The organism is Ruminococcus flavefaciens (genome assembly GCF_900108555.1).
Taxonomy (GTDB): Bacteria; Bacillota; Clostridia; order Oscillospirales; family Ruminococcaceae; genus Ruminococcus; species Ruminococcus flavefaciens_P.
In genome coordinates, this window is the sequence record NZ_FNWV01000002.1 from 237,389 (window position 1) to 352,731 (window position 115,343).

Here is a 115,343-nt window from a genome sequence, read left to right on the forward strand (position 1 = left end):
TCAGCAGAATAACGACTGGAACAACTGGGGACAGCAGAATAATGGCTGGGACTGGAATAACCAGAACAATAACCAGTGGAACCAGAACAATGACTGGAACAACTGGGGCAACCAGAACCAGAACAACACATGGGACTGGAACAACCAGAACAACAACCAGTGGAACGGCGTTGTAAACAACGATTGGAACAATCAGAATCAGGGTTGGGACTGGAACCAGAACAATAACTGGAATCAGAACAACGACTGGAACAATAACAACCAGTGGAATCAGAATAATGACTGGAACAACTGGGGACAGCAGAATAATGGCTGGGACTGGAATAACCAGAACAACAACCAGTGGAACCAGAACAACGACTGGAACAACTGGGGCAACCAGAACCAGGGCTGGGACTGGAATAACCAGAACAATAACCAGTGGAACGGCGTAACAAACAACGATTGGAACCAGAATAATGACTGGAACAACTGGGGCGGTCAGCAGCAGAACAATGACTGGAACCAGGGCCAGCAGAATAACGGCGGTCAGCCTCAGGGCGGCGGCGTTCAGGCTGGCAAGAAGCTCTGCGCTATCTCATTCGATGACGGTGCATCAGCTACAAGCAAGTCAGATCCGGGTTACAGAATCATTGACGCTCTTATCAAGAACAACATGACAGCTACATTCTTCATCGTAAGTGACTGGATCAAGACAAACGATCAGGTCAAGTACGAGTACCAGAATGGTATGGAAGTAGCTAACCATACAAAGTCACATCAGTCACTGGGCTCACTTGGCTCACAGCAGATCAGAAGTGAGTGGGAGCAGTGCAACAGCAAGCTCAAGAGCATCATCGGTGCTGAGCCTTCACACCTCATGAGACTTCCATATCTCGATGGCGGCGGACAGGTCAAGTCAGCTCTCTACGATGTACCGCTTATCAGCTGTGCTATCGACACTCAGGACTGGAACGGTGCTTCTAAGGATCAGATCGTAAACACAATCAAGCAGGCTGCTCAGAACGGCTCACTTGAAGGTGCTATCGTACTCTGCCACGAGAACTATGCTACAACAGCAGCAGCTATGGAAGAAGTACTCCCATGGCTCGCACAGAATGGTTACCAGAACGTAAACATCTCTGACCTTGCAGCTGCAAAGGGCAAGACTCTTGCAGGCGGACAGGTCCACACACGCGTTTGATTGAATACGTGAGTGTTTAATGTCAGTATGTGCCGATCGCAGGATCGGTGGTCGGCACATCTTAATTAAGATTTCTCCAATTTTAATATCCCCTGAAAGGCAGTCGTTTTACGGCTGTCTTTTCTTATGCACTGAAATATTTTATATTATACTTAAATAGGAAGGGATTACAGCCTTTAGCCTTTAACCATTAGGCATTAACCGAAAGAGTTCGCTTACGCTCACATTATTTAAATTATTCGCCGAAGGCGACACATTGGCTAATAGCTAACGCCTAAAGGCTAAGGGCTGAGCTTTATGATAAGTGAGAATGAAAATAACACTTCCCTGATTTGAACATTATAAAAACGCTTTCTCCGTCGTCAGAAACAAGTCGGCGGAGAATTTTTTTGTAATTTTTTGTGCTGCGGATATAACGTATCACGGCGGTTTCGACAGTTTTTAGGTAAATAAGGTGAAAAAATTATTTGAAATTTTTGTCCGATTGAGTTAAATAGTTCCGATTATTATTTATAGAAGCGATCGCCCCAAAAAATAGAAGGGAGGAATGCAGGTGACTGACAAGGAACTCAGAGCAAGGATGAAGAAGTCCCCTGCGGAGGCAAGAAGAGCACTTTTTGATGAGTATTGCAACTACGTCTATGCTATTGTGATAAATAAACTTAGAAATTGCTGTAGCCGCGAAGATGTAGAGGAATGCGTAAGTGATGTCTTTCTTGATTTCTTCAAAGGATTTGACAATTTAGGAAAACACAATGAAGAGCTTAAAGGTTTTATAGGTGTCATAGCAAAACGCCGCGCAATCGATATGTACAGGCGTATGTGCAAAGGCATGGGCAGAACGGTTTCAATAGATGATGATGATCTTGATGAGATAGCATCGTCTGAAAATGTTGAACATGAGGCAGAAAAGACCGAGAGAAATGAATTGCTGCTTGAAAAAGTACATGAACTCGGTGAGCCCGATTCAACGATAATCATTCAGCAGTATTACTATAACCGAACGACTCTTGAGATCGGAAAAGCAATTTCCATGACTGCGGCCGCAGTTCAGAAGAGAAGCATAAGGGCGCGAAAAAGGCTTAGATCAATGCTGACTGAGATCGGTGTCAGTATATAGGAGGATAAAATGTCAGAGGAAACCGATTTTTTTGATAAAATTATTGATGAGAAAACAGTTGAGAAGATATCAGAGGACTATCCCGTACTTTCAGATGAAGAAAAGGATAGGATATTCTCACTTGTTGAAAGAAAACTGAATATAGATAAAGTTGAAAACAGTGACCACAGTGAAGATGTAAGCGGAGTAGAAGAATACATCAGACCTCGTTGGATGAATATTATCAGTATTGCTGCGTCGGCAGCCGTAGTATTCGGCGGCATAGGCAGCAGCGTGTGCCTCATGCGTAATATGAAACCAGGCATTTCCGATACTCCCTCACCGGAAGTAGTTGATGAGACTGAAACTTCTTCTGCTGAAACTCCTATCGTGTCAGTTCAGACAAGCACAGCGGCTGGAAAGAATAATGATCCCGTACAAAAAACCACGAAAGCCGTAGAAGACCAGCTTGCCGAAAAAGCTGTGAAAACGATAGAGAATAAACCACACTCCAATGCTGTGGTCGCTGTTCCATTAAATAACAATGAATCAGCAGCAGAACAGCTGAACGATATCGTAACTGATGCAGACATATCTGAGAGCGAAAACATTGAGCCTCAGATCATCGTTCGGGCAGACGTGCCTGTAACGACGACCGTAGTTAATACAGACTATGAGATAATACAGACAACGGCAGTTCAGATCGCAGATGAGAACGAAAAGCTGATCGAGGTAGCAGAGAGCATTATTGCGGATTATGACGGTATAAGGAATATCGAAGATGTAAATCTTCCTGTTATTGAGGGCAGCACTATAAATGTTACCCACCAAATGGTAACTCCGTCAGGTGATGGAGTATATAACAGGCTTCTGGAATACGGACAGGTAGATCCTGATGTATATTCAGATATGGAGACATTGAAGGAGCATTTTTACTCTGTTATGTGCAGCTCAATGACCGAGACCGACCTGTTCGGTGATGAGTTCTTCTCGGGATCATCTCCCGAAGGTATCGTAGTTGACCGCGCATATTCGTACATCACATATGACGGAAAGCTTTACAGGCTTATGGGAAATGAAAAGCATGAGCTTGAACCGCTGCCATATGAAAATGCAGTTGTTTACAATGTAAGCGAAAATGCGTTTACAGCTAAAAAAAATTATATTGATCTTACTGACGGAAGTACCGTTGAGGTACACTTTGGTGTAGTAAGAGATTATAAAGCCAACAAGTGGTCTTTATTAAAAGTCTCATTAGACTGAAAGGATAATTAAAAGGATAAATATGATAAGCAATATAGTATTGCATTACAGAAAGGAAAAAAATTATGATCAAGAAGATTTCTGCTTTCGCAGCAGCACTCACACTCACAGCTTCAGCAGCAGGTATGCTCGGGGCTGACCCACTCAAAGTCGTAGCAGCAGAGACAAACAGTCTTCCTTCAAGTGTTGATCTGAGCACATCAGAATACTTCCCGGGAGTTTTTAATCAAGGAAATCTTGGTTCTTGTGCATCAAGCTCTACAACTTTTTATCAGTTCACGTTTGCTGCAAGAAAAGCATTACGTGAAAAGGACTCTGAAGCAGATATTAATTTTGTTTACTCACCTGCGTTTACATATCCACAGATAAACGGCGGTGCAGATAACGGTTCTAATGAAAAAGATGCATATACGCTTTTTAAGTATAACGGAGCTATTACTCTTGATAAGCTCAAGTATGACAGATATTACGGAATCAATAAAGATAAAAAGAATAGATATTATGCCCGTGATCTTGCAACAGGCGAATATATTTCTTTTGAGAAATATGCCAGCCTCCAGCCTTACGAAAAAAGCAATTATTATGTGGAAATAGTGGCAAATGCAGGCCGTTATTATGAGAATTATCTGGTAACACTCTCAAATCTCAGCAAATATGAAAAGGATCAGTTTGAAGAGACAGATAACGGCTTGTTCAGACGTAAAGGTGAATATATCAGTGCAGATGCATATAACGCTCTTGATTACAGCGATAAAAAATTCTATATTCCTGTTATAAACAGCAATCACTTCCAGGGTATCTATTTCCATTTAGCACCGGTTTTCAGAGCTATCCCAAGAGATGAACAGGCACTTTTTGATGCTCTCAAAATCAGACTTGTTGATTCATATACAAAAGGCATAAATGCTTCTAAAACAGGACCAGGTCAGCCGCCTGAATTTCGTTCAGAAGAAGAAATGCTGGAATTAGAGAATGAAGTAATTGAAGAGATAAAAGAGGCTCTTTATGAAAAAAAGTTAGTTGTCGTATCGGCACAATTCAATCATGAGAGATATACAAGAGACGAAGTTGTTAAAAATAATCAATCTTTCAGCGAACAGGCTGTTTATCAGAATGATAATTATGAAGAAGGCGGAAACCATTCATTTACAATAGTTGGCTATGACGATGAAATTGGTTGTGATATCAATGGAAACGGCAAGGTCGACGCTGATGAATACGGTGCTTTCAAGGTCGTTAACTCATGGGGCGAGGGAAATCATACTAATGGTTTCTTCTGGCTTATGTATGATGCTGTACACGGAAAAAGCTTAGTTTACGATATGCCTGATATTACCAGAACATATACAGGCAGTGACGGCAAATCAAAGACATTAAACAGAGTACGTGCGATTAATGGTATGCATACTATTGAAGCTGCTGTAAAGGATATCAAGCTTGTTTCTGAAGCACAGGTAATTACAAACAACTATTATGATATAAATCCTGATGCATCCTGCGATGGAAAGCAGCTTAATATTGAAGATTATAAATGCGGTACATCTGTTGTATACAGTGGTCCTGTATTTACAGATATAACAGATCTTTGTGCTGACGGCTGCGGAAACGGCAAAGATTATAATATTATTCTTAATAATAAGAATAATAGCGGAAAAACAAAGGTGCTCGTAAAGTCTATCTGCATTAAGGACGACAAGGGTACTGTAATAGCATCAAAGGAATATACTGACAGATCATACAGCGATGCTGTTATCGGAGAAGATTTCATCGACAGCCTCACTATCGACCTTCCAAAGGGCGATATAAACTACGATGGAGTATTTGACCAGAATGACTGGGATGAGGCAGCAGAGCTTTACAGAATTAAAATGAGCTTTGGCGATTCTACTTTAAAGGAAAAAGAGGTAAGAAAGAAGTACTCATTATTCCAGGAAGAGCTTCTTGATGCTAATGACAACGGTGTAATTGATCCTGAAGACTACTATACTTTAGAAGCAAGACTTAATTCGTAATGAACATATCCCTTAATACAAACTCACTTTCGGAGCAGCCTTTCTGTGATCTCCAACGCTCCGATTGAGTATATACATCCTGCTTTCGTTCTGTAAATGCGGAATGAGAGCAGCCAAAGCCCCGACATTCCTGAGTCGGGGCTTTTTGTGTATATAGCTGTGCCGCTTCTGAAAAGAGACTTAATTCATATGTGCTTTTGTGCATTATATACAATATATATGTTTTTTATATTAGGACATTTCGTTTGGCAATACCACTTATTTTGGTTGACACATAGGAAGCAATGTGGTATAATAATACTGTCGATACGGGCAATAAAAAAATTATTGTCCTGACAAAATAACGTTTATACTATTCGGCAGCGGATTTTTACAGCTGCAATACGCTTCTTCCTCTCAAAGAAGCAGATACAATAGTAAACTCCATACAAACATATACCATTATCAGACGATGCCGCACTTTTAAGTGCGGTATTGTCGTATACAGAGCTTTTGCGTCCGGACTTGTGTCACGGGCGTTTTTTGTATACGGGAAAACAGTATAATCCTTATCATTTTCTTAAATCTTTATTAATCCGTTGACTTCTGTATTGACGATATGCTACAATTTTATTAAAGGGGGCGGTAATATGAAAAACGCGGATAAACAAACTGATATAATACCCGAAAAGATACATAAACGGCTTCATCTTATATATTTTACGCTGAAAGCCTTGATAGTGGCTGCTATTTTTTTTATATTGTATATCGCCTTGTTTACTAAGATCATGGGACTTCCCGACAAAGGAACAGAGGAGTCGCCGTTTCTTTTCCACCAGTACTGCGGTACGTTTTTCGTTGAGTTCGACCGCGACAATTCCTTTGCTTCCGATGCGGACTATTCTGCGTACCTTGAACGTAACAATGCAACTGTTGAACAAACAGCAGCGGAGACTGTCCTGAGTTATCTCAGAATGATACCAAGTTTAGTTCTTATTGCTGCTATGATACTGGCACTTCGCAGCGGCGACAAGAAGCAAATATTCAGCGGCAGAGCATGGCGTTACTTCCTTTTTGGCGGAGCTTTGTACGCGGTCGGAAATATTTATGCGTATATAGACAGCAATTTTTTCGATAAGACCTCGGCTTTTGACGGCATGACAAGCGTATTCACCGAGCGTCGGCAGTACTGCCAGATATACGATATACTTGGTATACCTTTCATTATGATATGCGGAGCATTTGTGCTGCTGATGTACGAAAAACAGCTTCAGAACAAGGACTCAGCCAAGGTATCCAATACACTGAAATCCTTTTCAGCTTTAATTATTGCAGTCTCGGCAGGATTTATCGCATGGAGACTTGGTGTGCGCACCTATGAGCTTATCCGCGTTATGTCGGGAGATAAGTACAGCGTATGGCTGCCGTTTACAGTAATGGAAAGCCAGACGCGATATATGTGCAGGCTGCCCTTTGAGGACGCAGTTTCGGCTCAGGCTTATAAAAACGTGATACTGTTCAGATATCTGCGCGACCTGCCCGTTTTTGCACTTACAGGTGCGGCAGTATTGGCGTTTGTACGTGTACTGCTGAATACTGCAAAGGGCGAGTTCAATACAAAGCGCAACAGAAAGCACCTTCGCAATTCCATGCTTCTGCTGACATCGGCATCTCTGATACTGAATATCGCAGGCTGGTTCGAGACAGACCTTTTCAACAGGAGTTTCACAGGCATATTCGGTAATACCACCTATACTATCGCATTACGCGCCATGACAGAGCCTCTGCTTTATGTTGCAGTTATATGGTTCTTTGGAACATACCTACAGGCTATACCCGAAAAAAGTGAGTAGTAAGTAGAGAGTAGTGAGTAGTGAACGAGCCCCGAGGTTTACCTCGGGGCTAAACTTTTATCTGCTAATAACTGCTAACTGATAACTATGCACTAATCACTATTCACTAACCACTTCTTACTTATTAAAGTGCTGAATGATTTCTCCACCAAAGACAGGAATATATATAAACCTACAAAATTTTCAGCCTCGTTTGAAATCTCTTGAAAACCGCTATTTTTAGTAGTATAATAGTAAACGTTGCGTGTCTTTAATAGAGATTTTTTGAGAAAGAGGTTAGAAAAATGGCTGAAAAAGCATTGAAACCAACGGAAGAAAAGTTAAAACCGAAACTTTTCTCGGTAATGAAGACCTATTCAAAGGAACAGTTCATCAAGGACATAGTTGCAGGTATAATCGTTGCTATAATAGCACTTCCCCTTTCCATAGCACTTGCACTTGCTTCGGGCGTAGGTCCTGAGCAGGGACTTTATACCGCTATCATCGCAGGCTTTATCGTTTCATTCTTAGGCGGAAGCCGTGTACAGATAGCAGGTCCTACAGCGGCATTTGCTACAACAGTTGCAGGCATCGTTGCTACTCAGGGTATGGACGGTCTGGCAATATCAGCTATAATGGCAGGTATTATCCTTATAATCATGGGCTTCTGCCGTTTCGGAGCACTTATCAAATACATACCCGGCACTATCACCACAGGCTTCACATTTGGTATCGCTGTTACTATCCTCATAGGACAGATAAAAGATTTCCTCGGACTTACATTTGATAAGGACATCATGCAGGACAAGCTGGGCATTTCTTCTCCTATCGAGACAGTTGATAAGATCAAGGCTATCTTCCTGTTTATGGATTCTATCAACTGGCAGGCACTTGCTATAGGCGCAGCTTCACTGGTGATACTTATCCTCTGGCCAAAGAAGCTGGAAAAGATACCTGCTTCGCTTATTGCCGTTATCGTATGTTCAGCTATCGTAAAGCTCAGCGGCATCAAGGTAAATACAATAGGCGACCTTTATCATATATCAAATTCACTTCCCAAGTTCACAGTACCTGAGGTAACATTTGCAAGAGTAAGAACTCTTATCCCAAATGCATTTACTATTGCAGTCCTTGCAGCAGTTGAGTCACTTCTCTCCTGCGTTGTTGCAGACGGTATGGTAGGTTCAAAGCACCGCTCGAATATGGAGCTTATCGCTCAGGGTACAGCAAATATCGGTTCTGCACTCTTCGGCGGTATCCCTGCTACAGGTGCTATCGCGCGTACAGCTGCCAACGTAAAGAACGGCGGACGTACACCTATTTCAGGTATGGTACATTCCGTAGTTCTCGTTGTTATACTGGTAGTTCTCATGCCTTATGCATCACTTATCCCTATGCCGACTATAGCTGCTATACTGTTTATAGTTGCCTATAATATGTGCGGCTGGAGAAATATCAGAAACACAGTAAAGACAGCTCCAAAGAGCGATATCGCTGTTCTTTTCGTAACACTGATACTTACAGTAGTATTTGACCTTGTAGTTGCTATCGGTGTTGGTATGGTAATGGCTGCACTTCTCTTCATGAAGCGTATGGCAGATGTTACAGAAGCTCATGCGTGGGTAGATGTGGACGATGAGGACACCGATCCCGACAATATCCTCCTCAAGAAGATACCTCAGAACACAAGAGTATTCGAGATAAACGGACCAATGTTCTTTGCTGCTACAGATAAGTACAAATACGTACTCAGCGATAAAGAGATAGACGTACTCTGTATCAGAATGAGAAACGTTCCTGCTATAGACGCTACAGGCGTTGAAGCTCTTATGCGTATCGTTAAACGCTGCCAGAGACACAATGTTAAGGTAGTATTCTCACACGTAAACGAGCAGCCTATGAAGGTAATGACAAAGGCTGGATTTATCGAGCAGGTAGGCAAGGAGAATTTCTGCGACCATATCGACACAGCACTTATCAGAGCTGAAGAGCTTGAAAAGGAAATAGCTGCCAAGAGAGCATAAAATAATGTGAAAAGGGGAATGAATTTCCCTTTTCTGTGTTTTTTACACTTAATCTGCAAAAAATGAGTTGTATTTGACACGATTACATGGTATTATACTATCAGAGAACAGGTTCGTCAAAATCGGTTCTCTATAGAGAGCACTTGATGCTTTCTCTGAAGCCTGCGAGGGCTTAAATAAATCATCCTCATTGAACCGATACCGAAGTTTCAGTGTTCTTCGGTGTCGGGATTTTTTTGCCTTGACATATGGAAGATGTCATGATATAATTAATTCGCTTTGATCGCGGACTATCATATGACGACATAAGGAGAGATGGTATGAAAAAAACAGTTGCAAAGAAGAAAAAATGGCCAAAGGTATTGCTGGTGATACTCATTATTATCGGCGGACTTGTCGGCTTTACCTGCTACAATGCCTCAAAGAACATGAAGGTAATGAACAGGACTCTTGACGCAGGCATGGAAACTATATCCAAGTACGCAAAGCTCACACCTATTGATGCAGGGGAGTACAAGCAGATAAAAATGTACGGGCTCCTTAAATTTGATGTTGATCAGTACGATGTAGAGGATATAGGCAATCTTTCCGTAATGAAGGTGAATATGGGATTTATGCAGATGGTCTCATACATCATCACACCTTATAAAAAGGATATGCCAATGCTTTCAATGGACTTCATGTATATATTCGGCAAGCGCAAGGCTTATGCGGAGTTCTACGACCTTGTAAGCGATACTGCTGACTCTGAATACGTAAAAGTGCTTGACTCAATAAAGAAATACGACATCAGCTACAGCGACTTTAAGGACATAGAGACTGATCCTGCATGGTATGACGAATATCTGACGGTAGTGCTCCATAAAGAAGCAAAACGCGCTGACGATGAGAGAGTTGAGAAGATGTTCTGCGATGCTATAAGCTGCTACATGGAAGCAGCAAAGGAGCTCAAACCGCTTTCTGAGGCTGAAAGACTGAATAAACTGGCGATCACTCAGAAATACTGCGATACTCTCGTTGAAAAGGGCGGAGTCTCCACAGATGTGTTCAAAAAGCAGCTTGGCAAAGAAAAGACAAAGGATTTCTTTGACAAAGTATTATTCGGCACAGAGCAGTACAGATAAAGAAAAGTCCCCGAAAGGGGACTTTTTTTGACAGCATATTTTATTCGGCGTTTATAAAAATCAGTTACTGGACCATTTTGCTGATAGCTCAGTGAGTTTGCCGTCCTCTTCCATGGCATCGAGCTGATTTTGCACCTCATCACGGAGCGTCATATCCTCAGTTCTGAAACCGACAACGTATTCTATAGTTCCGATACTTTCGTCAAGGATAGCGAATTTCTTGCCGAGTTGGAATATATAATAATTTGCGGCAGCCAGATCAAGGCAAACAGCGTCAGATGAGCCTGCTTCCATTTCTTCGATAGCAGTGTTATCATCGTAAACAGACTCTGTGATATCATTGAATATATCGGAAGCTTCAAGTATCTCCTGTGCGGCAGAGCCTTTCTGAACACCGACAGTCTTTCCGCTGAGATCGTCCATTGTTTTTATATCACTGTCGGTCGGGACTATGATAGCAATATCTGTCATAAAGTAAGGGTTAGAAAGGTTCAGATCGGCAGCCATTTCGGAATTGGCTGACAGACCGTTCCATATACAGTCTATCCTGCCTGCATTGAGTTCCTCTATAAGTTTGTCATGGCTGACGGGCTGCTTTACAAGCTCAATGCCCATTCTGTCACAGACTTCCTGTGCAATGTCAATATCGAAGCCGATGATCTCACCGCTTTCATCAGTAAAGCTCATAGGCTGAAAGCCTGTATCAAGTCCGATAACGAGCTTCTTGTTGTCGTATACATTCTGGAGCGATTGGTCAAGCTTTGAGGAAGTATCGGGATTTGCTTCTTCCTCAGCTGAGTACTTTGTATAGGGAGGGACAGTTTCTTTTGTGGCAGAGTCTGAACTGTTTGTACTGCTACAGCCTGTCATAGCAGATATCATTGAAACAGCGGAAAGTCCCGCAAGAATACTTCTGAAAAATTTATTATTCATAAAAGCTCCTCACTTTCGGTATTTACATAGATGATACACTTATAATAGCACATTTCTGCAAAGGTGTAAAGTGGCAGGTCGCGTTTTGGTACTTCATATAAATAATCGTGAGCTTATGGCTGTAATTTGGCAATTATTAGAAAAAAGCATTGCTGAACGGCGATATAAGGCGGCTTGCACTTTACAAGCCGTCCATAATATGGTATAATGAACAATGTTGCGCGGTAAATCAAAATTTAGCTGTACTAAATTTTGATATGAGCCGTTAGCCATTAGCCTTTAGCACATTGTAGGGGACGGCGTCCGCGATGTCCCTTTGGAATCCCATTCATGGGTTTAGCATAATTATTGCTGTAAGCGATGTATAATTAAGAATTATTTAAATTGTAAGCGAGTTTATGAGCGACAACGTGGCAAGGGTGCAGCGTCACGCTGCCGAAAGGAGAAAATATGATAACAGTAAGCAATGTGAGCGTGCAGTTCGGCGGCTCAACACTTTTCAAAAATGTAAATCTTAAATTCACTAACGGTAACTGTTACGGCGTTATCGGTGCGAACGGAGCAGGCAAGTCCACATTTCTCCGTGTGCTTTGCGGCGAGCTCGAACCTGCTTCGGGCGAAGTAGTTATGCCAAAGGAGGAGCGTCTGAGCGTCCTCAAGCAGGATCACTTCGCCTACGATGAGTATACAGTTCTTGATACCGTTATAATGGGAAATGCCCGTCTTTACGAGATAATGCAGGAGAAGGACGCTCTTTACGCAAAGGAGGACTTTACCGAAGAGGACGGCGTAAAGGCATCAGAGCTTGAAGGCGAATTTGCCGAGCTCAACGGCTGGGAGGCTGAGTCCGATGCTTCAAAGCTCATACAGGGCCTGGGACTTTCAGAGGATATCCTTTATACACAGATGTCCATGCTCTCAGGTAATGAAAAGGTAAAGGTACTGCTTGCACAGGCTCTTTTCGGAAATCCCGATATCATACTCCTTGACGAGCCTACCAACCACCTTGATATAGACGCAGTACGCTGGCTCGAGGAATTCCTTTCCGAGTACTTCGGTACAGTTATCGTGGTATCTCATGACAGACACTTCCTCAATAATGTCTGCACACATATTGTTGATATCGACTATAACAAGATAAAGATGTACGTAGGTAACTACGAATTCTGGTATGAGTCCAGTCAGCTCATACAGCGCATGATAAAGCAGCAGAACAAGAAGAACGAAGAAAAGATAAAGGAACTGAAAGACTTTATCGCTCGTTTCTCCGCAAATAAATCAAAGTCCAATCAGGCTACATCACGCCGTAAGCTCATTGAGAAGCTGACAGTTGAGGAGCTCCCTGCATCAAGCAGAAGATATCCGTTCATCGGCTTTGATATGGACAGAGAGCTTGGCAAGGACATATTGCAGGTAGACGGCATCTCAAAGACCGTTGACGGAGTAAAGCTCCTTGACAACGTAAGCTTCACACTTGGCAGAACAGATAAGGTCGCATTCGTAGGCGAAAGCGAGCAGGCTATCACCATGCTGTTCAAGATACTCATGGAAGAGGAGCAGCCTGACAGCGGAAGCTTCAAATGGGGAGTATCCGTTACTACTTCATATATGCCTGTTGACAACTCAGAGTACTTCAACGGCTGCGAGCTTTCAATACTTGACTGGATAAGACAGTATTCCGTAAAGGACGAAACAGAGACATATCTCCGCGGCTTCCTCGGACGTATGCTGTTCTCGGGCGATGACGTATACAAGCCTGTAAACGTACTTTCTGGAGGCGAAAAGGTGAGATGTATGTTCTCGCGCATGATGCTTTTCGGCTCAAATGTACTTCTTCTCGACCGTCCTACCAACCACCTCGACCTTGAAAGCATCACAGCTGTAAACAACAGCCTTATCAACTTCAAGGGAGTTGTACTTCTTGCATCTCACGACCATGAGATAATGCAGACTACTGCAAACCGCATAATCGAGATACTTCCCGAGGGCTGCCTTGACAGACAGGGCACATACGAGGAGTTTATCGACTTCAAAAAAGCAAACGGAATGTTATGATGATAAAAAAGTCCTAAAGCACGGGGGGAATGTGCTTTAGGACTTTTTCATTCTTCTGATTCTTCCCTTGGAAGAAGATTTTGACTGCATTTTTCACGCCAGTCGCTGTAGAAGCTTTGCCTGTGGACAAAGTCTATGACATCGGAAGCTTTTTCGTCCTGTATCATACTTTCGTATGACTGAGTGTACTCATAGGCACGGCATATATCGCTGCCTATGACAAAGTCGATAAAGCTGTATGAAGTCTCGATGACATCGGGTGCAGCAGCTGTTTCGGGAGTAGTATAGACGCTGCTTGCGCTGTAGGGATCAATGCTGCTGATGATAGAACTGATACTTTCAAGCTTGGTATCATCGAGAGCAGCAAGCTCACGGATATCGTCGAATGGCATGAAATCGTCTTCTTTTGTTTCCGTAAGAACAGAGCTTAACCACAGATCGTCCAGAAGCTGATAGCTTGACGAATAATCGGTTTCGCTTGTCCATAATCGGTTGAATCTATCAATAGTGCCTTCTTCATTCATGTAGAAACCGCACCATACTCTGCCGTCTGACTGGATAAAAAGGTCGGATTTGATATCTGAATTGATGTTGTATAGTTTTTCGCGGTATATTATCGTGGTTTCCGCGAGTTTTTTAGGAGCAGATGAAGTGTTTGAAGCTACGGTTTTAGTGACGCTTGGCTGAGACTGCGATCCTGCTGACTCTTCTTCCGCTGAGCGCGAGACGCAGCCTATTAGCATTATGGCAGACAAGGCGGCTGTAACCAGTCGTTTCATGTTTAGCCTCCTAAATTCGGGAGAAAACTTCTCCTATTCTTTCGCAGATAAGAAGATCTGCGTTTTTGTCCATTTGGGTAGGTGCCATGTTGATAATAACTAAGTTGTTGCCTTTGAAATAGCGTATAAGACCTGCTGCGGGATATACGTTAAGTGAAGTGCCGCCAATGATGAGGGTATCAGCGTTTGCTATAGCTTGTACAGCACCGCTGACTGTATCATCGTTGAGAGCCTCTTCATAAAGAACTACATCGGGCTTTACTATGCCGCCGCATTCGCATCTGGGTATGCCCTCAGAGTTTGCGATAAACTCGACATCGTGGAATTTACCGCATTTTGTACAGTAGTTCCTGAGTACGCTTCCGTGGAGCTCATAGACCTTTTTGCTTCCTGCTGCCTGATGAAGTCCGTCGATGTTCTGTGTAACAACGGCTGTGAGTTTGCCCTCAGCTTCAAGCTGTGCAAGCTTCAGATGAGCTGCATTGGGCTTTGCGGTAAGACACAGCATCTTTGCTCTGTAGAAGCGGTAGAATTCCTCGGTATCTTCCATAAAGAAGGAATGACTGAGGATAATTTCGGGCGGATATTTCCACTGCTGATTGTACAGACCGTCAACACTTCTGAAATCGGGTATGCCGCTTTCGGTAGATACTCCCGCACCGCCGAAGAATACTATTCTCCGGGAGTTGTTTACGATATCAGCAAGTTTTTCGATATTATCCATAAGCTCAATCTCCTATGACCTTGACGAAGAACTTTCTTGTTCTCGGACCGTCAAATTCGCAGAAATAAATATCCTGCCATGTGCCGAGAAGGAGTTTTCCGCCGCTGATAATGATAGTTTCGCTTGCTCCGACAGCTGATGATTTAAGATGAGCGTCGGAGTTGCCTTCCGCGTGTTTGAAAATAGATAAGTCAGGGAACACCTTATCTATGCCGTGGATAAAATCCGTCTGAACGTCCGGATCAGCATTTTCGTTAATGGTTATCGCAGCGGTAGTGTGCGGACAATAAACTATACATATCCCTTCGAGTACACCGCTCTCCTTGACAGATTCACTTACTTCACGAGTGATATCAACAAGCCCCTCAGCGGGAGTGCTCAGTTTGAAATTAAATAACATATTATCAAAAAACTCCTTTCATGTAGGTCGTTTTTATCAGGACGCGGCATCTCGTACAGGGAGAACAAGATGAAAACGTCCTTTAGAATTGGTGTAGCTGAGTTGCGCGAGCTGACAGTTAAGATGACCTATGCGGCGAAAACTTACAGCTTTTGATCTCAGCTCCCAACTATTTACTTGTTTGTGATATATAGGATTTGCAGAAGTAATTCAGCGGACATACATCGCATTTAGGCTTGCGCGCATTGCAGATATCCCTGCCGAATTCCACAGTCCTGTGGCAGAAGTCCGATGATACATCGGGAGGAATGAGCTTTACAAGGTCCTTTTCCACCTTTGCAGGCTCTTTGTTTTTTGTCAGTCCGAGTCTGCCCGTAATGCGTATGCAATGGGTATCAGTTACCATTGCAGGCTTGCCGAAAACATCACCCAGCATAAGATTTGCAGTCTTTCTTCCTATGCCCGAAAGGGTGAGGAGCTCCTCCATAGTGTCGGGGACTTCGCCGCCGAAGTCATTTATTAGCTGACTTGCCATTTCCTTGAGACTTTTGGCTTTGTTATGGTAAAATCCACAGGGCTTTACGTCCTGTTCAAGCTCTGCAAGGTCAGCATTTGCGAAGGCTTCAAGAGAAGGATACTTCTTAAAAAGCGTCTCTGTGACCACATTTACCCTTGCATCGGTACACTGTGCTGCAAGACGTGCAGCAAACATAAGCTCATAGGGCTTATCGTAGTTGAGAGTACAGGCTGCATCGGGGTAGAGCTTTTCAAGCTCTTTTACAGCAAGCTCGGCAATTTCCTTTTTGGTCATCAGTCAGACTCCTTCAGCTTTTTCTGCTTTTCGAGTATCCCGTCGTAGACCTTGTACATCTTCTGCACAGTATTTTCAAGGAAGTAGTAATGCTTGATATAGAATGCAAGGAGCACAAGTATCATAGTGACCAGAATAAGTACGGGTATACTCGCTTTGAATAAAGTTACAGCCATGAATATGGTGAGAACAATGGCAAAAAGCATAGTCACAAGGAAGTGGACTATCCTTTCGTGCTGCATGAAGGCTATTTTGTCCTTATGTTCAGCCATTATCTCGTCCAGTTCATCAAGGCTCGAACAGCTTTCGAGACGCTGCTGAATGTATTTCATGTAATTAGTAAGATACTCAGTCATTTTCTCACGCTCCATGAACAAAGTTAACGAAACTCTAATCAAATTATACACCTTTTTATATAATATGTCAATACAAAACTGCAAAAATATGTAGAAAAAATGACTTTATTAACACTTTGGTAATTTAAGCTTAAATTAAGCGGCTTTTTGCACTATATGTCAAACTTGTTTTCTCCCAATTGTGCGTGTATACGAAAATTATATACAATATGAGAACAATTAAGCTTACTTCTTGATTTTAACTGAAATTATAGTATAATTAAAGTACAGAAAATTTTTATTTAATAGGAGGATATAAAAACATGGGAATTAAAATTCTGAAAAAGGCGGGTTCTGCTATTATGTCAGCAGCACTTCTGCTGAACTGTGCCGTTTACAGTGCTCCTACTGTAACAGCAGCCGATGCGCCGCTTAAATTCGAGTTTGAGGACGCAAAGTACACAGGCACCATAACCGTTGAAAAGGACGCAAATGCAAGCGGCGGTTCTGCACTTAAAATGACAGACAGCGGAACTATAACTATGACAGTAAAGGTAGATGAGGCAGGCCCTTACAAGCTTATATTCCACGCTTTCGGAATAGGCACAGACAAGCAGCAGAATTTAAGTGTCAACGGAACTTCACAGGGCGCACTTGGCATACCAGAGGGTACAGAGTATCAGGAGATAGCACTTCCTGCCATCGTACTCAAGGCAGGGGAGAATACCATTACTATCGACAAGTCATGGGGCTGGTCACAGTTCGATTATCTCGAAGTAGAGCCAATGGGCGCAACAAAGATCGAGGCAAAGCAGACGACTCCATGCGATCAGTTGGCAACAGTTGAGACACAGAGCCTTATGGCTTATCTTGCAGAGGTATACGGCAAGAACATAATCTCAGGTCAGCAGGAGATATACAGCGGCGGACCTCACGGACTTGAGACCGAGTTCGAGTACTTAAAGGAAACAACAGGACATTATCCCGCTATCCGCGGCTTTGACTACGGTAATTTCTGCTGTCCGCTCTACGGCAGCGATGACGGCTCAACAAAGCGTATCATCGACTGGGTAAAGAACAAGGGTGGTATCGCAACAGCTTCATATCACATCAACGTGCCAAAGGATTTCGCAAACTATACTATCGGCACGAAAATGGACTGGTCATTGTCCACCTACACAGCAAAGGATACCGACTTCTCGCCTTCAAAGGCTGCAACTCCCGGCACAAAGGAGAACGAGTATTACCTCTCCACACTGAAAACACTTGCCGCAGAGTTCAATAAGCTTGAAGCTGAGGGCGTACCTGTTATCTGGAGACCTCTTCACGAAGCCGAAGGCGGCGGCGGTGAGGACGGCTCATGGTTCTGGTGGGGCAGAGAAGGCTCTGAGGCTTACAAGAAGCTTTGGATATACACATACAATACCCTTACCAACGACCTCAACTGCCACAACCTTATCTGGGAGTGGAACAGCTACAACTACGCTAATTCCGCTAACTGGTATCCCGGTGACGCATATGTAGATATAATCGGATATGACAAGTACAACTGTACTGTATACCTTGAAGAAAACGGCTGGCAGGCTTCTCTCAGACATGACGACAGCCCGATAAGCTCCACATTCTATGGTATCATAGACAAGTATGACGGAGCTAAAATGGTCGCAATGGCTGAGAACGACTGCTTCTCAACACCTGACAAGCTTCAGGAGGAAAAGGCAGGCTGGCTTTATTTCTGCACATGGTACGACGGCGGCAGCGATAACACCAACTTCCTTACAAATCCTGTATTCAACACCAAGGAAGACACTATCGCAATGTACCAGAGCGATTACTGTATAACTCTTGATGAGCTTCCGAAGGATCTCTACAAGAAGGAAGGCATCACTCCCCCCGATCCTTCCAAGGTAACAACTACTACCACCACAACTGCTGATCCCAGCGTAACGACTACTACGACGACTGCGCCTTACAAGTTCTCTATTCAGAAGAAGAGCGTAACTATCCCCGAAAGACCTGAAAACGGTTTGGGAAAGTGTATGAATATAACTCTCTCAGGCGCACCGAATGCATCTATTGGCGGTGCAATAGGCTACGGTACAACTGCTGACGACTGGAAGAACGTCGAGTGGGATTGTAAGCTCAACGACGAAGGAAAGGCAACGATAAGTGTTGATATCAGTGATATGCCTGACAGCTTCAAGACCTGCGAGGTACAGGTATGGTGGTCGAATGTATGGAATTCAGCTACTGAAAAGGCTGTTGATAAGCCTTACACTATCGAAAAATGCGAAGTAGAGTACCTCATGGGCGGCGATAATGATCCGTTATGGGGCGATGCAAACTATGACGGCGAAGTTGATATGAGCGACGTTGTACTTATAATGCAGTCTCTTGCAAATCCGAATAAGTTCGGACTTGATGGAACTGATCCGCATCATCTTATTGGAAAAGGCGCATACCTTGCAGACGTTGACAAGTCCAGCGAAGGCATTACATCAAACGATGCACTGAGGATACAGGAGTATCTCCTTAACAAGGTAGAAACACTTGATCCAACAGCAAAATAAAACGAAAAAGCTGCACTTCATGTGCAGCTTTTTTAATGTATAATTGTTGGCGGAAATTTTGTAGGGAACGCCGCCATCGGCGTTCCGTTTGATACGTAACGTGTTCTGCGGAATGGTGGGAGCACCGTTCCCTACAATTGGTAATTTGAAGTCCATGTGTAATTGGACTTTGAATTACCGTTCATGGGCTCGGCATAATTATTGCGCTGTAAGCGATGTACGATCAGCAAATCTGATGAGAGTGAGCGAGTTTACGAGCGACAACGTGGCAAGGGTGCAGCGTCACGCTGCCTAACGGCTCATCAGTCCTCAGTCATTCTTGACTTTATATATTCTTCAAGCAGGTCAACAGTTCTGTCGATACCGAGACGTGAGCTGTTGATGCTGAGGTCATAGAGTCTTGAATCGCCCCAGTGACCGTCGCAGTGATAGTTGTGGTAACGCTTTCTTTTGCGGTCCTTTTTGTCGATGAAAGCCTTAGCCTTGTCTTCTGAAAGCTCATAGATGCTCATTACACGCTTGATCTTTTCGTCCATATCACCGAGTATGAACAGTGAAACGAGACACTTGAAATCGCGGAGCTTAGTCTCTGAGCAGCGTCCTACAACTACGAAGGACTCGCCGCTTGCAGCCTTTTCTCTGAGGAAGCTGAACTGCATCTCGGCAATATTATCCTCAATGGAATTGCTGTAGCCGTTTACTCTGCGTGAGAGGAGGTGGTTCTTTGGCTTTTCGTTGTACTTTTCGATCTCCTCGGGAGTAAGACCTGTTTTGTTGGCGATCTCTGTGATGAGATGACGGTCGTATATCGGTATCTTGAAACGCCTTGCGAGCTGTTCGGCGATATTTTTACCGCCGCTTCCGAATTCACGACCTACTGAAATGATTACCTGTGACATATATATTCCCCCTTAAATTAAATTATAAATAACGTACAAAGAGATAAACGGTTGAGATAGCGAGTACTATAACTGTAGCAGGAGCGATCTTTTTGCAGTATCTTCCCCAGCCGATAGGATAGCCGTTTTTCTGAGCAACGGAAGTACCCACAACGTTTGCGGAAGCTCCGATAGGAGTAGCACTTCCGCCGATATCAGTACCGATAGCAAGTGACCATGCAAGAGTTGATATCGGAACGCCCGATGTCTCTGCAAGGCTCTGGATGATAGGTACCATAGTTGCAGCGAACGGGATATTGTCCACGAAAGCACTTGCGATAGCAGATACCCAAAGGATAATAGCGATCATGAGCTTTATGTTGCCGCCGCTGATGTTGCCGATGAAGTTTGCAATGAGTTCGAGTATTCCTGTTTCTTCAAGACCGCTTACAACGATGAAGAGTCCGATGAAGAAGATCAGTGTCTTATAGTCAACTTTCTTGAGAAGCTCAACAGCGTGTTTGCCGAAAGCTATGAGAGTGATAGCTGCTATGAAAAGACCGATAGTAGCAACTGTAAGGTGAGTAGTTGCGTGAGTAACAAGAAGCAGGACAGCGCAGGCGAAGATTACACAGCTTATTGCGAAATCCTTCTTGTTTGTGATAGCCTCTGAGGGCTTAGGGAATTTGCTCATATCCACAGGAGCACTTTTATCTCCTGCGAGCTCCTTGCGGAATGCAAAGTAGAGGAAGAGTACCGATACTACAAGGCATATACCTGCGCAGAGACCTGTGTTTGTAAGGAAGTCGAAGAATGAAAATCCCAGTGAAGTACCGACGATGATATTCGGAGGATCTCCGCACATTGTTGCCGAACCGCCAAGGTTAGCGCAGAATATCTCAGAGAGTATCATAGGTACGGGATTGAATTTGAGGAGTGAAGCAAGTTCTATAGTGACAGCTGCAAGGAACATGATAACTGTGATACTGTCGATAAACATTGAGAGTACCGCAGACATTACCATAAATGTAATGAATATCGGGATAGTTTTGCATTTTACGAGATAGGCTATCTTCATACAGAGCCATCGGAAAAAGCCTGCTTTTGCCATGCCTTCTACCATGACCATCATACCTGCGATAAAGAGTATGGTCGCCCAGTTGATACCTTTGCTTTCGCTTTCAGTGACCTGATACCAGAAGTCTTTGGTAGCAAAATTCTTGAGAGCGAGGGTGTCCATGATAGCCGTGCCGTTTCGCATACAAATACCGAAAACGACTACCAGCGTGAGGATACCGCTGCCGAGTGTTACATAGTGCCTTTCTATCTTGTCGAGAACGATCATAATGAACATTCCCACGAAGATAACAACGGCAAAGATCTGTGCTGCTGACATTAAAAAACCTCCATAAGAGCGGAACAGTTCCGCGTAATAAACCTTTCTATTTAAATAGGAAAATATACCATAGCGAATTATAGCACAAAAAATAAGGTAATTCAAGGCAAAAATTGATATTTTTTCTAAAAAGTCGAATTTTGGACAAGCTGTACCTTTTTAACTCAAAAGTGAAGATTTTTTTGTTATTGTGTCGTCTAAAATATTCAGAAAAAGCTCTCAAAGACACATGGCAGGCAGGCTGAAAAAAATTTTATGGCACGTATTGCTTTATTCATAATTATGTGTTATAATAATAAAGGCAAGCGATAGTTTTATGGAACTCTTTTTAGGTTCTTATGAACTCGAAATAAAATATTGCCGATAGGAGATCATAGAATGTTGAAATATATTTTGCTCATAGTTGGATTTATATTGCTTATCAAGGGGGCGGATTTCTTCGTTGACGGAAGCTCGGCAGTTGCCAAGCGTCTGAAAGTACCTGCTCTGATAATCGGTATGACTATAGTTGCAATGGGAACAAGTCTGCCCGAGACATCGGTAAGCGTAAGTGCTTCCGTGCTGGGTAAGAACGACCTTGCCATAAGCAACGCTGTGGGCTCGAATATATTCAATCTTATGGTGGTATGCGGAGTCTGTGCAGTCCTTTGTCCTATGGCGATAGGCAAAGAGACACTGAAAAAAGACCTGCCGTTTTCCATAATAGTAGCAGGAGTGCTCCTTGCACTGGGAGCAGTAACGGGAACTGTAATGCGCTGGGGCGGAGTTATACTCCTCGCGCTGTTTGCGTTCTTCCTTTATATGATGATAAGCTCTGCGAAAAAAGCAAGAGATGCAGGAGAGCTTACAGAAGAGGACGAATACAAGATAATGCCCGTGTGGAAATGCCTTGTGTTTATAATCGGAGGAGCAGCTGCCATAGCAGTCGGCGGAAAAATGGTGGTTGACGGAGCTTCCGACATAGCCCGTGCTTTCGGAATGTCGGACAACCTTATCGGAATGACTATAGTTGCTCTCGGAACGAGCCTCCCCGAGCTTGTAACATCTATCGTAGCCGCAAGAAAAGGCGAGGTAGATATGGCTCTGGGAAATGTAGTAGGCTCTAATATATTCAATATCCTGTTCGTACTTGGTATAGCCTCGACTATATCACCTATTGCATTCACAATGCAGAACACCATAGATACGGCAGTTCTCATAGCAATGAGCCTGCTTGTGCTTATACTGTGTCTGCCGAAGAAAAAGCTGCTCAGGTGGCATGGCGGATTGATGCTTGCGGTATATGCAGGATATACAACGTATATTTTTATGAGATAAAGGGGGAGATGTAAGGTGTATTGTCAGAAATGCGGTTCGATGTACGATGACGGACAGCCCTGTTGTCCTTACTGCAAAACGCCGAGAGCAGGCGTGAACAATTCCCAGTTCCACGGCTTGATGCCGCCTTTAGACCGTAACGGTATGCCTTGCTATGATCCCGGTGATACACCTGCCGAAACAGGCATAATAATACTCTCTCTGCTTGTACCGCTCGTAGGGATAATATTCGGCTGCATCTGCCTTAAAAATAATGAGAAAAGAGCAGGAAATGCCTATCTTATTGCAGCGGCTGCAAGGTATATTATCTTGCTGTTTCTGGTATTTGCCTTTGTTTTTCACTTTTTTTCTTTTTTCACGTTTTTCCTGTAAGATAGGAGGTATGTTTTATGATCTGTCCGTATTGTGGAGCATCAATATCCGAGAACGAAGAAAAGTGCCCTTACTGTGATTCTTACATAGATCATAATGACAGAAATATAGATGATAATGGCAGACCGACTCATATAATTAAAATTTCCCCGAAACGAGATGATTTTGTTTATAATGAGGAAAACTACGATCAGCTTAGACTGCCGCTTGTATTTCTGTCGATGATACCTTTATTAGGTATAATTCTTGGCGTAATGTGTATCAAAGGCGGAGCACCAAAATGCGGTAAGATATACCTTGGAGTGGCTTTAGTGTCGCTGTTCCTTTTCCCACTCATGAAAAGATTGATTTTTATGTATTTGTTCTTTTAAAGGAGGGTGAAGGCTGTGAAATGTCCTAACTGTGGAGGTTCATTATCAGAGAATGATATTCAGTGCCCATACTGTGATACATTTTTTGATACATATGATGATGATTATCAATTAGGTTTTAAGATACAAAAGGTAAATCCCGAAGATGACAAGATAAATATCCTGATCTTGCTTATATCAATTATTACTCCTGTCGGACTTACTGTCGCAGTGGTATATTACCTTATTGGTTATGTAAAATGTGCAAAAGCATCTTTGATAGCAGCGTTTACGCCTTTAGTTCTGGCTATTGCGGGAGCATTGGTATTTGGCATTGCGGAGCTTATAAAGGCTTTATGACAGGTGTGTTTTATCTTTTGAAATATCGTTTTTTAGTGTTATATTATTTTAAGGTGGTGTTAAATAATTATGATCTGTCCACATTGCGGAGCATCTATATCAGAGAACGAAGAGAAATGCCCATACTGTGATTCATTTCTTGATACAAAAAAGAAGAATATCAATATAGAGGATATTCAAAGGGAGATACATGACAAGATATCTCCTTTGCAGAGCGATCCCGATGACAAGCCAAATGCATTTATGATCATACTATCATTGATCACACCTATAGGAATCCTTTTGTTTATAATCAATCTGATGATGGAGCGCCCGAAAAGTGCAAAGGCCTGCTTTTTGGCAGCATTTATCACAATGTTCATTTTTGTATTCGGCTTTATCATATTCGGCTTTTTTGAAATGCATTCAATGTCAAGTTCCATGCCGGATATGCCTGATTTTTTTGTGAATTAGATAAGAATATCATCGAACCAAAGGAAGTTTATATAATATCTGCAAAATAAGCTCCCGACAGCGTCAAAAGATCGCTGTCGGGAGCTTTTTCTATACTGAAAGATCATACAAAGGAGGTGATCATCATAATACGAGTTCGTCGGTAACTTCAAGTGTATCTATAGCAGCTGCAACAAACTTGGTATTCGAGAGGGCATATACATAGTCGCCTATATATATAGCTCTGTCGAAGCCTGTTTTGCTGTAGTAGTACGGCTCGTCATCGCTGGTGTTCAGGATTTCCGAGATATCGCCTTTTTCAACGAATTTGCCGTCCTCAAAGCTGAAGAAAACGTACTGTGATGATATTGAAGAGCTCCAGCCGTTATTATCGTCATAGTTCTCTGTTGTCATTTCTATCGGCACACCTATGAGATTTTTCTCGGGAGCTATGAGCAGAGCCTTTCTTTCCCATACAGCCGTAGAGTTATACCACTTTGATGTTGTGCTTGAAACACCGTCGTAGTCGTCATCGTAATCGTTGTTCCATGTGAATACATCAGCAGCCTTTAAGTTGTTAGGGTCGGAGTTGTCGAACATAGTCAGTCTCAGACCTGTTATTCTGCCGTTATCGTCAGCGTCCTGACCGAAGCCGAGAAGCAGTCCGTCGCCCCAGCTCTGCATATATGTGCTGAAACCGTTTATCTTGAGTTCGTCAAGTACAACAGGCTCGGCAGGATTACTGAGGTCAACAGCGTATAACGGGTCAGTCTGGCGGAATGTAACGATATAAGCCATATCGCCGCTGAAGCTTGCAGACTTGAGCTGCTCGCCAACGCCCAGATCACCAACATCGCCGATTATGTTCATATCCATATCGAGGACATAGACATGAGTATCTGTTTTGACATTCTCATATGTGTAGTAGCCGTCCTCATCGCCTGTGATAGTGCCCCATATGTCCTCGAGGAAGGTCATATCATCGTCATTGTATTTGTAGAACGTCTTTTTCTGCTCGCTGTAGGTAGCAGCTACGCGGAAGTATCCGTTATACTCGCTCATTGAGAACTGATCTTTTACATTGCCCTTGATAATGCCGCCTGCTTCGGGAACGATAGCACCGCCTGCGATAGATATACGGGTAATATCGGAAGTATTGTAATCGCCGTTCTCATCATCATAGCGTGTAGTAGCTGTGTAGAGATTGTTTGCGGAGCAGTAAACGCTTCCCGAATAACCTGCGAGAGTCTTTATATCATAAGCCTTCGGTTCACCTGACTTGTTAAGGTCAACGCTGCCTATAACGCTGTAGCTGAGGTAGTATGAGCTGCCGAAGCCGCACTCGGGGAGGAGTATATCCTCGGGAGCGATAACGTCAAAGTTCTTTTTGAAGCCATAGCGCGGTATATAATGAATTGTATCCTCACAGTCCTCTACTATATTGAATGAGCAGGTCGAGTAATCCGAGATAAGGAGCATATACCCCTCGGGAGAAATTCTTACGTCATTGAAATAGCCGTCCTGTTTATAAACATCAATAAGCTCGGGCTCGTCACCTGTGGTGAAGAAAGCTGCAAATGTATAGCCGCCTGAGGTATGAGTTGACTGGTCGTAGGTAGAATCCGTACCTATAACAACTATCATATCGTTATAGATGTACATATCACGGATATTTGTATAATGCTCATCGCTGACACCGAGAGACTCGTTTATATTTATTGAAAAGCTGTGTGTGAACTTTCCGTTTTCAGCGTTTGCAGCAAAAAGCATGGGCTTATAGCTTTCTTCGTCAAACTTATTGGAAATGTAATAGATATGTTTTCCGTCAGTCTTTACGATATCAGCTTCGAGAACGTCCTGTTCCTGATTATAGGTATCGGAATGTTCGGGATCGGTTTCCTCGGGTTCAACAGCAGCTGTTGCAGTCTCGGTATCTGGCTCATCAACAGCAGTAGCAGGTTCGACATCGGGTTCGGCAGCAGCCTCGGTGGGCAGCTCAGCCGCAGGAGCAGTAACAGATTCACCTGATGTTGCAGTTGAATTTGTGTTTATGCTGAGCTCTTCGTTGCCGCTGCTGCCGAAAACAGGAACTTCTGCACCTGTTGCTCCGACATCCGCATCGTCAAATGCAGCTGCTTCCTCGACCATTTCATCTGCAATGGCGTTTTTATATCTGTCTCTTTTGCTCTCTCTTTCAGCCTTTTTGTAGGACTTCTGGAACATGGTATATACCTGTTCATAGTCGGAAGCACCGCTCATATAGCTTGCCTGTTTCTTTGCTTCCTGATCTGTTGTGGTATTAATGATATCATGTACCGTAGCAGGCTCGGTAACAGTGATCTCCTTGTCAGTATATTTATTATTATTTCTGTTGTTCAGTGAATATACGGCAGTACCGCCGATAACGGTACAAGCAGCCGCAGCAGCGGTTATGCGTCCTGCAAGCTTTATGCCGCTTCTCTTTTTCTTAGGTGCTTGTTCGTCAAGCATTTTCTTTATATTTTCAGGTTTGAGAGAGTCGGGAACGGGCTCTTTGTTTATCATCTCTCTGATCTTATCGTCATTATTCATATGTATTCTCCTTTCGGACTCATAGTTCAGGGGTAAGCTCCAGCCTTAGCTTTTGTTTTATCCTCGTCAGCCGTGATCGGACGGTGCTGGGCTTTATGCCGCAGACCTGAGATATCTCGTCGCTTGAATAGCCTTCGAGCACTGACATGGAAAGCAGCAGGCGAGATTCGGTATCGAGATTTTCCACAGCTTCACGAAGCTCGACTGACTCAAAGTCAAAGCTTTCAGTCAGGTCTGTGTTTTCGTTGAGTTCATCGGCAGGCTCAAAATACGAGCGTTGTTTTCTTTTTATCTTAGCAGCAAGGATAGTCATTATCCAGCTTCTGAATTTTTCGGGACTGCGCAATTTTTTGATCGAACAGAATGCGTCCAGTACGGTATCGCTTACTGTGTCGGCAGCGTCATGGGGACTTCGCAGACTGTAAAGTGCAATATGATACAGGTCCTCGTAAACTGTAGCGTACAGTCTCGCGAAAGCTTCCGTACTTCCTTCACGGGCAAGTCGGACATCTTCTGAGTAGTCATTCATGTGGATCCCTCCTTTGAATTCGAATTCATAAATTATGTGTCATCGGGAATGCAGATCGCTGCAAAAGATGTATAAAATCGGCGATTTAAACAAAATGTAAACCGCTTGATTGTGGATTATAACGATATATAAATATTCAACCCACAAAAATGCTCTTATGGTGTAAAAAACGCAGAAAAGTTCATTGACAATTCTTAATAAATCATGTATAATATAAGTAACTTCTAATGTAGGGGTGGGAAACTTGATCAAAAAAAAGAGAACGATCTTTGGCGTTGTAGCTGCTGAGGCGAACAGTATTGAACAGCGTCAGGTCATAAAAGGAGTTGCAAGGTTCGATCAGTGTGTCGGAATAGATACGATCATTTTCTCCAATAATTATAATCCTAATATTAAGGAAAAGGAGCTTTTCTGCGAAAACAGGATATATGATCTTATCATGTCTGACGAGATCGACGGACTTATCATTATTTCAGAATCGTTTGTAAATGAAGATCTGCGCAAGGTGATCGCTGATCTTCTTTCACGCAAGACGATACCGATAGTCGTTGTAGGCACGTACCTTGCCGAGCTTGATATGCCGCAGTGTACATTTATAAATACCAGCGACGAAAATGATATCGAGGATCTTACCGATCATCTTGTAGATAAGCATGGCTTTACAGAAATAGATATAATAACAGGCTATGATTTTATCGAAGCATCAAATCTCAGAGTTAACGGCTACAGGAAATCTCTCGAAAAGCACGGTATCGAATATGATGAAAAGCGTGTGCATTACGGAAATTTCTGGATGAATTCGGGCGAAGAGCTTGCAGAGCGTTATCATAACGGCGAGCTTCCTTTGCCTCAGGCTATAGTCTGCGCCAATGATTATATGGCTTACGGACTTATAGACAAATTTGATGAGCTTGGCATAAAAGTACCCGACGATGTTACAGTAGTAGGCTATGAATTCGTAGGTGATCGTTTTATGCATTCGCCGCTGCTCACGACATACAAGAGAAACCGTGAAACTATAGGCGAGGACGCGGCGAATTTTGTATACAGCAAACTCAAAAACAGAGAATTTCTTTTTGCGCCGCCTAAGGGCGAGCTGGTATGCGGTTCAAGCTGCACCTGCGGCATAGACCGTGTACAGTATAAAGATGAGCTGAAAAATGCGCGTACCAAAAAGGAATACGACAACTGGAACTTGTTCAATCCTCTTGACCAGAAGCTGACAGAGTGCCGTACACTCGGTGAATTCACTGATATATGCAGCGAATACCACTGGCAGGTGCGCGGTATCCAGAGTTTTTATCTGTGCCTTTATAAAAACTGGTATGATACAGATTCAGAGCTCAGCGAGATACTTTCGTGTCAGTGCATGGTAAACTGGGAGGACAGGACTCCGTTCGATATGCACAAATTCAATTTCTCTGCACTTCTCTCAAAGAATTACGAGCCTGCTGTGTATTATTTCAATCCGCTGTTCTTCAATGACAGGCTTTTCGGACATCTTGTGCTCAAATACCATGATCCCGATACCTATGACGATATCTACAGAAACTGGCTCAAATCCGTATCCAACGGACTTGAGTTCCTGCGCATGAAGAATGATATCCAGTATCTTACACAGTGTCAGAATTTGTCGGATATGCGTGATACTCTTACGGGAATGTACAACGAGACAGGCATGAGAAAGGCTTATCATACCCTTGATATCGAAAATCAGGAATACGCTCTCGTTATGCTGAGGATAGGTATCTCAAATGCAGGATTTTACGAGCTCAACGGCAAGATACCTGCTGTTATGGACGCAGCTGAGGCTATCAATCAGTTCTGCGGAAGCAATGATATCTGCGGCAGAGTCAATGACAATACCTTTGCCTGCATAATACAGGGCGAAACAGATACCGAGCTCCTTGAAAACAGGCTTAATTCCATAATGCTCCAGCACGCTGTATATATAGACCAGTACGGACTTGATTCCTTTGTTTATGCAGCTATCAAGTGCAACGAGAAATCATATACCAAGCTCACGGCAATGTGTACGGATATACTTGCCGAGCGTCAGCGCGAGAAAATGGAGATGCGTATGCGTCCGCATTACGAGGATATGCTCAGTATAAGGAGCTATATCTACAGCAATCCGCAGGACAGCTTCGAGTCTGAAAAGCTCCGCAAGCTCTATCCATACAGCGCAGGACATCTCCGCGAGGTATACAAGAAGTGCTTCGGCGTGAGCATACATAAGGACTGCATCAACGCACGTATGGCAAAGGCGACCTACTGCCTGACGGTAACACCGATGAGTATGGCGGAGATAGCGGAGCAGTGCGGATATGTGGACAGTAAATACTTCCTGCGTCAGTTCCTTGCAACGGTAGGAGTAACACCAAATCAATACCGCAACATGGCTAAATGAGCTGCTAGCCTTTAGCTTGTAGGGGCTGCCTTTGGCAGTCCGCAATGAATACTAATGTATGTAGGGGCGCATTCCGTGCGCCCTCGAAAAAAATTCAACTATGAATTTTCACATATGGATACACCAGATGCATTCCGCTCGCCCGTACAAGCAATACACAAATTGACAAAAACCCGAAAGCTTCATTATCCGAATGCTTTCGGGTTTATTTTTCAGTGTATATTATAATGTATCAGACCATTTTTCCGTCTTTGACCGAAACAGCCACCTGCCAATCATCTTCGTAAACAATAGTGCCGACGAAGTTGGTATACACAACATCATAGGGCTTTTTATATTTCTCCAGCAGCATTATGGCAGGTTCGAGCTTTTTTATCATGTGTTCGGTACTCTCACACTTGAAAAAAGTAATGACTGTTTCTCGATTTTTGCAGGGCTCAGGCTCGGGAAGATTTTCCTTGAACCATTCATCAATTGAAATGAACAGCTTTTCATCTTCATCTGTCATGACCTTATCATTTATCAAATTCCAGCACAAACTGAATACACCTTTGGGATATTTCGTTATATAGGAATTATCTCTGCCCTGTATGCGCATATATTTGTACATTGTTTTCTCCCCTGATTATAGCCGTTAGCCTATTGTAGGTGGCGGATATTGTCCGCCCGTGATACAATAATAATATTTGTGGGGCGATGTGGGCATCGCCCCCTACAGTACAACTGCGTATCTGTGGGCGAGCGGAACTCGCCCCTACAAACTAACAACTAATCACTAATAACTAACCACTATCATAATTTTGCTCCGCAAAACTATGATTTATTTTACTAAGATTATACCGCAAAAAGCTCAATATGTCAACAAAAAGCCGCAGCACGGGAAATGCTGCGGCTTTTATAATTGTATTAATGTGCGGATAATATCCGCCACTACTATTCGTAAGGCACGGACTGCCAAAGGCAGCCCCTACAAATGCTAATTGCTAACGGCTTATTTAGCCCTGCCGAGGAAAGCAGCACCGATGATACCTGCGTCGTTGCCGAGCTTAGCAATAACGATCTCTGTATTCTTAGGTGAGTTGCGTGTGTAAACTTCCTTAGCAACAAGCTCCTTCATAGGGAGGAGGAGAGGATCGCCCTCGTTGCAGACACCGCCGCCGATGCAGAGGATATCTGGCTGGAAGATATTGATAGTATTTGTGATACCTGCTGCCAGGTACTTGATGTACTTGTCAACAACAGCCTTAGCGTACTTGTCGCCTGCTCTCATGCAGTCAAATGAAGTGCGAGCTGTTACCTTGCCCTTTTCCTTTTCGGACTGAGCCATGATGCAGTCAGGGTGCTCAGCGATAGCTTCCTTAGTCATGCGGATAAGACCTGTAGCAGAGGAATAAGCCTCAAAGCAGCCTTTTCTGCCGCATGAGCACTGTGCTCCGTCAACTTCGATAACAGTATGACCGATCTCAGCACCTGCAAAGTTGGAGCCTGAGTAGATCTTGCCGTCGATGATGATACCGCCGCCAACGCCTGTTCCGAGAGTGATGCATACAGCGTTCTTTGCACCCTTTGCAGCACCTGCCACGAACTCGCCGTATGCAGCAGCATTAGCGTCATTTTCAATAAATACAGGCTTGTCGATAGACTCCTGAATGTACTTTACCATAGGAGTATCCTTGAAGCCGAGGTTGTTTGAGTATTCGATGATACCTGTTTCGCTGTTGGCGATACCGGGAGTACCAACGCCGATCCATTCGATCTGATCCATAGTGAGCTTTGCATTCTTTACAGCTTCAATTGCCATTTTAGCCATATCGTCAGCGATCTCCTTTTCGGGACGCGGACAATTTGTCTTTGTGCTTGCCTTTGCGATGATATTATATTTCTCATCAACAACACCTGCAACGATATTAGTACCGCCAAGGTCAATTCCTACATAATATTTCATTTTATATCCTCCTTATGGAATTGTGGTGATAATGACATCACAATTTCCTTTTATAACGTAATTTCCTGTGCCTGCTGGGACAAAAACACTTGTACCCATTTCAAGGCTGATACAGCAGTCGTCTGTACTCAGCTCGCCGCTGCCGCCGATAACGAGAACATGAGAGAAGGAGCTGTCATCGGCAAAAAGTTCAGCCTCCTTGATAAGTCTCTCTCTGTTGACGTTGAAGTAGTCACATTCAGCAAGAAGCTGTATAACAACGCCGTCAAGCTCCATACCGTAAACAGGTCTGTGGGGATCAAGAGGCTCTGTATTTGTGACTTCGAGAGCCTTTTCAATGTGGAGCTGTCTCGGCTTGCCGTCAGCACCAAGTCTGCCGTAGTCGTAAACGCGGTATGTCACATTGGAGCTCTGCTGTATTTCGGCAATGAGTATTCCCTTGCCGATAGCGTGGAGAGTGCCGGGCTCTATGAAGAAAACGTCGCCTTTCTTTACAGGAACGCGGTTCACCTTGTCCATGAGGGTATTGTCCTCGATAGCCTTGCGGAACTCTTCCTTTGTTATCTTCTCCTTGAAGCCGTAAACAAGCTCTGCATCGGGTTCAGCGTCGATAACGTACCACATTTCGGTCTTGCCGTTGTCGTTTTCGTATTTCTGCGCGTATTCGTCACAGGGGTGTACCTGTACCGATAAGTCGTTTTTAGCGTCGATGAGCTTTACAAGTACGGGGAATGTGCTGAACTTTTTGCAGTTCTTTCCCAGTATCTCAGGGTGTTTTTCAATAAGCTCGGAAAGTTTCATTCCGTCAAATTCGCCGCCGCTGACAACAGACTCGCCGTCAGGGTGACAGCTCAGCTCCCAGCTTTCCGCGAGACGCTCCAGCTCACTTTCCTTGCCGAAGATATCCCTCAGCTTAGTGCCGCCCCAGATATAATCTTTAATAGGTGCATTGAGTAAAAATGGTTTCACGATAGTACCTTTCTGTATGGAACACCGCCTAAGTGCTCCGTATTATTGGTTATGATATTGCTTTTTTATTATTCGGCATTGGGAATTCCTTTTCAAAGTCTTCCGCAGAGCCGTTGTATACATTTAAGTCGATATGCTCCTCATCGCCGTCATATCCCGTGAGGACTCCCTTGTCACTGTACTGCCAGAACTTCCAGCTGAGAAGATCGGGCTCGCAGTTGACATTTCTTATCCACAGCGGACAGTCCGAGTAGTTTCCTCTTATGTATCTGAAATAAACGGGGAGAGTAGTATATATTATGGGCTTTACACCGTAATATGCCTCAAGCCTTTCAATAAGAGGGCGAAGTATCTTTTCGGTCTCTTCCTTTGAGGGCTTGTTGCTGCGTTTGTCAGCGTAATACTCTATGTCGATAACAGGCGGAAGGTCTATTTCCTCAGGACTCACTGACGATATGAAGTTTTCAGCCTGAGTATCTCCTGCACTGTCAAAGCTGAAGAAGTGATAGGCTGATACTCTGATGCCTGTTGAAGCAGCTCTGTCGAGATTTCTGCGAACTGACTCGTCAGTGTGACCGCTGCCCTCAGTAGCCTTTATAAAAGCGAATGATACATTTTGTGATTCAAGCTCCTGCCAGTTGATATCTCCCTGATAGTTTGAAACATCAACGCCGAATACAGGGTATTTTGCCTTGTTTACTTTAGCTGTGGCAAAGAACAGAGCCGAAGCCGCAGCAGCAGTTATAAGAAATGAGCCCAGCAGAGAGCAAAGGATATTTCTTTTTATGATATGCATATCGAATGCAGCTCCCCTCAAAAGCTCAAAGGCAATAACGCCGAGCCAAGAATCCAAAAGTCATACAATATATATAATAAACTAAAAACGGCAAATAGTCAACAGTTTTTTTGAAAAAAGAATGTTTTTTGCGGCGTGTTGACAAATGGGCAGAAAAATGATATAATTAACCTAACAAGGTGTCAAGGAGGCAGCAGCACAGTGGATTTTGAAGAGGAATATAAGCAGAACAGGACGCAGATGAAAAGAATAAAGAACGATGACACCAAAATGTTCGTAGCATTTGCAGGTAATATCATTGTGGCAATATGGTGCTTTATCGCATATATACTTTCGTGGAACAAGGGTGTACTGCTTGTTGCTGCATTGGCTGCGGCTGCTTCGGTAACAGGCTTTATAAGTGTATATAAGAAAAACACTGCGCTTTCTTTAGTGTCGGGAGTACTTCTCATAGCAGAGATAATAACTATGTTTTCTGTTGGCAGTTTTACTATTCTCGGATTTGCAGAGTTCGCCGCATTTGCATGGGTAGCTGTCAGAAGCTTCAAGAATATAAATATGTATCGTTGGCTTGAGCAGCAGGAAGGCTTTCCGTATTTTGAGCCAAAGCAGAAAGAGTATGACAATAACAGGGCTCAGTGGGAGACAAAAAATCCATACGCTCAGAAAATGGCTGAAAGGCAGAAAAACGCCTCAGGCAGCATGGAAGAACTTTAAAGCTTCGGGCACGGTATTATCTGCCAAAATAATATGAAAACAAAAAAAGCAGCCTTTCGGCTGCTTTTTTATATTATAGCGAAGAACTGTTTTTCGTCACGGGGATCAAATGGTACAAGCTTGCGGCTCCCGCGTGAAAGTACGTATCCGTTGGTGCAGCCCAGAGGAGTCAGGGTGAAATGACCGCCCCGTCTGTGAGCGGCTCTGAAAATGCTGCCAAGGTGGGAGTTTACGGGAACGCCTTCAAGTTCAAAAGTTATGCCCTTTTCCGTCACTTTGATATTCAGGGCAGGCATATCCGAAAACGGGTGGCAGACCATACCGCTGACGATATAGTGTCCGCGCAGGGGAGTCACCTTTGTATCGCGGTAAAAGCGGTACAGCAGAGCAGCAACAGCCTGTTCGGTATCATAAAGACGATCAGTTATAGCATTTACGGGATCAACGAACAGCTCCTGCGCATTGCGGCATATTGCAGTGGAATTGTTATTTATTGCAGTTGAGAAGCTGCTGCGCATTGAAAAGCGGCGGAGATGACTGTAGGTTATATGCTGCTCGGGAACGAATTCGGGATACATTACACGGGCAAGGTCCTCATAGCGGATATGGACGCTGCGCATCTTGGAAAAATAGGTCATTTTTGCAGCGTGGGGGAGACAGCACATATCCGACATCATATGCACAGCCCTTGCAAGATATACAGAACCCTGCTTTACAAATCCGTTCTGGTGCATGGTAAGAGCCATTGTATAGTCCTCCTCGAACATTGTACGTGCGCTTTTTGCGAAGAGGTCCTTGCCGTTTTTATAGTAGCCGCAGACAGGTCTGAGGGGCTTGCCGTTTGTGTTGCAGGCGCAGTAATAGTGCCTGCCTGCACCGTTTTCGCGGTCCTCATTGCTGTCGGCTATGACAGTATAGGGCAGCATTATTTTCAGCTGCGGACGTATGAGCTCAGCTGCCTCGGGAGCAGTCTCGTCAAGGAGCTTTAATGCTCTGATGAGAATATCCTCGTGTATATTTGACGGCGGCAGCACTTTGTTTTCGGTATATTTTTTAGTCAGCTGCTGGAGTTCATCAGTGACTTTTTTCCATTTATTATTCACGTTATCACCTTATATATTATATTACATCTGTAGGACGGAGATGTCCGCCCGAGACTGATACGCTGTTATTACCTTATTAAATTATACATCACTTGCCAATAATTGTCAATGATGTTGATGTGGAAGTGCATTATTGCTGAAATATTGCTGCTTTCACTAAATCATCACATTTCAGCTTTATAATTATACAAGTATGTTTATTTGAAAGGAAAATAATTATGAAAAAAACAAGAATTGCTGCATTCTTATTTGCGGTATGCTTAGGCGCAACAGCAATGACAGCCTGCGGTGACAGCAAGGACAACAAGAAGACAAAGACAAGTTCAAAATCTGCTGAGGACATAGACGAAAAAGACCTTGAGGACGCTCTCAACAAGCTCGATGAAGAAACATCAAAGGAGCTCGCAAAGGAGAAAGAAGAAGCAACAGAAGCCGAAACAGAGCCTACAACTGTAGCTGAAATAAAGTATGAAGCTACAGACGAGATAAAAAAGGCTGCTCTCAATTCGGGCTGTATACAGATAGGTGATACTGTATTCAGACGCGGAAATTATATGACGGTTGCAGAGTTTATTGAGGAATACGGTGACAAATTCGATATGTCTGAAATTCCTGTTGACGAATATCTTGCAACGGATAACGTAGGAGCTTATACGGACGCTAAAAGGATTAAATCATTTGACGATCCGCGACTTGAATTAACTGTATGTTATGGTAAATTTGATGCGGAAAAAAACGCTCGAGTAAAAGTTGCTGAAGCAACTATTGATGATGTATATTTAACTGAAACAGGTAAAATGGGCTTTTACCCTAATTCTATTAACCTTGATGACATAAGCAGCGAGCTGATTTTTTATCCGCAGGATGTAAAGCCAATGGATTATGAAGATGTAAAAACTCTTTGTACAGACCTTGGACTTAAAGAAGATGGAAAATTCTATGAATGGAGTTTTGGCACAAAGTATTATTATGGTGATGCTTTCGAAGAAAACAAAGACAGTTTCTATATTCAGATGAAAGCGGGAGAACCAAACTTATACAATTATTATCCAGAGATAGATTATTGCTTTTACTTTGATGAAAAGACTTTAAAGGCGGTAAAAACTGATTATTCTGTATCACGACTTGGTGAGGAATTTTTTCCTGTCGATGGATTTGAAGTAGTAGACGAGCAGGAATAAGAAATAAGCATATTGCTTTATATAGCAAAAGGCACTCAAATCGAGTGCCTTTTCTTTGTATACTGACATACAAAAAGGGCGTTCGCAATGAACGCCCTTGAATGTTGCATATATATCAGCTATTAGCCGAGCTCTGCAAAGTACTTGATTGTTCTTACCATCTGTGATGTGTAAGAATTCTCGTTGTCGTACCATGAAACAACCTGTACCTCGTAGAGACCGTCACCGATCTCAGCAACCATTGTCTGTGTAGCATCGAAGAGTGAACCGAATCTCATGCCGATAACGTCAGAAGAAACGATCTGATCCTCGTTGTAGCCGAATGACTCTGAAGCAGCAGCCTTCATAGCAGCGTTGATGCCTTCCTTAGTTACGTTAGCACCCTTAACAACAGCTGTGAGGATTGTTGTAGAACCTGTAGGAACAGGAACTCTCTGAGCACTGCCGATGAGCTTGCCGTTGAGCTCTGGGATAACAAGGCCGATTGCCTTAGCAGCACCTGTGCTGTTAGGAACGATGTTTGCAGCACCTGCTCTTGCTCTTCTGAAGTCGCCCTTTCTGTGAGGACCGTCAAGGATCATCTGATCGCCTGTGTAAGCGTGGATTGTGCTCATGATACCGCTCTGGATAGGAGCATAATCGTTAAGAGCCTTAGCCATAGGAGCGAGGCAGTTTGTTGTGCATGAAGCAGCAGAGATGATCTTGTCATCCTTTGTAAGAGTCTTCTCGTTTACGCTGTAAACGATTGTAGGAAGATCGTTGCCTGCTGGAGCAGAAATAACAACCTTCTTAGCACCTGCATCGATATGAGCCTGTGACTTGTCCTTTGAGCAGTAGAAACCTGTGCACTCGAGAACTACGTCAACGCCGATCTCGCCCCATGGGAGCTCTGCAGCGTTAGCCTTAGCGTAGATTGTAAGTGTCTTGCCGTCTACAGTGATTGTGCCCTTTTCATCATCAGCAGAAACTGTGTGAAGGTTCTCACCGATCTTACCACAGTAACCGCCCTGAGCTGTATCATACTTGAGAAGCTGAGCGAGCATTGAAGGCTTTGTAAGGTCGTTGATTGCAACTACCTCATAACCTGGAGCGTCAAACATCTGTCTGAATGCAAGACGACCGATACGGCCGAAACCGTTAATAGCAACTTTAACTGACATTGGATATACCTCCTAAAAATTTGTATAGATTAATTATAGCGCAACTCGGAAAATTTTTCAAGTGGTTCGATAAAAAAATAACAGATTTTTTTGTAAAAGTACATATTAAACAAAAGCCGATAAAGGCTTATAATTATTTTTGTTATAAATTCCCCTACGGTAAATTTGCTGTCAGCTATTCCATTTCTGATTAAAATGTAGTATAATATAATATATTCATTTTTTGTACACGAACATTGAGAACGGAGAAAATATGGACGAGAAAAACGGATTTCGGGATTTTTTTGAAAGTCCTTTTGCCGAGGATTACATAGCTTATAACGAATATCTTGTAAGGCGTTCGGTCATGGGCATATCCGCTTCCTGCGAATTTCTGAGAGAACTTGCTGAAAAGCACGGGACGAAGAAGGACGGCGAGCTTATTGAGGGTATACTGACGATGTGCTGCGATCTTATGAGAAATGCGGAGCTTAGCAAGGCACTTGTTTCACCGCATGACGGAGCAGAGCACAGCGGCATGATAAGGACAGACGCTTTTCTTGCGGAGCTTGCCGAAAAATGCGTAGCTGTAACAGCAGGAAGATGCAGAGTTACGCTCAAAGACTGCGCAGCAGCCTTTGTACGTGCTGATGCAAATATCCTGAGAATGCTGCTGCTGAGTTTTATCAGAAGGTACAGTCTTGCCAATGCTGCCGATAACAGTGGATTTGAAGCCTTTTGCGAGGAAACTGGTGAAAATGTCAAAATTATCATAAGAGCCGCAGGGACATTTGTGGACGGAGAAAACATCGGTCTGCCCGACGTTTTTGAAAATTATCCCGAAGAAACTGTCAGAGGACTTGCTGCCCGTATCGGTGCAGAAGCGCAGCTTGGCAGCAATGAGATAGTTGTCGAAATACCGCTTCCTGACGGTAATGAGTCAGCGGTACTGGAAGCACCGTCCCCTGAAATAGGCGAAAGCTTTTTTGAACCATACAACCTTATGCTCAGAGATCTGCTCTGATAAAGGTGACAGCTATGTGATAATAAGATAAAACTTAGCAATTTAGACAGAATAAATCGAGAATTTTGTTGACATTATTCAAAAAAAGCTGTATAATGTATATGTTGAAAGATTTCAACATATACGAAGCAGTATTTTTGCTTTTTGGAGAGTGCCTTATGAGTAAATCATATGAGATCGAAAGAAAATTTCTTGTAGAGTTTCCCGATGTTTCCACGCTTGACGTAAAGCGCAGGATCGGTATCATTCAGACTTATCTGAAAAGCGGACAGAATGGTTCTCAGCGCAGGGTGAGATCTGTAGATGAGAACGGCAGTGTGAAATATACTTATACTGAAAAGATCTTCCATACTCATGTTACAAGGGAAGAAAATGAATTTGAGATAAGTGCAGAGGAGTACCGTACTTTGCTCGGGCAGGAGCTTAGAGATTGCCCTCCCGTAAAGAAGGTGCGTTATTGCTTTGACTATCACGATCAGCTCTTTGAGCTGGACACCTATCCTTTCTCGGATAAGCTTGCTATTATGGAGCTTGAGCTCAGGTCGCCCGAACAGAAGATAGATTTCCCCGATAATGTAAAGGTAATTATGGAGGTTTCGGACGATATTCGTTATTCCAATTCAGCACTTGCAAAGGCAGGAGCTTTTCCCGAGCAATAGATTGGAGAATCAGTTGATGTCAGAAAAATTTGTGCCCGCAGACAGTCCCGAGCAGCTTTCCGCTCTTTTCGGTCAGCTTGACGGAAATGTGGACAGGATACAGAAAAACTTCAATGTGACAGTCGTAAGCAGAGACGGCGGCATTAAAATAATAGGAGATGATGAGAATATCGGCGGTGCTGAAAAAGCTTTGAGAGCTTTGATGAGCATGGCTGACAAGGGCAACGCTGTCAATGAACAGACAGTGCGCTATGTCTCATCTATGGTGGCTGACGGCGCAGAGCAGGAGCTACAGGAGCTTGGCGGAGATGGTATATGTGTTACAGCTTCGGGTAAGATACTCCGTCCGCGTACAGTCGGTCAGAAGCGTTATACAGACGCTATAAAGGAGAATACTATCGTTCTCGGCATCGGTCCTGCCGGTACGGGCAAGACCTATCTTGCAGTTGCTATGGCTGTAAAGGCTTTCCGCGAACATAAGATAAAGAAGATAATCCTTACTCGTCCTGCCGTTGAAGCAGGCGAAAAGCTGGGATTTCTTCCCGGTGATCTTCAGGATAAGGTAGACCCTTATCTTCGTCCGCTCTATGACGCACTTTTCGATATGTTCGGAGCAGAGAGCTTTGCAAGATATATGGAAAAAGGCATAATCGAGGTAGCTCCGCTGGCTTATATGCGCGGACGCACACTTGATGAAGCTTTTATTATACTCGATGAAGCACAGAATACTACTTCGGAACAGATAAAAATGTTCCTTACCCGTCTCGGAAACGAGAGCAGAATGGTCATTACAGGCGATATTACACAGATCGACCTTCCTGATACAAGGAAATCAGGTCTTGTTGAGGCTATAAAAGTACTTAAAGGCATCGACGATATACAAATACATCGTTTTACCGAAAAAGATGTTGTAAGACACAGACTTGTACAGGATATTATCAAAGCCTATGAAAAATATAACGAAGGGAGAAAAAATATTCATGGCTAAGTTAAAGGTATATGTTAAGAATAATCAGACAGAGGTGAAAGTTCCCGTTGGAATAAGACTGCTTATCAGAAGATGCTGTCAGGCAGTACTTACAACTGAGAATTTCGGCAAGGACGCAGAGGTAAGCGTTTCTTTCGTAAGCAATAACGAGATAAAAAATCTCAATAAGATATACAGAAACAAGGACAGCGTTACAGATGTGCTCTCATTCCCGCTTACAAGCGAGGACGGCACTGTTGAGGTGAACCCCGAAACAGGCGCAGTACAGCTGGGTGACGTTGTTATCTCACTGGAAACTGCTGTAAAGCAGGCTCAGAACTACGGTCACTCACTTGAGAGAGAAGTCGGCTTCCTTACAGTACATTCAATGCTTCATCTTCTCGGATACGATCACGAGACAAGTCAGCTCGACCAGCGCATCATGCGTGAAAAGGAAGAGTCCGTACTCGAAAAGCTGGGTATTTCCCGTGATGTAACTTTTGTTGTGAACGGAGATAATAACTGATGTCAAGGACTGCTTTCGTTACTATCGCAGGACGCACAAATGCAGGAAAATCCTCTCTCCTCAACGCTATCGTGGGAGAGAAGATAGCTTCTGTAAGCAGCAAGCCTCAGACTACCCGTACACGTATAACTGGCATACGCAATATCGACGATGTTCAGCTTGTATTCTTTGATACTCCCGGACTGCACAAGCCTGTGAACAAGCTCAGCGAGCATATGCTCAATACAGTCAAGGAGTCAGTCAGCGATATTGATGCTGTGGTCTTTGTTATGGACTGTACAAAGAAGATAAACGAGCAGGAGCTTGAACTGCTGAAGTCCATGAACGCATCAAAGATGCCGATAATTCTTGTGCTCAACAAGATAGACCTGCTGAAAAACAAGGACGAGCTTGCTCCTGTTATCGCTGAGCTTACAGCTAAGGTGAAGTTTCAGGCAGTCGTTCCTGTAAGCGTGACGGAAAACAGCGGCGTTGACATCGTAATTGATGAGATAATCGCTCTTTCAGAGGAGTCGGTACACTTCTTCCCCGATGATATGATAACCGACCAGCCCGAAAAGGTTCTGGCAGCAGAGATGATACGTGAGAAGCTCCTTATGCTCCTCAGCGATGAAGTACCTCACGGTATAGCCGTGGGCGTAGAGCAGATGAGTGAGCGCGAGGACAAGGATATCCTCGATATATCGGCTGTTATCTACTGCGAGAAGGAGTCCCACAAGGGTATCGTTATCGGTAAGGGCGGAGCAATGCTGAAAAAGGCTTCAACTGCTGCAAGAATAGAGCTTGAGGACTTTTTCCAGATAAAGGTCAACCTCAAATGCTGGGTAAAGGTAAAAGAGGACTGGCGAAACAGAGAAAATCTCATCAGAAGCTTCGGGCTTTCCGAGAAATAATTTCCGCTGATATTATGACCGATGCCGCAGAAGATATTATCGGGTAATATACCTGTACTATCAACTGCGGAGGTAAAAATGTCGGAGGATATACTTTGGAATAAATTTGCCGAAAGCGGCAGCATAGAGGACTATCTGCAATATTCGGCACATAAGGAAGATAACCATGACAACTGTTGAAGGCATCGTCCTTAAAGAGCGTTCTGTTGGTGAACAGGACAAATTCATTGATATACTGACAGGAGATAGCGGAGTTATCGAGGTTTCCGTTAAAGGCGCAAGGAAAATAAACGGAAAATCGGGCAGCTCCACTCAGCTTCTGGCATATTCACGGTTCTGCATAGACAAGAGGGGAAAGTATCTTTACCTCAACAGTGCAGAGCCGATACATATTTTTTACGGACTTCGTGATTCGCTTTCAAAGATATCTCTGGCGAGCTATTTTGCCGAGATAATGCGCTTCTGCATAAAGCCCGAGGCTCAGAACGGTGATATAATGCGGCTTTTGCTGAATTCGCTCCACTACCTCGAAACAGGTCAGCGTGATGAGAAGCTGCTGAAGTCGATTTTTGAGATGAGGCTCATGTCCGAGATAGGCTATATGCCCGATGTGGTCGCTTGCAGAGGCTGCGGAGTATATGAGCCCGAGGAGCTGTTTTTCTGTATGGAGAGCGGCGGATTTTTCTGTTCGGACTGCTTTGAAAACGACACAAAGGAAAACTATATGAAGATAAAGCTGCCTGTGCTGAGTGCGGTGCGGCATATAGTGCTTGCTGATTTCAGCAGGCTTTTCAATTTTCGCGTATCCGAGGATACTCAGCAGAAGCTCTCCGCACTTACGGAAACATATGCACTTACTCACCTTGAACGCAGCTTCGGCACATTGGATTTTTACAAATCGCTTTTGAGTTGTTAGAAAGTATAAAAGTTGAGAGTTGAGAGTTAATGTAGTTACTGGGCTCACATTATTTCAATTTGTCGCCGCAGGCGACACCGCAACTCTAAACTCTAAACTCTAAACTCTAAACTCTAAACTCTAAACTCTAAACTCTCAACTCTAAACTGAATAAAAAGGATAATTATGGATAAATATTTGAAAACACTTGAACTGGACAAGATACTTGAAATGCTTGCCGAGCTCACCTCGAATGAGGAGACTCACCGCATGGCATTGGCGGTACGTCCCGACAACGACCTTGAAAGAGTGCGCTATGAGTGTCTGAAGACCTCACAGGCATTATCTCTTTCGGTACAGTTCGGAACACCGCCTTTCGGCAATTTCAAGGACATAAGCTCTGTAGCTGCAAGAGCAAAGTCGGGAGCAGTAATATCTCTCCGCGACCTTATGGATATAGCAGCAATGCTGAGACAGATAAAGTCTTTGGCGGACTGGTATGCTCACTGCGAAAACGTTGAGACTGAGTTGAGCTACCTGTTTTCAAGATTGCAGCCTAATGACTGGCTGCTTGAAAAGCTTGAGCGTTCGATAATCTCCGAGAACGAGATAGCAGACGCTGCAAGTGCGGAGCTGGCTGCGATACGCCGAAAAATAAACCGCGCAGGTATGCAGCTCCGCGAAACTCTCGACAAAATGATAAAGAACAAGACCACACAGCAGTATTTGCAGGAGAGCAATGTAACTATCCGTGACGGACGTTTCGTTCTGCCTGTAAAGTCCGAATACCGCGGACAGGTCAGCGGTCTTATACATGATACATCGGCTACGGGACAGACTATATTCATCGAGCCTATGGCAATTGTCGAGGCAAATAACGACATACGTCTCCTTGAAGCAAAGGAGCAGGAGGAGATAGAACGCATTGTTCGTCAGCTCTGCCGCGAGTGCGGAGAATATGCGGATATTCTTGCGGAGAATTACAAGGTCTGTACAGAGCTGAACCTTTATTTTGCAAAGTCGAACCTTGCTGCAAAGCTCAACTGCTCACTGCCAGAAATAACCGATGACGGAAAGATGTACCTTAAAAAAGCACGTCACCCCCTTATCGACAAAAACAAGGCTGTGCCTGTGGATATAAGTCTCGGTGAGGACTATCAGGCACTTATCATAACAGGTCCTAATACAGGCGGTAAGACCGTATCACTTAAAACTGCGGGACTTCTTGCGGCTATGACAATGTGCGGACTGCTGATACCTGTTGCTGACGGAAGCAGGATATCCGTATACGACCATATCCTTGCAGATATCGGTGACAGCCAGAGCATAGAGCAGAACCTTTCAACATTCTCGTCTCACACAAATAAGGTCATCGAGATACTTCGTACTGCTGATGAGCAGTCACTTGTGCTCCTTGACGAGCTCGGCTCGGGTACCGACCCTGTTGAAGGTGCGGCACTTGCCATATCGATAATCCGCCGACTTATGCTCAACGGTGCAAAGATAATGGTAACTACTCACTATCAGGAGCTTAAAGTCTTTGCAATCGACGGTGAGGGCATTGAAAACGCTTCCTGCGAATTCGATATCGAAACTCTGAGACCTACATACAAGCTTATCGTAGGTTCTCCGGGTAAATCCAACGCTTTTGCGATATCCGAAAGTCTCGGTATGCCTGCTGATATCATCGCAGATGCGAAAACAAGAGTCAGCGAAGCTAATACCAGACTTGAAGAGGTAATAGGCAAGCTTGAAAGCACACGTCTTGAACTGGAAAAGCAGAAAGAGGAGATATCACGCCTTAAAGCTCAGACTGCGGAGCATGAAGAAGCTATCAGAGTTGAGCGCGAAAAGCTTGAAGCTGCAAAAGCTGACGAGCTTGAAAAGGCAAGGCTTCGTGCAATGACCATTATCGAGCAGACTAAGGCTGAGTCAAATGAGCTTATCGACGAGCTTGAAAGACTCCGCAAGGAAAAGGATAAAAAGGACTTCAGCGCAAACGTTTCAAACGTTAAATCTAAGTCGAAGCAGAGCTTCAACAAGATGTACGACACGGCTAATCCTATCGACAAGCGTGATCCCAATGAGGGCTATGTGCTGCCGAGAAAGCTGCGCCGCGGAGATACCGTATATGTTGTTGACTTGCAGCGCAATGGCATAATCTCGGGCGATCCTGACGGAAGCGACTTCGTATACGTTCAGATGGGCGTTATGAAAACTAAGATGAACATATCCCGTCTGCGCCTTGAAGAGCCTGAAAAGGTAACTGTGGCTAACAAGTCCATACGTCCGAACCGCAAGATGAACAAGGTTGGCGTAAAGGCTGAGCGCAGGGGCAAGATGGAGCTCGATATCCGCGGAAGTGCCTGCGATGACGGAGTTTATCAGCTTGACGCATTTCTCGATCAGGCTGTTATGTCCAATATCTCAATGGTGACTATTATCCACGGAAAAGGCACGGGACTCCTTAGACAGGCTGTGCATAAGAGACTTAAATCCCACCCGTCAGTAAAAAGCTTCCGTCTGGGACTTTTCGGCGAGGGAGAGGACGGAGTTACTGTTGTTGAATTAAAATAAGTATAAAATAATACTATTATAATTGTAATAAAGGCATATTTTTTCTATAATTCTCCTTTAGGAGTTGAAAAAATATGCCTTTTAGTGTATAATAACTATAAGACACATTTTATACGAAAGGGGGATCTGTTATGAAGGAGCGCAAGACCATAGCAGTCATTGCGGCTGATGTTTTCAACAGCTATATGAATCGCATATTTATCGGCATTTCCGAGCAGTGCAGATCTCTCGGTTATGATGTTCTCACATTTCTTATGGCTTTTAATCTCGACAGCGGCGGACTTATACAGCAGGGCGAGGAGAATATCTTCTCCCTTATAAAATCCGATGTTATTGACGGAGTAATTCTGCTTGCGGGTAATCTTGCAAGTCAGAACCTTGTGGATAAATTCGTAAAGGTGTTTTCACACTGGGGAATACCTGTAGTTGCTCTTGATCACGATTTCGATTTCTGCGACAGCCTCTATGCTGAAGATACCGAGCTTTTCGAGCAGATGACCGACCATTTCATAGAAGCTCACGGCTGTAAGAAGATAATGTGCCTTACAGGTCCTGAGGGAAGTCCTCCTGCAATGTCAAGACTTGAGGGATATAAACGTTCGATGAAGAAGCATGGGCTGGAAATAGCCGAAGATGATATCATTTACGGCGACTTCTGGAAAATAGTTTCTCAGCATCTTGCAAAGGAGTTCATTACGGGCGAAAGACCTATCCCCGATGCTGTTGTATGCGCAAATGACGATATGGCAAGAAGTCTTTGCAACTCAATGGTAAAGGGCGGTTACAGGATACCCGAGGACTTTAAGATATCGGGCTATGACGGCTCAAAAAAAGCTGTGCTGGAGATACCTTCCATATCTACGGTGTGCCCCGAAAATATCAGAATGGGCGCAAGTGCGGTATGTATTCTTCATAAGAAGATAACAGGTGAAGATGTCGCTCCCCTTGAAACACTTGAGCGCGGCAGGCTTATCCTTGCACGTTCGTGCGGCTGCGGAAGCAATACACTGTACAGTGTCAACGTTGGTGAAGAATACAACAACAGGATAAAACGTTATGACGATTACTATACTAAAAGCTGTATGCTTGATGAGCTTATGGAGGAAGAGAACCTCGACAGTCTGCTTCGCAGGCTCAATGGCTTCATATATACCATAAGGGGACTGGATACATATATGCTCTGTCTGTGCCGAAACTGGGACAACGTTGAAAAAGAAGATGACAATGATTATCTCAGCGAGGGCTATGCTGATATAATGGAAGCTAAGATGATATATACACGAAAGCATACTGAGTTTATAGGGCGGGACTTTTATTCTAAGGGCATAATCCCCGATTTCATGGACGAATACTGTGAAGGTCCGTCTGTATTTTTCCTGCTTCCGCTGCATTATATGGACAGATGCTTCGGCTATTCCATATTCAGATTTGATGATATACGCAATGCCGAGAGCAGAGTATTTGCCGAGTGGAACAAGAATATAGGTCTGGCTCTGGAATACCTGCGTGTGCGCACAAAGCTCACAAGTATGAATCAGCGTATTTTCATGAGCTCTATCCGTGACACACTTACAGGTGTATATAACAGAAAGGGCTTTAAAAGAATGGCGGAGGGCATATTCCGCAAAGCCTGCGATGAGCAGGAAAAGCTCCTTGTCATAATAGCTGACCTTGATCGCTTGAAAATGATAAACGACAATTACGGACATATCGAGGGCGATAATGCTATCATCGTTGTGGCTAATGCATTGCAGTCCTGCTGCGGAATGAATGAGGTGTGCGCGAGAACAGGCGGAGATGAGTACGCGCTCATAGGCTGCGGAGATTATTCCGACGAGAGCGCGGAAAAGTACTTTGAGTACATACGCAGATACTTAAAAAGGTATAATGAAACATCAGGCAAGCCTTATAAAGTAGAGGCAAGTCTCGGTGCTTTCTGCGGCGTACCTGATAAGAATACGGATATCGAAGGCTATGTGGGCATAGCTGATGAAAGAATGTATGGGGATAAGCAGAAGCGAAGAAAGCAGCGCAAGAACTGAAAACTGCTTTTTAATAGGGCTGAAAAAACGGATTTTTCAACGGAAAACCATTGAATATCGGATAATAATGCAGAATATTCGTTTATATGCATAATGAGCAGTCTGCATAATTGTGAAAATCTTATAATGCGGATAAGGAACGCTGCTTTTCGGCGTTCCTTGTTTTTGTGTGTAAACTCAAATGAAAAACGAGGATAAAATGCGGTTTTAAGTATTGACAAAAACATGAAAATATGATAAAATAAACTGAATTGCAAAAGAAGCTTAGGTTTCGGAGCAAGACTATTGACCACTTCCTACGAAGTCGAGGCCATACGGACAGCCGGGTCAAATGCCGACCGCCGATCTTTCGGCTGGCAACTTCTGTTGCCTTATTGATTCGACTGTATGTCGATAAAGTTTTTATAAGTTCTCATCAGCTTGTGAAAGGTCAATAAGAGTAGTAAAAGGTAGTACTTGCTTGTATAGACTCTGAAACCGTAAATGAAGTTTCTGCGCACCGCAATGATATTTCATGCACACAATGGCTGGTAAGGTCTTTTGTGTGCATTTTTTGTTTAAAGGTGTGGTTTTATGGAGAATAAACTGAAGCTTTATGGGTTCAACAACCTTACAAAGTCGCTTAGCTTTAATATATACGATGTCTGTTATGCAAAGACAGCACGTTCACAGCAGGAGTATATCGCTTATGTTGATGAACAGTACAACTCTGAGCGTATAACGGACATAATGACTCATGTAACCGAGATGATAGGAGCACAGGTGCTCAGCGTATCACGTCAGGACTATGATCCTCAGGGCGCATCGGCTACCTTCCTTATCGCCGATGATACCATGATACCTGCCGGCGGTACCGAGACTGTGGCACATCTTGACAAGAGCCATGTCACAGTGCATACATATCCAGAATTTCACCCCGATACATCTATCGCTACATTCCGTGTTGATATAGATGTTGCCACCTGCGGCAAGATCACTCCTCTTACTGCACTTGACTATCTTATCGGAAGCTTTGATTCGGATATCATCACTATGGATTACAGAGTAAGAGGCTTTACACGTAATCTTGACGGCGAAAAGCTCTTTATCGATCATGATATAACTTCCATACAGAATTATATCGATGTAAAGATACTTGATAAATACGATGCTGTGGATATAAATGTCTATCAGGCAAATATGTTCCACACAAAGATGCTAATAAAGGAGCTTGACCTTCAGAATTACCTGTTCAATACAGATGTAAACGAGCTTCCGCCGAGACGCAGACTTGAGATAACCAATGCGCTCCAGCGGGAGATGATAGAAATTTTCAGCGGAAGGAACGTGTTCGGAAATGGCTGAGCTTTCGCAAGTAAATGCTCCGATATATGAGGCTCTCAGGAAATTCAGAAGAATGAGAGTAGTTCCCTTCGATGTGCCGGGACATAAGCGCGGCAGAGGAAATATGGAGCTTACCGAGTTTCTCGGTGAGGACTGTATGAATGTGGACGTAAATTCCATGAAGCCGCTGGATAACCTCTGTCACCCTGTTTCCGTAATAAAGGACGCGGAAATGCTGGCGGCAGAAGCCTTCGGTGCGGCAAATGCCTTCTTCATGGTTGGAGGTACTACTTCTGCGGTACAGAGCATGATAATGTATGCCTGCAAGGAGGGCGACAAGATCATCATGCCGCGAAATGTTCACAGAAGTGCCATTAACGCAATAATCCTTACGGGAGCTGTTCCCGTTTATGTAAATCCCGACGTGAACCACAAGCTGGGTATTGCCCTTGGTATGTCGGTGGCGCAGGTGGAGCAGGCTATACTCGATAATCCCGATGCAAAGGCGATAATGGTCAATAATCCCACTTACTACGGCATATGCTCTGATCTGAAGAAGATAACCGAGCTTGCTCATGCTCACGGTATGCTTGTACTGGTGGACGAGGCTCACGGTACGCATTTCTACTTCGGTGAGAACTTCCCTTTAACTGCAATGGCTGCGGGAGCTGACTGTGCTTCGGTAAGTATGCATAAATCGGGCGGAAGCCTTACTCAGAGCTCATTCCTGCTCATGGGAAAGAATATCAACTCGGATTATATGCGTCAGGTAATAAACCTTACACAGACCACAAGTGCTTCTTATCTGCTGCTTTCAAGTCTGGATATTTCCAGAAAGAGACTTGCTCTCAGCGGCAGGGAGATATTTGCACAGACCGTGGAAATGGCTGAATACGCACGTTCCGAGATAAACGAGATCGGCGGATATTACGCTTATTCCCGTGAACTCATAAACGGCGACAGCATATACGATTTCGATGTATCAAAGCTGAGTATCTACACTCTGCCTATCGGACTTGCAGGCATTGAGGTCTATGACCTTCTCCGCGACGAGTACGATATACAGATAGAATTCGGTGATATCGGCAACGTGCTTGCCTACATCTCCGTAGGCGACAGAAAGCGCGATATCGAACGCCTTATAAGTGCGCTGGCTGAGATAAAACGACGCTTCGGCAAAAGTGAAGCAAATATGCTGACGCAGGAGTATATCAGCCCTGTTGTGGCTGAAACTCCGCGAAAGGCGTTCTATTCCAGCAAACGCTCACTTCCCCTTGATGAAACAGCAGGAGAGGTTTGCAGCGAATTCGTAATGTGTTATCCTCCGGGAATACCGATACTTGCTCCGGGCGAGCTTATCACTCCCGAGATAATCGAGTATATAAAATACGCAAAAGAAAAAGGCTGTCAGATGACAGGTACGGAGGATCTTAATATAGAAAGACTTAATGTTATAGATAAATAAGGGATATTACACATCTATATTATACAAAAGGGGTATTTATTTTTCAGGAGGATCTATTTATGAATATGAAAAAAATCGGATTACAGATGAATATACTTATGGCGGTAACTCTCAGCTTCTGCCTTTCACTTTTAGGCAATCTCACCTCGGGACACTTCACATGGCGCGGATTTTTTATGAGCTTCGGTATAAGCACTATCATAAGTCTTATCATCGGTTTTGTAGTGCCCATGAAAAAGGTAGAGGACGGACTTGTGCGTAAATGCGGTCTTGAGGAGCGCAGTCTCCCTGCAAGACTTCTTTCAACTCTTGTATCAGACCTTATCTATACACCTATCCTTACATTTTCAATGGTGTTCATGGCATATAAGCAGGCAACTGCACACGGTTCAAAGATGCCGTTCCTGCCTTCTTTCATCAAGTCACTTATACTCAGCCTTATAGTTGCATATATCATCATTTTCATCGTAACACCTTTATTCCTTAAATTTGTTATGAAGCAGAATGGTGTATCAGGACCGCCAGCAGGAGGTCCTCCCGCAGACAGAAAATAAAAACGGCTATGTTGGGGGCGATGCCCACATCGCCCCGATCATTTATCTCGGGCAGATGTGGGTGTCTGCCCCTACAATAGTAGGTGGGCGGATATTTTTCGCCCATATGTTTAATTATAGAGCGTATCGGCTGCATTTGCAGCATTTATTTCATTTGAGAACGCTGTAAACGGCGTTTCTTGCTGATCAGTCATTACTATCCGCTGATCACTAAGGGAGGTATAGTATGGAATTATGGTTTACGGAGAGACATACTCCGAATGTTAAGTTTTCAATAAAGGTGGATCACCAGCTCTACAGCGGCAACAGTGAGTTCCAGCGTATAGATGTTTTCGATTCAAAGGAGTTCGGACGCTTTCTTACTCTTGACGGCTATATGATGCTGACGGAAAAGGACGAATTCATTTATCACGAGATGATAACTCATGTGCCTATGGCTGTTCACCCAAATCCGAAGAATATACTCGTAATAGGTGCAGGCGACGGCGGCGTTGTCCGCGAGCTGACACGCTATCCCTCTGTTGAGAATATCGACCTTGTGGAGATAGACGAGCTGGTCGTTGAGGTGTGCAAGAAGTATCTCCCTACAACAGCCTGCCGCTTCGATGATTCGAGAGTCCATGTTTACTATGAGGACGGCGTTAAGTTCATTCGCCGCTGTACTGACAAATACGATGTTATTATCGTTGACTCTACCGATCCATTCGGTCCGGGGGAGGGACTCTTTACAAAGGAGTTCTACGGAAGCTGCTTCAAGGCACTCCGCGAGGACGGTATCATGGTAAATCAGCATGAGAGCCCGTTCTATGACGAGGACGCAGCAGCTATGCAGCGTTCACACAAGCGAATAGTGGAGAGCTTCCCTATAAGCAAGGTCTATCAGGCACATATACCGACTTATCCATCGGGACACTGGCTCTTCGGCTTTGCTTCAAAGAAGTATCACCCGACAAATGACTATAACGGCACAAAATGGAGTATGCTGGGACTCAAGACCAGATACTACAATCCAAGACTTCACGTAGGTGCATTTGCGCTTCCGTGCTACGTAGAGGAGCTTCTCAAAGATGTTGAATAAGAATATACAGACTTTTATCGCCTGCGATGCCGAATACGATGAGGCTAAGATAGTGCTTTTCGGAGCAGGCTTTGACGGCACTACAAGTTTCAGACCTGGCACACGCTTTGCTCCTTCGGCAATAAGGAATGAAAGCTTCGGTATCGAGACATACAGTCCTTATCAGGATAAGGACATGACAGACTACAGCTATTTTGACAGCGGCGATCTGGAGCTGCCTTTCGGAAGCACTGACCGCGCTGTAGATGATATATCTGAACGTGCAGAAGTGATACTTGCAGATGACAAGCTGCCATTTATGATAGGCGGCGAGCATCTTGTAACTCTGGGTACTGTAAGGGCAGTCAAGGAAAAATACAGCGATCTCTATATCGTTCACTTTGACGCTCATGCAGACCTCCGTGATGACTATCTCGGTCAGAAGCTCTCACACGCCTGTGTGCTCAGACGCTGCCATGAGCTTGTAGGCGACGGTCATATCTTTCAGTTCGGTATCCGCAGCGGCGATCGTGAGGAATTCCGCTTTGCGGACAAGCACACGGAAATGCATAAGTTCAGCTTTGACGGGCTTGAAGAGGTAGTGGAAAAGCTCAAGGGCAAGAATGTTTACTTCACACTTGACCTCGATGTGCTTGACCCGTCTATATTCCCCGGTACGGGAACTCCCGAGGCAGGGGGAGTCACATTTGACGAGCTTAGAAAGGCTGTAACACTTGTATGCAGCAAGCTGAATATAGTTGGCTGTGATGTCAACGAGCTGAGCCCTGTTTACGATCAGAGCGGAGTTTCCACAGCAGTTGCCTGCAAGATCATAAGAGAAATGCTGCTGGCTCTGTCATAAAAGAGTTAGAGTGGTGAGTTTATGGATAAAAGATATGGATTTGAGGACGATATCCCACACGAGGAGATAAAAGATACAGACGCTGTGAAATACAGTAATGAGCTCGAAAAAGAAAAAAGGGAAAAAATGGAACGTGAGCTTAAAAACGATGAGAAGCTGCTTCGTTGGGGCGGTAATTCTGGTTCATACTTTTGCCTCATCATTGGAGCGGTAATGTTCGTTGTGGGCTGTGTTTTGTGTATTGAACGCTTGACTAATAAAAAAACGTGTACGAAGCGTGTTCATGGTGAGGTTATCGGCTTTTCACTTTATGAGCCTCATGATCAGGAGGAAGAAAGCCATGCTTATGCTCCTGTATTTCGTTATTATTACGGCGACCATGAATATACCCAAAAAGGAAAGGCATATACGGGCAAGGATAATCTTTATGTGGGCAAAAAGCTGGATATTTACATTGATCCAAACGATCCCACAACTATCTACGTGCCCGAATATAAGGCGGAAAAGAAAGCCGATATAATGCTGGTGATCGTGGGGTTAATAGTGATGATCGTCACTTTTGTTTACCCGAGATACCGTATTAAAAAGGAAATTGAGGAACTGCGGAGAACGTATGAGAGCAGGTTGTGATTTGCAGAAAACACAGTACGGCAGCATAAAGAATGTCCTATATTCCATTGCGAGGTCACACTATGAATAACAACGAGCAGCAAACAGAAGATAAAAGCAGAAAAAACAGAGCTTTAAGGATAGGTATAATATTTGCCGTTATACTGACGCTTCTGGGTTTTATAACAGGTCTGGCATTTACGGTGGTGAAAAAAGCGATAAGCGGTGCGGTTACGCAGGATACATCTGCTTATAATGTATCGGTAACGGCGGTTATCAGCGAGAACCGTGAGCATTTGTCGAATTCCGATGACAGTTCTTCAATGGTATATACTCCCGTATACGAGTACGAATACAATGGGAAAACGTATAATGTTGAGGGAAGTATAAGCTCAAACAGCAAGAAGTATGAAGTCGGAGAAAAGGTGGATATACGCATATCGGAAGGCGAACCCGGAAAGATGTATGATCCCGCATTCAACCGAAATACTGTATTTAAGCAGATAGACCGTGAGTTTTCTGGATTCTGGCTCTTAGTGATATTTATACCGTGTATTATAATGATCCTTACTGTAGTTGTTGTATGCGTGGTAATGCGCAGCAAATCAGCAGGTAACAGCTCGGACGATAAAGATACGAATGATGATTTTATGGGGTAAAATAAGGAAGTCACATTCGCGGAAATGATATAAAATGGGGTGTAAAAATGAAAAATTATGATAACAGCGATTATGAAAATTATAACAGCGAAGAGTACGACAGCTATAGTGACAGTGATCACGGGAACTATGATAACAGCGGATACGGACAATTTAACGGAAACGGTCAGCCGATAACTCAGCTTACAGACAGGCAGAAAAAATTTGCATCAAATGCTTTCGGCTGTATTGGCGCGCTTTTTACTGCGCCTTTTCTGCTGGCAGGTATCGTTTTCTTTATTCTGGGAGCAAAGGAATTCTTTGCACTTAACAGTGCTAAAAAGGTGTGTACTTACAAAGTTATAGGCACAGTCTCAGAGATACAAAGATGGGACGATACTCATCGGAAAAGCAGTGATGACGAACCTACAAATACCTATGCTCCTGTTTTTGTATACGAATATCAAGGAAATAAATATAGAGAAGAGGGGAATTATTACAGTCCGTCAACAGGCTTTACAGTTGGTCAAAGCGTAGACATCTACATTGATCCCCTTGATCCTGAAAATGTCTATATACCGTCTTACAAGCAAAAAAAGAGCGGTTCGGGAATGTCAATGGTGATAGGAGCGATATGTATCGCAGTCGGTTTGATCATTCCGATAAGCATGAAAAGAAAGACAAAGAAAGCGCTGACCACATCAATTCCGGATCAGTATTATTAATGAAGAAGTGAGATAAAATGAAACACTTTAATAATGATGAAAATTTCAATAATTATAATAGAATAAGTTACAAAGATCCTGAATTTGATTCTCTTTCTGATGAAGAAAAGGTGAAGTATCTGACAAGAGGGCAGAAACGCGGCGTTATGACTTGCGCGACCATTTTTTTCGGAATCATAGCCTTGTTATTTGTAGCGGTCGGAGTGATCTTTATAAGATCAAATCTGAACGGTAAAAAATCATTGGAAAAGGATCATAGACAGTGCTCTGAACTGGTCGAAGGGATCGTGACAAACATAAACAGCAAGGAGTTCAATGAAAGGGACAGTGATGACAATATTACAAAATGGACAGGCTATGCTCCTGAATTCACATACACGTATAATGGACGTGAATATACTCACAAAGAGAATTATTACAAGCATTCTTCGGTCTATGAGATCGGTGATTCAGAGCATATCTATATAAATCCTGATGATCCTGCTCAGGTATACATACCTAATTATGATTCCAGAAAAGATAAAGGAAATACAGGTCTTATTATCGGTATAATAATTATAATAGCTGCTGTCGGAATATTCCTGGTCTATATTATTGGATTAGGAATTAAACTGTATAAAAACAGTGATTATTAAAGGAGATAAAAATGAACATATTCAGAGCGCAGAATGCTTCGGGACTGGCGGATATACGTATAAAATATTTACGCGAGGACTTCCCCGAAATGACAGATGCCGAGGCTGCTAAAATAAAGGCAAGGCTTCCGCGGTATTATGCCGATCATCTCAACTGCGATTTCTTTGCATATCTCGCAGAGGACGGCGGCAAGCTTGTAGGTTCGGCTTTCCTCACAGTAGGAGAGCTGCCGCCTAATCCGAATTTTCCTAAAGGCAGGGTAGGAACGGTACTCAATGTTGTGACCGATAAGAACTATCGCCGACAGGGAATAGCTACAGAGCTTATGAAGCTCCTTATAGCTGATGCCAAGACAATGGACCTTGATTATATCGAGCTCCAGGCTTCCGAGGAAGGCTATCATCTTTATAAGAAGTTAGGATTTGAAGAGAAAGTATCACAGTTCACACCAATGAAATTAGTTTTATAAACAGGAGATTTAATTATGAATATTCAAATCAACAGGAGTACAACAGTATCCAAACCGTCAAGTGCCGCGAAAATGATACTTGTTATTGATCGTTCATATTTTTTAATCAGCAAAAATATATGGAGTTAAGAAAATGATAATATTGATTTTTATTATTCCAGTGATTTTTGTATTGGTAGGTATTTGGGGAATAGTAAAACTGATAATAGCAAAGAAAAAGTGTACAGAGTATGTTGATGCTGCTGTTGTAGAGTTCAAGATAAAACACAGCAGTAAAGGTGATTCATTCTATCCTGTTTTTGGATATAGATTTGAAGGAGTGGATTATAGAAGTTCGAGTAATTTTACTTCTGCATTTCTCAGATTTAAAGTGGGCGATCAGTTAGGACTTTACATTGACCCTGATAAGCCTGAAAGGTTTTACTGTCCGAAGGAAACGATACATAGAATTCTTTTTTACCTGCTGTTTAGCGGTATGGGAGGGCTTTATATGTATCTTTCATATTTAAAAATGATATAAATAATTATATCTGATTTTTATTCAGTTCACTGAGATAAGACGATTGAAGAAGAAAGGGAGTATAGATATTGGTGAAAGATAAATGCCGGATATAGAGAATATGGAAGAATATTTATTATGGAAATTTGTATTGCTGATACCGACAGTAATAGCTCTGGTGGATTATTTAGTTATCAGAATGCTGAGGCGCAAGTGTACAGAAACGGTCAGAGTCATGATAAAAAGAATTGGTGTAAACAGTGACGGTACCGAAAAACGCAAGCTGGTCTATGAATATGATGATCGGCTGTATGAATCGACAAGCGATTCAAATCTGATCGCTCATTTGGAAAGAAGCGGTCAGCGTATAATCAAGGTAAATCCAAATAACCCAGAAATGTATTATTGTCCTTCAAGGCAGAAAAAACATCTCTTTACGGATCTGCTTTTGGCGGCAATAGGCATTTATTTGGTGACACATATAAATTTTTAAAGATACGGAGGAATTAAAAATGGGAAAATGTATGATCATCGGCTGCGGAGGAGTTGCTTCCGTTGCAATTCACAAGTGCTGTCAGAACAGCGAGGTATTTGAGGGCATAATGATAGCGAGCCGTACCAAGTCAAAGTGCGATGCGCTGAAGGAAAAGCTCCAGCCTACAACAAAGACAGTCATCGAGACAGCTCAGGTTAACGCTGACAATGTTGACGAGCTTGTTGCTCTTATCAACAGCTATAAGCCTGATGTAGTGCTGAACCTTGCACTTCCTTATCAGGACCTTACTATCATGGACGCTTGTCTCGCTACAAAGACTCACTATGTAGATACTGCAAACTATGAGCCTCTTGATACTGCTAAATTCGAGTACAAGTGGCAGTGGGCATACCGTGAGAGATTTGAAAAGGCTGGCATCACAGCTCTCCTCGGAAGCGGCTTTGATCCAGGTGTAACAGGTGTATTCTCAGCTTACGCTATGAAGCATCAGTTCGACGAGATAAACTACATTGATATCCTCGACTGCAACGGCGGCGACCACGGCTATCCGTTCGCTACAAACTTCAACCCTGAGATCAATATCCGAGAGGTATCTGCTAAGGGCAGCTACATCGAGGACGGCAAGTGGGTAGAAACTGAGCCTATGGAGATAAAGCGCGTTTACAACTTCAAGGGCGTAGGTGAAAAGGATATGTACCTTCTCCACCATGAGGAGCTTGAGTCTCTTGCACTCAACATCAAGGGCATCAAGCGTATCCGTTTCTTCATGACATTCGGTCAGAGCTACCTCACACACCTCAAGTGCCTTGAAAATGTTGGTATGACATCTATCGAGCCTATCATGTACGAGGGCAAGGAGATAGTACCGCTCCAGTTCTTAAAGGCTGTACTTCCCGATCCTGCATCACTTGGTCCGAGAACAGTGGGCAAGACAAATATCGGCTGTATCTTCCGCGGAAAGAAGGACGGCAAGGACAAGAACTACTACCTCTACAATATCTGCGATCATCAGGAGTGCTACAAGGAAGTTGGCTCACAGGCTATCTCCTATACAACAGGTGTACCTGCAATGATCGGTGCAATGATGATAATGACAGGCACATGGAAGAAGGCTGGCGTTTACAACATCGAGGAATTTGATCCCGATCCGTTCATGGAAGCACTCAACAAGTGGGGACTTCCTTGGGAAGAGGACTTCGATCCTACTCTTGTTGACTGATATGAGGGCTAAAAAGCTTTTAGTTTTTGCTCTTTTTGCATTATACACTGCGGCTGCGTTTTATCTGCTCTTTTATATCAGGAGCAGTATGCTGAACTTTTACACCTATGGTGAATACTTCCGTAAGAACAGTAATTTCGTACCATTTCGCACTATAGCTGAGTTTGTCAGGTATTACCGTGCAGACGATGTGATATACGGTGATCTCTCCTTTGATAATCTGTGGGGGAATTTAGCTGTATTCATGCCTGCGGGAGTATTCTTCCCTGCGCTGTGGAAAAAGCAGCGCAGCTTTAAGGTGTTTGCCCTTACTATAGCGGCAGTCATCATAGGAGTTGAGGCAGGTCAGTTTCTTACAATGCGCGGCAGCTGCGATATAGACGATTTTATCCTGAATATTTCGGGAGCATTCATAGGCTTTGCATTTTCAAAGCTTAATATAGTAAGAAAACTGATATTTACGGATATCAGCTAAAAAAAGGAGAATAGAAAAATATGAAAGGTTTTAAGAACCTCAAAAAGGTAATGACAGCAGCTGTTGCTGCAACAATGCTTATTATGACAGGCTGCGGCAAAGATGCAGCCAAATCTGATAAAAATGAGTCCACAACAGCAGCAGGACAGTCAGGCAATACTATCATCGTGACACTTTATCCCGACAAAGCACCTATTACCTGCGCTAACTTTGAAAAGCTGGTAAACGAGGGCTTTTATAACGGACTTACCTTCCATCGTGTAATTGACGGCTTTATGGCACAGGGCGGCGACCCCGAGGGTACAGGAATGGGCGGAAGCAAAGAGACTATCAAGGGCGAGTTTGCTGCAAACGGCGTTGACAATCCTACATCGCATCAGCGCGGAGTAATATCAATGGCTCGTTCTTCGGATCCCGACAGTGCGTCAAGCCAGTTCTTCATCTGTTATACAGGTAATTACACAGCTTCGCTTGACGGCTATTATGCTGCATTCGGTAATGTTACCGAGGGCATGGAGGTAGTTGACGACTTCACAAAAGTACCTCGTTCACAGGGTACTGACGGTGCTATGTCAAAGCCGAATACACCTATCGTAATGGAAAAGGTCGAGATGATCGACCCCGATGAGAATGGTGCTCCGAGAGTTAAGATCACCATGAACGATTTCCTTGGATAAGTTTATGTTTGATTACACAAAAATGCCGACTCCCTGCTATGTAGTGGACGAGTCGGCACTTATTCACAATATGGAGATACTCCGCGGCGTTTCACAGCGCACGGGAGCTAAGATACTCCTTGCTCAGAAGGCTTTTTCATGCTATCATGTCTATCCGCTTATGAAGGAATACCTTGACGGAACAGCTTGCAGCGGACTTTTCGAGGCAAAGCTGGGATATGAAGAAATGGGAAAGGAAAATCACGTTTTTTCGGCTGCTTACCGCGAAAACGAAATAGACGAGATAATATCCTACTGCGGTCATATCATCTTCAATTCCTTTACTCAGCTTGACAAGTACCGTGACCGCGTACTTGCGGCAGGCAAGAAGATAGGACTCCGCATAAATCCCGAGTTTTCAACTCAGGAGGGACATGAGATATACGATCCCTGTTCGCCTAAATCAAGGCTTGGCATCACTCGGAAGAACTTCCGTACAGACGACCTTGACGGCGTTACGGGAATACACTTCCATACTCTATGTGAGCAGAATTCCGATGACCTTGAAGCTACACTTGATGCTGTTGAGGAAAAGTTCGGCGATGTTCTCGAAAAAATGGAGTGGATAAACTTCGGCGGCGGTCATCATATAACCCGTGCGGATTACGACATACCGCGGCTCGAACGCTGTATAAAACGTATGCAGGAAAAGTACGGACTGGAGGTGTTCCTCGAACCCGGTGAGGCAGCCGCTCTCAATGCAGGCTGGCTTGTGACCGAGGTGCTGGATATCACGGAAAATGATATGCCAATGGCTATACTTGATACCTCCGCAGCCTGCCATATGCCTGATGTACTGGAAATGCCGTATCGTCCGCCACTTGTTGGTTCGGGAGAGAATGGCGAAAAGAAGTACAGCTACAGACTTGGCTCACAGACCTGTCTTGCAGGGGACTCTATAGGCGAGTACTCCTTCGATGAACCGCTTCACATAGGTGACAGGCTCGTGTTTGGTGATATGGCGATATATTCAATGGTCAAGAACAATACCTTCAACGGTATGCCGCTTCCGTCCATACTTCTGCTGAAAAAGGACGGCAGCTTTGAGACGCTTCGCAGCTTCGGCTATTCTGACTTCAAGGAGAGACTGTAATGACTAATATTTACTTTGTACGTCATGCGCAGCCCGACTACGCTTTCGCAGAAGCATCAAAACGTCCCCTTACCGAGGAGGGCGAGAGGGATACTCTTAAAGTTGTGGAAGCAATGAAGGATATCCGTATTGACTTCGCTATTTCAAGTCCTTATAAGCGCAGCTATGATACCATAAAGCAGACTGCGGACGAACACGGACTTGATATAATTATTGACGAGAGACTGCACGAGCGTATCAACGGCAAAAACAGCAATAATATAGATATGTTCCGCAAACGCTGGGCTGACCTGAGCTACAGCGAAAGCGACGGCGAGTGTTTGCAGTCCGTAATGGACAGGAATATTGCTGCGGTAAACGATATGCTTGACGCTCACAGAGATGAGAACATAATGGTGGGTACTCACGGTACTGCGCTCAGTACTATTCTTCATTACTATGACAACAGCTTCGGAGTAGATGAGTTCATGCGCCTTATCGATTTCATGCCGTACATTATCCGCCTCGGATTTAACGGCAGGGAGCTTGTCGAAAAAGAGGAGATACTCATAGTCAAAAAGGAATTCAAAGGCAATAACCGATGAAAAAAGGACAGCGAAAGCTGTCCTTTTCTTTTATAAATCATAATTTACATTTGTAGGGGAGCCCGCCCTCGGGCTCCCGCAATAATAATAAATACCCACGCGGGAGGGCGAGGGCGCCCTCCCCTACACATTGGTTCATGTTATTTATTGCGCAAGTCATACACGGGCGGATAATATCCGCCCCTACAATGGGCTAACGGCTAAAATCAAAATTTAGCAAATCACGCGATGATATTTACCTATTAATTCATTGTCTCTCGCGGCTATAATTTGTTAATCAGATTTATTTAAGCGCGGAGAAAGGGTGCAGCGTCACGCTGCAAATTATGATTTATAAGAATATGTATTTGAGTACAAAGAGTACCGCAAGGATATACATGATAGGATTGATCTCCTTGTACTTCTTGCAGGCGAGGTTTATAACAACATAAGATATAACGCCGATAGCGATACCCTCGGAAATGCTGTAGAAAAGCGGCATTGCGATAACACAGAGATATGCAGGGATCGCCGATGCGTAGTTCTTATCGTCTACCTTTATCTCAGACACGGTGCTGAACATGAGGAAGCCGACGAGTATAAGTGCAGGAGCAGTTGCAAATGCAGGTATTGCGATGAATATAGGTGCAAGGAACATTGAGAGCAGGAACAGCACAGCTGTTGTAAGAGCTGTAAGACCTGTTCTGCCGCCTGCTGCCGCACCTGCTGAGGACTCCACAAAAGTAGTTGTGGTAGATGTACCGAGCACAGCACCTGCGGTAGTTGCAACAGCGTCAGCCATAAGAGCAGGTCTTATAGCAGGGAGCTTGCCGTCTTTGTCGAGGAGCCCTGCCTTTGTGCTTACACCGATAAGAGTGCCGAGAGTGTCGAAAAGGTCAACGAAGAGGAAGGAGAACACAACAACTATAAAGTTGATAATACCAACAGCGTCAAAATCCACGTTGAAGCACTGACCGAATGTCTTGCTGATAGAAGTGAAGTCAGTCATGTGGAAAGAGGGGATAAGTGTATAAGCTCCCGTTTCCGCATCTGGTACGTAAAGACCTGTTACTTCGCAGATGATACCTAAAATCCATGTTGCGAATATGCCTATTAGGATAGAACCTTTTACTCTTTTGATGTAGAGTATCGCCATAATAAGGAGTCCGATAACAGCAAGGAGTGCGCATATTCCCGTAGTAGCGAAGTTTTCGCGGAAGTCCACAAGCTCTACAAGAGTTGCGGAGTCTACTGCAAGACCTGCATTCTGAAGTCCGATAAAGGCGATGAACAGACCTATACCAACGGACACCGCGCGTTTCAGCGAAAGAGGTATCGCGTCGAAGATAGCTTCTCTGACCTTAGTCAGCGAGAGTATGATAAATATGATACCCTCGATAAATACCGCAAGGAGAGCCACCTGCCACGAATAGCCGAGGTTTCCGCAGACTGTGTAAGCCATGTAGGCGTTGAGTCCCATGCCTGCGGACAGTGCAAAGGGCAGATTAGCCATGAAAGCCATGCAGACAGTACCTATAAATGAAGCAAGACAGGTCGCAAGGAGGACGGCAGTTGCGTCCATGCCTGTGGTTGAGAGTATATTCGGGTTAATGGCAAGTATATAAGCCATAGTCATAAAAGTGGTGATACCTGCCGCAATTTCGGTCTTTACATTAGTTCCGCGTTCTTTGAGCTTGAAAAGTTTTTCCGCCATTTCTGTCACCTCATTCGCCGAATTCTGCGATATACGGCAAATTTCTGTAGAATTCGCCGTAATCCAGTCCGTAGCCTATTACGAAATAATCGGGGATAGTGAAAAGGGAATAATCAGCTTTAAGCTCAACAACACGGCGGTCGGGCTTGTCAAGGAGAGTCATTATCCTCAGAGACAGAGGATCTCTCACACCGAGTATTTTTTTGATCTCGTTGAGAGTTCTTCCCGTGTCGATGATATCCTCAACGATTATGACATGGTAATTGCTGATGTCATGTTTAAGGTCCATGGTAATCTCAACATGACCTGATGACTCAGTGCCCTCAAAGTAGCTTTTTGCCGCCATGAAAGCTATCTCGCAGGGAACAGTTACCTCACGGCAGAGGTCAGCCATGAATACGAATGCGCCTTTCAGTATGCTCACAAGGAGTATGGGCGAACCGTCGTATAAAGAATTGATATACTCGCCTGCTTTTTTGATCTCTTTGCGTATTTCCTCTTCGGAAATGATGACGCGCTTGATCTTGCTTTTCCATTCTTCTGTGCTGTCAAATTTCATAATAAACCTCCTGAGTTGTAATGATAGAAGTAATTATCTGCTTTAGTTCATGTATTGTGATACATTTATTATACCATTTTGTTTCGGGTTGTCAATAAGCAGAATAGCAGCTTTGCCTTAAAATAGGGGGGAAAATATCATTTAAGGATATTTTACCCAAAGAGAATAAAGAACCATTGTATATATCTACAAAAATTAATGTAAAATCTACGATTATATTTACATTTTGTAGTGGGTATGTTATAATTATGGTGTATAGGTGCATATTCTGCGGCAGCTTGTCCCTGTAAGTCTGCGCGGTGCACTAAGGAGATCAATTATAGGCTAAGGATCGCGCTTTAGGCAGCGTACGATCCGAAAATTCCAAAGGAGTGATAATAATGGTCGGCAGAAAACGAAAGCTCAGTCTACAGATCATTTCGTTCGTTTCAGCCATGATCGTATTACTGGCATCATTTGCCGTAATACAGCCGTTGAGGTCCGATGCGGCAGGTACAGACCTGTATGTCGGATACACGGGCAGAAACAACAACTTTTCCACAGTACAGGCGGCTGTTGACAAGGCAGCGAGCCTCAATCCCTCATCTGAGGCAAACCGCGTTACAATACACATTGCCCCGGGTACTTACCGTCAGCAGGTAATCGTACAGACACCGTACATTACTTTTGTAAATGACGAGCCGAGCAAGGGCGATGCTGTTCTCACATGGTACTACGGTATCGGCTATAAGTACTACAGTGCAAACTCAAAGGGCTATTACGACGCAAGCCTTGCAAACGCAAAGAGCGGCAAGAACGTTTCAAACTACCGCTGGGGAGCTACGGTACAGCTCTGGCCAAAGGCTACAAACTTCAAGGCTAAGAACATCGTATTCGAGAACTCCTTCAACCGCTACCTCACACAGGAGGAGTTGGCAGACGGAGTTGAGTGTACAAACGAGACACTGAAAGTACAGCGTTACAACGGCGTTGACGTACAGTCAAAGGCTTATACAGAGCGTGCAGCAGCTCTCTCAGTAGATACAGGGTATGCTGAGTTCCTTAACTGCAAGTTCCTGTCGAGCCAGGATACACTTTACACAGGCGGCTCACCTCAGTACTACAAGAACTGCCTCATCGAAGGACAGACAGACTATATCTTCGGCGGCAGCAATGCAGTATTCGACAGCTGTGAGCTTCGCTGGAAGGGCTACAGCAGCGGTTCTGTAGGCGGATACATCACAGCAGCAAGAGAGCAGGGAAGCCCGTATACAGGCTATCTCTTTAAGGACTGTAAGGTAACTGCAAATTCACAGCTCACAGTAAGCGCAGGCTATCTCGGCAGACCATGGGGACAGACTGCAAAGGTGCTCTTTGTGAATACTACTCTCCAGAACGGAAATATGATCACAGCAGCAGGCTGGACTTCAATGAGCGGCGTACAGCCCGAGAGCGTTGACGGCTTCAAGGAGAACGGCACTAAGCTCTCAAACGGTCAGAGAGTTGACCTCTCACAGCGCAAGGGACATACCGTATCGGACAGTGACGCTGCAAACATCAATATCTCAAGCTATATGAACAACTGGACACCGTCATTCCTCAACGGTGAAGGAAATACAAGCAGCGGCAATAACGATCAGCCTTCATCAAATGTCGAAGGTGCAATAAAGACCTGCGGCGGCTGGTATGAAGAAGCTTTCGTAGAGTGGGACAGCTCAAAGCTTGGCAATAACGTCAAGGTAAGCTACGCACCCGAGGGCAGTTCAAGCTATACGGCTGTAGACTCACAGCTCATCAGAAATTCAAGAGTCGATATCCCCGGACTCAAGGGAAATACATCTTATACCATAAACGTTTCGGGCTCTAACGGCTCTGCAAGCTGCACAGTCAAAACAATGGCATTTGACCGCAGCGGCTACGCTCACTGGAACAATTCCGAAGCAATAGGCGCGTACAACAATGACGGTACTCTGAAATCGGGCGTTACTGTTATCTACGTTACAAACTCCACTAAGGACACTGTAACATGGAACGGAAAAACCGGTCTTTACAATATCTTCAATGCAGGACCGAGCAATGTATGCTTCAGACTTATCGGCACTATCGACGTTCCGTCAGGTGCAAAGGCAAACAACGGTCAGCAGAACGACGGCTCCAATATGCTCTATATGAACGGCGGCAAGAACGTTACCGTTGAGGGTATCGGTTATGACTGCAACCTCAATCAGTGGGGCTTCGACATGAAGCATAGTACAAGCTGCGAGGTAAGAAACCTCTGGCTTGGAAAATATCCTGATGACGGTATCTCAATGTCGGGCGGCAGTACTTCAAAGTCATCACGTATATGGGTACACAACAATACTATCGAAAAAGGCTACAATGCATATGCAGGCAACGGCATAGTAGATGCCGACAAGGCAGACGGCGACGGTTCACTGGACATAAAGTGGAGTGAGTATGTAACAGTTTCCTATAATGTGTTCAAGGACGCTCACAAGACCTCACTTGTAGGCGGCGGTACTTCACATGAGCAGGACTGGATAACCTATCACCACAACTGGTTCAACAATACCGAGTCACGTAATCCCCGTGCGAGAAACGCACATATCCACAGCTACAACAACTACTTCTACAATAACAAGCAGTACGGTATCGGAGCTTCCTACAACTCAAAGGTATTCTCTGAGGCTAACTACTACGAAAAGACAAATCTTCCTCTTGATGCTGAGAATATGGGAAATGATGCATATTCGGGAACTATCAAGTCCTACGGCGACAAGTTCGTGAACTGCAATATGGGCAGCGGACTTGCTTATCAGATAGTAAATTCAAGAACTGCACAGGCTTACATCAATAACCTCAAGAGCGGCGGCGACGGCTACGATAACTTCGATACAAACTCATCGAAGATATACAGCAGCTACAATGTACAGTCCGCAGACGCTGCAAAGGCTGAGGTAACAGCTTATGCAGGAAGAATGCAGAACAAGGCATATAATGCAGGAACAGTTTCAAGCGGCGGTGATCCTGTAGTTATCGACGATACACTGAAAAGCAAACTCATCGCTAAGCTTGAGGTCAAGGACGCAAGCTACGGCGCACAGTGGTCTATCGTTGAGAACTTCAGCACAGGCGACAAGGCATTCGGCGACCGTGAGCACGTTATCGCTTCTGTACCTTCAAGTATCGGCGGCGGAGAGCTTATCCGCACAGCCTGCAACTCGAAGAATACGGATTCAGACCTTGCGGTAATTACTGCTGCAAAGGATATCACAGTATATGTAGCTATGGACGAGAGAGTAACTTCTATCCCGTCATGGCTGTATAACTTCACAAAGATAGGTGAGATCGTGGAGATCAACGACAGCGAAGCTGTAAGACCTTTCGACGTATATGCAAAGGAGATAAAGGCAGGCGAGACCGTAACTCTCGGTACAAACGGCATGAGCGGAGCTTGTATGAACTACATTGCTTTCGTTAAGGAAACACCTGTAGTTACTACAACAACGACTACTACAACCACAACAACTACGACCACAACCACTACAACTACAACTACCACACAGCCTCCGCAGGGACTTGCAGGCGATGCAAATATGGACGGTACAGTTGATCTGTCAGATGCAGTTCTTATCATGCAGTCACTGGCAAATCCGAATAAGTACGGTATAAACGGTACAGATGAGCATCACCTAACAGATCAGGGAGCTGCAAACGCAGATGTTGAGGGAAGAAACGGTATTACTTCCAATGACGCACTTGCAATACAGCGTTATCTACTCCGCCTTGTAGATGCACTTCCGATCAATTGATATAACAAGTGTTTAGGATATAAAAGTTCAGCCCCGAAGTGATGTAAACATCGCTTCGGGGCGTTATTTTTTTATTCTTTTCTTCTGTAATTCAGCGTTATCAATACTGCATTGAGCATACAAGCGACAGCGAAGATCAGCCATACAGGTTTAGGCAGATCAACATCAGCAAGTGAACATATCACTATTGCAATTCCGATCAATATTCCGATTATTCCTGATATTATTCCTATAGTTTTCTTATTCATATTAGTTCTCCGTTTAGCAGCGACGGTGAATGCCCGTCTTGATTAAATGAAAAGGGCTGCACGTTTGTGCAGCCCATAAGATTACTGATTATTCAGCGTCCTCAGCAGGAGCTTCCTCAGCATCGTCCTCTTCATTCTCAAGAAGAGCACGCATTGAGATGCTGATCCTCTTTGACTCCTCGTCGATATCAATGATCTTAACATCAACCTCATCGCCTACTGAAAGAACGTCCTTGACATTCTCTACCTTCTGGTCAGCGATCTGTGAGATGTGGATAAGACCGTCAACGCCGTCGATGATCTGAGCGAATGCACCGAAGCTTGTGATAGAAACGATAGTAGCCTTAACTACATCGCCGATCTGATACTGTGACTTGAAGATCTCCCAAGGATTGTCCTCAGCCTTCTTGAAGCCGAGAGAAATTCTGTTAGCTTCCTGATCGAGATCCTTGATGTATACCTCAAGAGTATCGCCAACATTAACAACTTCGCTTGGGTGCTTGATCCTCTTCCATGAAAGCTCTGAGATATGTACCATGCCGTCGATGCCGCCGAGATCAACGAATGCACCGAAGCTTGTGAGTGACTTTACCTTACCTACGTAAGTCTTGCCGACCTCAGCTGTCTCCCAGAATCTTGCCTTAGCTTCTTCCTTCTTAGCGTTCTGAACAGCCTTGATAGAACCAACGGCTCTCTTTCTGCCGCCCTCAGAAACTTCGATAACGATGAACTCTACCTTCTTCTTGAGAAGCTGGTCAAGCTCTGCGCCTCTTGGAAGACCTGTAAGTGAAGCAGGGATAAATACTCTTACGCCGAGAACTGTGAGAGTAACGCCCTTATTAACTACGCTCTGAACAACGCCTTCGAGAACTGTGCCTTCCTGCTGTGCCTTAACGATCTTTTCGTAGCCGGCCTGCTCGTCAACCTTTCTCTTTGAGAGAGCAGCTGTACCCTCAGCGTCATTTACCTTGATTACAACAAGATCGATCTCGTCGCCAACGCTGACGATGTCTGAAGGCTTCTTTGAAGGATCATCTGTAAGATCATCAAGAGCAACATAGCCAGTGTGCTTTGTTCCGAGGTCTACGATAACTTCTGTATTATTTACAGCGATAACTGTGCCTTTAACTTTCTCTCCTGTATGTATTTTTTTGAATGACTCATCGATCATCTGAGCGAAGTCGATATCCTCATTCTGATTAGCTGCAAGAATTTCATTTTCTGCCATTTTGGTTTGTACCTCCTTGATTATATAGGCGGGGGTCGATGCGCCTGCAGTGATGCCGATCTTCTCGGCATTTGGAAGCTTTAAAGTCCGAAGCTCGTCCGAATTTTCTATATGATACGTTTTACAGTAGCGGCTGCATACTTCATAAAGCTTTACAGTATTTGAACTGTGTCTGCCGCCTACCACAAGCATGATATCCGAGTTTTTTGCAAGCTCGGCAGCGTCAGTCTGACGTGCGTCCGTTGCGTTGCATATCGTATCGTATATAACAATGTTGGAGTCGTCCTTCGGGATCACGTTTAAACACTCACCCCATACTACTATATTATACGTTGTTTGCGCCACAATTGCAAGCTTTTTTTGCAAATTTTTATAATTTTTTTCAAAAAAGGCTTTTAGCTCAAAGTTGTCCTTGAAAACAAGGCAATTTTCGTCACAATGACCAACAATTCCCTGTACCTCAGGGTGATTACGGTCACCTGCAATGAGGATAAAATAGCCTTCTGCGGACTTTTCAGCCACAATTTTGTGTATGCGCGAAACGAAAGGGCAGGTAGCGTCAAGCATTTTGTTGCCTTTAGCCTCTATCTGACGGTAAATATCGCTGCCTACGCCGTGGGAGCGTATGACTACAGTCTCATCGGGAGCAAGCTCGTCAACGGAGTTTATTATCCTTGCTCCTTTTGCCTGCATATCGTTGACAACGTCCTGATTGTGTATGATAGGACCGAGAGTAGCAACGTGTGTATTCTTTTCAAGCTCGCCGTAAACCATTTTCACGGCTCTGTCTACTCCGAAGCAGAAGCCTGCGGATTTTGCAACAGTTACCTTACTCATTGCTGTCGTTCTCCTTTACTTTGGTCTTTTCTTCGGGCACACCCTCGACGAGGAGCTTGATATCAGCCATATAGCGGTTCTTGAGCTTTACAAGCTGACGGGGATTTGGTTCATCGCATACCTCACAGTATTCTGTGGGTTCGATAGGAGTTCCGAATTTCAGTGTGATGGGAGTGCGGAATTTCAGCTTTTCACCGTAGCATATACCTGCCGGGACAATAGCCTTTCCCGAACGTGCGGAGATAAGAGCTGCACCTGTGTGTCCGCGTCCCACCTTGCCGTCCTTTGAGCGAGTACCCTCGGGGAATATCATAAGGCTTCTTTTACTGCCAAGTCTTTCAACGGCAGTGTCGATAACTCCGGTATCGCCTTTACCGCGGGCAACAGGGAAAGCTCCGAGGGAACGTATCAGCCACGCAAAGAGCTTGTTTTTGAAGAGCTCCTCCTTAGCCATGAAAGCGAATTTGCCTTTCGCCCATGCACCGAGAAGCGGCGGATCGGCATTGCTTCTGTGGTTGCAGGCGTATATAACAGTGGTATCATCGGGGATATTTTCCTTGCCCTCAATGCTTATCTTATACATCATGCGGAAGTATATTTTTACCAGAAACTTGACTATGTAATACATATTGTTTCACCTCTGTAAAGGCTTTTTATCAGCCTATTTTGTCCTTGATCACCTTTACGATAGCTGCTGCGGACTCCTCTAAGTTAAGCTTTGTTGTGTCAACGAGAACAGCGTCCTCAGCCTGTTTCAGCGGAGCAGTCTCGCGGTGCATATCCTGATAGTCGCGCTTGATTATATCGTCAAGTATCTCCTGATATGTTGGACAGTTCGGCTTTTCTGCAAGCTCCTTGTAGCGGCGGTTTGCGCGCTCCTCGGCAGAAGCTGTCAGGAATATCTTAACGTCAGCATTTGGCAGTACCACTGTACCGATATCGCGTCCGTCCATGAGCACGTTGTTCTCTCGGGCTATCTTCTGCTGAGTCTCGAAGAGATAAGCTCTTACAGCAGGGATAGCGGAGGTGCGTGAAGCAGCCATTGATATCTCGGGAGTTCTTATCATATCGGAAACATCTCTGTCACCGAGGAAAACTCTCTGTGCGCCGTCGATGAATTTAAGTGAAACGTCAGCCTTTTCAAGAGAAGCTTCAATGTCCTCATCGGCAATGTTGTTTTCGGTTATATAGAGCGCGATAGTACGGTAGAGCGCACCTGTGTCAACATAGATGTAGCCAAGCTCCTTTGACACCATTTTAGCGATAGTACTTTTACCTGCACCTGCAGGTCCGTCGATAGCGATATTGATAGTTTTCATAGTTTTACTCCTTTATTTATAAAGCATAGATGCTTTTTTTATTTTCTGTTCAGATATGTTTTGCGGAATTTTCGTATGCAGAGTATCAGCATGAGAAGTCCAAATGCTATTATTACTATTCCGCCAACAGTTTTGTCTTTCATGACCAAAAATCCTATGAAGAAAATAGCGGCGAAGAAAGCAGTATAGAACAGTATTATCAAAGCTATAAGAATATATCGAATAGGTTTAGGTACTTTACTGCTTTTGCTTGCTTCGGAAATAGTACCTGTGATCAGCTCTGCGATAATTTCAAATATGATCTCCATAACATCACCTGTCTTTCAGAAGCTGATATACCGAGATGACAAAATCGGTAATTATTACGGCTGATATGGTGAGACCTGCGCCGACGCATACGGGCTTCGGCAGCTTTTCACTGAGCTTTCCCGAAAGAGGGTGGAGCACATAGAAATACGCCACGGCAAGAAGTCCGAATATGGCACTTGATATAAGGCTTGACCTGTCAAGTATTGAGAAATACCAGTTGTGATAAGTCCAGAACTGCTTATGGAATATGAATTCCAGCAGGTATGCAGAACCCAGCTCAAACAAGGTCGTTACCACAAGAGCGAAGATGAAGATGAAAACGGGATTGCGCTTCTTTCTCAGCATAGCCAGAAGAATGAACGCTCCCACCGAATATATGGGGACTATGGGCAGATGAAGTATGCCGCGGTTCTCGAAATAGTGGTACATTGCCCATGTGATGCCCACCTCGTACAGCCAGCCGATGAAGCCTGCGACTGCGAACTCAAAAACATAGCGGAAAAAATTCCGTGAAATATCTTTTTTCATGTCATTATGCCCTCCACTCAGTCAAAAATAGGATAAAAGCTGTAGAGGAGCAATGGCATTGCTGCGCAGATACAGAAAGCTGCAAGGTATGCTTTACCGAGTTTGGGGCTTGTTGCTTTTATGATCGTCATAAAGACAAGCTCTATAATAGCAAGAACGCCGTAATAGCCCAGTCCGACCGTGAACAGGAGTCCTACAGCCACCTCGCCGTAATACATTATCCTGCGTACAGTTTCCGTATCTTCCGATACTGCACTATTAGTCACGTTTGCAGCAAGTATGATAAGTGTTGTGATAAGAGGCGGAAGTGTCAGGATAAGCTGAGCGATACCGCATTTTTTCTCTTTTTTGCCGTGATTTGCCATGGATATCACAGCAAGTGTCAACAGGAGCAGCGGAACAGTATATACAATTATCGTTTTTATCATAATTCAGCCCAGCCTATACTTTACTTCTGCACCAAAGGGCATGAGAGCAAGCTTTGCAAGCTTGAACATCTGCACACCGAATGGTATACCGATAAAGGTGATACAAAGCACCAGACCGATAGCTGTGAATTCCAGTGCCATAACAAGTCCGCCGAATATGAGCCACAGCAGATTTACGAGGAAGCTTACAGTGCCGCTGCCGTATTCCACGTGTTTGCCGAAAGGCATGAAGGAAAGATGTGCCATTTTGAAGCACTGCTTACCAACAGGTACGACGATTATAGTCATACACCACAGCAGACCGACCAGACACCAGCTGAGACCGCTCCAGAAGCCGCCGAAAATGAACCATAAAAGATTACCAATACATCCCATAATATCATTTACCTCTTTTTACATATTTACTGCTGCAGCATAAGCAGTAGAAAAAGCTATCTGCAAATTGAAGCCGCCTGTGTAAGCGTCAACGTCTATGACCTCGCCTGCGAAGTAAAGACCGCTCACCAGTTTTGACTCCATAGTTTTCGGATCGATTTCCTTTACAGATATCCCGCCGCTTGTGATGATAGCCTCATCAATAGGGCGGAACCCCGATATCCTTACAGGAAAAGCTTTGATAAGCTCACCGAATTTATGACGCTGCTCCTTGGTTATGCCGTTTATCTTTTGCTCGGGAGATATTCCCGAAAGCCTTACCATAACGGGTATCAGCTTTGCAGGGAGCAGCTTGCGGATACCGTTCTGGAAGTCACGGTTGAGGTTTTCGGCGAAGTCGCGCTGTATCCTTGCATCGAGCTGCTCGGGAGACAGTGCAGGCTTCAGGTCTATGAGCAGCCTGTAGCGGTTCGGCTGCATATCCCTTATATGAGAGCTTGCGCTCAATACCAGCGGACCCGATACCCCGAAATGCGTAAACAGCATCTCACCAAGCTCGCTGTATATTTTTTTATCCTTGTCGAAAAGGTTAAGAGTTACATTTCTAAGTGAAAGTCCCATCATCTCCGCGCAGTATTTATCGGGAGAGGTGAGGGGGACAAGGCTCGGTTTAAGCTCGGTCACTGTGTGTCCAAGCTCCTGTGCCAGCGTATATCCGTCACCTGTTGAGCCCGTGGCAGGGTAGGATTTTCCGCCGCAGGCTATCAGCACCGCAGCCGAGCGATATTCCTCACCGCCTGCCTTTACGCCGCAGACTGCGCCGTTTTCCGTGAGTATCTTCGTGACGCGCTTCTGTATGACCTTAACGCCGAGCTGTTTCATTTCATGTGCCATAGCGTCCGCGATATCGTTGGCGTTGTCGCTTACGGGGAATACTCTGTTTCCGCGCTCTGTTTTCAGCGGTACGCCAAGCTCCTCGAAGAAGCTCATGGTACATTCGGCATCGAAGCTTGCAAAAGAGCTGTACAAAAAACGCGGATTTACGGGGATATTCTTCATGTGCTCCTCAGAGGAGCTGTTGTTGGTCACGTTGCAGCGGCCCTTTCCCGTTATGCGCAGCTTCCTGCCAAGCTTTTCGTTTTTCTCGAAAACCATAACGGACTTTCCGTATCTAGCGGCTGTAACAGCTGCAAAGCAGCCTGCTGCACCGCCGCCTATAATAATGATATCAGTCATTTTTTCCTCTTTTATCAGTTTTGTTCAAAAGCCTTTTCAGCCGCTTCCTTGTGCGTTCCCGTCTTTGCTCTGTGGCAGTTGTATCAACAGTCCACGATCCGTCATAGACGAGTACATCGCCCTCGGCTGCATTTTCGGGGAGCAGGCTGCGCTCAACATTTATCATACCGTCATCTGTTTCAAGCACAGCAAGACTGCCCTCAAATCTGTCAATAATTATCATTTGGCGTTCCTTTCGGGAGTGAGAGACAGCTTTTTTCCGTCGGACTCTATGACTATAGTTCCGCATACGTCGGTGCGGTAGATATGGTCGGTGTACTCTTTCAGCCTTTTTATGGTACTGTCGGCAGGGTGACCGTAGGAATTTTCCTTGCCGCAGGAAATAACAGCTATCTCAGGGCGGATAACTGCAAGAAGATCTGAGGTGGAGGAGTAAGCACTGCCGTGATGACCTGCTTTATAGACATTGACCTTGCCGACTTTTTCGGCTTTCAGCATCTGAGCTTCTTCCTCAGCTTCCGCATCGCCTGTCAGCAGGAAGGAATTGCTTCCGTGATACAGCATAAAGCTTATAGAGTAATTGTTTATATCCTCCTGAAATGTACCGTCGGGAGCTGTTATCTCAGCTCTTGCATCACCTATGTTTATTATTCTTCCCACATCTGCCACAGTGACAGCAGTCTCATTTTCCTCACAGGCATCGAGGAATTTCTCGTAAAACATGGCTGTGGGGAGCTGTTCATCGGGAATATGCGGGACTATCACTTCGCCCACATCGAAGGTCTCGATGATGCGGTACATACCGCCCATATGGTCTGAGTGAGGGTGAGTAGCGATGATGTAGTCAAGCCGTCCGATGCCGAGTTTTTTCAGATACTTTATCACCTGAGCCGATACTGCATCTTCGCCGCAGTCCACAAGCATAGTAGTACCGTTTGCAGCTATGAAAGTGCAGTCGCCCTGTCCAACGTCTATGAAGTGGACTTCAAGTATATCCTTTGCAGGAAATGTATGTGCAGGCTTGCTCCAATAGTGTCGGCAGGCAAATATGATAATGCCGACTATGAGCAGAAAGCCGATGAACTTTAATGCTTTTTCTTTCCGTGCGGAGCGTTCTTTTTCCCGTTCCTCTGCGAGTTCCCGAAGGTACTGTTTTTGCTGCGCATTGAGCTTGTATTTCTCTCCTGCTGCTTCGACGAAGCTTTCCGTGTCTTTGAAGTATTTTGCCACGACTTGTCACCGCCTTTTCGGGGAGTATTTCCCTGCTTGTGAGAGTCTCCCTCTATGAGGCATTTCGGCGACGAGCCTATAAGGTCGCGCCTGCCTGCGGCTTTGAGAGCTTCAAGGACTATCTCTCTGTTCTGAGGGCGGAAATATTGCAGCAGAGCTCGCTGCATAGCCTTTTCTTTGGGAGTTTTCGGCACATACACCTTTTCCATGGTATACGGGTCGAGCTCCGTATAGAACATAGCCGTTGAGATAGTACCGGGAGTAGGGTAGAAGTCCTGCACCTGCTCGGGGCGTATCTTGTTTTCCTTGAGGAAAACGGCTAAGTCGATAGCTTCGTTGAGAGTGCTTCCGGGGTGTGAGGACATGAGATAGGGAACGAGATACTGCTCCTTTCCCATACCCTTTGTTATTTCGTAGAAACGCTTCTGAAAGCGTTTGTAGGCTTCGATATGGGGCTTGCCCATTTTGTCAAGAACTACCGCCGAACAGTGTTCGGGAGCGACTTTCAGCTGACCGCTTACGTGGTGCATGATGAGCTCGCGCATGAATTCGTCGTCCTTGTCCTCAATGAGATAATCGTAGCGTATGCCCGAACGGATAAACACCTTTTTCACGCCCTTGACCTTGCGTATCTTTCTCAGCATGGAGAGATATTCCGTGTGGTCGACTTTAAGTGCGGGACAGGGAGTTGGTGCAAGACATTTCTTGCCCATGCAGAGTCCTTTGGTTATCTGCTTATCGCAGGACGGGCGGCGGAAATCAGCGGTCGGACCGCCAACATCGTGTATATATCCCTTGAAATCGGGCATCTGAGTGATTCGCTCCGCTTCTTTGAGTACCGATTCAACGCTTCTTACGGTTATACGTCTGCCCTGATGAAGAGCTATGGAGCAGAAATTGCAGTAACCGAAGCAGCCGCGGTTGTGAGTGATAGAGAAGCGCACCTCCTCGATACCCGGAACGCCGCCGAGCGCCTCATAGGACGGGTGTATAGCACGGGTATAGGGGAGGGAATAAATGTGGTCAAGCTCCTCGGTGGTGAGACTGTAGGCAGGGGGAGTCTGTACCAGCATCATCTTGCCGTGACGCTGTATGATAGTCTTTCCGTAGACCTCGTCCTGCCAGTCGTACTGTATTTTTACAGCCTTTGCGTACTCTGTCTTGCTGTCGCGCACCTGCTCGAATGAGGGACACTGAGCTGCACCGATAGGCGTATTGACAGGCTCTGTGAGGTAGCATATACCGCGTATATCTGTCATATTTCGGATACTTTCACCTGCGGCAAGACGTGGACATATCTCCTGTATCTGGTGCTCGCCCATGCCGTACATGAGTATGTCCGCACCGCTGTCAACGAGCACAGATGGGCGCACAGCGTCGTCCCAGTAGTCATAGTGGGCGAAACGGCGCAGAGAAGCCTCAAGACCGCCGATAGCTATTGGTATGTCGCCGAAGTACTCTCGCAGCTTCTGACAGTAGACGATAACGGCTCTGTCGGGACGTTTGCCTGCAACGCCGCCTGCGGTGTAAGCGTCATCGGAGCGTTTGCGCTTGGCGGCGGTATAGTGAGCCACCATAGAGTCGATATTTCCTGCGGTAACGAGGAAAGCGTATTTCGGAGCACCAAAGCGGCGGAAGTCCTTGTCCGTATGCCAGTCGGGCTGTGAGATGATACCGACAGTATAGCCCATATTCTCGATAAGCCTTGTGACGATAGCCGCTCCGAAGCTTGGGTGGTCAACGTAAGCGTCACCTGTTATGTATATGAAATCGAACTGATCTATGCCAAGCTCGTCCATTTCTTTTTTTGTTGTAGGCAGAAAGCCTTCATACATGGTATCACCTCCTGTAAAACATATTTTTGCGGAGCAAAATATGTTTTGAGTGAGTAGAGAGTAGTGAGTAGTAAGTAGTATTATGCAGCGAAGCAGTTTCTACTCTCTGCTTACTACTTACTGAAATTCAAATTTTGCAAAGCAAAATTTGAATTTATTCGTCCATTCTGCGAAGCCGCCATTCATCGTACTGCATCTTCGACATGAGCACCTTACGGGGCTTAGCACCTTCGCTTGCGCCGATAACTCCGCGTTCTTCAAGCTCGTCCATTATACGCGCAGCCCTTGCGTAGCCAAGCTTCAGCTTTCTTTGCAGCATTGAAGTCGAGAGCTGACCAGCTTCTACGGCTACCTTTATAGCAGCCTCAACTATGTCCTCATCACTTCCGCCGCCAACAGAAGAACCGCTGTCAGCTGCTCCCGAGCCGCCCTGCGACTGCGGAGAATATCCCTCAACAGCACCTGTGATAGCAGGATCGTATGTGACATCTACCTGAGACTTTACATAGCGAACAGTTTCTGCGATATCTTCATTTGACGAGAAACAGCCCTGTACACGGACAGGCTTTCCTGCACCTATAGGCATATACAGCATATCGCCGTTTCCGAGGAGCTTGTCTGCGCCGCCCATATCTATGATAGTACGCGAGTCTACCTGTGACTTTACCGAGAGTGCGATACGGCTTGGGATGTTTGCCTTGATAAGACCTGTGATAACGTCTGTTGTGGGACGCTGAGTAGCAACTACAAGGTGCATACCTGCGGCACGTCCCATTTGTGCGAGGCGGCAGATGAAGTCCTCGACTTCCTTTCCTGCAACGAGCATCATATCAGCAAGCTCGTCTATGAATATGACTACCTGCGGCATAGGTGAGCGGTCGCCGTCCACTTCCGCAAGCTCATTATATGAGCGAAGGTCGTTTGCACCTGCCTCTGCGAAGATATTGTATCTGCGCATCATTTCATTTACAGCCCAGCACAGCGCACCTGCGGCACGTTTACAGTCTGTTACTATAGGTATGAGAAGGTGCGGTATATTCTCGAATATTTTGAATTCAACTATCTTAGGGTCGATAAGTATGAGCTTTACCTCATCGGGAGTTGCATTGTAGAGGATACTCATTATAATGGAACGTGTGCAGACGGATTTACCCGAACCTGTAGTACCTGCGATGATAACGTGAGGCATTTTTGCGATATCGCCGAGAATGATATTACCCGTGATATCCTTGCCCACTGCAAATGTGAGCTTGCTCTTTGACTCTCTGAATTCGGGAGAAGCTATTATCTCGCGGAGAGTTACCATGTCCTTTGTGGTGTTAGGTATCTCGATACCTACAGCAGCCTTTCCGGGAACAGGTGCTTCTATACGAACGCCCTGAGCAGCAAGGCTGAGAGCGATATCGTCCTCAAGTCCCTTTATCTTTGATACCTTTATTCCTGGACCAGGCTGAATTTCGTAACGTGTGATAGATGGACCTCGGAAGATATCCTTTATTTTTACCTCAACGCCGAAGCTTGAAAGTGTATTCTTTATAACTTCAGCCTTTTCACGCATTTCCTCAACAGCCTCGGCACGGTTTGAGCGTATCTCGGGGCGTGTGAGAATATCTATCGGCGGAAGGAAGTACATAGGCTTTTCTTCCTCTGCTTCGATCTCTTCCTCGATGACCTCTTCCGTGGGTACAGGCTTGCTGTCGGCAGCCTTGCTTATAAGCTGTTCAAGTCCTTCGTCTGTAGGTACAGGCTCGTTTATCTCCTCAACAGGAGGAGCAACATTATGTATTGGAGGAGCAATATGCTCTTCTACGGGCGGTGCAGCAGCAGGTGCTTCTTCCTCACCGTAGTCGATAAGGTGATCGGTAGGGAGGGGAATATCGAAAAATCCGTCGGGGAGCCCTTCCACATCGCGCTTGTCCTGCGCTTTCTTTTCCGAGGGCTTACGGCTGGACTTGCGGCTGTTTGTCATGCTTATAGCTTCAAGGTCAGCATCGAAGTCCTTTCGCTCCTTGTCGTCGTCAAGGTCGTCATCGCCGAAAGCGTCGACGAATTCGCCGCCGATGAACATATTCTGTATGCCGTTAACGCATTTTCCGATGAATACGAAAGGAGTTGACAGAAGTCTCAGGAAGTCTATGATACCCCGTCCCGAAAGGAGCATTCCGAACACGAAGAACAGTACAAGTGATATTAGCCTTGCACCCAGCTTGCCGAAGAATTTCAGCAGAGGTCCTGCAATGACCATGCTTGCAACGCCGCCACTCTTATATTCCGCACCGTTTTTATATAGGTTCTTCAGCTGATTAAAGAAGCGTATCTTTTCGGGCATTGCCCCAACGAAGAATATCTGGAAAGCCGCACTTGCAAGGAATATCATAGCGATGCACCATACGGCTCTGCCGCTGATATTTTTTCTTGTCTGCTCAGTGCCGAGCTTTATGGCAGTATATATAAGTATTACGGGTATGAGGAAAGCTGCTATGCCGAAAAGTCCCAGCAGCAGGTTATGCATAGCCAGCCAGCCCTTTGTGCCTTTTATGAGCACCATGAGAGCCGAGAGTATTCCAAGTGCGAAAAGGATCACAGACCAGAGCTGATTGCTCTCGTTCTGCGGTACGGTCTTTTTATTGCTTTTTACGGGTTCTCTTTTAGGAGCTTCGGGCTTTTTCTGTGTTTTGCCCGAAGATTTCTTTTTGGTTTGTGTTTGTGCCATGTTAGCCTCCGTTTTGTTCTATTATATATGTATATGTAGCTGTGCCATTGTAACATATTTTCAGCGTGGAAAAGCGCGTATCGGCACAGCTGCGTTCACGAATATCTTTTTTCTGTATTTTCTATCATATCGTACAGACAGTCCATAGCGTCGCCGAGACTTCCGAGACTGTCGATAAGTCCGAGCTCAACGGCTTTTTCTCCCTCGATAACGCTCCCCACATCGAGCACGAGCTCCTGGGTGTTCATCAGCAGTGTGCGGAAGGTCTCTTCCGTGATACTGCTGTTTTTAGTGACAAATCTCACTATCCTGTCCTGCATCTTGTCGAAATAGGAAAGAGTCTGCGGTACGCCGAGAACTGTACCGTTCATGCGTACGGGGTGGATAGTCATTGATGCAGTGGGGACTATAAAGGAGCGTTTCGCGCTTACTGCAAGGGGAACGCCTATGGAATGTCCGCCGCCGACCACGATCGAAACAGTGGGAGTTTTCATGCCCGAGATAAGCTCGGCGATAGCAAGCCCTGCCTCAACATCTCCGCCGACGGTGTTCAGGATTATGAGCAGTCCCTCAACGCTCCTGTCCTGTTCGATAGCCACAAGAGCAGGGATAATATGCTCGTATTTGGTAGTTTTGTTCTGTTCCGAGAGGACGTAGTGCCCTTCTATCTGTCCCACCACTGAAAGGCAGTGGATAAGGTGCTTTGAATTGCGTGAAACGGACTGTCCGTTTTCGCGGACAAGCTCGGCATCGTCAATAAGTTCTTCCGAGAGTGACTTGTCCTGTTGTTTATCGTCTGACATTATATACACCTCCGAGAGCTATTTTGCGCAGCTTTCAAGAGCGTATACATAATTATTATATACTTTTGCATTTCAAAAGTCAAGGGATTAGGATCGAGAATGGAGAATTGAGAATGTAGGGACGCGCATTGCGCGTCCGCGGTTTCCATTGTAAATATAAATGACCATTTGCAGGGGACGTCGTTCCCGCACGGCGACCGCAACAATTGCCATGTGTGCAAATAATGGTTAGCAATATTTACAATATTAACACTAATATTCGATAATATTTGCGTAAAGCCACGATTTAATGGTTGATTTTTTATTTTTTGTTGACGGGACTTCGGTTCGGTGCTATAATTGACAACGAAAAAAGCCTGATAACAGGCGAAAAAGGAGAAAATCACATGAAAAAACAGTTTATCGCAGCAGCGCTCATTACAGCACTGGGACTTACAGCCTGCGGCGAGGCTAAAACAAGCGAAAAGACCTCGAAAAAGACCACCGAGGCTGCAACAACTGCTGAGACTACAGAGGCTGATGAAACCGAAGTAGTCATAATCGAGGAACTGACTACAGACCCCGTAAAAGTGACTTCTTTACCAACAGGACTCAGCGACAAATACGCTGACCTTGATAACAGGAGCTTTATATATGATGGTCATTTATATACACTTGGCGTATCGACCTTACAGGATATGCTCGATAACGGTGTTGAGTTTACTAAAACGGATAATTATGATAAGATTTGGACAAAACAGTTAAAGGGACAGGCAAATTACGGAACATTTGATTGCACAGTTGCGAATAGTAGGTTACAATTTACATTTGGCAATCCAATGAAAACAGAAATTCCAATGAAAGACTGCATTATTTGTCAAGTTATTTATCCCGATTTTGAGAGTGCAATAAAAAGAGGGGATAATGATACAAAGTTACAATTTGCTTTTCCTTATACATTGACAAAAGATGAACTGATAGCTAACAGTGGTGAGCCAACAGATAAAGGCAACCATAATGAAGTGATGTATACTGTTGTATCTGAAGCTTATCCTGAATATAATAGCGGATATAAATTTCACTTCAATCCAGACGGACAGATTTCTTTGGTAGAAATAGAGTGGATTCCATAATAAAAACACAGCGCAGCAAGGATAATACTTGCTGCGCTTTTTTGTCTGTAGGGGCGGCGTTCCGCCGCCCCTACAATGGGTTCATGTGATTGCGGACGAACAATGGTCGTCCCTACAGGGCTTTTTTGTGGAAAATGGCATTTTTTACTTGACAAATCGGTGTGGATATTGTATATTTAAAATGTATAGGTATGGCAAATGCTGTATCTTAAATAATTAATACGAGAGGGGTATTAAATATGATATTCAAAAAGTTAACGGCAGCAGTTTCTGCACTTGCTATGTCAGCAGGCATACTTGCTTATATGCCCAACAGCACAGAGGGCGGCATAGTAACAGCAGCAGACTCGGCTTCCAAGTACAACTACGCAGAGGCTCTCCAGAAGTCCATGTTCTTCTATGAGGTGCAGCAGTCAGGCAAGCTCCCTGAGTGGAATCAGGTAGCATGGCGTGCAGACTCAATGGTTGACGAGGACGGCAATGAGACAGACGTTGTTCCGGGCGGCTGGTTCGACGCAGGTGACCATTTCAAGTTCACTCTTACAAATGCTTACTCAGCATCTATCATGGCTTGGGGTTACATCAACTACAAAGACGCTGTTGACAAGGCAGGTCTTGGCGAGGTGTACCGCAACAATATCCAGTGGGGTATGGACTACGTAATGGCCTGCGATAAGGGCGGCGGTGAGATGATCGGTACTATCGGCGACTTCAAGGGCGGCTCTACAGACCATAACATCTGGTGCAGTGCCGAGGTTTATCTCCGCAAGCATCATCTCAACAACGGCGACTGGAAGAGACCTTATGATACTATAAAGAATGCATCTGTTGCAGCTCTTTCAGCAGCAGCACTTGCAGAGGGCTACATTATATTCAAGGATACACAGCCTGAAAAGGCAGCTCAGTATCTCAAGCACGCAAAGGACCTGTTTGAGGGTGCTGACAAGATCAGAGCCTGCAAGGATATCGGCGGCATGAGCGGAATGTATGATTCTTCTTCATGGCTCGATGACTGTATGTATGCTGCTAACTGGCTCTATATGGCTACAGGCGATAAGAGCTACCTCGATAAGATCGAGAAGGACTATATCCCCGATTTCCCACTTGAAAATCAGTCAACTTCACGCAAGTACACATGGGGACTCTGCTGGGACGATACTTCACAGGCAGCAGCTTTCCTCTATGCTCTTAACACAGGCAACAAGGAGTGGACAGAACACATTTCTCACCACCTTGACTATTGGATAGACGGTTACGGCGGAAAGAAGGTAGACTATACACCTGACGGACTTGCATGGCTCTTCAACTGGGGAAGTGCTCGTCACGCTACAACAACTGCATGGCTTGCTAAGCTTGCAAGTGATACATTATTCAAGGACGATGCTTCACTTTCAAAGAAGTACAACGACTGGGCTAAGTCTCAGATGGACTATGTATTCGGCGATAACGGTCTGAAGATGAGCTACGTTCTCGGTATGGGCGACAATCAGCCGTCTGCATTCCACCACAGAACAGCCTCTGGTATCCACGATGACCACTGGAACGACCTCGGTCAGAAGTCAGGCGGAGATGAGGGCTGGCAGACAGAGTATGCACATACTCTCTATGGTGCTCTCGTAGGCGGTCCTGACAAGTCAGGCAGCTATAAGAACAGTGTTGCTCAGTATGAGTACTCAGAAGTTGCTATCGACTACAACGCAGGCTACACAGCTTGTCTCTGCGCAATGGTAGACGATTACGGCGGAAACATCGACGCTTCATTCCCACCTGCTGAGACTCCGAAGTGGGCTGAGTGGGAAGTTGCAGCTGTTATCAACGGCACACCTGCTGCAAGCTATACAGAGATCAAGGCATGGGCTATGAACCACACAGCTTGGCCTGCAAGAGTTGCAAAGGACGTTGAGTACAGATACTTCTTCGATGTGTCAGAAGTTATCGAGAACGGTCTCTCTGTAGACGATATCAAGGTAGAGGGAAAGTCACAGCAGTACGAGAGCGGACAGGGCCATGCTACAGTTACAGGTCCTCACAAGTATGAGGGAGATCCTACAGGAAATACATACTATGCAAGCATCAAGTTCGATGACGGCAGAGCTATACAGCCTACAGGTCAGAGCGAACACAGAGACGAGGTACAGTTCAGAATTTCTATCCCTGATGCAGTAGACGGCAAGTCAACAGCAGGCGCATGGGATACTTCAAACGACTGGTCATACCTCGGCGGTCTCGACAAGGCTACAGACCTCAAGAAGGCTAACTCACTCAACGAGCATATGCCTATGTATGTTGACGGCGTTATCGCATGGGGCGAAGAGCCTGACGGCACAAAGTTCGTAGTTAAGCCATGCGTAAAGAATGGGAGTACAGAACCTACACCCGGAACGACCACAACAACAAAGCCGGTTACAACAACTACTACAACAACTTCAACAACAACTACAACCACAACAAAGATCACAACAACATCTGAACCAACTGTCACCACAACAACAGGAGGAAGTGATTCGCCTGCTGTTACAAAGTGGGGAGACGCTAACTGCGACGGTGAAGTTGATTTTGCAGACATTGTTCTCATAATGCAGAGCCTTGCAAATCCGAACAAGTATGGCGTTAACGGTACTGACGAGCACCACATCACAGAGCAGGGTATAGCCAACGGCGACGTTTATGACAACGGCTCTAAGATCACAACTAATGATGCTCAGACACTCCAGAAATACCTGCTTCACCTCATTACAGAGTTGCCTGAGAAAAAATAATAATTAATTCACAAAATAGAAATAAGAGGGAAATTATTCCCTCTTATTTTTTTTACCTTTTTGTTCATTGTGTACAGAATTCTGAAACTCCCATTAGAGAAATGAACGAATTTCAAGAAAACTATTTACTTTTTTTTTTCGATATAATATAATATGATTGATGAGTCGGATAAGTGCAGAGTCCGACAGGACGTAAAGGCTCATTGCTCGAATTTACGGTATATATACGCGGCGTTTGCACTGACACTGCGTTATAAACTATATTCTTAAATATTCAGGGAGGGTATTCAAATGCACAAGAAAACTTCAAAGATTCTTGCCAGCGTTATGGCCATGGCTACAATTGCTCCTGCTGCTGTTAATGTGATAGCACCTATGACAGCTTCAGCTGGTCTCGTAGTTGGTGAGAGCACATTCGATCACAAGGCTCTGCCTTGGCACACTTGTGAATCATCACCTGCTAAGCAGAACTTTGAGCTTACAGATGGTACATTCCACGTTATGGTAAAAGTTCCTGAGGGTGCTGACCACGAAAAGTGGGACCTTCAGTTCAGACACAGAAACCTCAGCTTCAAGGCTGGCCACGAGTACAAGGTAAGCTTCAAGGCTAAGGCAAAGAGAGCAGGCATGGAGCTTTGCTCTAAGATCGGTGATATTTCCGGTAACAACGAGTATTTTGAGCTCGATGGTGCTTCAAACGATATGCACATGGGACCTCACATGGGCGGTCAGTGGCCTGCAAAGGCTGTTTCACTCACAACTGAGTGGCAGACATTTGAGGGTACATTCAAGCCAACTGAGGACCTCGAAGCAGCTGAGTGGTGCTTCCACTATGCTAAGGGTACTAAGTATCAGGGTAATGCTGAAGAAGGCGACGAGATCTGGTTTGACGACATGGTTATCGACTGCGTAACCTGCGGCGACAAGGCTCCAGGTGAGGGCTGCTGTAATGCAGATCCTGACGAGGGATACGGTGCAACAAACCGTGACTATTCTGCTAAGTTTGATCCTTCAATGAAGGAAGGCGGCAAGCTCGTTAACTTCATTTCTGTAAACCAGGTTGGTTACTTCACAAACTTTGCTAAGACAGCTACACTCGGCGATAACAAGGGTGATATCCTTTACGGTGCTTCAACAATCGACCTTTCAGGTTCTTATACTTGGGAGCTCGTTGATGCTTCATCAGGCACTGTTGTTGAGACAGGCGAGACAACTACAGCAAAGAAGGATCCTGATTCAGCTGATACTGTTTGTAAGATCGACTTCTCAAAGGCTAACAAGGCTGGCAGATACTATCTCCGTATAAAGGGCGAAAGCTGGAGATCAATGGAATTCAATATCGGTGACGACATCTATTCTGATTCTTCACACGATATGCTCAAGAATGCTCTTAACTACTTCTATCAGAACCGTTCAGGTATTGATATAGAAGAGAAGTATATCACATCAGGTGATAAGAAGACTCTTGCTCATGAGGGTGGTCATAAGACTGATACAGCTTACGTACAGAAGATCTGGAAGAACGAGTACCTCGAGAATTCAGAGGCTACAAGCACATATGCTTCATCTAAGATCACAGCTAACAAGGGCTGGTACGACGCAGGTGACCACGGTAAATACGTTGTTAACGGCGGTATCTCAGTATGGACTCTCCTCAATATGTATGAGAGAGCTACATTCAACGAGAAGACAAAGGAGAAGTTTGCTGACGGTTCAGGCACAGTAAGTATCCCTGAGACAGGCAATAAGCTCCCTGATATCATCGATGAGTGTCTCTACGAGCTCGAATTCATGACAGCTATGAAGGTTGATGCTAAGGAGCCTACATGGGGCAAGTACGCAGGAATGGTTTACCACAAGCTCCACGACCACAAGTGGACAGGACTTGCTACAAGACCTTGGGACTACTCAGGTGAAAAGCTTGAGAACGGTGACAAGGGCTGGAATACAGAGCGTATCGTTAAGCCACCAACGTTTGCTGCTACACTGAACTATGCTGCTTGCTCAGCTCAGATGGCAAGACTTATCGAGCCATATGACTCAACAAAGTCTGCATTCTATCTCCAGGAAGCTAAGGACGCTTATGCAGCTGCTGAGAAGAACTGGTACAAGGCAGGTGATGACGAAGAGAATAACGAGAAGTCACTCTACGCACCTATGTATCAGGCTAAGGGCGGTGGTCCTTACGGTGATAACGAGGTTAAGGACGATATGTACTGGGCAGCTTGTGAGATCTATACATCTGCTAAGATCCTCAAGGATGCTGATGCTGATACATACCTCACAAAGCTTTCTGAATATACAAATGCTTTCAAGGTTCCTACAAGAATCACAGGCGGTGAGAACAAGGACGGTTCATTCACAGCTCTTAACTGGGGTAATACAAATGCCGCAGGTTCACTCTCACTCCTTCTCCACCCAGAAGTTCTTACTGATGAGCAGTATGCTACACTTACAGCTTCTATCAAGAAGACTGCTGATGATTACATCGAAGAAGAACAGATCCAGGGTTACGGTATTCCTTACAAGTATGACGGTGAAGGATACAACGATCCTAACAACCTTGATCCAAGCATAATCATCCACGGTTATGAGTGGGGTTCAAACTCAATGGTTATCAACAACCTCATGGTAATGTCATATGCTTATGACCTTACAGGCGATGACAAGTACATGAACGGTGTTCTCACAGGTATGAACTACCTCCTCGGCTGTAACCCACTTTCATTCTCATTCGTCACAGGTTACGGTACATACATGGAAAAGAATCCTCACCACAGATATTGGTCACACGAGCTTGATAAGACTCTGCCTATGGCTCCTGACGGAGTTCTCTCAGGCGGTCCTAACGCAGGTCTCCAGGATCCATATGTACGTGCTCTCGGATTCGTTCCCGGTAAGGAAGATAACCCGTCACAGAGATGTTTCGTTGACTCTATCGAAGCTTGGTCAACAAACGAGGTTACAATCAACTGGAATGCTCCTCTTGCTTGGATCGTTGAGTTCCTCCAGGATAAGGAGCAGAAGTATACATATGTTACACCTACACCTGGCACAACAACTACAACTCAGACACCTGTTGTTACAACTACAACAGTTTCAGATGTTACTCCTTCTGCTAAGGTATGGGGCGACGCTAACTGCGACGGCGATGTAGATATGGGCGATATCGTTCTTATCATGCAGAGCCTTGCTAACCCGAACAAGTACGGTGAGGGCGGTACAGATAAGTCTGCTATCACAGCACAGGGTAAGGCTAACGCTGACGTTGACACATCAAGCAAGGGCATCACAACTCAGGATGCAGTTCGTATCCAGAACTTCCTCCTCAACAAGATCTCTTCACTTGATCCTACTAAGTAATTAGTAATATCGGGATAAAATCCCATTAGTAAACCGAGCGGTATATCCGCTCGGTTTATTTTTTGTATATATGCCTATTGAAAACATGACAGAAAAGTGATATAATGTTATATAAAGAGAAATATACCATTGCATGAGTATCAATGATCTGATTTGGCGTGATCTTTATACGTCAGTATTTTCAGATAGGGGGGACTTTTCTGGCGAACATTCTTGATTACCTCGACTGGCGGGGAGATGTTCCGTTTTCAGCAGATCCGTTCAATGAGATCGACGGATTGGTTTTGTCTCAGTTTTGCTATGTGCCCTTGGAAGGCGTAGTTTCCGAAAGTTTTGAGGAAAGCATAACAATTCCCGAGGCTTATAAAATATATGATCCCGAAAAAATTGATAAGAAGCTCAGGATCATTACCTTCGATCAGGATAATATGCTGTTCAGAAAGCTTGCCGAGTCAAGGCGTTATCGCGGAACATTGCTTAGCGGATATATCAGCATGGTTGAACATTCTGCTGATATGCAGTTTTCGGCACTTACCTACAGGCTGCCCGACGGAAGCGATTTTATAGCTTTTCGCGGTACGGACGGAACTGTCGTAGGCTGGAAAGAGGACTTTAATCTCAGTTTTATGCAGCAGACAGCAGGTCAGCAGCAGGCGATATGCTATGTGGATAAGGCTTATTCGGGAGCAGAGCTGGTTAGGCTCGGCGGACATTCAAAAGGCGGAAATTTCGCTATTTACAGCTCTATGTTCTGCGAGGAAAATGTGCGTCAGCACATCAGGGACATCTATTCCTATGACGGTCCGGGTTTCAGAGACGAGATAATAGAATCTGATATGTATAAAAAAATGCTTCCGTATATCAGAAGCTATATACCGCAGGTTTCTATCGTTGGTATGCTTCTCGGAAGCAGCTGTGAGCCGAAGATAGTAAAGAACTCCGCTATCGGACTGAGCCAGCATTTTTCCTACAGCTGGGAGCTGCGCCGCAATCGCTTCGTGCTTGCGGATAAGCTGAAAAAGTCGGGCGATGTTATAAACAAGGCGATATCGGGACTTCTTGAAGAATTCAGCGATACAGAGAGGCAGATATTCACGGATTCGCTGTTTGAGGTGCTCAATTCTACCGATAAGGATACATTGAAGGAGATAAACAAGCTTCGTCTGTATCCTGCACTTATCAAGGCGTATTCAAAGCTTCGTCCCGAACAGCAGGCGATAATGAAAGGTGCTATCAAAAAGATCGCCAAAGACGGAACGGGTGCCATATTCAAACCTCAGCAGCCATGATACAATAACAAAAAGGCTTCACATTTCTGTGAAGCCTTTAATATTAGCTATTATTTATCAAACACCGTACTTAGCTGTAGCAACAGGAACACCAGGGCCCATTGTTGAAGTAACTGTGCAGCTCTTGAGGTAAGTACCCTTAGCAGCAGCAGGCTTAGCCTTTACGATAGCTTCCATAAGTGTAGAGAAGTTCTCTTCGAGCTTCTGAGCACCGAATGAAGCCTTACCGATAGGACAGTGAATGATGTTTGTCTTGTCGAGACGATACTCGATCTTACCAGCCTTAGCCTCTGTAACAGCCTTTGCAACATCAGGAGTTACAGTACCAGCCTTTGGGTTTGGCATAAGACCACGAGGTCCGAGAACCTTACCAAGACGACCAACGAGACCCATCATGTCAGGTGAAGCGATAACAACGTCGAAGTCCATCCAGTTTTCCTTCATGATTTTGTCTACGAGATCCTGTCCACCAACGAACTCTGCGCCTGCGCCCTGAGCTGCCTCATACTTGTCTTCCTTGCAGAATACGCATACACGAACAGTCTTACCTGTACCGTTAGGGAGAACAACAGCACCTCTAACCTGCTGGTCAGCGTGTCTTGAGTCAACACCAAGACGAATGTGTGCCTCTATAGTTTCATCGAACTTAGCCTTTGCGTTCTTGCAAACTAAGTCAAGAGCCTCTGCGGACTCATACTGCTTTGCATAATCAACAGCCTTTGCGCTGTCAACATATTTCTTGCCGTGTTTCATTATATTTCCTCCTATTTAAGTGGTAATACCGGGAGCTTATAGCTTACCCGATTAGCGGAATTTTCCTCCCACCAATAGAACTCTGAACGGGAAAATATCCCACTTCATCATTCAAAAAATTGATTAGTCAACAACTACAACGCCCATTGAACGAGCTGTACCAGCGATCATGCTTATAGCTGCCTCAAGTGAACCTGCGTTGAGGTCAGGCATCTTTGTCTCAGCGATCTTCTGGATCTGTTCCTTTGTGATGTTAGCGACCTTAGTCTTGTTAGGTACTCCTGAACCGCTGTTGATATTGCAAGCCTTCTTGATAAGAACAGCTGCGGGTGGAGTCTTTGTGATGAACGAGAATGAACGGTCTGCGTAAACAGTGATAACAACAGGGATTATCATACCGATGTCGTTCTTTGTTCTCTCGTTGAATTCCTTTGTGAATGCCATGATATTAACACCGTGCTGACCGAGTGCCGGACCAACAGGTGGTGCAGGAGTAGCCTTTCCTGCTGCGATCTGAAGCTTAATGTAGCCAACTACTTTCTGTGCCATGTATTCGCACCTCCATAAATGTGGTAAATGGCGAGGCAAGAATTATTTTACCTCTCCCACTGAACCCATACTGCGGGTTCTTTTTGACCTGAATTAATCCTCCACTAATACTACCTGACTTATAGGCAGTGTAGTTGGAGTCTCACGACCGAACATTGAGACAAGAAGGTCTACAGAACGGTCTTCAAGATTGATGTTCTGAACAACACCGATAAATCCGTCCATAGCAGTACCTGAGATACGGACGCTGTCGCCGACCTTGAAGTTAACAGTAACAGAAGAAACTTCAATGCCAAAGAGCTTTTCAACTTCCTCTTCTGAAAGGGGAGTAGGCTCTGAAGCAGGTCCTACGAAGCCTGTACAGCCTCTGGTATTGCGAACGACATACCATGAATCATCGTTCATTATCATCTTGACGAGAACGTAACCCGGATAGGTTTTGCGTTCTACTTCTTTGGTTTTTCCATCTGTGATCTCAGTTGCTCTTTCAGTAGGAACTCTGACCTCTTGGATAAGTTCATGAAGCTTACGGTTTTCTACAACCTTTTCAATATTCTGAGCTACCTTATTTTCATAGCCTGAATATGTGTGGATAACGTACCACTTAGCTGCTTCTGACATAATTCTCCTCCTGATCTCCTCTGAATTAGTGAGCGTTATAGATCAAACGCATCAAGAACATAAAAAGCTGATCTATTGCGCCTACGAAAACTGCTGATGCAACGATAACACTTACAACGACTGATGTGTTGGTTACTACAGTTTCCTTAGATGGCCAAACCACTTTTTTGAATTCTACTTTGAGGTCCTTGAACCATTTTCGGATCTTTCCTACTTCTTTTTTCTCGGACTTCTTATCTGAAGTTGTATTCTTAGCCATAAAAATACCCCTTCCGATTACTTTGTTTCCTTGTGAAGAGTATGCTTTCTGCAGAATTTGCAATGTTTCATCATTTCAATTCTGTCAGGGTCGTTCTTCTTGTTTTTCTTGGAAACATAGTTGCGCTGCTTGCACTCTGTACAAGCTAAAGTAACCTTTACTCTCATATCGGCACCTCCTGAATTAGTACTTCCTTTGTTACCAAAGGTAGGTTGTTTGCCTCCCTCGCACGGGGGCAAAAAAATAAACCCCCAACGAGGTACTACCATTATAACATATATAAATAGCAATGTCAAGCATTTTTTGAAAGTTTTTAGCTTATAGTGTTTAGTGGTTAGAGCTTTGTAGGGGACGCCGCCCTCGGCGTCCCGATAATTGCGATGATACTCCTCGTGTCGAGAAGCAAATACCCTTTCGATGATAAACGGACGAGCAAGGGTGCAGCGTCACGCTGCCGCTGCCTGCTATTGACTTTTAATACCTAAACGCTTATAATATATAATAGTATAAATAAGCAGCAGGGGAGATGATGACTATTTCGGACAATGTGATCATATCAGTTATAGTGCCTGCACATAACGAAGAAAAGTATGTGGAAAGATGCATAAATTCGATAAAACAGGCTGCTTCCCGTGTTAAATGCGGAGTTGAGACTATAATCGTATGCAACAGATGTACGGACCGTACTGCCGAACTTGCACTTGCAAACGGAGCGCGTGTCGTTGCCGACGAGAGCAGATGTATAGCCACAGTCCGAAATGCAGGTATCAATGCTGCAAGGGGAAAGGTAATAGTAACTATAGACTGCGATAACCGCATGACCGAGGATACTCTGCGCGAAATACTTGGTATGCTCAACAGCGGAAAGTACATAGGCGGCGGAGCTCCGCTGCGCTTCGAGAGATACTCGGCGGCATTATGGTTAAACGATATCATCTGCCGTCTGGGCTTTAAGCTTACGGGACTTTACTGCGGTATATTCTGGGCAAGGAAGTCTGATTTTGACGCTATAGGTGGATTTATTGAGAAAAAAGCAGGGGAGGACATCGCGACAGCAAAGGCACTGAGAGCCTATGGCAGAAAGAGCGGTAAGAAGTACGGCTGTCTGCGAAAAAATCGCCTTATCAATTCCACGCGAAAGTACGATGATATGGGGGACTGGCTTTACTTCAAGCTCATATTCAAAAATGCAGGGGCATTGATAAAAGCTGCATTCGGCGACCGCAGCGGCTACGACAAGCTTATGGACGAAATGTTCTACGATTACAATAAATAATTTTTCTGTTCAGCCCTCAGCGTATGGCTGGATACGGAGGTATATATGAAGTTAAAAAGGTGCATATCAGCCGTGCTTTCGGCGGCAATAATAGCAGGAGCACTTCCGAGCGGCTATATATTTACAGGCAGCGCAGACGAGTCTCAGGCTTTCGAGTATTCAACTGCCACATCTGCCGGGATAACCTATCATAAGTATTCAGACCACGTTGAGCTCAGCAATGCAGCTGTTTCGGGAAAGGTAGATGTACCTGCACAGATAGCAGGACTCCCTGTAACAGTTATCGGCGATAATGCGTTTGCAGGCAGAGAGGTCACAGCAGTTACACTTCCCGAAAGTGTCAGTGAGATCGGCAAGTATGCGTTCAAGGACTGCCGAAAGCTTGAGGAGATAGTGATATACAATAAAAGCTGCACTTTGTTCGACAGCGGCGATACTATATGTAACTCGGCAGGCAGCGGAAGTACAGCGGCAGTATACACAGGAAAGATAGTCGGAGCAGAAAATTCTCCTGCTTCCGAATATGCTGCCAAGTATAAATATCGCTTCGAGACATTGTCTGTAAATACACTTGCATCGACTACTTCCACAACGTCAAAAACTACCACAACGACTTCAAAAACTACAACTACCACATCTAAAACTACCACAAAGACTTCCACAACTACTTCAAAGACCACCACAACAACGTCAACTACTTCAACTACATCTACAACTACAACTACCACACGCACAGCCGTTCAGGGTAAGCCTATATTCAAGCTTAGCCGTACGGAAGTATACCTCAGTGAGTCGCCAAACCGCAAAGAACAGGTAACTATCACAGTTGAGGGAGCAGATAAGCTCTACAGTGAGACTGTGCTCTACGTATATTTTGACAGCAGACTGAAAATAGGAGAAGTTAAAGCAGGTCAGGCTATCGACCAGCTCACAGTCGGACAGGCAATAGGTGATACCAAGGACTTCATCGTACTTACAACAGGCGGCTCGACTGATGCTGGCAAGGACGGAATTATGTGGACGGTAGATGTTACACTTCCTGCGGAATGTAAGGTGGGAGATGTGTTCAGCTTTGAGGTAGGAAAGTCCAAATACGGAAAGATACAGCCGCTTTTCACCAACTTCGCCAACGATGACAAGGGCAAGGCAATGACGAAATACGCTTTCAGCGAGGGGCTTGATAAGGGAAGCATAACTGTAATAGCTGATCCACCGTATGCAATGGGCGATATAAATAACGATAAGCTTGTGGACTCAGTTGACGCTTCTGTACTTATGAAAGAATATGCATATATCTCCAGCGGCAAGGCAACAACATTCACAGATCAACGCCAGAAGCTTGCGGCAGATGTTAATAATGACGGCATGGCAGATTCAGTCGATGCATCATTGATACTGGCGTATTATGCATATAATTCGGGAACGGATAAAAAAATAGACTTTAGCGACTTTATCAAAAACAGAAAATAGAAGATGAACCCCGAGGCTTTGCCTCGGGGTTCATTAGTTGAGAGCTGAGAATTGAGAGTTAAGGCGTTCGCTGCGCTCGAATTATTTAAATTATGAAGCAGTAGGTCACGTCTGCTAACAGGAGATGCGCCCCTCTGTCTCTCCATACACTGTAGGAGTAACTCTCGGCGTTCCGTTGTAGGGGCGGATATTATCCACCCGTGATACAACAATAATATTCGTGGGGCGATGTACAGTGTAACCGCATACCTGCGCGGGCGAGCGGAACTCGCCCCTACATGGTCGATTTTTGTGGAACGTCGAGGACTCCGTCGCCGCTTCCTAATGGCTAACGGCTTTTTTAGCGGTTTTACAGCAGCAGGCGCAGTGTACGGAAACTGCGCCGTTTTCTTTTGCCACAGTGATGAGCTCGCGGAGCGTATTGCCCGTAGTGCAGATATCATCAACTATGAGGACGCGCTTGCCTTTGAGCTTTTTGCTGTCCGCAGAAAAGGCATTTTTCAGATTGAGCGATCTTTTCAGATGATCCAGTTCTTTCTGAGCACGGGTGCGGCGCGTCTTGAAAACAGCCTTTGCCTCAACGGGGATACCGAGGGTACGGCTTATCTCTTTTGCAATGAGCAGCGACTGATTGAAGCCGCGCCTGCGCAGGTCCTTTTTATGCAGCGGAGCAGGAACGATAATATCAATTTTATCCTTTATGCCCTCAGACTTTAAACGCTCGGCGAGAATACTGCCGAGAGCGAAGTCCGCATTGCCGCCGATACCGTTTTTCATAAGGAATATGGCAGGCTTTACAGAGTCGTCATACTCAAATGCAGCCGTGAAGCTTTCCGCACCTTCAATGCTGAACGTGCCGTCGTATATACTCAGCTTTTCCTCGCAGGACTTGCAGAACCTGTTCATAGCATCGATGATATCGCCGCATATAGGACATCTTGTGGGAAAGAACAGGTGCAGTATCTTTCTTTTGGTTTCAAATCTCATATCATCACCTAAATCAAAAGCTCCGTTATCACGGAGCTTTTATCTTTTAAAAATACATATATAACTGGCACTTTATCATGCCGTTGTAGAGCTTTCTGCGCTTTGTGGCAGGTGTGCCGAAAATTTTCTCGAACTCCTCATGTGGTGAGATTATGTAGCTCTGCTTGCTGCCGCCCTTGCCGAGAACTCTTCCCATTTTTCTGTAGATATCCTCAGCCTCTCTCAGTTCGAGGAGTCTCTCACCGTAAGGCGGATTGCAGATAACAATGGAGTTTTCGGGCTGAACGAACTTTGTTATATCAGCCTGCTCGATAGTCAGCCTTGACTTGATGCCTGCCTTGTGAGCGTTGTCAAGAGTAAGAGCAACTGCCGCATCGTCGATATCAGCACCTATTCCGTGGAACTCAGCCGACCTGTCAACGCTGTCGATAGCTCTTTTTCTTTCCTCCTGCCAGATCTTTGAGTCAAGACAGCTCCACTTTTCAGCAGCAAATCTTCTGTTGATGCCCGGAGCTATTTTCAGAGCTTTCAGAGCAGCTTCGATAAGGAGAGTACCGCTTCCGCAGAATGGATCGCATACTATTGAATCGGGACGGACTCTTGCAAGGTCGATAATTCCTGCCGCAAGAGTTTCCTTGATAGGAGCTGCATTGGAGTTGCGTCTGTAGCCGCGCTTGTGGAGTCCCACACCGCTTGTATCAAGGTATATAGAAACAACGTCTTTAAGTATGCTGAACTTTATCTGTACCGTAGGACCTGTTTCGTCGAACCAGTTTATACCGTACTTTGCTTTCAGCCTTTCAACAGCAGCCTTTTTTACTATGGACTGACAGTCGGGAACGCTGTGAAGAGCCGAGTTAAGAGAGTGTCCCTTTACTGGGAAGGCGTCCTGCGGACCTATATAGCGTTCAAGCTCTATAGCCTTTACGCCTTGGAAAAGCTCCTCAAAGGTAGTAGCCTTGAATTCAATAAGCTCGATGAGCACACGCTCGGCAGTTGACAGACAAAGATTAGCACGGGCGAGGATATTCTCGTCGCCCGTGAAGCTTATTTTACCGTCGCTGACCTTTAAGTCAGTACCGCCGATCTTTTGTATTTCGTACTTTAATACGCTTTCCAGACCGAAGTGGCATGGACAGCATAATCTTATTTTATCGTTCAATTTATCACCTGTTTTAAGTATTAAACACCGCCTGCGGCATCTCCGCCGCCAACAGCAGCAGCTCCGCCGCCAGCGTCTCCGCCGCCGCCAGCAGCTCCGCCACCTGCGTCACCGCCGCCTGTGTATCCGCCTGCACCAGCGTCTCCACCGCCTGTGTATCCGCCTGCGCCTGCACCTGCATCACCGCCTGCTGCTGCACCGCCGCCAGCTGCGTTTCCGCCTGCTGCTGCACCGCCGCCTGCTGTATCTCCGCCTGTTGAAGCGTTTGTAGTTGTCTGAGCAGGAGCTGTATAATGAGCACCCTGACAGTACGGAGGAGAATAATTATCAGTAACTTCTGACTTCCAGTAACCGATAGCACCCTTTCCGCAGCCTGCGCCTGCGATAAGACCTGTGCTTGTACACATAGGCATCTCGATTACGGATTTTACCTTTTCAAAGTCGCTGGGAGTATCGAGGTAATGGGTATTTGCCCAATCGCCGATGATATTCATCCATACCTTAGCAGAGATACCTGACGGGATCTCCAGAGAATCCGACTTGTACTTGTAACCTGTGGTGATACCGCTGATAAAGTCAGGAGTAAGACCAACAAAGACTTCGTCGTACCAGTTCTCTGTAGTACCTGTTTTACCGCAGACTACCTTATTGGTAAGTCTTGCAGCAGTACCTGTACCGTTTTCAACGACATTCTTGAGGAGACGGTTCATAACGTAAGCTGTCTCGTCAGAGATGACCTGTCTCGGGTTGCCGTTGTTCTGATAGATTATCTGCTGAGTGCTGTCCTCTATCTTCGAGATTATGTGTGCTTCGTTGTATATACCCTCATGTCCGTAAGGGAGATAAGCGTTAACAAGGTTTTTAAGAGTAACACCCTCATGGAGAGAACCAAGGGTAAGAGGTGAAGGACCTGATTTATCGTTCGGAACAAGATCAAGACCAAGCTTTTCGGTGGAGAACTTGTATATCTCATCAACGCCAAATTTTGCACAGAGCTGAGCAGGGATAGTGTTGAATGAGTTCTGGAGAGCTCTCCATACAGGGATCTGTGCGCCTGTGCCCGCAGCTCTTCCGTAGTTGTAAGGCCATGGATTGCCGTCCTCACCTGTCAGTGTAGGTGAATCTGGGAATGTGGTGCTCCAGTGAAGGAGATTGTTTTCAAGACCGTAGCCGTAGCCAGATATAGGCTTGATAGTAGAACCGACCTGACGCTTGTTGAGCACTGCGTAGTTATCAACGAGAGACTGTGTCTTTTCGCCGACGTTTCCGACTGCACAGAGTATCTCGCCGTCATAGTTCATAGCGACAAAGCCAACGTGAGGAGTATACACCTCAGGCTTTCCGTCGGGGTGATCGACAGGTTCAAGGTCGACCTCATGAGTTATCGTACTTAAATAAGCAGGGTAGAAGTTCTCAAGGCTGAGCATTTTTTCCTCGACATATTTCTGCATCTGGTCGTCATATGTGGTATAAACTCTGTAGCCGCCCTTCTGGAGCTTTGTCATAGCCTTAGAGTAATCAAGGTCATACTTGTCCATGAATATCTTAACGGCTTCGTAGTAAGTAGCATCGACAACCCATGTATAAGCCTTTTCTCTCTCTTCGAGCTCCTTAGCGTCATCTTCGGGGTGAAGCTTTTTGTATTCCTCGGAATTTCTGAAGAGGAGGGGAGTAACGAGGTATTCCTGATACTCGTCGTAGGTTATCGCACCGTTCTCATAGAGCTTATAGAGAACGTATTCCTGACGGGGCTTGTTGTTGGCACGTCCGTCAACTACTACAGGCTCTTTGGGATCGTTGTCTCTGTGGTAGATAACATCGGGACCGTATTCCTCAGGGCTCTTAGGTATAGCAGCGAGAACGGCAGCCTCGGGGATAGTGAGGTCGTCAACGCTCTTACCGAAGTAAGTGATAGCAGCCTGCTGTATACCGTTTACAGGACCGCCGAAGCCGATGTAGTTGAGGTACTCCTCGAGTATCTCGTCCTTTGAGTAAGTCTTTTCAAGCTGCATAGCCGAGAAGATCTCACGTATCTTACGTGCAGGAGAGGGCTCGTTATCACCTGTGAGGTTCTTGATGAGCTGCTGAGTGATAGTCGAACCACCCTGCTCGGTATCGTAGAAGTGGAGGAACAGGTTGAGGAAAGCGGAGAAAGTACGCTTGTAGTCAACACCGTCGTGTACGTAGAAACGCTCGTCCTCAGTATAAACAAAGGCATTTCTTACGTGCTGTGGTATTCTGTCGATAGAAACGGGGATACGCTGGAAGTCGCTCTTTATTCTGTGTATTACAGCAAGCTCCTTTTCGCCGTTCTCGTTTGTTTCGTTTCCGTAGAAGTAGGTATCGCTTCCTGATTCGAGCTGCTGCAAAGTAACGTTTGTGGACTCGTCCATAAAGTTGAGGACGTAAGCCGCCATAGCCGTACTAACGATAGTACCCGTTATGATGATGACCAGCAGCAGAGACAGCAAAGTAGTAGCGATGACAGTCATCAGTTTTTTGAAGATGATAAAGGCTTTGCTGTGTTTTTTCTTTTTCTTTTTTGGAGATGTTGGCGGAGCTTCTCTCATGTTGCCATCAAACTCGGGAGAAGGCTCGAAGTGTTTATTTTTCATTTTGTCAGAATGACCGTCTTAAAGCGACGGCAGCTCCTTTCAAAGATTTTATATTATTTATTTTTGTACATAAATATACATTTTATATTATAGCACGTTTGAGATGAAATGTTAATAGGTTTCCGAAAATTCAGCATTTTGTATAATAACGGAAAAACGGGCGATAATATTTAATGCAACACCGCACATGATAAACGTAAAGGGAGTAAAAATATGACATACAGGAATGCGAAAAAAATATATTTTACTATGGTCACTGCCATAACTGCCTCAGCCTTTATGGTGATATGCACACTCGGACAGGCTGTCCGCAAAAAGAAAGTTGAGACTCGTCTTGCGGCAGCAGCTATAGAACAGGATACTCCCGAATATACAGTCCGCGAGTACGGCGGACGGGCAGTAGTGTTCCGTGACGGCAGTGACGAGCCGTATATTTTCATAGATGTGGATATGTCGCTGCTTTCGGACATGGACAGGCAGCAGCTGAGCAAAGGCATAAGCTTTGATACCGAACATGAGCTGCGTCAGTTTATCGAGGATATCTCATCATGACTTTTTTGGCGGCTTGCGGTGCTTTTTCTTTTTTCTGACCGAGAAGCCGAAGTCGCCCAGTTTTCTGCCGATAGCGAAGTACTCACCGTGAGCAAAAGCCATGAGACCGCACTGTTGCAAGTTCAGCTTGCCCTTGCTGTCAATGTATTTTTCGTCAGCGTCGATGCCGACTATCTCTGCAAGGAACATGGTATGTGAGCCCAGGAGCTTGGACTCCGTAACTCTGCACTCAAGACTGAGAGGACACTCCTCGATAAGGGGAGCACTGACCTTCTGAGCAGGTACTGTGTGGAAGCCGCAGGCTGCAAGCTTATCCATATCCCTGCCGCTTTTGACTCCGCAGAAGTCAGTCTCGCGGCACATAGCCGAGGTAGTGAGATTTATGACGAATTCTCCCGACTCCTTGATGATGTCGTGGGAGTAACGTTCGGGACGCACGGAAATATAGGTCATAGGCGGTCTTGTACAGACAATACCCGTCCAGCCTATTGTGAGAACGTTGGTTTTTTCCATAGTGCCGCAGGTAACGAGGGCGGCAGGTACGGGAGCGAGCAGAGTACTGCCTTTCCAGAATTGTTTAGCCATTTTTTCTCCTTTGGTGATCCTTGTTTTTTACAGCTGACGATGTTTTTTCGTTCAGCATATACTTGTAGTCATTGAAGTTGTATTTGCCCTTTTCACGGGTGACAGTCCCGTAAAAGACCGCGTCCTTCGGACAGTTGCCGATACACGCCATGCAGTGTGTACAGTTATCGCCCCATACGGGCTTTTTGTCTTTGATGATGATATTGTTCAGCGGACAGACTCTCGCACATTTGCCGCAGCCTATACAGCTGTCGGTGGTGAAAAAGTCCTTTGCTTTCATCTTGTATTTTGACCATACGGGGTTGAAAGGGATAGTGATTATCTTTTCAAACAGGAAGATATACCGCGATTGCAGCTTTTCACCATTTTTTATCTTATCCGCGATCTCGTTCACTTTTTCACAGGCGTTTACAAGCCGCTCCTTTATCTCGTCCTTTGTCTGCACGGGATAGTGGCTGATGAAGTAGTTGCGCGGCATGACTATTTCGTTATAGCCCTTGAAGTGCAGCTTCTTGTGCCTTGCGATCTTTTTGGCAAGATAGCCCGATATACCGCCGTAGCCTGCACTGTTTACAATGAAATATACGTCTTTGCTGCCCTTCAGCGGCACTTTTTTGATGTAATCGCTGAAAAAGCGCGGCATTTCGCATACATACACGGGAGCGCATATAACGAAGGGCTTTTCCGAGCGTATCTCGGAGTAGTCCTTATTTTTTATCCTTTCAAGGAGATTAAGGCACTGATCGTCGGTCTTTTTTGCGATCTCCGTAGCCAGAAACTCCGTATTTCCTGTAGCCGAGAAATATAAGATCATATTATTCCTCCTAAATCATTTGCTTATTAATTATACCATTATTATTCCCGACTTGCAACTTTTATCATTATTTTTCGGAAAAACATTGACAGGGCAGGAGATTCGACAAAATTCTCTGTGCCGAGGTGGTATAATGAGGCAAGAAAAGGCTGCAAAGGGCAGCAAAAAGGAGGTACAGCATTGAAAATAGATATAAAAAGTGAGAATGGAGCGGCAATTGCCACTCTCAGTGGTGAAATTGACCACCATAACGCAAAGGAGCTCCGCGCGGAGCTTGACCGTTTCATAGTCAGTGCGCAGCCGCGGCAGCTTGCCATAGATTTCGGCGGCATAACCTTTATGGACAGCTCGGGCATAGGGCTTATAATGGGCAGGAGCAAGCTTATGAAGGAATGCGGCGGCGCACTTGAGGTACTCAATCCGCAGCCATACATAAGACGTGTGCTGAAGCTTTCGGGCATAGAGAGGATTGTAAAAATAAGATAAAGGAGAAGAGAAATGGAAATACTCAACGAGATAAAATTCACCATGCCGTCACTGTCGGTAAATGAGGGCACAGCAAGGGCTGTGGTATCCTCGTTTCTGATACAGGCAGATCCTACGGTGGAGGAGCTTTCCGACATACGAACAGCAGTCTCGGAAGCGGTGACTAATGCGGTAGTCCACGGCTACAGGCACAAAAAGGGAAATATCGAGCTTACGGTGAGGCTGCTGCCCGAAAGGGTAATATACATAAGAGTCAAGGACAAGGGCTGCGGCATAGAAGATGTGGAGCAGGCAATGGAGCCGCTGTTCACAACAGCTCCCGAGGAAGAGCGTTCGGGGCTGGGATTTTCGGTGATGCAGTCGTTCATGGACAGGCTGAAGGTGAAGAGCACTCCCGACAAAGGCACTACCGTCACCATGAGAAAGAGGCTCTCAGCACATGGAGACTGAGACAAAGAGACCTCTTGCGGAAGAAAACCTGGGACTTGTCCATCTCTGCGCAAACCGTTTCCGCGGTCGGGGAATAGAATACGATGACCTGTATTCCGCAGGCTGTATCGGACTGCTCAAAGCAGTAAAGGCATTCGACAGCGGACGGGGAGTTAAGTTCTCCACCTATGCCGTACCTGTGATACTCGGGGAGATAAAGCGGCTTTTCCGCGACGGGGGAGCAATACGCATCAGCCGCGGTTTAAAGGAGCTTTCACTGCGTTTGCAGCGGCTTTGTGAGGAGTTCCGACAGCGTGAGATGAGGGAGCCTACCATAACGGAGCTTGCACAGCTTTCGGGTGAAAGCGAGAGCAATGTATCGGAAGCGTTATGCGTGAGCCAGCCCCTTATCTCACTTACAGCAGGTGACGATGACGAGGGGCAGACGGATATACCGACGGAGTCACCCGACGAGAGCATAACAGACCTGCTTGCGCTTCGGCAGATAATGGCACAGCTCGAACCTAACGACCGCGCACTCCTTGAACTGAGGTATTTCAAAGGGCTTACTCAGTCAAAGACTGCAAAGGCACTGGGTATGACGCAGGTGCAGGTGTCACGGCGCGAAAAAAAGCTCCTCACCCGAATGAGAGAGGAGCTTCTGAGCTGATATCACATAGCCATGTTGAAAAATTCATCTATTGTGACGTAGTCATCGTGAGTTGAGAGATAGCTGTAATATGACAGTATCTTTGAAGCGTCAACTGAGTCTATCTTGCAGTTGTTGTCGATATCAGCAGCATAGAACTGTACCTCATTGAATGTACTTTCCTTGCCTGTTGCAGTACGGGCGTATTCCGAAAGGATAGCTGACGCATCAACGGAATCGACAGAACCGTCGCTGTTGATATCGCCCGTTGCTTCGATAGCCTTGCAGTCTAAAGCTTCAAATTTTATGTTGTACTTTTTAGCGTAATCTTCTGCGGTAGAGCCTTTAAATCCTCTTATCACACCGTCGAAATAGTATTCACCGCTATTCTTGTCAGCATCATTGGAAATAGTGAAATTGATATTGTAATTATTCTCGGTGAAAGCCTTTGGATTTTCAATAACTGCATCAGGTGAAAGGATAGTTACTGTTTTGAGATTTTTGCAGTAAGCGAGAGCTCCTTCACCGATGAGTTTTGTCTTTGCCGAGAAGGTGATGTTCTCGATATTACCGCAGTTGCTGAAAGCGGAGCTGAGGACGCTTGTTATGGTTTTCGGAACGATGACATCGGTATTTTTTCTTCCCGAAGGATATACTTTGAGCTTTGACTCGTCCTCATAGAACATCATGCCGTTTTTGCAGAAATAGGTCTTTGAATAGCTCGGACCTGTTATGTTTTCAAGCGAAGGACAGTTTGCGAAAACATGATCGCCAAACTTTTTTATGCCGTCATTTATCTCCACAGAGGAAAGCTTAGCGTTATCGCCGAAAGAACGGTCTCCTACAACAGAGATATTGCTGCCGAATTTTACTGTTTTCAGTTCTTTTCCCCATACGGAAAAGGGCTTTATTTCGGTAACAGGCAGACCGTTTACCGTATCGGGGATATTGAGTTCCTCCGTATCTTCGGCGATACCTGCGAGAGTATAGTGGTCGAAGTAATACTGATATATACCCATAGCCACCTGTTCCTGTATCAGGTACTGATGCTCCTTGCGGCCGTGGTCTTTAAGCTCAAGGTGATCGTATTTTTCCTTTGCCTGAACGTATTCTGTCTCGGAAACTTTCTTTCCGTCCACTTCATAGAATACTTCCTCGGTCTCGGCATTGTCTATATTGTCATAGAAAGAATTCAGATGAACGAACTTGCCGTCCTTCAGCTCATAATACGACATGGAAGAGTAGCCCATATGCTTGTCTGACTGTACAAGATAAGGTGCAGTATCAGCGCAGTACACTATTCCGTATGTACCGAGAGATATACTGTCGGTGATATATCCGTCTCTGTATGTATATATCCTGCACATACCGGGGTGATATGCAGCTTCGGATATGAACAGCTCGGGAGTACCGTCACTGTCAACATCGTAAAGCTCAAATCGCGTACCGAAATCCTTGTCGGTGAAATCGTATTTCTCCTTATTGTCAAAAGCAAGTTTAAGCATATTGAAGTATGCTTCCTGCCATGTAGGATAATAGACCGACTGTTCATCTGCTGCAATGACAGATGCAGGAGATGCAAGTGCAGATACAGCCATTGAAGCTGCGGCGATGAGCGATAATAATTTGTGCTTTTTCATAGAAAGTCCTCCTTTTATAACTGCCTTTGAAGCAGCCCCCTTATAATATCAATTATACCTTGTTTTTACTGTATAATCAATCCCATGATAAAAAAATCTTCACCGTTACTTGCCTGCGTGGGACATCAATAGCCGAATATTGCTGAAATATGCAAAATATCGTTGACAATTCGGGCAAAATGGGTTATAATGATGTTGACAATTTCGTAAAATTGCTGAAAAATCTATATTGAGAGGGGTCTTAATATGTCAAGATCATTTTTTAAGAGGCTGGCAGCAGTTTCAGCAGCTGCCGCAGTGTTCATTCCTGCTTTAAACCAGCTTCCCGAGAGAGCAGCAACTGTAATGGCTGCTCCTGACGAGTACCATGATGACTGGCTCCATGTCAACGATAAAGCACAAATCGTTGATATGAACGGCAATGAGGTATGGCTGACAGGTGTAAACTGGTTCGGCTACAACGTTGGAAGCCAGATCTTCGACGGTGCATGGTCGGCAAACGTTCACGACTGTCTTGATCTTATTGCAGATCACGGCTTCAATCTTCTCCGTGTACCTATGTCCACAGAGATACTTCTTCAGTGGAAGGCAGGAAAGCCCGATCCCATAATCAAGCTCAACGAGTACAAAAACCCTGAGCTCACTGTTGAGGGAGTTGAGGGCGGTACACCTATGTACAGCTTTGACATCTGGAACAAGGTAGTTGAATGGTGCAGAGAGGACGGCATCAAGATAATGATGGATATCCACTGCGCTACCACTAATTCCGCAGGTCATAACTTCCCACTCTGGTATGACAGCAGCTTCAGTGAGAAGGACTGGCTCGATGCTCTTGCATGGTTCGCAGATTACTATAAGGACGACGATACCGTTATCGCTATCGACCTCAAGAACGAGCCTCACGGTAAAAAAGATGAGGGCAGCTTTGCAAAATGGGACGGTTCGTCCGATGCCAACAACTGGCGTTACGGTGCTGAAAAGGGTGCTAAGGCTTGTCTCGACAAGAACCCTAATCTTCTTATAATGGTCGAGGGTATCGAGGTATATCCTAAGATAGAAAAGGGCTATGACTGGAATTCACCTTCAACTGACTACGCTCACTACGGTGAGTCAGAGTATCAGCCGTATTACGGCGCATGGTGGGGAGCTAACTTCCGCGGTGCAAAGGATTTCCCTGTAGACCTTGGCGAACATCAGAGCCAGCTGGTTTATTCTCCACATGATTACGGTCCGTTCGTATACGAGCAGGAATGGTTCCACTTAACAGGCACAAAGCCAAACTGGACAAGCTATAAGTTCGATGAGGAGTCTCTCCTTAAAGAATACTGGCATGACACATGGGCTTATCTTGTAGAAGATCATATTGCTCCGCTTCTCATGGGCGAATGGGGCGGCTTCATAGACAAGGAAAACGATCCGTCAGGCGCAAATACTCACTGGCTCACAACTCTTCGTGACTACATGATAAAGAAGCGTATCCACCACACATTCTGGTGCTTCAATGAGAACTCCTCGGATACAGGCGGACTTATGTACGATAACTTCCAGAAGTGGGACGATGAGAAGTACGAATTTGTAGAGCCATCGCTCTGGCAGACTGCAAGCGGTAAGTACATAAGTCTTGACCACAAGATCCCGCTCGGAACAGCTGGCAACGGCGTTTCACTTGGCGACTTCGTAGCCTCAGGTGAGGGAAGCAACATGGACGGCGGTACAAGCGGCAGCGGCATAGTTGTTCCAAAGACAACAACTACTACAACAAAGCCTGTAACTACTACCGAAACTATAACAACTTCTGCAACAACGAGCAAGACTACAACTGAAACAACTACAACTACTACCACAAGCAAGACAACTGCTTCTGCAACAACTTCGACTACAGTAACAACTCCTCAGACAACAACGAGCGTTATTGATACTGACGGAGTATGGGGCGATGCTAACAGCGACGGCACTGTAGATATGTCAGACGTTGTTCTTATCATGCAGAGCCTTGCAAATCCTAATAAATACGGCGTGAATGGTACTGACAAAAATCATATCACAGCAGTGGGACTTAAATACGGTTCTGTTGTAAACAATAACGGAAGCGTTACAAACGGTGATGCTCTTGAGATACAGCTTTTCTTACTTGGAAAGCGTACTGATCTTACTCCAAAAGCTTAATAAGAACTGCGGCACGGTATTATCGTGCCGCTTTTTTGCCTATTTAACAATGGGGAGCAGATGTATTTGCATAGACTGATAATGAGCGTATTTCATAAATATTTACATAGGCTGCCGCTGATTGATAATGCAAACAAACCGTGTATTTGTTTAACATCAATGCATATGCATAACAACTAACAGTTTAGTCTTTTCAATGATTTTTTGTGAACAATTTATGAAAATGATTGGCAAAAGTCAATATCTATGCTATAATAAATACATAGATCAAGCGCGCTGATTTATTAAAGCTATAGACATATCAAAGCTATAGACATCAAATTATGACAAAGAGGTTTTTTAGAAATGAATATTATTAAGAAGGCATTTGTTGTTGCATCAGCAGCAGTTTTATGTGCAGCTCCGCTCGCACCATCAGTAGCAAACAGCGTATCTCTCTTTAAAAATACAGCAATCACAGCATCAGCAGAAGATAAATATACAGACAAGTACTGGCGTTTCCAGACAGCTTCAAGAGCAAACGGATATTATGAGTCATGGAAGTCTTACAGCGAAGTAAAGTGGATCCAAGCTGCATATAACTGGATACTTGACAATTATACAAACAATGGCGGAAGATCTAAGATAGTAGTTGACGGATATTATGGCCCAAATACAACAGCGGCTGTTAAGTACATCCAGAGAACAACTTTTAACAACAAGAAAAAAGGTTATACAGTTGGTAAAATAAAGGAAGATGGATACTGTGGAAAGGATACACAGGCAAAGATAAAGAAGATCTTCTATTGATCTTAACAAAAGACATTGATCGAAAAAGGGCGGACTTATTGTCCGTCCTTTTTATGTCATTCGCATTGGACAGTGAGCATGAAATATGCTTTACAAGAAACACAACTTATCCTGTACGCCCGTTTTTTATGCATTGCTAATTAAATATGCTGCCCCTACAAGCTAACTGCTAATGGCTAAGGGCTAAAGGCTATTAAAGGGTTGACTTTTTTTGCGTAATATAGTATAATTGTATGTAATGCTATTTATTATTAAATATATAAGGAGTGCATTGATATGGCTACAAAGAAGATGTCCAGAGAAAGCTACGACAAGCTCGTCGCTGAGCTCGATGACCTTAAGATCAATAAACGTAAGGAAGTTGCTGAAAGACTTAAAGTTGCCCGTTCCTACGGAGACCTCTCCGAGAACGCTGAGTACGATGAGGCTAAAAACGAACAGGCTATCCTCGAAGCTCATATCCAGGAGCTTCAGTATACCATTGACAATGCTGAGATCGTTGACGATGATAGCATTTCCGTTGACGAGATCGGTATGAGCTCCAAGATCACTATCAAACGCCTTGACAACGGCAAGATCGAAACTTTCACTATCGTTGGTACTAACCATGCAAACGTAAGAGAAGGTCTTATCTCAGACGAGTCTCCTATCGGCAAGGCTGCTATGAAAAAGAGAGTCGGCGATATATTCATCGTTGAAGCTCCCGCAGGCGAGCTGAAGTTCGAGGTCGTTGAGATCTCCAAGTAAAATGCGAAAGGACATTTAAAATGAGCGAAAATCAGGTAAACACCCCTGCTCAGGCTGAGGAAGAGCCTGTACAGGATATTAATATACTCAAGAAGGACAGACTTGATAAGCTTGCTGATCTGCGCGAGCTCGGTCACGATCCTTTTACTATCACAAAGTTTGACGTTACTGGTCATGCTGCTGACTACAAGAAGGAGTACGAGGCTAAGGAAGCCGAGATACTTGCTGCTGTAGGCGATGACGAAGAGAAAAAGGCTGCCGAGCTTGAAAAGCTCAATGAGAATATTATCCGTATCGCAGGTCGTATCATGAGCTGGAGAGATATGGGTAAGGCTAACTTCATCGACGTTCGTGACAAGTCTGACCGTATACAGGTCTATGTACGTTCAAACGATGTCGGTGCAGACCTTTTCAAAGAATTCAAGAAAAAGTGGGACATCGGTGATATCATCGGTGTTGAGGGATATGTTTTCAGAACCCGCAAGGGCGAGATCTCTATCCATGCAAAGAGCATCACTCTGCTCACCAAGTCACTTCTTCCGCTTCCCGAAAAGTGGCATGGTCTCAGAGATACAGATACAAGATACCGTCAGCGTTACCTCGATCTCGTTATCAATCCCGAGGTAAAGGACACTTTCATCAAGCGTTCAAAGGTAATATCTTCTATCAGACGTTACCTTGACGATCAGGGCTTTATGGAAGTTGAGACTCCTATGCTTGTTTCAAATGCAGGCGGTGCAGCTGCAAGACCTTTCGAGACTCACTACAACGCTCTCGATGAAGATGTAAAGCTCCGTATCAGCCTTGAGCTCTACTTAAAGAGACTCATCGTCGGCGGACTTGAAAGAGTTTACGAAATAGGCAGAGTTTTCCGTAACGAGGGTGTTGATACACGTCATAACCCTGAGTTCACACTCATGGAGCTCTATCAGGCTTATACTGATTACTACGGAATGATGGACCTTACAGAGAATATGTTCCGCCATGTTGCTCAGGAAGTATGTGGTACTACCTGCGTTCCTTACGGTGAGCACATGATCGACCTGGGCAAGCCTTTCGAGCGTCTTACTATGATAGATGCTGTCAAGAAGTACTCAGGAGTTGACTTCAACGAGATAAAGACTCTTGAAGAAGCTCGCAAGATAGCTGACGAAAAGGGCGTAGAGTATGAGAACCGCCACAAGCGCGGCGATATCCTCAATCTCTTCTTCGAGGCTTATGTTGAGGAACACCTCATTCAGCCTACTTTCATTATGGATCACCCGATAGAGATCTCTCCTCTTACAAAGAAGAAGCCCGATGCTCCTGATTATGTTGAGCGTTTCGAGCTCTTCATTACAGGAAGAGAAATGTGTAATGCTTACTCTGAGCTCAACGACCCTATCGATCAGCGTGAGCGTTTCAAGGCTCAGGAAGAAGCTCTCAGCCAGGGTGATGAAGAAGCTAACCGTACAGATGAGGACTTCCTCAATGCTCTTGAGATCGGTATGCCTCCTACAGGCGGTATCGGCTACGGTATCGACCGCCTTGTAATGCTTCTCACAAACAGTCCGTCTATCAGAGACGTACTTCTCTTCCCCACACTTAAAAGTCTTGATAAATAAACCTGAATAAAACCACATACAGGCGGCAGTTGCCGCCTGTTATCATTAAAGGATATATTTATGAATGATAAAAATAACAATAAGCCGATAGCAGATGACGATGAAAAGCTTGACATAAAAAAGAGCGTTTTCCAAGTTAATAAGGAAATGCAGCAGAAGCGTCAGGAAGAGCTTGAAGCTCAGCAGGCTGAACTGGAACGTCAGTACGCTCAGCGCGAAAAGGAAAAGCAGGAGGCTTATGAAAAAAAGCTCCTTGATGAAAAGATCGAGCTCATGCGCTTAAAGCAGGGACTTATTGAAGAAAGCGAAACTATCCATGAGGAAAAGGAAGAAGAGATCAAGCTCACATTTGGAAAAAAGATAAGCAATTTCTTCTATCATAACAAATGGTGGCTGGGACTTGGCGCATTTTTCGTTTGTCTTGGCTCTTACCTCATATACGATATCGTTACGAAGCCCCGTCCCGATATGGTAATTCTTATGCTTTGCGATAATGCTGTTGTCGGTAACTCGGCTTACCTTGAAGAGTACTTTACCGAATTCGGTGAGGACTCCAATAAGAACGGGAAAACAGAGGTCGCTGTGTACTATATCCCTTACGGCGATGACGATTACACCAATTACCAGAACGGAGTTACAAATAAGCTTACTACTTACCTCAATAACGAAGAAAGTATTATGATGATCGGCAATGAAAAAACCGTTACCGATCTTATCGTTACTCCTGAGGAGTATCTGATAGACCTTAGTACACTGTACCCCGATAATCCTCATGTAGAAAAGTATTTCTTCTACCTCAGGGATACGGATATTGCCGATAAACTGGGAGTTCCAAAGAGTTCGATCACCGATGATATGTTCATTGCGCTCCGCAAGCCTAAAGATGTTATGGACGCTTCACAGGAGGAAATGCAGGAGACATACGATAAGGATATAGCTACGATCAACAGAATAATCAATGACCTTACATAAATAAAACCACCCGTTAAGGGTGGTTTTTATCTTCTGCGTTTTCGTTTGGACAGGTGTTTTGATGAGAAATCATCTAAGCTCCAGAGCTTTTGCTCGTCATAACGCTTTGAATTGTAGTAGACTTTTTTGATCGGTATTGCATTGACTACTTCCCTTGCAAAGGCATAAAACGCTATTATTAAAATGATCCCTATGCACAGAAAAAATATTAATACCACACTGGAGCTTCTTAAAAGATCATTGTTTTTATAAATGAACAGTAGCGATATAAATAAAACTATCAACGCAAACGCTGACCAGAAAACGGATTTCAGTCTTGATTTTCTTGGAAGCTTGTCAACTCTCATTTCTCCAGTCTGTCCGTTCATGGCATATGTGAATTCTTCATCGTTATACTTTATTTTCAGAAGCCACACGGGCACAAGATAATATGCAAGCTTTCGGTTACGCATATACTGATTCAGACTTTCATTCATAAGCCTGTCCAGTTTTTCGCTTGTATCCAAAGGCTCTTCATCATCCTTTTTCAGTAAAAAAACAGCGTTTATGTAAACGTTATAATCCATCCTTAAGACCGAGTCTGTCATTTTCATTGCGTTTTCAGCACCTATAATATACCTGCTGGCACAAAATCCCGTAAGGCATGACTCGCTGAACTCCTCCGCCTCGCTGTAATCATAGGGCAGCAGTGTGTAGAAAACATCTTCTTTCACGTCTGCATCATTGGCAAGTATGGGATAATCATTTACGATAACGCTGTAGCTTTCCTCGGGCTCGTATTTACAGCTGTATCGCCATACGGGTATGTAATAACCGATAATATCATTCTTGGCGGACTTGCTGTGGAACTCCTTCGGTACTCTTCTGAACTCAGACAGGTATTCGGTATACTTATCCCAGAACTCCGCTGATGTTACTTTGAAAGGTATCACCTTATCGGGACGGATATCGCCGTCAAGATCAGAGGGGATTATCACATAGTGCTTGCAGTATGGACATCTGGCAGACGCATAAAATGACTTTGTTACTATTTTTCCGCCGCATGAAGAACATTCAAATTCCTCAAGCTTCTCCTGCTCGTAAGGCTCCCAGACGTATTTTGTTCTGTCCACCCAGTCGAAATCCGAGAGCTTGTCATCGGCTATTTCATTGAAATGGGAACGAACATATTCAAGGTCGTATTTTTTTGAACAGAAACGGCATACCATGCTCTGATGATCTATATCAAAACGCATCGGTGCTCCGCAGGACGGACATTTATATTCGGTCACATCTGCCATTTTATCCACCACCTAAAAATCAGAAAATAAGATATTCGATAACGGAATTGGACATGAGGAAGCCTTTGGCGGTCAGCCATATCCTCTCGCCGTCAGTCTCTGCATAGCCGTCCCTTATAAGGGGCGGCATTTTCATTTCTATATCACTGCGATGCTCCGAAACATCGCTGAGTCTGAGTCCCTCTTTTAGACGCAGACGAAGCATTGCGAACTCCTCAAAGCCGCAGGGGCTTTCGTCCGTTACCGTTACGTTCTGGAACTCACTTGCTATAAAATCTGCAATATCACGCTCAACCGCAAACCTCTTGCCCTGATAGCAGGAATGTGCAGCAGGACCTATGCCGAGGTAGTCCTGACACTTCCAGTAGCGGCTGTTGTGTCTGCTCTCATAGCCTTGCTTTGCGAAGTTCGACACCTCATATTGCATAAATCCGCGCTCTTCAAGGAGTCTCACCATTTCGAGGTAAAGCTCCGCAGAAAAATCATCGTCGGGAAGTCGGCGGCGTATCTCATCACAGTCGAAAGGAGTGCCGTTCTCGGTATTTAGTATGTAAGCCGAGATATGCTGTATGGGCAGAGCCGTCAGCCTTTCCGCGGAGTATTGCAGGCTCTCCTTTTTCTGGTCGGGCAGAGCTATCATAAGGTCGCAGGAGATATTCTCAAAGCCTGCATCTGCCGCATCAAGCACAGCCTGTTCCGCTCTCGCCGCAGTATGTACGCGCCCAAGAGTTTTAAGCTCGTCATCTATCATGGACTGTACGCCTATGGAAAGACGGTTTATGCCTGCGCCGTGCAGGTCTTTCAGCTTATCCGATGTTAGTGTACAGGGATTTGCTTCGAGAGTTATCTCCGCATCGCTGTCGAGAGAAAAACATCTGCCTGTCTCGTTTATGATGCTTTCAAGCTGACAGGCAGAAAGAAGTGACGGAGTACCGCCGCCAAAATATAATGTATCAACTTTAGTTCCGCAGTCACCGTAATGGCGGATATTCCGCAGAACTGCTCCAACGTAGCTCTCTGCCTGTGATTTAGTCCAGTTTACAGAATAAAAATCACAGTAGGCACATTTCTTGCCGCAGAAAGGTACGTGGATATATATACCTAATGTGCTCATTTGTATGCGTCAATTCGTATGGACTGTTCAAGCTTGAAGAAAAACGCATGAACTATCCTTGGAACAAGAAACATTGAAAGAACAAGTCCCAAGACCATAGGTATTTCGTAAAAATGCAACCAATCGTTATATTCTGCGTTAAGGTAGATATAGACAACGAAAATAAAGGCAACAAGACAGTATAGTGCATCAAATATAGTTGCTCCCTTACCGTTTACACAGAGATTTCCGCATTTTGGACAGGTCTTTCCCTTTGACCTCATATTCCCTGCCATAGCTTTTCTCATGGGAGTAAAAGTCTTTTCGCCGCAGTGCGGACAGGTGTATATACTCATTATTATTCCTTTCCTTCCTCGGTCACTGTCTCGGCTTCCACCTCAACAGGTTCAAGCTCCTTTGCAGGCTTTGCAAGCGGAACTTCGCCTGCAAGCTTTGGAGTAAGTCCGAGACGTACTGCTTTCTTTTTCTTCTTGCGCTGACGGAATATGCTCAGGAAGTCCTCGGGGTGTAGTACCATAAGCGTAAGGAGCATTATGAGCAGAGCTCCCAGCATCTTAGGCTTTTCATCGTCCCCCGTAACAAGTGCGATAATAAACACGACTATCGCAGTCACGCAAAGACTTGTACGGGATTTCTCACGCAGTCTTATCCTTACTGCGCGCAGTACCCTGCCTGCGTTTGTATTCTTTGGTATGAAGTATTCGGTGATGACCGTTATCAGACTTGCGGCAAGTATCACCGCAAGCAGTACGATAATGATATAGTTTATCATAATAGCCTCCCGTTCTCAGCTGTCAAGCTTCAGAACGCTCATAAATGCCTCCTGCGGAACTTCTACTGTTCCCAGCTGGCGCATACGCTTCTTACCTTCCTTCTGCTTTTCGAGCAGTTTCTTCTTACGTGTGATATCACCGCCGTAGCATTTGGCAAGTACGTCCTTGCGCATTGCCTTTACTGTCTCACGGGCGATTATCTTGCCGCCGATAGCTGCCTGTATCGGTACTTCAAACATCTGACGCGGAATGTTTTCTTTAAGCTTTTCAGCTATCTTACGTGCTCTCGAATACGCCTTATCCGTATGGATAATAAAGCTGAGAGCGTCCACGATATCGCCGTTAAGGAGTATATCCAGCTTGACAAGCTTGCTGGGAACATATCCCATCATCTCATAGTCAAATGAAGCATAGCCCTTTGTACGGGATTTCAGTACGTCAAAGAAGTCGTACACTATCTCGTTCAGCGGAAGCTCGTAATGAAGCTCTACACGGGTATCGTCAAGATACTTCATGTCCTTGAATACGCCTCGTCTGTCCTGACAAAGTTCCATGATATTTCCTACGTAGTCCGACGGTGAAAGTATGCTTGCCTTTACCATAGGCTCTTCTGCCACCTGTATGACGGCAGGATCGGGGTAGTTTGTAGGATTGTCGATATACTGCACTTCACCGTTGGTAAGTGTTACCTTGTAGATAACAGACGGTGCAGTTGTGATAAGGTCGAGGTTGTACTCGCGCTCAAGACGCTCCTGTATTATCTCCATGTGGAGAAGTCCTAAGAAGCCGCAGCGGAAACCAAATCCAAGAGCGATAGATGTCTCAGGCTCGAATGAAAGCGATGCATCGTTGAGCTGGAGCTTTTCAAGTGCTTCTCGGAGGTCGCCGTACTTTGCTCCGTCAGCAGGATAAATACCCGAGAACACCATTGGATTTACCTTGCGGTATCCCGGGAGCGGCTCGTCACAGGGGTTATCGTCATTTGTTACGGTATCGCCCACCTGTGTATCGCCGATGCTCTTGATAGATGCTGCTATATAGCCAACTTCGCCTGCTTCGAGGCTGCCGTTGTTCACAAGATTTGTAGCGTCCATGAAGCCTGCTTCAACTACATTGAAAACTGCTCCTGTAGCCATAAGGCGGATATTGTCTCCGACCTTGACTCTGCCTTCTTTTACGCGGACGTAGATGATAACGCCCTTGTAGGAGTCGTAATAGCTGTCGAAAATAAGAGCTTTCAGCGGCTTTTCGGGATCACCCTTCGGTGCAGGGATATCAGTAACTATCCTCTCAAGGACTTCCTCGATATTTACGCCCATTTTAGCTGATATCTTAGGTGCGTCCATTGCAGGGATACCGATAACGTTCTCAACTTCGCTGCACACTCTCTCGGGATCAGCTGAGGGCAGGTCTATCTTGTTGACTACGGGTACTACTTCAAGGTCGTGCTCGATAGCAAGATAAGTATTTGCAAGTGTCTGTGCTTCTATGCCCTGTGATGCGTCAACTACGAGAATTGCGCCCTCACAGGCTGCAAGTGAACGTGATACCTCATAATTGAAGTCAACGTGACCGGGAGTGTCGATGAGGTTGAAAATATAGTCCTCGCCGTCCTTGGCTGTATACTTCAAACGGACTGCACGGGCTTTTATGGTGATGCCGCGCTCACGCTCGATGTCCATATTGTCGAGGAGCTGATCTTCCATGTCGCGTATGGCAACAGTCTCGGTCTTTTCGAGAATACGGTCGGCAAGTGTGGACTTGCCGTGATCTATATGTGCTATAATACAGAAATTTCTGATCTTGTCGTTAGCCAATGTTTTACCTCTTTTCAAACATATTTACTCAGTATAATTATATCAGATACAACGGTGTTTGTAAAGAGGTTTGTTACTTTTTAGTGGTTAGTGCATAGTGATTAATGAGTATAATTGTAGGGTACGCCGCCCTCGGCGTACCGCTAATTACGATGCAAACAACGTGAACGCAGTGAAGAGGCGAGTTCCGCTCGCCCGTCAATTACGTGTAAACCTAAAATGACGGCTGTAGGGGCTGCCTTTGGCAGTCCGTAAATTACGCATATCCTAAAATAGCACACTGTAGGGGCTGCGTCCTCGACAGCCCGTCAAAATGTATAGAAGTACGAACGGGGCGATGTGGTCATCATCCCTTGCATATTACAGCATACATAACAGTTGCGGGTTACACGGGCGAGCGGAACTCGCCCCTACAATTCTGAACATTACTTTATTGCGGAACGCCGAGGGCGGCGTTCCCTACATGTGTTCTTATGATGCTTGTAATATTCAAACGGGCGGATAATATCCGCCCCTACTTTATCGGCACACTTTAAGGCAGCCCCTACAATTCTATTCGCGGCTATCTACTCACTACTCACTAATCACTATGCACTAACAACTAACCACTAAAAGTCCTCATACAGCAAAAAGGGCGACCAATGGCCGCCCCCATAAATTACGCATTACGAATTACGCATTACGCATTACGCATTAAACTATCACTGTCCGAGGAGAGACAAAGCTGCATCGACAGCTCTGTTTTTCTGTTCATCGTATTCCTCGAAAGTATTTTCAACTGTATAATCGGGAGTAAGACCGATACCGTCATAGCACTCGGATACAGTAGTTTTATATTTTGCAACTGTAAGGACTACCGCGCCCTTTTTGTCGAATTCGGTAGTCTGCTGCATAACGCCCTTGCCGAATGTCCTCTCGCCGACCAGTACAGCACCGCCGAAATCACGGAGCGAAGCTGCAAACAGTTCAGCCGCGCTTGCAGTATTAT

General features: G+C 44.9%; 109 protein-coding genes (1 of these 109 cut by a window edge). 60 read left to right on the forward strand and 49 right to left on the reverse strand.

Annotation, left to right across the window (positions count from 1 at the left end; genetic code table 11):
- From BLW60_RS16715 to BLW60_RS04355, 7 genes are all read left to right on the forward strand, one after another.
- A partial coding sequence (locus tag BLW60_RS16715; RefSeq protein ID WP_175460883.1) for a polysaccharide deacetylase family protein occupies positions 1 to 1,183 on the forward strand: 1,183 nt, incomplete at its 5' end.
- 547 nt (positions 1,184 to 1,730) lie between these two features.
- Complete coding sequence (locus BLW60_RS04330) at positions 1,731 to 2,303, forward strand: sigma-70 family RNA polymerase sigma factor (protein ID WP_242872827.1); 573 nt, start codon at positions 1,731 to 1,733, stop codon at positions 2,301 to 2,303.
- A gap of 9 nt (positions 2,304 to 2,312) precedes the next feature.
- Complete coding sequence (locus BLW60_RS04335; RefSeq protein ID WP_074714645.1) at positions 2,313 to 3,545, forward strand: hypothetical protein; 1,233 nt, start codon at positions 2,313 to 2,315, stop codon at positions 3,543 to 3,545.
- Between the two features lie 65 nt (positions 3,546 to 3,610).
- A complete protein-coding gene (locus BLW60_RS04340) occupies positions 3,611 to 5,557 on the forward strand; it encodes a C1 family peptidase (protein WP_074714646.1) in 1,947 nt (648 codons plus the stop codon).
- 629 nt (positions 5,558 to 6,186) lie between these two features.
- On the forward strand, positions 6,187 to 7,389 hold the full coding sequence (locus tag BLW60_RS04345; RefSeq protein ID WP_074714647.1) for a hypothetical protein: 1,203 nt from the start codon (positions 6,187 to 6,189) through the stop codon (positions 7,387 to 7,389).
- 284 nt (positions 7,390 to 7,673) lie between these two features.
- Positions 7,674 to 9,392 (forward strand): SulP family inorganic anion transporter, encoded by a 1,719-nt coding sequence (locus BLW60_RS04350; protein WP_074714648.1) that lies wholly within the window; start codon positions 7,674 to 7,676, stop codon positions 9,390 to 9,392.
- A gap of 320 nt (positions 9,393 to 9,712) precedes the next feature.
- Entirely contained in the window at positions 9,713 to 10,516 is an 804-nt protein-coding gene (locus BLW60_RS04355; protein ID WP_074714649.1) for a hypothetical protein, read from the forward strand.
- Between the two features lie 60 nt (positions 10,517 to 10,576).
- On the opposite strand, the gene BLW60_RS04360 is transcribed toward BLW60_RS04355, so the two are convergent.
- Positions 10,577 to 11,449 carry a transporter substrate-binding domain-containing protein gene (locus BLW60_RS04360; RefSeq protein WP_074714650.1) on the reverse strand — a complete coding sequence of 291 codons (873 nt, stop codon included), beginning with the start codon at positions 11,447 to 11,449 and terminating at the stop codon, positions 10,577 to 10,579.
- A gap of 450 nt (positions 11,450 to 11,899) precedes the next feature.
- On the opposite strand from BLW60_RS04360, the gene BLW60_RS04365 reads away from it, so the two are divergent.
- Positions 11,900 to 13,504 carry an ABC-F family ATP-binding cassette domain-containing protein gene (locus BLW60_RS04365; protein WP_074714651.1) on the forward strand — a complete coding sequence of 535 codons (1,605 nt, stop codon included), beginning with the start codon at positions 11,900 to 11,902 and terminating at the stop codon, positions 13,502 to 13,504.
- 47 nt (positions 13,505 to 13,551) lie between these two features.
- On the opposite strand, the gene BLW60_RS04370 is transcribed toward BLW60_RS04365, so the two are convergent.
- From BLW60_RS04370 to BLW60_RS04390, 5 genes are all read right to left on the reverse strand, one after another.
- Positions 13,552 to 14,283: a hypothetical protein gene (locus tag BLW60_RS04370; RefSeq protein WP_074714652.1), complete on the reverse strand. Its 732-nt coding sequence runs from the start codon at positions 14,281 to 14,283 to the stop codon at positions 13,552 to 13,554.
- Positions 14,284 to 14,293: 10 nt separating this feature from the next.
- The gene (locus BLW60_RS04375; RefSeq protein ID WP_074714653.1) at positions 14,294 to 15,007 is read right to left on the reverse strand and encodes an NAD-dependent protein deacylase; all 714 of its coding nucleotides are present in this window, start codon (positions 15,005 to 15,007) and stop codon (positions 14,294 to 14,296) included.
- 4 nt (positions 15,008 to 15,011) lie between these two features.
- Positions 15,012 to 15,407, reverse strand: a complete 396-nt coding sequence (locus BLW60_RS04380) for a secondary thiamine-phosphate synthase enzyme YjbQ (RefSeq protein WP_028517068.1) — start codon at positions 15,405 to 15,407, stop codon at positions 15,012 to 15,014.
- A 169-nt stretch (positions 15,408 to 15,576) separates the two neighbouring features.
- Positions 15,577 to 16,218 carry an endonuclease III gene (nth, locus tag BLW60_RS04385; RefSeq protein ID WP_074714654.1) on the reverse strand — a complete coding sequence of 214 codons (642 nt, stop codon included), beginning with the start codon at positions 16,216 to 16,218 and terminating at the stop codon, positions 15,577 to 15,579.
- The gene (locus BLW60_RS04390) at positions 16,218 to 16,574 is read right to left on the reverse strand and encodes a hypothetical protein (protein ID WP_074714655.1); all 357 of its coding nucleotides are present in this window, start codon (positions 16,572 to 16,574) and stop codon (positions 16,218 to 16,220) included. Before BLW60_RS04390 ends, nth begins: the two co-directional genes overlap by 1 nt.
- A 302-nt stretch (positions 16,575 to 16,876) precedes the next feature.
- On the opposite strand from BLW60_RS04390, the gene BLW60_RS04395 reads away from it, so the two are divergent.
- Positions 16,877 to 19,123 carry a glycosyl hydrolase gene (locus BLW60_RS04395; protein ID WP_074714656.1) on the forward strand — a complete coding sequence of 749 codons (2,247 nt, stop codon included), beginning with the start codon at positions 16,877 to 16,879 and terminating at the stop codon, positions 19,121 to 19,123.
- An 88-nt stretch (positions 19,124 to 19,211) separates the two neighbouring features.
- Positions 19,212 to 19,418: a hypothetical protein gene (locus BLW60_RS16410; protein ID WP_139283364.1), complete on the forward strand. Its 207-nt coding sequence runs from the start codon at positions 19,212 to 19,214 to the stop codon at positions 19,416 to 19,418.
- 7 nt (positions 19,419 to 19,425) lie between these two features.
- Here BLW60_RS16410 and BLW60_RS04400 read toward each other — a convergent pair whose 3' ends face one another.
- The gene (locus BLW60_RS04400) at positions 19,426 to 20,022 is read right to left on the reverse strand and encodes a cytidylate kinase-like family protein (protein WP_074714657.1); all 597 of its coding nucleotides are present in this window, start codon (positions 20,020 to 20,022) and stop codon (positions 19,426 to 19,428) included.
- A 22-nt stretch (positions 20,023 to 20,044) separates the two neighbouring features.
- Positions 20,045 to 21,397 carry an ArsB/NhaD family transporter gene (locus BLW60_RS04405; protein ID WP_074714658.1) on the reverse strand — a complete coding sequence of 451 codons (1,353 nt, stop codon included), beginning with the start codon at positions 21,395 to 21,397 and terminating at the stop codon, positions 20,045 to 20,047.
- Positions 21,398 to 21,778: 381 nt separating this feature from the next.
- Here BLW60_RS04405 and BLW60_RS04410 point away from each other — a divergent pair, with 381 nt between their 5' ends.
- The 5 genes from BLW60_RS04410 to BLW60_RS04430 all read left to right on the forward strand — a co-directional run bounded on the left by BLW60_RS04410 (position 21,779) and on the right by BLW60_RS04430 (position 24,249).
- Entirely contained in the window at positions 21,779 to 22,714 is a 936-nt protein-coding gene (locus BLW60_RS04410; protein WP_431768007.1) for a calcium/sodium antiporter, read from the forward strand.
- Positions 22,715 to 22,729: 15 nt separating this feature from the next.
- Positions 22,730 to 23,086 carry a hypothetical protein gene (locus BLW60_RS04415; RefSeq protein WP_139283365.1) on the forward strand — a complete coding sequence of 119 codons (357 nt, stop codon included), beginning with the start codon at positions 22,730 to 22,732 and terminating at the stop codon, positions 23,084 to 23,086.
- A 17-nt stretch (positions 23,087 to 23,103) separates the two neighbouring features.
- Entirely contained in the window at positions 23,104 to 23,457 is a 354-nt protein-coding gene (locus tag BLW60_RS04420; RefSeq protein WP_074714661.1) for a hypothetical protein, read from the forward strand.
- Between the two features lie 15 nt (positions 23,458 to 23,472).
- Complete coding sequence (locus tag BLW60_RS04425) at positions 23,473 to 23,796, forward strand: hypothetical protein (protein WP_074714662.1); 324 nt, start codon at positions 23,473 to 23,475, stop codon at positions 23,794 to 23,796.
- 69 nt (positions 23,797 to 23,865) lie between these two features.
- The gene (locus BLW60_RS04430) at positions 23,866 to 24,249 is read left to right on the forward strand and encodes a zinc ribbon domain-containing protein (protein WP_074714663.1); all 384 of its coding nucleotides are present in this window, start codon (positions 23,866 to 23,868) and stop codon (positions 24,247 to 24,249) included.
- Between the two features lie 123 nt (positions 24,250 to 24,372).
- Here BLW60_RS04430 and BLW60_RS04435 read toward each other — a convergent pair whose 3' ends face one another.
- Both BLW60_RS04435 and BLW60_RS04440 read right to left on the reverse strand, forming a co-directional pair.
- Positions 24,373 to 26,799, reverse strand: coding sequence for a beta-propeller domain-containing protein (locus tag BLW60_RS04435; RefSeq protein WP_074714664.1), 2,427 nt, complete (start codon positions 26,797 to 26,799; stop codon positions 24,373 to 24,375).
- A gap of 19 nt (positions 26,800 to 26,818) precedes the next feature.
- Positions 26,819 to 27,328 (reverse strand): RNA polymerase sigma factor, encoded by a 510-nt coding sequence (locus BLW60_RS04440; RefSeq protein WP_074714665.1) that lies wholly within the window; start codon positions 27,326 to 27,328, stop codon positions 26,819 to 26,821.
- A 235-nt stretch (positions 27,329 to 27,563) separates the two neighbouring features.
- On the opposite strand from BLW60_RS04440, the gene BLW60_RS04445 reads away from it, so the two are divergent.
- Positions 27,564 to 29,738 carry a substrate-binding domain-containing protein gene (locus tag BLW60_RS04445; RefSeq protein ID WP_242872828.1) on the forward strand — a complete coding sequence of 725 codons (2,175 nt, stop codon included), beginning with the start codon at positions 27,564 to 27,566 and terminating at the stop codon, positions 29,736 to 29,738.
- A 232-nt stretch (positions 29,739 to 29,970) separates the two neighbouring features.
- Here BLW60_RS04445 and BLW60_RS04450 read toward each other — a convergent pair whose 3' ends face one another.
- The 4 genes from BLW60_RS04450 to BLW60_RS04465 form a co-directional block, all read right to left on the reverse strand.
- Positions 29,971 to 30,348: a hypothetical protein gene (locus BLW60_RS04450; protein ID WP_074714667.1), complete on the reverse strand. Its 378-nt coding sequence runs from the start codon at positions 30,346 to 30,348 to the stop codon at positions 29,971 to 29,973.
- Positions 30,349 to 30,729: 381 nt separating this feature from the next.
- Positions 30,730 to 31,683: an ROK family protein gene (locus BLW60_RS04455; protein ID WP_074714668.1), complete on the reverse strand. Its 954-nt coding sequence runs from the start codon at positions 31,681 to 31,683 to the stop codon at positions 30,730 to 30,732.
- 12 nt (positions 31,684 to 31,695) lie between these two features.
- Positions 31,696 to 32,652 carry a type I phosphomannose isomerase catalytic subunit gene (locus BLW60_RS04460; RefSeq protein WP_175460884.1) on the reverse strand — a complete coding sequence of 319 codons (957 nt, stop codon included), beginning with the start codon at positions 32,650 to 32,652 and terminating at the stop codon, positions 31,696 to 31,698.
- A gap of 49 nt (positions 32,653 to 32,701) precedes the next feature.
- Positions 32,702 to 33,448, reverse strand: a complete 747-nt coding sequence (locus BLW60_RS04465) for a GH25 family lysozyme (protein ID WP_081348117.1) — start codon at positions 33,446 to 33,448, stop codon at positions 32,702 to 32,704.
- Between the two features lie 201 nt (positions 33,449 to 33,649).
- On the opposite strand from BLW60_RS04465, the gene BLW60_RS04470 reads away from it, so the two are divergent.
- Complete coding sequence (locus BLW60_RS04470; RefSeq protein WP_074714670.1) at positions 33,650 to 34,165, forward strand: hypothetical protein; 516 nt, start codon at positions 33,650 to 33,652, stop codon at positions 34,163 to 34,165.
- Positions 34,166 to 34,233: 68 nt separating this feature from the next.
- On the opposite strand, the gene BLW60_RS04475 is transcribed toward BLW60_RS04470, so the two are convergent.
- Positions 34,234 to 35,268: a phospholipase C/P1 nuclease family protein gene (locus BLW60_RS04475; protein WP_074714671.1), complete on the reverse strand. Its 1,035-nt coding sequence runs from the start codon at positions 35,266 to 35,268 to the stop codon at positions 34,234 to 34,236.
- Between the two features lie 218 nt (positions 35,269 to 35,486).
- Here BLW60_RS04475 and BLW60_RS04480 point away from each other — a divergent pair, with 218 nt between their 5' ends.
- A complete protein-coding gene (locus BLW60_RS04480; protein ID WP_074714672.1) occupies positions 35,487 to 36,449 on the forward strand; it encodes a hypothetical protein in 963 nt (320 codons plus the stop codon).
- 122 nt (positions 36,450 to 36,571) lie between these two features.
- Here BLW60_RS04480 and gap read toward each other — a convergent pair whose 3' ends face one another.
- Complete coding sequence (gene gap / locus BLW60_RS04485; protein WP_028517049.1) at positions 36,572 to 37,609, reverse strand: type I glyceraldehyde-3-phosphate dehydrogenase; 1,038 nt, start codon at positions 37,607 to 37,609, stop codon at positions 36,572 to 36,574.
- A 253-nt stretch (positions 37,610 to 37,862) separates the two neighbouring features.
- Here gap and BLW60_RS04490 point away from each other — a divergent pair, with 253 nt between their 5' ends.
- From BLW60_RS04490 to BLW60_RS04610, 26 genes are all read left to right on the forward strand, one after another.
- Complete coding sequence (locus BLW60_RS04490) at positions 37,863 to 38,612, forward strand: hypothetical protein (protein ID WP_074714673.1); 750 nt, start codon at positions 37,863 to 37,865, stop codon at positions 38,610 to 38,612.
- A gap of 158 nt (positions 38,613 to 38,770) precedes the next feature.
- Entirely contained in the window at positions 38,771 to 39,271 is a 501-nt protein-coding gene (locus tag BLW60_RS04495) for a CYTH domain-containing protein (RefSeq protein WP_074714674.1), read from the forward strand.
- Positions 39,272 to 39,287: 16 nt separating this feature from the next.
- Complete coding sequence (locus BLW60_RS04500; protein ID WP_074714675.1) at positions 39,288 to 40,259, forward strand: PhoH family protein; 972 nt, start codon at positions 39,288 to 39,290, stop codon at positions 40,257 to 40,259.
- Positions 40,252 to 40,764, forward strand: coding sequence for an rRNA maturation RNase YbeY (gene ybeY / locus BLW60_RS04505; RefSeq protein ID WP_028517045.1), 513 nt, complete (start codon positions 40,252 to 40,254; stop codon positions 40,762 to 40,764). The genes BLW60_RS04500 and ybeY overlap by 8 nt, the downstream gene beginning before the upstream one ends.
- A complete protein-coding gene (gene era / locus BLW60_RS04510) occupies positions 40,764 to 41,657 on the forward strand; it encodes a GTPase Era (RefSeq protein ID WP_074714676.1) in 894 nt (297 codons plus the stop codon). The genes ybeY and era overlap by 1 nt, the downstream gene beginning before the upstream one ends.
- 21 nt (positions 41,658 to 41,678) lie before the next feature.
- Positions 41,679 to 41,837, forward strand: a complete 159-nt coding sequence (locus BLW60_RS16975) for a hypothetical protein (RefSeq protein ID WP_207645908.1) — start codon at positions 41,679 to 41,681, stop codon at positions 41,835 to 41,837.
- Positions 41,824 to 42,573: a DNA repair protein RecO gene (gene recO / locus BLW60_RS04515; RefSeq protein ID WP_074714677.1), complete on the forward strand. Its 750-nt coding sequence runs from the start codon at positions 41,824 to 41,826 to the stop codon at positions 42,571 to 42,573. The genes BLW60_RS16975 and recO overlap by 14 nt, the downstream gene beginning before the upstream one ends.
- A 165-nt stretch (positions 42,574 to 42,738) precedes the next feature.
- A complete protein-coding gene (locus BLW60_RS04520; protein ID WP_074714678.1) occupies positions 42,739 to 45,129 on the forward strand; it encodes an endonuclease MutS2 in 2,391 nt (796 codons plus the stop codon).
- 131 nt (positions 45,130 to 45,260) lie between these two features.
- On the forward strand, positions 45,261 to 47,171 hold the full coding sequence (locus tag BLW60_RS04525; protein ID WP_074714679.1) for a diguanylate cyclase domain-containing protein: 1,911 nt from the start codon (positions 45,261 to 45,263) through the stop codon (positions 47,169 to 47,171).
- A 573-nt stretch (positions 47,172 to 47,744) separates the two neighbouring features.
- Entirely contained in the window at positions 47,745 to 48,515 is a 771-nt protein-coding gene (speD, locus tag BLW60_RS04530; protein ID WP_019680842.1) for an adenosylmethionine decarboxylase, read from the forward strand.
- Positions 48,508 to 49,959, forward strand: a complete 1,452-nt coding sequence (locus BLW60_RS04535; protein WP_074714680.1) for an aminotransferase class I/II-fold pyridoxal phosphate-dependent enzyme — start codon at positions 48,508 to 48,510, stop codon at positions 49,957 to 49,959. Before speD ends, BLW60_RS04535 begins: the two co-directional genes overlap by 8 nt.
- A gap of 59 nt (positions 49,960 to 50,018) precedes the next feature.
- A complete protein-coding gene (locus tag BLW60_RS04540) occupies positions 50,019 to 50,513 on the forward strand; it encodes a hypothetical protein (protein WP_074714681.1) in 495 nt (164 codons plus the stop codon).
- A gap of 226 nt (positions 50,514 to 50,739) precedes the next feature.
- The gene (gene speE, locus BLW60_RS04545; protein ID WP_074714870.1) at positions 50,740 to 51,591 is read left to right on the forward strand and encodes a polyamine aminopropyltransferase; all 852 of its coding nucleotides are present in this window, start codon (positions 50,740 to 50,742) and stop codon (positions 51,589 to 51,591) included.
- The gene (gene speB / locus BLW60_RS04550) at positions 51,581 to 52,432 is read left to right on the forward strand and encodes an agmatinase (RefSeq protein ID WP_074714682.1); all 852 of its coding nucleotides are present in this window, start codon (positions 51,581 to 51,583) and stop codon (positions 52,430 to 52,432) included. Before speE ends, speB begins: the two co-directional genes overlap by 11 nt.
- A 21-nt stretch (positions 52,433 to 52,453) precedes the next feature.
- Positions 52,454 to 53,062, forward strand: a complete 609-nt coding sequence (locus BLW60_RS04555) for a DUF3592 domain-containing protein (RefSeq protein WP_074714683.1) — start codon at positions 52,454 to 52,456, stop codon at positions 53,060 to 53,062.
- Between the two features lie 62 nt (positions 53,063 to 53,124).
- Complete coding sequence (locus tag BLW60_RS04560; protein ID WP_074714684.1) at positions 53,125 to 53,700, forward strand: DUF3592 domain-containing protein; 576 nt, start codon at positions 53,125 to 53,127, stop codon at positions 53,698 to 53,700.
- A 47-nt stretch (positions 53,701 to 53,747) separates the two neighbouring features.
- Positions 53,748 to 54,404, forward strand: a complete 657-nt coding sequence (locus tag BLW60_RS04565; protein ID WP_074714685.1) for a DUF3592 domain-containing protein — start codon at positions 53,748 to 53,750, stop codon at positions 54,402 to 54,404.
- Positions 54,405 to 54,421: 17 nt separating this feature from the next.
- Positions 54,422 to 55,039: a DUF3592 domain-containing protein gene (locus BLW60_RS04570; protein ID WP_074714686.1), complete on the forward strand. Its 618-nt coding sequence runs from the start codon at positions 54,422 to 54,424 to the stop codon at positions 55,037 to 55,039.
- An 11-nt stretch (positions 55,040 to 55,050) separates the two neighbouring features.
- Positions 55,051 to 55,509, forward strand: coding sequence for a GNAT family N-acetyltransferase (locus tag BLW60_RS04575; RefSeq protein WP_074714687.1), 459 nt, complete (start codon positions 55,051 to 55,053; stop codon positions 55,507 to 55,509).
- A 133-nt stretch (positions 55,510 to 55,642) separates the two neighbouring features.
- Positions 55,643 to 56,029, forward strand: a complete 387-nt coding sequence (locus tag BLW60_RS04580; protein ID WP_074714688.1) for a DUF3592 domain-containing protein — start codon at positions 55,643 to 55,645, stop codon at positions 56,027 to 56,029.
- Between the two features lie 82 nt (positions 56,030 to 56,111).
- Entirely contained in the window at positions 56,112 to 56,501 is a 390-nt protein-coding gene (locus BLW60_RS04585) for a hypothetical protein (RefSeq protein ID WP_074714689.1), read from the forward strand.
- A 19-nt stretch (positions 56,502 to 56,520) separates the two neighbouring features.
- A complete protein-coding gene (locus BLW60_RS04590) occupies positions 56,521 to 57,723 on the forward strand; it encodes a saccharopine dehydrogenase family protein (protein WP_028517030.1) in 1,203 nt (400 codons plus the stop codon).
- Position 57,724: 1 nt separating this feature from the next.
- Positions 57,725 to 58,198, forward strand: coding sequence for a VanZ family protein (locus BLW60_RS04595; RefSeq protein ID WP_074714690.1), 474 nt, complete (start codon positions 57,725 to 57,727; stop codon positions 58,196 to 58,198).
- A gap of 20 nt (positions 58,199 to 58,218) precedes the next feature.
- Entirely contained in the window at positions 58,219 to 58,875 is a 657-nt protein-coding gene (locus BLW60_RS04600; RefSeq protein WP_081348119.1) for a peptidylprolyl isomerase, read from the forward strand.
- Positions 58,876 to 58,879: 4 nt separating this feature from the next.
- Positions 58,880 to 60,007: a carboxynorspermidine decarboxylase gene (gene nspC, locus BLW60_RS04605; protein ID WP_074714691.1), complete on the forward strand. Its 1,128-nt coding sequence runs from the start codon at positions 58,880 to 58,882 to the stop codon at positions 60,005 to 60,007.
- Entirely contained in the window at positions 60,007 to 60,591 is a 585-nt protein-coding gene (locus tag BLW60_RS04610) for a histidine phosphatase family protein (RefSeq protein WP_074714692.1), read from the forward strand. Before nspC ends, BLW60_RS04610 begins: the two co-directional genes overlap by 1 nt.
- 331 nt (positions 60,592 to 60,922) lie before the next feature.
- Here the strand turns inward: BLW60_RS04610 and BLW60_RS04615 are convergent, their stop codons facing one another.
- Positions 60,923 to 62,284 (reverse strand): NCS2 family permease, encoded by a 1,362-nt coding sequence (locus BLW60_RS04615; RefSeq protein WP_074714693.1) that lies wholly within the window; start codon positions 62,282 to 62,284, stop codon positions 60,923 to 60,925.
- 10 nt (positions 62,285 to 62,294) lie between these two features.
- The gene (gene hpt, locus BLW60_RS04620; protein WP_074714694.1) at positions 62,295 to 62,843 is read right to left on the reverse strand and encodes a hypoxanthine phosphoribosyltransferase; all 549 of its coding nucleotides are present in this window, start codon (positions 62,841 to 62,843) and stop codon (positions 62,295 to 62,297) included.
- Between the two features lie 380 nt (positions 62,844 to 63,223).
- Here hpt and BLW60_RS04625 point away from each other — a divergent pair, with 380 nt between their 5' ends.
- Complete coding sequence (locus tag BLW60_RS04625; RefSeq protein ID WP_074714695.1) at positions 63,224 to 66,634, forward strand: pectinesterase family protein; 3,411 nt, start codon at positions 63,224 to 63,226, stop codon at positions 66,632 to 66,634.
- 71 nt (positions 66,635 to 66,705) lie between these two features.
- On the opposite strand, the gene BLW60_RS16720 is transcribed toward BLW60_RS04625, so the two are convergent.
- The 14 genes from BLW60_RS16720 to BLW60_RS04690 form a co-directional block, all read right to left on the reverse strand.
- Complete coding sequence (locus BLW60_RS16720) at positions 66,706 to 66,882, reverse strand: hypothetical protein (RefSeq protein ID WP_175460885.1); 177 nt, start codon at positions 66,880 to 66,882, stop codon at positions 66,706 to 66,708.
- A gap of 88 nt (positions 66,883 to 66,970) precedes the next feature.
- On the reverse strand, positions 66,971 to 68,947 hold the full coding sequence (locus BLW60_RS04630; RefSeq protein WP_074714696.1) for a bifunctional 4-hydroxy-3-methylbut-2-enyl diphosphate reductase/30S ribosomal protein S1: 1,977 nt from the start codon (positions 68,945 to 68,947) through the stop codon (positions 66,971 to 66,973).
- Entirely contained in the window at positions 68,940 to 69,575 is a 636-nt protein-coding gene (locus tag BLW60_RS04635; protein ID WP_074714697.1) for a lysophospholipid acyltransferase family protein, read from the reverse strand. Before BLW60_RS04635 ends, BLW60_RS04630 begins: the two co-directional genes overlap by 8 nt.
- A 28-nt stretch (positions 69,576 to 69,603) precedes the next feature.
- On the reverse strand, positions 69,604 to 70,266 hold the full coding sequence (gene cmk, locus BLW60_RS04640) for a (d)CMP kinase (protein ID WP_074714698.1): 663 nt from the start codon (positions 70,264 to 70,266) through the stop codon (positions 69,604 to 69,606).
- A 38-nt stretch (positions 70,267 to 70,304) separates the two neighbouring features.
- Positions 70,305 to 70,574: a hypothetical protein gene (locus BLW60_RS04645; protein ID WP_074714699.1), complete on the reverse strand. Its 270-nt coding sequence runs from the start codon at positions 70,572 to 70,574 to the stop codon at positions 70,305 to 70,307.
- A gap of 4 nt (positions 70,575 to 70,578) precedes the next feature.
- On the reverse strand, positions 70,579 to 71,103 hold the full coding sequence (locus BLW60_RS04650; protein ID WP_074714700.1) for a putative ABC transporter permease: 525 nt from the start codon (positions 71,101 to 71,103) through the stop codon (positions 70,579 to 70,581).
- Positions 71,104 to 71,120: 17 nt separating this feature from the next.
- On the reverse strand, positions 71,121 to 71,531 hold the full coding sequence (locus tag BLW60_RS04655) for a hypothetical protein (RefSeq protein ID WP_074714701.1): 411 nt from the start codon (positions 71,529 to 71,531) through the stop codon (positions 71,121 to 71,123).
- Between the two features lie 3 nt (positions 71,532 to 71,534).
- Positions 71,535 to 71,906 carry a YccF domain-containing protein gene (locus BLW60_RS04660; protein WP_074714702.1) on the reverse strand — a complete coding sequence of 124 codons (372 nt, stop codon included), beginning with the start codon at positions 71,904 to 71,906 and terminating at the stop codon, positions 71,535 to 71,537.
- A gap of 18 nt (positions 71,907 to 71,924) precedes the next feature.
- Positions 71,925 to 73,142, reverse strand: coding sequence for a BaiN/RdsA family NAD(P)/FAD-dependent oxidoreductase (locus tag BLW60_RS04665; RefSeq protein WP_074714703.1), 1,218 nt, complete (start codon positions 73,140 to 73,142; stop codon positions 71,925 to 71,927).
- Positions 73,135 to 73,365: a DUF3006 domain-containing protein gene (locus BLW60_RS04670; RefSeq protein WP_074714704.1), complete on the reverse strand. Its 231-nt coding sequence runs from the start codon at positions 73,363 to 73,365 to the stop codon at positions 73,135 to 73,137. Before BLW60_RS04670 ends, BLW60_RS04665 begins: the two co-directional genes overlap by 8 nt.
- A complete protein-coding gene (locus tag BLW60_RS17125; RefSeq protein ID WP_074714877.1) occupies positions 73,362 to 74,222 on the reverse strand; it encodes a ComEC/Rec2 family competence protein in 861 nt (286 codons plus the stop codon). Before BLW60_RS17125 ends, BLW60_RS04670 begins: the two co-directional genes overlap by 4 nt.
- Positions 74,223 to 74,227: 5 nt before the next feature.
- The gene (locus tag BLW60_RS04680) at positions 74,228 to 76,207 is read right to left on the reverse strand and encodes a YgiQ family radical SAM protein (protein WP_074714705.1); all 1,980 of its coding nucleotides are present in this window, start codon (positions 76,205 to 76,207) and stop codon (positions 74,228 to 74,230) included.
- 154 nt (positions 76,208 to 76,361) lie between these two features.
- A complete protein-coding gene (locus BLW60_RS04685) occupies positions 76,362 to 78,920 on the reverse strand; it encodes an FtsK/SpoIIIE family DNA translocase (protein ID WP_074714706.1) in 2,559 nt (852 codons plus the stop codon).
- A gap of 95 nt (positions 78,921 to 79,015) precedes the next feature.
- On the reverse strand, positions 79,016 to 79,723 hold the full coding sequence (locus BLW60_RS04690) for a ClpP family protease (RefSeq protein ID WP_074714707.1): 708 nt from the start codon (positions 79,721 to 79,723) through the stop codon (positions 79,016 to 79,018).
- A 386-nt stretch (positions 79,724 to 80,109) separates the two neighbouring features.
- Between BLW60_RS04690 and BLW60_RS04695 the strand changes: the two genes are divergently transcribed.
- The 4 genes from BLW60_RS04695 to BLW60_RS04710 all read left to right on the forward strand — a co-directional run bounded on the left by BLW60_RS04695 (position 80,110) and on the right by BLW60_RS04710 (position 88,246).
- Positions 80,110 to 80,835 (forward strand): hypothetical protein, encoded by a 726-nt coding sequence (locus BLW60_RS04695; protein WP_074714708.1) that lies wholly within the window; start codon positions 80,110 to 80,112, stop codon positions 80,833 to 80,835.
- Positions 80,836 to 81,074: 239 nt separating this feature from the next.
- Positions 81,075 to 83,594, forward strand: coding sequence for a glycoside hydrolase family 9 protein (locus BLW60_RS04700; RefSeq protein WP_074714709.1), 2,520 nt, complete (start codon positions 81,075 to 81,077; stop codon positions 83,592 to 83,594).
- A gap of 291 nt (positions 83,595 to 83,885) precedes the next feature.
- Positions 83,886 to 86,957 carry a glycoside hydrolase family 9 protein gene (locus BLW60_RS04705; protein ID WP_074714710.1) on the forward strand — a complete coding sequence of 1,024 codons (3,072 nt, stop codon included), beginning with the start codon at positions 83,886 to 83,888 and terminating at the stop codon, positions 86,955 to 86,957.
- Positions 86,958 to 87,115: 158 nt separating this feature from the next.
- Positions 87,116 to 88,246, forward strand: coding sequence for an Mbeg1-like protein (locus BLW60_RS04710; protein WP_139283366.1), 1,131 nt, complete (start codon positions 87,116 to 87,118; stop codon positions 88,244 to 88,246).
- 57 nt (positions 88,247 to 88,303) lie between these two features.
- Here BLW60_RS04710 and rplA read toward each other — a convergent pair whose 3' ends face one another.
- The 5 genes from rplA to rpmG form a co-directional block, all read right to left on the reverse strand.
- Positions 88,304 to 88,999 (reverse strand): 50S ribosomal protein L1, encoded by a 696-nt coding sequence (rplA, locus tag BLW60_RS04715; RefSeq protein ID WP_074714711.1) that lies wholly within the window; start codon positions 88,997 to 88,999, stop codon positions 88,304 to 88,306.
- Positions 89,000 to 89,122: 123 nt separating this feature from the next.
- The gene (gene rplK / locus BLW60_RS04720) at positions 89,123 to 89,548 is read right to left on the reverse strand and encodes a 50S ribosomal protein L11 (RefSeq protein WP_074714712.1); all 426 of its coding nucleotides are present in this window, start codon (positions 89,546 to 89,548) and stop codon (positions 89,123 to 89,125) included.
- Between the two features lie 93 nt (positions 89,549 to 89,641).
- Complete coding sequence (gene nusG / locus BLW60_RS04725; RefSeq protein WP_074714713.1) at positions 89,642 to 90,169, reverse strand: transcription termination/antitermination protein NusG; 528 nt, start codon at positions 90,167 to 90,169, stop codon at positions 89,642 to 89,644.
- A gap of 25 nt (positions 90,170 to 90,194) precedes the next feature.
- On the reverse strand, positions 90,195 to 90,428 hold the full coding sequence (gene secE, locus BLW60_RS04730) for a preprotein translocase subunit SecE (protein ID WP_074714714.1): 234 nt from the start codon (positions 90,426 to 90,428) through the stop codon (positions 90,195 to 90,197).
- A gap of 17 nt (positions 90,429 to 90,445) precedes the next feature.
- Positions 90,446 to 90,595 (reverse strand): 50S ribosomal protein L33, encoded by a 150-nt coding sequence (rpmG, locus tag BLW60_RS04735; RefSeq protein ID WP_009984160.1) that lies wholly within the window; start codon positions 90,593 to 90,595, stop codon positions 90,446 to 90,448.
- 359 nt (positions 90,596 to 90,954) lie between these two features.
- Here rpmG and BLW60_RS04740 point away from each other — a divergent pair, with 359 nt between their 5' ends.
- Both BLW60_RS04740 and BLW60_RS16200 read left to right on the forward strand, forming a co-directional pair.
- Complete coding sequence (locus tag BLW60_RS04740; RefSeq protein WP_242872830.1) at positions 90,955 to 91,704, forward strand: glycosyltransferase family 2 protein; 750 nt, start codon at positions 90,955 to 90,957, stop codon at positions 91,702 to 91,704.
- 45 nt (positions 91,705 to 91,749) lie between these two features.
- Positions 91,750 to 93,174, forward strand: coding sequence for a dockerin type I domain-containing protein (locus BLW60_RS16200; RefSeq protein WP_081348122.1), 1,425 nt, complete (start codon positions 91,750 to 91,752; stop codon positions 93,172 to 93,174).
- 321 nt (positions 93,175 to 93,495) lie between these two features.
- On the opposite strand, the gene BLW60_RS04755 is transcribed toward BLW60_RS16200, so the two are convergent.
- Genes BLW60_RS04755 through BLW60_RS04765 form a run of 3 tightly spaced genes read right to left on the reverse strand, consistent with a single transcriptional unit; the run spans position 93,496 to position 97,938 of the window.
- Positions 93,496 to 94,161 carry a ComF family protein gene (locus BLW60_RS04755; RefSeq protein ID WP_074714716.1) on the reverse strand — a complete coding sequence of 222 codons (666 nt, stop codon included), beginning with the start codon at positions 94,159 to 94,161 and terminating at the stop codon, positions 93,496 to 93,498.
- 46 nt (positions 94,162 to 94,207) lie between these two features.
- Positions 94,208 to 95,323: a THUMP domain-containing class I SAM-dependent RNA methyltransferase gene (locus tag BLW60_RS04760; RefSeq protein ID WP_175460886.1), complete on the reverse strand. Its 1,116-nt coding sequence runs from the start codon at positions 95,321 to 95,323 to the stop codon at positions 94,208 to 94,210.
- Between the two features lie 20 nt (positions 95,324 to 95,343).
- Positions 95,344 to 97,938: a transglycosylase domain-containing protein gene (locus tag BLW60_RS04765; RefSeq protein WP_074714717.1), complete on the reverse strand. Its 2,595-nt coding sequence runs from the start codon at positions 97,936 to 97,938 to the stop codon at positions 95,344 to 95,346.
- A gap of 213 nt (positions 97,939 to 98,151) precedes the next feature.
- Between BLW60_RS04765 and BLW60_RS04770 the strand changes: the two genes are divergently transcribed.
- Complete coding sequence (locus tag BLW60_RS04770; RefSeq protein WP_074714718.1) at positions 98,152 to 98,490, forward strand: hypothetical protein; 339 nt, start codon at positions 98,152 to 98,154, stop codon at positions 98,488 to 98,490.
- On the opposite strand, the gene BLW60_RS04775 is transcribed toward BLW60_RS04770, so the two are convergent.
- Positions 98,485 to 99,075, reverse strand: coding sequence for a flavin reductase family protein (locus tag BLW60_RS04775; protein ID WP_074714719.1), 591 nt, complete (start codon positions 99,073 to 99,075; stop codon positions 98,485 to 98,487). The two genes, BLW60_RS04770 and BLW60_RS04775, sit on opposite strands and share 6 nt — an antisense overlap.
- The gene (locus BLW60_RS04780) at positions 99,068 to 99,889 is read right to left on the reverse strand and encodes an EFR1 family ferrodoxin (protein ID WP_074714720.1); all 822 of its coding nucleotides are present in this window, start codon (positions 99,887 to 99,889) and stop codon (positions 99,068 to 99,070) included. Before BLW60_RS04780 ends, BLW60_RS04775 begins: the two co-directional genes overlap by 8 nt.
- 180 nt (positions 99,890 to 100,069) lie before the next feature.
- Here BLW60_RS04780 and BLW60_RS04785 point away from each other — a divergent pair, with 180 nt between their 5' ends.
- From BLW60_RS04785 to BLW60_RS04795, 3 genes are read left to right on the forward strand one after another with little or no spacing between them, the layout of a single operon-like run.
- Positions 100,070 to 100,375, forward strand: coding sequence for an STAS domain-containing protein (locus BLW60_RS04785; RefSeq protein ID WP_072949807.1), 306 nt, complete (start codon positions 100,070 to 100,072; stop codon positions 100,373 to 100,375).
- 12 nt (positions 100,376 to 100,387) lie between these two features.
- Positions 100,388 to 100,825, forward strand: coding sequence for an anti-sigma F factor (gene spoIIAB, locus BLW60_RS04790; RefSeq protein ID WP_074714721.1), 438 nt, complete (start codon positions 100,388 to 100,390; stop codon positions 100,823 to 100,825).
- Positions 100,815 to 101,474 (forward strand): sigma-70 family RNA polymerase sigma factor, encoded by a 660-nt coding sequence (locus tag BLW60_RS04795; protein ID WP_074714722.1) that lies wholly within the window; start codon positions 100,815 to 100,817, stop codon positions 101,472 to 101,474. Before spoIIAB ends, BLW60_RS04795 begins: the two co-directional genes overlap by 11 nt.
- A gap of 2 nt (positions 101,475 to 101,476) precedes the next feature.
- Here BLW60_RS04795 and BLW60_RS04800 read toward each other — a convergent pair whose 3' ends face one another.
- Positions 101,477 to 103,093, reverse strand: coding sequence for a leucine-rich repeat protein (locus BLW60_RS04800; RefSeq protein ID WP_074714723.1), 1,617 nt, complete (start codon positions 103,091 to 103,093; stop codon positions 101,477 to 101,479).
- 246 nt (positions 103,094 to 103,339) lie between these two features.
- Here BLW60_RS04800 and BLW60_RS04805 point away from each other — a divergent pair, with 246 nt between their 5' ends.
- The 5 genes from BLW60_RS04805 (at position 103,340) to BLW60_RS04825 (ending at position 109,371) form a co-directional block, all read left to right on the forward strand.
- Entirely contained in the window at positions 103,340 to 105,259 is a 1,920-nt protein-coding gene (locus BLW60_RS04805; protein ID WP_074714724.1) for a cellulase family glycosylhydrolase, read from the forward strand.
- 345 nt (positions 105,260 to 105,604) lie between these two features.
- Entirely contained in the window at positions 105,605 to 106,048 is a 444-nt protein-coding gene (locus tag BLW60_RS04810) for a peptidoglycan-binding domain-containing protein (protein WP_074714725.1), read from the forward strand.
- 276 nt (positions 106,049 to 106,324) lie between these two features.
- A complete protein-coding gene (greA, locus tag BLW60_RS04815; protein ID WP_081348123.1) occupies positions 106,325 to 106,795 on the forward strand; it encodes a transcription elongation factor GreA in 471 nt (156 codons plus the stop codon).
- A gap of 20 nt (positions 106,796 to 106,815) precedes the next feature.
- Complete coding sequence (gene lysS / locus BLW60_RS04820) at positions 106,816 to 108,399, forward strand: lysine--tRNA ligase (RefSeq protein ID WP_028516990.1); 1,584 nt, start codon at positions 106,816 to 106,818, stop codon at positions 108,397 to 108,399.
- Positions 108,400 to 108,459: 60 nt separating this feature from the next.
- Positions 108,460 to 109,371: a hypothetical protein gene (locus BLW60_RS04825; RefSeq protein WP_074714727.1), complete on the forward strand. Its 912-nt coding sequence runs from the start codon at positions 108,460 to 108,462 to the stop codon at positions 109,369 to 109,371.
- A 26-nt stretch (positions 109,372 to 109,397) separates the two neighbouring features.
- On the opposite strand, the gene BLW60_RS04830 is transcribed toward BLW60_RS04825, so the two are convergent.
- From BLW60_RS04830 to BLW60_RS04855, 6 genes are all read right to left on the reverse strand, one after another.
- Positions 109,398 to 110,651 carry a TFIIB-type zinc ribbon-containing protein gene (locus BLW60_RS04830; protein WP_074714728.1) on the reverse strand — a complete coding sequence of 418 codons (1,254 nt, stop codon included), beginning with the start codon at positions 110,649 to 110,651 and terminating at the stop codon, positions 109,398 to 109,400.
- Positions 110,652 to 110,670: 19 nt separating this feature from the next.
- On the reverse strand, positions 110,671 to 111,765 hold the full coding sequence (hemW, locus tag BLW60_RS04835; RefSeq protein ID WP_074714729.1) for a radical SAM family heme chaperone HemW: 1,095 nt from the start codon (positions 111,763 to 111,765) through the stop codon (positions 110,671 to 110,673).
- Positions 111,762 to 112,100, reverse strand: coding sequence for a hypothetical protein (locus BLW60_RS04840; RefSeq protein ID WP_074714730.1), 339 nt, complete (start codon positions 112,098 to 112,100; stop codon positions 111,762 to 111,764). Before BLW60_RS04840 ends, hemW begins: the two co-directional genes overlap by 4 nt.
- A gap of 2 nt (positions 112,101 to 112,102) precedes the next feature.
- Positions 112,103 to 112,537, reverse strand: coding sequence for a hypothetical protein (locus BLW60_RS04845; RefSeq protein WP_074714731.1), 435 nt, complete (start codon positions 112,535 to 112,537; stop codon positions 112,103 to 112,105).
- A gap of 15 nt (positions 112,538 to 112,552) precedes the next feature.
- Positions 112,553 to 114,355, reverse strand: coding sequence for a translation elongation factor 4 (gene lepA / locus BLW60_RS04850; protein ID WP_074714732.1), 1,803 nt, complete (start codon positions 114,353 to 114,355; stop codon positions 112,553 to 112,555).
- A 701-nt stretch (positions 114,356 to 115,056) separates the two neighbouring features.
- A protein-coding gene (locus BLW60_RS04855) for a S41 family peptidase (protein WP_074714733.1) crosses the window boundary here: on the reverse strand, positions 115,057 to 115,343 show its 3' end. The gene runs 883 nt beyond the window's last position; the window shows 287 of its 1,170 coding nt (coding positions 884–1,170); its start codon lies off the right edge, out of view; its stop codon occupies positions 115,057 to 115,059.

What these genes read in the sequence shown, in the direction of transcription:
- BLW60_RS04580 (WP_074714688.1), top strand. Translation starts at nt 55,643, where the DNA reads ATGATAATATTGATTTTTATTATTCCAGTGATTTTTGTATTGGTAGGT.
- BLW60_RS04665 (WP_074714703.1), bottom strand. Translation starts at nt 73,142, where the DNA reads ATGACTGATATCATTATTATAGGCGGCGGTGCAGCAGGCTGCTTTGCA.
- speE (WP_074714870.1), top strand. Translation starts at nt 50,740, where the DNA reads ATGGAATTATGGTTTACGGAGAGACATACTCCGAATGTTAAGTTTTCA.
- cmk (WP_074714698.1), bottom strand. Translation starts at nt 70,266, where the DNA reads ATGAAAACTATCAATATCGCTATCGACGGACCTGCAGGTGCAGGTAAA.
- BLW60_RS04585 (WP_074714689.1), top strand. Translation starts at nt 56,112, where the DNA reads ATGCCGGATATAGAGAATATGGAAGAATATTTATTATGGAAATTTGTA.
- greA (WP_081348123.1), top strand. Translation starts at nt 106,325, where the DNA reads ATGGCTACAAAGAAGATGTCCAGAGAAAGCTACGACAAGCTCGTCGCT.
- BLW60_RS04645 (WP_074714699.1), bottom strand. Translation starts at nt 70,574, where the DNA reads ATGGAGATCATATTTGAAATTATCGCAGAGCTGATCACAGGTACTATT.
- rplK (WP_074714712.1), bottom strand. Translation starts at nt 89,548, where the DNA reads ATGGCACAGAAAGTAGTTGGCTACATTAAGCTTCAGATCGCAGCAGGA.
- BLW60_RS04435 (WP_074714664.1), bottom strand. Translation starts at nt 26,799, where the DNA reads ATGAATAATGACGATAAGATCAGAGAGATGATAAACAAAGAGCCCGTT.
- BLW60_RS04615 (WP_074714693.1), bottom strand. Translation starts at nt 62,284, where the DNA reads ATGGCGGAAAAACTTTTCAAGCTCAAAGAACGCGGAACTAATGTAAAG.
- BLW60_RS04500 (WP_074714675.1), top strand. Translation starts at nt 39,288, where the DNA reads ATGTCAGAAAAATTTGTGCCCGCAGACAGTCCCGAGCAGCTTTCCGCT.
- BLW60_RS04810 (WP_074714725.1), top strand. Translation starts at nt 105,605, where the DNA reads ATGAATATTATTAAGAAGGCATTTGTTGTTGCATCAGCAGCAGTTTTA.
- BLW60_RS04535 (WP_074714680.1), top strand. Translation starts at nt 48,508, where the DNA reads ATGGCTGAGCTTTCGCAAGTAAATGCTCCGATATATGAGGCTCTCAGG.
- BLW60_RS04630 (WP_074714696.1), bottom strand. Translation starts at nt 68,947, where the DNA reads ATGAGTAAGGTAACTGTTGCAAAATCCGCAGGCTTCTGCTTCGGAGTA.
- lysS (WP_028516990.1), top strand. Translation starts at nt 106,816, where the DNA reads ATGAGCGAAAATCAGGTAAACACCCCTGCTCAGGCTGAGGAAGAGCCT.
- BLW60_RS04400 (WP_074714657.1), bottom strand. Translation starts at nt 20,022, where the DNA reads ATGTCACAGGTAATCATTTCAGTAGGTCGTGAATTCGGAAGCGGCGGT.
- BLW60_RS04845 (WP_074714731.1), bottom strand. Translation starts at nt 112,537, where the DNA reads ATGATAAACTATATCATTATCGTACTGCTTGCGGTGATACTTGCCGCA.
- BLW60_RS04590 (WP_028517030.1), top strand. Translation starts at nt 56,521, where the DNA reads ATGGGAAAATGTATGATCATCGGCTGCGGAGGAGTTGCTTCCGTTGCA.
- BLW60_RS04770 (WP_074714718.1), top strand. Translation starts at nt 98,152, where the DNA reads ATGACATACAGGAATGCGAAAAAAATATATTTTACTATGGTCACTGCC.
- BLW60_RS04560 (WP_074714684.1), top strand. Translation starts at nt 53,125, where the DNA reads ATGAATAACAACGAGCAGCAAACAGAAGATAAAAGCAGAAAAAACAGA.
- BLW60_RS04780 (WP_074714720.1), bottom strand. Translation starts at nt 99,889, where the DNA reads ATGATCTTATATTTCTCGGCTACAGGAAATACGGAGTTTCTGGCTACG.
- BLW60_RS04740 (WP_242872830.1), top strand. Translation starts at nt 90,955, where the DNA reads ATGATGACTATTTCGGACAATGTGATCATATCAGTTATAGTGCCTGCA.
- speB (WP_074714682.1), top strand. Translation starts at nt 51,581, where the DNA reads ATGTTGAATAAGAATATACAGACTTTTATCGCCTGCGATGCCGAATAC.
- BLW60_RS04420 (WP_074714661.1), top strand. Translation starts at nt 23,104, where the DNA reads ATGATCTGTCCGTATTGTGGAGCATCAATATCCGAGAACGAAGAAAAG.
- BLW60_RS04825 (WP_074714727.1), top strand. Translation starts at nt 108,460, where the DNA reads ATGAATGATAAAAATAACAATAAGCCGATAGCAGATGACGATGAAAAG.
- BLW60_RS16200 (WP_081348122.1), top strand. Translation starts at nt 91,750, where the DNA reads ATGAAGTTAAAAAGGTGCATATCAGCCGTGCTTTCGGCGGCAATAATA.
- BLW60_RS04705 (WP_074714710.1), top strand. Translation starts at nt 83,886, where the DNA reads ATGCACAAGAAAACTTCAAAGATTCTTGCCAGCGTTATGGCCATGGCT.
- BLW60_RS04355 (WP_074714649.1), top strand. Translation starts at nt 9,713, where the DNA reads ATGAAAAAAACAGTTGCAAAGAAGAAAAAATGGCCAAAGGTATTGCTG.
- BLW60_RS04455 (WP_074714668.1), bottom strand. Translation starts at nt 31,683, where the DNA reads ATGAAATATTATGTAGGAATTGACCTTGGCGGTACTAATATCGTTGCA.
- BLW60_RS04370 (WP_074714652.1), bottom strand. Translation starts at nt 14,283, where the DNA reads ATGAAACGACTGGTTACAGCCGCCTTGTCTGCCATAATGCTAATAGGC.
- BLW60_RS04490 (WP_074714673.1), top strand. Translation starts at nt 37,863, where the DNA reads ATGGACGAGAAAAACGGATTTCGGGATTTTTTTGAAAGTCCTTTTGCC.
- BLW60_RS04335 (WP_074714645.1), top strand. Translation starts at nt 2,313, where the DNA reads ATGTCAGAGGAAACCGATTTTTTTGATAAAATTATTGATGAGAAAACA.
- BLW60_RS04650 (WP_074714700.1), bottom strand. Translation starts at nt 71,103, where the DNA reads ATGAAAAAAGATATTTCACGGAATTTTTTCCGCTATGTTTTTGAGTTC.
- rplA (WP_074714711.1), bottom strand. Translation starts at nt 88,999, where the DNA reads ATGAAACACGGCAAGAAATATGTTGACAGCGCAAAGGCTGTTGATTAT.
- BLW60_RS04765 (WP_074714717.1), bottom strand. Translation starts at nt 97,938, where the DNA reads ATGAAAAATAAACACTTCGAGCCTTCTCCCGAGTTTGATGGCAACATG.
- BLW60_RS04600 (WP_081348119.1), top strand. Translation starts at nt 58,219, where the DNA reads ATGAAAGGTTTTAAGAACCTCAAAAAGGTAATGACAGCAGCTGTTGCT.
- BLW60_RS04380 (WP_028517068.1), bottom strand. Translation starts at nt 15,407, where the DNA reads ATGTTATTTAATTTCAAACTGAGCACTCCCGCTGAGGGGCTTGTTGAT.
- BLW60_RS04480 (WP_074714672.1), top strand. Translation starts at nt 35,487, where the DNA reads ATGAAAAAAACAAGAATTGCTGCATTCTTATTTGCGGTATGCTTAGGC.
- BLW60_RS04595 (WP_074714690.1), top strand. Translation starts at nt 57,725, where the DNA reads ATGAGGGCTAAAAAGCTTTTAGTTTTTGCTCTTTTTGCATTATACACT.
- hemW (WP_074714729.1), bottom strand. Translation starts at nt 111,765, where the DNA reads ATGAGCACATTAGGTATATATATCCACGTACCTTTCTGCGGCAAGAAA.
- hpt (WP_074714694.1), bottom strand. Translation starts at nt 62,843, where the DNA reads ATGAAATTTGACAGCACAGAAGAATGGAAAAGCAAGATCAAGCGCGTC.
- BLW60_RS04775 (WP_074714719.1), bottom strand. Translation starts at nt 99,075, where the DNA reads ATGGCTAAACAATTCTGGAAAGGCAGTACTCTGCTCGCTCCCGTACCT.
- BLW60_RS04680 (WP_074714705.1), bottom strand. Translation starts at nt 76,207, where the DNA reads ATGTATGAAGGCTTTCTGCCTACAACAAAAAAAGAAATGGACGAGCTT.
- BLW60_RS04360 (WP_074714650.1), bottom strand. Translation starts at nt 11,449, where the DNA reads ATGAATAATAAATTTTTCAGAAGTATTCTTGCGGGACTTTCCGCTGTT.
- BLW60_RS16720 (WP_175460885.1), bottom strand. Translation starts at nt 66,882, where the DNA reads ATGAATAAGAAAACTATAGGAATAATATCAGGAATAATCGGAATATTG.
- BLW60_RS04610 (WP_074714692.1), top strand. Translation starts at nt 60,007, where the DNA reads ATGACTAATATTTACTTTGTACGTCATGCGCAGCCCGACTACGCTTTC.
- rpmG (WP_009984160.1), bottom strand. Translation starts at nt 90,595, where the DNA reads ATGAGAGTAAAGGTTACTTTAGCTTGTACAGAGTGCAAGCAGCGCAAC.
- BLW60_RS04350 (WP_074714648.1), top strand. Translation starts at nt 7,674, where the DNA reads ATGGCTGAAAAAGCATTGAAACCAACGGAAGAAAAGTTAAAACCGAAA.
- BLW60_RS04430 (WP_074714663.1), top strand. Translation starts at nt 23,866, where the DNA reads ATGATCTGTCCACATTGCGGAGCATCTATATCAGAGAACGAAGAGAAA.
- BLW60_RS04330 (WP_242872827.1), top strand. Translation starts at nt 1,731, where the DNA reads ATGCAGGTGACTGACAAGGAACTCAGAGCAAGGATGAAGAAGTCCCCT.
- BLW60_RS04655 (WP_074714701.1), bottom strand. Translation starts at nt 71,531, where the DNA reads ATGATAAAAACGATAATTGTATATACTGTTCCGCTGCTCCTGTTGACA.
- nspC (WP_074714691.1), top strand. Translation starts at nt 58,880, where the DNA reads ATGTTTGATTACACAAAAATGCCGACTCCCTGCTATGTAGTGGACGAG.
- BLW60_RS04525 (WP_074714679.1), top strand. Translation starts at nt 45,261, where the DNA reads ATGAAGGAGCGCAAGACCATAGCAGTCATTGCGGCTGATGTTTTCAAC.
- BLW60_RS04395 (WP_074714656.1), top strand. Translation starts at nt 16,877, where the DNA reads ATGGGAATTAAAATTCTGAAAAAGGCGGGTTCTGCTATTATGTCAGCA.
- BLW60_RS04635 (WP_074714697.1), bottom strand. Translation starts at nt 69,575, where the DNA reads ATGTATTACATAGTCAAGTTTCTGGTAAAAATATACTTCCGCATGATG.
- BLW60_RS04465 (WP_081348117.1), bottom strand. Translation starts at nt 33,448, where the DNA reads ATGCATATCATAAAAAGAAATATCCTTTGCTCTCTGCTGGGCTCATTT.
- spoIIAB (WP_074714721.1), top strand. Translation starts at nt 100,388, where the DNA reads ATGGAAATACTCAACGAGATAAAATTCACCATGCCGTCACTGTCGGTA.
- speD (WP_019680842.1), top strand. Translation starts at nt 47,745, where the DNA reads ATGGAGAATAAACTGAAGCTTTATGGGTTCAACAACCTTACAAAGTCG.
- BLW60_RS04830 (WP_074714728.1), bottom strand. Translation starts at nt 110,651, where the DNA reads ATGGCAGATGTGACCGAATATAAATGTCCGTCCTGCGGAGCACCGATG.
- BLW60_RS04565 (WP_074714685.1), top strand. Translation starts at nt 53,748, where the DNA reads ATGAAAAATTATGATAACAGCGATTATGAAAATTATAACAGCGAAGAG.
- ybeY (WP_028517045.1), top strand. Translation starts at nt 40,252, where the DNA reads ATGGCTAAGTTAAAGGTATATGTTAAGAATAATCAGACAGAGGTGAAA.
- BLW60_RS04390 (WP_074714655.1), bottom strand. Translation starts at nt 16,574, where the DNA reads ATGACTGAGTATCTTACTAATTACATGAAATACATTCAGCAGCGTCTC.
- BLW60_RS04495 (WP_074714674.1), top strand. Translation starts at nt 38,771, where the DNA reads ATGAGTAAATCATATGAGATCGAAAGAAAATTTCTTGTAGAGTTTCCC.
- BLW60_RS04690 (WP_074714707.1), bottom strand. Translation starts at nt 79,723, where the DNA reads ATGTCAGACGATAAACAACAGGACAAGTCACTCTCGGAAGAACTTATT.
- BLW60_RS04570 (WP_074714686.1), top strand. Translation starts at nt 54,422, where the DNA reads ATGAAACACTTTAATAATGATGAAAATTTCAATAATTATAATAGAATA.
- BLW60_RS04685 (WP_074714706.1), bottom strand. Translation starts at nt 78,920, where the DNA reads ATGGCACAAACACAAACCAAAAAGAAATCTTCGGGCAAAACACAGAAA.
- BLW60_RS04345 (WP_074714647.1), top strand. Translation starts at nt 6,187, where the DNA reads ATGAAAAACGCGGATAAACAAACTGATATAATACCCGAAAAGATACAT.
- BLW60_RS16975 (WP_207645908.1), top strand. Translation starts at nt 41,679, where the DNA reads ATGCCGCAGAAGATATTATCGGGTAATATACCTGTACTATCAACTGCG.
- BLW60_RS04840 (WP_074714730.1), bottom strand. Translation starts at nt 112,100, where the DNA reads ATGAGTATATACACCTGTCCGCACTGCGGCGAAAAGACTTTTACTCCC.
- BLW60_RS04670 (WP_074714704.1), bottom strand. Translation starts at nt 73,365, where the DNA reads ATGATAATTATTGACAGATTTGAGGGCAGTCTTGCTGTGCTTGAAACA.
- BLW60_RS04575 (WP_074714687.1), top strand. Translation starts at nt 55,051, where the DNA reads ATGAACATATTCAGAGCGCAGAATGCTTCGGGACTGGCGGATATACGT.
- BLW60_RS04800 (WP_074714723.1), bottom strand. Translation starts at nt 103,093, where the DNA reads ATGAAAAAGCACAAATTATTATCGCTCATCGCCGCAGCTTCAATGGCT.
- BLW60_RS04700 (WP_074714709.1), top strand. Translation starts at nt 81,075, where the DNA reads ATGATATTCAAAAAGTTAACGGCAGCAGTTTCTGCACTTGCTATGTCA.
- BLW60_RS04755 (WP_074714716.1), bottom strand. Translation starts at nt 94,161, where the DNA reads ATGAGATTTGAAACCAAAAGAAAGATACTGCACCTGTTCTTTCCCACA.
- BLW60_RS04540 (WP_074714681.1), top strand. Translation starts at nt 50,019, where the DNA reads ATGAATATGAAAAAAATCGGATTACAGATGAATATACTTATGGCGGTA.
- BLW60_RS04450 (WP_074714667.1), bottom strand. Translation starts at nt 30,348, where the DNA reads ATGTACAAATATATGCGCATACAGGGCAGAGATAATTCCTATATAACG.
- BLW60_RS04520 (WP_074714678.1), top strand. Translation starts at nt 42,739, where the DNA reads ATGGATAAATATTTGAAAACACTTGAACTGGACAAGATACTTGAAATG.
- BLW60_RS04405 (WP_074714658.1), bottom strand. Translation starts at nt 21,397, where the DNA reads ATGTCAGCAGCACAGATCTTTGCCGTTGTTATCTTCGTGGGAATGTTC.
- BLW60_RS04805 (WP_074714724.1), top strand. Translation starts at nt 103,340, where the DNA reads ATGTCAAGATCATTTTTTAAGAGGCTGGCAGCAGTTTCAGCAGCTGCC.
- BLW60_RS04625 (WP_074714695.1), top strand. Translation starts at nt 63,224, where the DNA reads ATGGTCGGCAGAAAACGAAAGCTCAGTCTACAGATCATTTCGTTCGTT.
- gap (WP_028517049.1), bottom strand. Translation starts at nt 37,609, where the DNA reads ATGTCAGTTAAAGTTGCTATTAACGGTTTCGGCCGTATCGGTCGTCTT.
- BLW60_RS04340 (WP_074714646.1), top strand. Translation starts at nt 3,611, where the DNA reads ATGATCAAGAAGATTTCTGCTTTCGCAGCAGCACTCACACTCACAGCT.
- BLW60_RS04795 (WP_074714722.1), top strand. Translation starts at nt 100,815, where the DNA reads ATGGAGACTGAGACAAAGAGACCTCTTGCGGAAGAAAACCTGGGACTT.
- BLW60_RS04555 (WP_074714683.1), top strand. Translation starts at nt 52,454, where the DNA reads ATGGATAAAAGATATGGATTTGAGGACGATATCCCACACGAGGAGATA.
- BLW60_RS04375 (WP_074714653.1), bottom strand. Translation starts at nt 15,007, where the DNA reads ATGGATAATATCGAAAAACTTGCTGATATCGTAAACAACTCCCGGAGA.
- BLW60_RS04695 (WP_074714708.1), top strand. Translation starts at nt 80,110, where the DNA reads ATGAAAAAACAGTTTATCGCAGCAGCGCTCATTACAGCACTGGGACTT.
- nth (WP_074714654.1), bottom strand. Translation starts at nt 16,218, where the DNA reads ATGACCAAAAAGGAAATTGCCGAGCTTGCTGTAAAAGAGCTTGAAAAG.
- nusG (WP_074714713.1), bottom strand. Translation starts at nt 90,169, where the DNA reads ATGTCAGAAGCAGCTAAGTGGTACGTTATCCACACATATTCAGGCTAT.
- recO (WP_074714677.1), top strand. Translation starts at nt 41,824, where the DNA reads ATGACAACTGTTGAAGGCATCGTCCTTAAAGAGCGTTCTGTTGGTGAA.
- BLW60_RS04660 (WP_074714702.1), bottom strand. Translation starts at nt 71,906, where the DNA reads ATGGGATGTATTGGTAATCTTTTATGGTTCATTTTCGGCGGCTTCTGG.
- secE (WP_074714714.1), bottom strand. Translation starts at nt 90,428, where the DNA reads ATGGCTAAGAATACAACTTCAGATAAGAAGTCCGAGAAAAAAGAAGTA.
- era (WP_074714676.1), top strand. Translation starts at nt 40,764, where the DNA reads ATGTCAAGGACTGCTTTCGTTACTATCGCAGGACGCACAAATGCAGGA.
- BLW60_RS04440 (WP_074714665.1), bottom strand. Translation starts at nt 27,328, where the DNA reads ATGAATGACTACTCAGAAGATGTCCGACTTGCCCGTGAAGGAAGTACG.
- BLW60_RS04365 (WP_074714651.1), top strand. Translation starts at nt 11,900, where the DNA reads ATGATAACAGTAAGCAATGTGAGCGTGCAGTTCGGCGGCTCAACACTT.